At 39.9% G+C, this 115,343-nt stretch carries 92 protein-coding genes and 1 pseudogene (1 of these 93 running past the window's edge); 44 read left to right on the top strand and 49 right to left on the bottom strand.

Translation table 11 applies throughout. The features are described 5' to 3' along the window. A protein-coding gene (locus B3317_RS07665; protein WP_291110301.1) for an ROK family transcriptional regulator crosses the window boundary here: on the top strand, nt 1-893 show its 3' portion. The gene continues 319 nt to the left of window position 1, outside the view; 893 of the gene's 1,212 nt are visible here — the last part of the coding sequence; the start codon falls outside the window, past its left edge; it ends in the stop codon at nt 891-893. A 214-nt stretch (nt 894-1,107) separates the two neighbouring features. Here B3317_RS07665 and B3317_RS07660 read toward each other — a convergent pair whose 3' ends face one another. The 4 genes from B3317_RS07660 to B3317_RS07645 all read right to left on the bottom strand — a co-directional run bounded on the left by B3317_RS07660 (nt 1,108) and on the right by B3317_RS07645 (nt 3,173). Then, nucleotides 1,108-1,335 (bottom strand): hypothetical protein, encoded by a 228-nt coding sequence (locus tag B3317_RS07660; protein ID WP_291110299.1) that lies wholly within the window; start codon nt 1,333-1,335, stop codon nt 1,108-1,110. Between the two features lie 169 nt (nt 1,336-1,504). Further along, nucleotides 1,505-2,008 (bottom strand): thiol peroxidase, encoded by a 504-nt coding sequence (gene tpx, locus B3317_RS07655; RefSeq protein WP_291110297.1) that lies wholly within the window; start codon nt 2,006-2,008, stop codon nt 1,505-1,507. A gap of 68 nt (nt 2,009-2,076) precedes the next feature. Beyond that, nucleotides 2,077-2,712: an NAD(P)H-dependent oxidoreductase gene (locus B3317_RS07650; protein ID WP_291110295.1), complete on the bottom strand. Its 636-nt coding sequence runs from the start codon at nt 2,710-2,712 to the stop codon at nt 2,077-2,079. A gap of 26 nt (nt 2,713-2,738) precedes the next feature. Continuing rightward, on the bottom strand, nt 2,739-3,173 hold the full coding sequence (locus B3317_RS07645) for a MarR family winged helix-turn-helix transcriptional regulator (RefSeq protein WP_291110293.1): 435 nt from the start codon (nt 3,171-3,173) through the stop codon (nt 2,739-2,741). A gap of 694 nt (nt 3,174-3,867) precedes the next feature. On the opposite strand from B3317_RS07645, the gene B3317_RS07640 reads away from it, so the two are divergent. The 10 genes from B3317_RS07640 to B3317_RS07595 all read left to right on the top strand — a co-directional run bounded on the left by B3317_RS07640 (nt 3,868) and on the right by B3317_RS07595 (nt 20,606). Then, the gene (locus B3317_RS07640; RefSeq protein ID WP_291110291.1) at nt 3,868-4,458 is read left to right on the top strand and encodes an RNA polymerase sigma factor; all 591 of its coding nucleotides are present in this window, start codon (nt 3,868-3,870) and stop codon (nt 4,456-4,458) included. 77 nt (nt 4,459-4,535) lie between these two features. Next, nucleotides 4,536-5,552, top strand: a complete 1,017-nt coding sequence (locus B3317_RS07635) for a FecR family protein (RefSeq protein ID WP_291110289.1) — start codon at nt 4,536-4,538, stop codon at nt 5,550-5,552. A 187-nt stretch (nt 5,553-5,739) separates the two neighbouring features. Then, nucleotides 5,740-9,153 (top strand): TonB-dependent receptor, encoded by a 3,414-nt coding sequence (locus B3317_RS07630; protein WP_291110287.1) that lies wholly within the window; start codon nt 5,740-5,742, stop codon nt 9,151-9,153. Nucleotides 9,154-9,173: 20 nt separating this feature from the next. Beyond that, a complete protein-coding gene (locus B3317_RS07625) occupies nt 9,174-10,781 on the top strand; it encodes a RagB/SusD family nutrient uptake outer membrane protein (RefSeq protein WP_291110285.1) in 1,608 nt (535 codons plus the stop codon). 100 nt (nt 10,782-10,881) lie between these two features. Then, nucleotides 10,882-13,809 carry a GH92 family glycosyl hydrolase gene (locus tag B3317_RS07620; RefSeq protein ID WP_291110283.1) on the top strand — a complete coding sequence of 976 codons (2,928 nt, stop codon included), beginning with the start codon at nt 10,882-10,884 and terminating at the stop codon, nt 13,807-13,809. A gap of 14 nt (nt 13,810-13,823) precedes the next feature. Then, nucleotides 13,824-14,681 carry an endonuclease/exonuclease/phosphatase family protein gene (locus tag B3317_RS07615; protein WP_291110281.1) on the top strand — a complete coding sequence of 286 codons (858 nt, stop codon included), beginning with the start codon at nt 13,824-13,826 and terminating at the stop codon, nt 14,679-14,681. 21 nt (nt 14,682-14,702) lie between these two features. After that, entirely contained in the window at nt 14,703-16,667 is a 1,965-nt protein-coding gene (locus B3317_RS07610; protein ID WP_291110279.1) for an alkaline phosphatase, read from the top strand. Nucleotides 16,668-16,699: 32 nt separating this feature from the next. Further along, nucleotides 16,700-18,157 carry a PA14 domain-containing protein gene (locus B3317_RS07605; RefSeq protein WP_291110277.1) on the top strand — a complete coding sequence of 486 codons (1,458 nt, stop codon included), beginning with the start codon at nt 16,700-16,702 and terminating at the stop codon, nt 18,155-18,157. An 8-nt stretch (nt 18,158-18,165) separates the two neighbouring features. After that, a complete protein-coding gene (locus B3317_RS07600; protein ID WP_291110275.1) occupies nt 18,166-19,785 on the top strand; it encodes an MGH1-like glycoside hydrolase domain-containing protein in 1,620 nt (539 codons plus the stop codon). Continuing rightward, nucleotides 19,782-20,606 (top strand): ROK family protein, encoded by an 825-nt coding sequence (locus tag B3317_RS07595; RefSeq protein WP_291110273.1) that lies wholly within the window; start codon nt 19,782-19,784, stop codon nt 20,604-20,606. Before B3317_RS07600 ends, B3317_RS07595 begins: the two co-directional genes overlap by 4 nt. Before the next feature lie 63 nt (nt 20,607-20,669). Here the strand turns inward: B3317_RS07595 and B3317_RS07590 are convergent, their stop codons facing one another. From B3317_RS07590 to B3317_RS07540, 11 genes are all read right to left on the bottom strand, one after another. After that, nucleotides 20,670-21,095, bottom strand: a complete 426-nt coding sequence (locus B3317_RS07590; RefSeq protein ID WP_291110271.1) for an amino acid-binding protein — start codon at nt 21,093-21,095, stop codon at nt 20,670-20,672. Nucleotides 21,096-21,102: 7 nt separating this feature from the next. Then, nucleotides 21,103-22,404: a phenylacetate--CoA ligase family protein gene (locus tag B3317_RS07585; protein ID WP_291110269.1), complete on the bottom strand. Its 1,302-nt coding sequence runs from the start codon at nt 22,402-22,404 to the stop codon at nt 21,103-21,105. A gap of 31 nt (nt 22,405-22,435) precedes the next feature. Next, complete coding sequence (locus B3317_RS07580; RefSeq protein ID WP_291110267.1) at nt 22,436-23,746, bottom strand: pyridoxal phosphate-dependent aminotransferase; 1,311 nt, start codon at nt 23,744-23,746, stop codon at nt 22,436-22,438. Between the two features lie 712 nt (nt 23,747-24,458). Then, the gene (locus tag B3317_RS07575) at nt 24,459-25,043 is read right to left on the bottom strand and encodes an indolepyruvate oxidoreductase subunit beta (protein ID WP_291110265.1); all 585 of its coding nucleotides are present in this window, start codon (nt 25,041-25,043) and stop codon (nt 24,459-24,461) included. 1 nt (nt 25,044) lies between these two features. Further along, nucleotides 25,045-26,631 (bottom strand): thiamine pyrophosphate-dependent enzyme, encoded by a 1,587-nt coding sequence (locus B3317_RS07570; protein WP_291110263.1) that lies wholly within the window; start codon nt 26,629-26,631, stop codon nt 25,045-25,047. Beyond that, complete coding sequence (locus tag B3317_RS07565; protein WP_291110261.1) at nt 26,632-27,396, bottom strand: amidohydrolase; 765 nt, start codon at nt 27,394-27,396, stop codon at nt 26,632-26,634. A gap of 136 nt (nt 27,397-27,532) precedes the next feature. Continuing rightward, nucleotides 27,533-28,606 (bottom strand): AMP-binding protein, encoded by a 1,074-nt coding sequence (locus B3317_RS07560; RefSeq protein WP_291110259.1) that lies wholly within the window; start codon nt 28,604-28,606, stop codon nt 27,533-27,535. Nucleotides 28,607-28,632: 26 nt separating this feature from the next. Next, nucleotides 28,633-29,697: an o-succinylbenzoate synthase gene (locus B3317_RS07555; RefSeq protein ID WP_291110257.1), complete on the bottom strand. Its 1,065-nt coding sequence runs from the start codon at nt 29,695-29,697 to the stop codon at nt 28,633-28,635. A 79-nt stretch (nt 29,698-29,776) separates the two neighbouring features. Next, entirely contained in the window at nt 29,777-30,598 is an 822-nt protein-coding gene (gene menB, locus B3317_RS07550; RefSeq protein ID WP_006797756.1) for a 1,4-dihydroxy-2-naphthoyl-CoA synthase, read from the bottom strand. A gap of 126 nt (nt 30,599-30,724) precedes the next feature. Continuing rightward, nucleotides 30,725-32,386 carry a 2-succinyl-5-enolpyruvyl-6-hydroxy-3-cyclohexene-1-carboxylic-acid synthase gene (menD, locus tag B3317_RS07545; RefSeq protein WP_291110253.1) on the bottom strand — a complete coding sequence of 554 codons (1,662 nt, stop codon included), beginning with the start codon at nt 32,384-32,386 and terminating at the stop codon, nt 30,725-30,727. Between the two features lie 73 nt (nt 32,387-32,459). Next, nucleotides 32,460-33,551, bottom strand: a complete 1,092-nt coding sequence (locus tag B3317_RS07540) for an isochorismate synthase (protein ID WP_291110251.1) — start codon at nt 33,549-33,551, stop codon at nt 32,460-32,462. A gap of 287 nt (nt 33,552-33,838) precedes the next feature. Between B3317_RS07540 and lpdA the strand changes: the two genes are divergently transcribed. The 5 genes from lpdA (at nt 33,839) to B3317_RS07515 (ending at nt 40,169) form a co-directional block, all read left to right on the top strand. Next, the gene (lpdA, locus tag B3317_RS07535; protein ID WP_291110249.1) at nt 33,839-35,188 is read left to right on the top strand and encodes a dihydrolipoyl dehydrogenase; all 1,350 of its coding nucleotides are present in this window, start codon (nt 33,839-33,841) and stop codon (nt 35,186-35,188) included. A gap of 84 nt (nt 35,189-35,272) precedes the next feature. Beyond that, nucleotides 35,273-36,034 (top strand): lipoate--protein ligase family protein, encoded by a 762-nt coding sequence (locus B3317_RS07530; protein ID WP_291110247.1) that lies wholly within the window; start codon nt 35,273-35,275, stop codon nt 36,032-36,034. A 26-nt stretch (nt 36,035-36,060) separates the two neighbouring features. Then, a complete protein-coding gene (locus B3317_RS07525; RefSeq protein ID WP_291110245.1) occupies nt 36,061-37,416 on the top strand; it encodes a dihydrolipoamide acetyltransferase family protein in 1,356 nt (451 codons plus the stop codon). Nucleotides 37,417-37,505: 89 nt separating this feature from the next. Further along, a complete protein-coding gene (locus B3317_RS07520) occupies nt 37,506-39,539 on the top strand; it encodes an alpha-ketoacid dehydrogenase subunit alpha/beta (protein ID WP_291110243.1) in 2,034 nt (677 codons plus the stop codon). A gap of 123 nt (nt 39,540-39,662) precedes the next feature. Beyond that, nucleotides 39,663-40,169 (top strand): flavodoxin, encoded by a 507-nt coding sequence (locus B3317_RS07515; protein ID WP_291110241.1) that lies wholly within the window; start codon nt 39,663-39,665, stop codon nt 40,167-40,169. Nucleotides 40,170-40,224: 55 nt separating this feature from the next. Here B3317_RS07515 and B3317_RS07510 read toward each other — a convergent pair whose 3' ends face one another. Then, complete coding sequence (locus tag B3317_RS07510) at nt 40,225-41,415, bottom strand: anaerobic sulfatase-maturation protein (RefSeq protein ID WP_291110239.1); 1,191 nt, start codon at nt 41,413-41,415, stop codon at nt 40,225-40,227. A gap of 266 nt (nt 41,416-41,681) precedes the next feature. On the opposite strand from B3317_RS07510, the gene B3317_RS07505 reads away from it, so the two are divergent. After that, the gene (locus B3317_RS07505) at nt 41,682-42,455 is read left to right on the top strand and encodes a carbonic anhydrase family protein (protein ID WP_291110237.1); all 774 of its coding nucleotides are present in this window, start codon (nt 41,682-41,684) and stop codon (nt 42,453-42,455) included. 60 nt (nt 42,456-42,515) lie between these two features. On the opposite strand, the gene B3317_RS07500 is transcribed toward B3317_RS07505, so the two are convergent. Continuing rightward, nucleotides 42,516-43,043, bottom strand: a complete 528-nt coding sequence (locus B3317_RS07500) for a DUF2867 domain-containing protein (RefSeq protein WP_291110235.1) — start codon at nt 43,041-43,043, stop codon at nt 42,516-42,518. Nucleotides 43,044-43,256: 213 nt separating this feature from the next. Between B3317_RS07500 and B3317_RS07495 the strand changes: the two genes are divergently transcribed. Then, complete coding sequence (locus B3317_RS07495) at nt 43,257-43,838, top strand: DNA-3-methyladenine glycosylase I (RefSeq protein WP_291110233.1); 582 nt, start codon at nt 43,257-43,259, stop codon at nt 43,836-43,838. Nucleotides 43,839-43,885: 47 nt separating this feature from the next. Here the strand turns inward: B3317_RS07495 and B3317_RS07490 are convergent, their stop codons facing one another. Next, entirely contained in the window at nt 43,886-44,758 is an 873-nt protein-coding gene (locus B3317_RS07490; protein WP_291110231.1) for a pyridoxamine kinase, read from the bottom strand. 137 nt (nt 44,759-44,895) lie between these two features. Between B3317_RS07490 and B3317_RS07485 the strand changes: the two genes are divergently transcribed. After that, nucleotides 44,896-45,438: a hypothetical protein gene (locus B3317_RS07485; RefSeq protein WP_291110229.1), complete on the top strand. Its 543-nt coding sequence runs from the start codon at nt 44,896-44,898 to the stop codon at nt 45,436-45,438. Between the two features lie 700 nt (nt 45,439-46,138). Here the strand turns inward: B3317_RS07485 and B3317_RS07480 are convergent. Beyond that, on the bottom strand, nt 46,139-46,612 hold the full coding sequence (locus tag B3317_RS07480; protein ID WP_291110227.1) for a hypothetical protein: 474 nt from the start codon (nt 46,610-46,612) through the stop codon (nt 46,139-46,141). A gap of 918 nt (nt 46,613-47,530) precedes the next feature. Between B3317_RS07480 and B3317_RS07475 the strand changes: the two genes are divergently transcribed. Then, nucleotides 47,531-47,968 carry a hypothetical protein gene (locus tag B3317_RS07475; RefSeq protein ID WP_291110225.1) on the top strand — a complete coding sequence of 146 codons (438 nt, stop codon included), beginning with the start codon at nt 47,531-47,533 and terminating at the stop codon, nt 47,966-47,968. 17 nt (nt 47,969-47,985) lie between these two features. Here the strand turns inward: B3317_RS07475 and B3317_RS07470 are convergent, their stop codons facing one another. Together B3317_RS07470 and B3317_RS07465 are read right to left on the bottom strand one after the other, a co-directional pair. Then, the gene (locus tag B3317_RS07470) at nt 47,986-50,619 is read right to left on the bottom strand and encodes a hypothetical protein (protein ID WP_291110223.1); all 2,634 of its coding nucleotides are present in this window, start codon (nt 50,617-50,619) and stop codon (nt 47,986-47,988) included. A gap of 153 nt (nt 50,620-50,772) precedes the next feature. Beyond that, nucleotides 50,773-51,942 (bottom strand): PBSX family phage terminase large subunit, encoded by a 1,170-nt coding sequence (locus B3317_RS07465; protein WP_291110220.1) that lies wholly within the window; start codon nt 51,940-51,942, stop codon nt 50,773-50,775. Nucleotides 51,943-52,381: 439 nt separating this feature from the next. On the opposite strand from B3317_RS07465, the gene B3317_RS07460 reads away from it, so the two are divergent. Continuing rightward, nucleotides 52,382-52,612: a winged helix-turn-helix domain-containing protein gene (locus B3317_RS07460; protein WP_291110218.1), complete on the top strand. Its 231-nt coding sequence runs from the start codon at nt 52,382-52,384 to the stop codon at nt 52,610-52,612. An 85-nt stretch (nt 52,613-52,697) separates the two neighbouring features. Here the strand turns inward: B3317_RS07460 and B3317_RS07455 are convergent, their stop codons facing one another. Genes B3317_RS07455 through B3317_RS07445 form a run of 3 tightly spaced genes read right to left on the bottom strand, consistent with a single transcriptional unit; the run spans nt 52,698 to nt 56,872 of the window. Further along, entirely contained in the window at nt 52,698-55,607 is a 2,910-nt protein-coding gene (locus B3317_RS07455; RefSeq protein WP_291110216.1) for a hypothetical protein, read from the bottom strand. Beyond that, on the bottom strand, nt 55,604-56,149 hold the full coding sequence (locus B3317_RS07450) for a hypothetical protein (RefSeq protein WP_291110214.1): 546 nt from the start codon (nt 56,147-56,149) through the stop codon (nt 55,604-55,606). The genes B3317_RS07455 and B3317_RS07450 overlap by 4 nt, the downstream gene beginning before the upstream one ends. A 33-nt stretch (nt 56,150-56,182) precedes the next feature. Further along, nucleotides 56,183-56,872 carry a hypothetical protein gene (locus tag B3317_RS07445; RefSeq protein ID WP_291110213.1) on the bottom strand — a complete coding sequence of 230 codons (690 nt, stop codon included), beginning with the start codon at nt 56,870-56,872 and terminating at the stop codon, nt 56,183-56,185. A 1,165-nt stretch (nt 56,873-58,037) separates the two neighbouring features. On the opposite strand from B3317_RS07445, the gene mutA reads away from it, so the two are divergent. From mutA to B3317_RS07410, 7 genes are all read left to right on the top strand, one after another. Beyond that, nucleotides 58,038-59,924 carry a methylmalonyl-CoA mutase small subunit gene (mutA, locus tag B3317_RS07440; protein ID WP_291110211.1) on the top strand — a complete coding sequence of 629 codons (1,887 nt, stop codon included), beginning with the start codon at nt 58,038-58,040 and terminating at the stop codon, nt 59,922-59,924. A 23-nt stretch (nt 59,925-59,947) separates the two neighbouring features. Then, entirely contained in the window at nt 59,948-62,095 is a 2,148-nt protein-coding gene (gene scpA / locus B3317_RS07435; protein ID WP_291110209.1) for a methylmalonyl-CoA mutase, read from the top strand. 94 nt (nt 62,096-62,189) lie between these two features. Then, entirely contained in the window at nt 62,190-62,915 is a 726-nt protein-coding gene (locus B3317_RS07430; protein WP_291110207.1) for a DUF6602 domain-containing protein, read from the top strand. A 306-nt stretch (nt 62,916-63,221) separates the two neighbouring features. Further along, entirely contained in the window at nt 63,222-64,082 is an 861-nt protein-coding gene (locus B3317_RS07425; protein WP_291110204.1) for a helix-turn-helix domain-containing protein, read from the top strand. Nucleotides 64,083-64,332: 250 nt separating this feature from the next. Continuing rightward, nucleotides 64,333-64,971, top strand: a complete 639-nt coding sequence (locus B3317_RS07420; RefSeq protein ID WP_291110202.1) for an HAD family hydrolase — start codon at nt 64,333-64,335, stop codon at nt 64,969-64,971. Nucleotides 64,972-65,109: 138 nt separating this feature from the next. Further along, a complete protein-coding gene (locus tag B3317_RS07415) occupies nt 65,110-65,538 on the top strand; it encodes a DUF2147 domain-containing protein (RefSeq protein WP_291110200.1) in 429 nt (142 codons plus the stop codon). 163 nt (nt 65,539-65,701) lie between these two features. Beyond that, nucleotides 65,702-66,097: a hypothetical protein gene (locus tag B3317_RS07410; protein WP_291110198.1), complete on the top strand. Its 396-nt coding sequence runs from the start codon at nt 65,702-65,704 to the stop codon at nt 66,095-66,097. 59 nt (nt 66,098-66,156) lie between these two features. Here B3317_RS07410 and yidD read toward each other — a convergent pair whose 3' ends face one another. Further along, complete coding sequence (gene yidD / locus B3317_RS07405) at nt 66,157-66,378, bottom strand: membrane protein insertion efficiency factor YidD (RefSeq protein WP_044215300.1); 222 nt, start codon at nt 66,376-66,378, stop codon at nt 66,157-66,159. After that, complete coding sequence (gene rnpA / locus B3317_RS07400; RefSeq protein WP_291110196.1) at nt 66,375-66,794, bottom strand: ribonuclease P protein component; 420 nt, start codon at nt 66,792-66,794, stop codon at nt 66,375-66,377. Before rnpA ends, yidD begins: the two co-directional genes overlap by 4 nt. Nucleotides 66,795-67,030: 236 nt before the next feature. Between rnpA and B3317_RS07395 the strand changes: the two genes are divergently transcribed. Beyond that, nucleotides 67,031-69,352 (top strand): TonB-dependent receptor, encoded by a 2,322-nt coding sequence (locus B3317_RS07395; protein ID WP_291110194.1) that lies wholly within the window; start codon nt 67,031-67,033, stop codon nt 69,350-69,352. Between the two features lie 176 nt (nt 69,353-69,528). Here B3317_RS07395 and B3317_RS07390 read toward each other — a convergent pair whose 3' ends face one another. The 6 genes and pseudogenes from B3317_RS07390 to B3317_RS07365 all read right to left on the bottom strand — a co-directional run bounded on the left by B3317_RS07390 (nt 69,529) and on the right by B3317_RS07365 (nt 75,344). After that, nucleotides 69,529-69,843 (bottom strand): hypothetical protein, encoded by a 315-nt coding sequence (locus tag B3317_RS07390; RefSeq protein ID WP_291110192.1) that lies wholly within the window; start codon nt 69,841-69,843, stop codon nt 69,529-69,531. 157 nt (nt 69,844-70,000) lie between these two features. Beyond that, nucleotides 70,001-71,224: a CinA family nicotinamide mononucleotide deamidase-related protein gene (locus tag B3317_RS07385; RefSeq protein ID WP_291110190.1), complete on the bottom strand. Its 1,224-nt coding sequence runs from the start codon at nt 71,222-71,224 to the stop codon at nt 70,001-70,003. 696 nt (nt 71,225-71,920) lie between these two features. Further along, nucleotides 71,921-72,430: pseudogene (locus B3317_RS18240) on the bottom strand (hypothetical protein); the annotation flags it as partial. A gap of 129 nt (nt 72,431-72,559) precedes the next feature. After that, nucleotides 72,560-73,801 (bottom strand): M48 family metallopeptidase, encoded by a 1,242-nt coding sequence (locus B3317_RS07375; protein WP_291110186.1) that lies wholly within the window; start codon nt 73,799-73,801, stop codon nt 72,560-72,562. A 124-nt stretch (nt 73,802-73,925) separates the two neighbouring features. Continuing rightward, nucleotides 73,926-74,942 carry a tRNA (adenosine(37)-N6)-threonylcarbamoyltransferase complex transferase subunit TsaD gene (gene tsaD, locus B3317_RS07370; RefSeq protein ID WP_291110184.1) on the bottom strand — a complete coding sequence of 339 codons (1,017 nt, stop codon included), beginning with the start codon at nt 74,940-74,942 and terminating at the stop codon, nt 73,926-73,928. Between the two features lie 54 nt (nt 74,943-74,996). Then, nucleotides 74,997-75,344: a hypothetical protein gene (locus B3317_RS07365; RefSeq protein ID WP_291110183.1), complete on the bottom strand. Its 348-nt coding sequence runs from the start codon at nt 75,342-75,344 to the stop codon at nt 74,997-74,999. Between the two features lie 96 nt (nt 75,345-75,440). Between B3317_RS07365 and B3317_RS07360 the strand changes: the two genes are divergently transcribed. Then, the gene (locus B3317_RS07360) at nt 75,441-76,433 is read left to right on the top strand and encodes a DUF2268 domain-containing putative Zn-dependent protease (RefSeq protein ID WP_291110180.1); all 993 of its coding nucleotides are present in this window, start codon (nt 75,441-75,443) and stop codon (nt 76,431-76,433) included. A 178-nt stretch (nt 76,434-76,611) separates the two neighbouring features. Next, a complete protein-coding gene (gene dnaB, locus B3317_RS07355) occupies nt 76,612-78,138 on the top strand; it encodes a replicative DNA helicase (protein ID WP_291110179.1) in 1,527 nt (508 codons plus the stop codon). Between the two features lie 494 nt (nt 78,139-78,632). Here dnaB and secDF read toward each other — a convergent pair whose 3' ends face one another. From secDF to B3317_RS07335, 4 genes are all read right to left on the bottom strand, one after another. Then, nucleotides 78,633-81,611, bottom strand: coding sequence for a protein translocase subunit SecDF (gene secDF / locus B3317_RS07350; RefSeq protein WP_291110177.1), 2,979 nt, complete (start codon nt 81,609-81,611; stop codon nt 78,633-78,635). Nucleotides 81,612-81,965: 354 nt separating this feature from the next. Continuing rightward, on the bottom strand, nt 81,966-83,612 hold the full coding sequence (locus B3317_RS07345; protein WP_291110175.1) for an AMP-binding protein: 1,647 nt from the start codon (nt 83,610-83,612) through the stop codon (nt 81,966-81,968). A gap of 100 nt (nt 83,613-83,712) precedes the next feature. Then, nucleotides 83,713-84,267 (bottom strand): helix-turn-helix domain-containing protein, encoded by a 555-nt coding sequence (locus tag B3317_RS07340; RefSeq protein ID WP_291110173.1) that lies wholly within the window; start codon nt 84,265-84,267, stop codon nt 83,713-83,715. A 125-nt stretch (nt 84,268-84,392) separates the two neighbouring features. Further along, nucleotides 84,393-85,343, bottom strand: coding sequence for an RluA family pseudouridine synthase (locus B3317_RS07335; protein ID WP_291110171.1), 951 nt, complete (start codon nt 85,341-85,343; stop codon nt 84,393-84,395). A gap of 217 nt (nt 85,344-85,560) precedes the next feature. Here B3317_RS07335 and fabD point away from each other — a divergent pair, with 217 nt between their 5' ends. From fabD to B3317_RS07300, 7 genes are all read left to right on the top strand, one after another. Next, nucleotides 85,561-86,442, top strand: coding sequence for an ACP S-malonyltransferase (fabD, locus tag B3317_RS07330; protein WP_291110169.1), 882 nt, complete (start codon nt 85,561-85,563; stop codon nt 86,440-86,442). A 156-nt stretch (nt 86,443-86,598) separates the two neighbouring features. Further along, nucleotides 86,599-87,495 carry a dTDP-4-dehydrorhamnose reductase gene (rfbD, locus tag B3317_RS07325; protein WP_291110372.1) on the top strand — a complete coding sequence of 299 codons (897 nt, stop codon included), beginning with the start codon at nt 86,599-86,601 and terminating at the stop codon, nt 87,493-87,495. A gap of 30 nt (nt 87,496-87,525) precedes the next feature. Then, a complete protein-coding gene (locus B3317_RS07320; protein WP_291110167.1) occupies nt 87,526-88,080 on the top strand; it encodes a hypothetical protein in 555 nt (184 codons plus the stop codon). A 250-nt stretch (nt 88,081-88,330) separates the two neighbouring features. Beyond that, nucleotides 88,331-89,911 (top strand): peptide chain release factor 3, encoded by a 1,581-nt coding sequence (locus B3317_RS07315; RefSeq protein WP_291110166.1) that lies wholly within the window; start codon nt 88,331-88,333, stop codon nt 89,909-89,911. A 43-nt stretch (nt 89,912-89,954) separates the two neighbouring features. After that, nucleotides 89,955-90,710: a lipopolysaccharide kinase InaA family protein gene (locus B3317_RS07310; protein ID WP_291110164.1), complete on the top strand. Its 756-nt coding sequence runs from the start codon at nt 89,955-89,957 to the stop codon at nt 90,708-90,710. A gap of 18 nt (nt 90,711-90,728) precedes the next feature. Next, nucleotides 90,729-91,844 carry a glycosyltransferase family 4 protein gene (locus B3317_RS07305; RefSeq protein ID WP_291110162.1) on the top strand — a complete coding sequence of 372 codons (1,116 nt, stop codon included), beginning with the start codon at nt 90,729-90,731 and terminating at the stop codon, nt 91,842-91,844. 17 nt (nt 91,845-91,861) lie between these two features. Then, nucleotides 91,862-93,133, top strand: coding sequence for a glycosyltransferase family 4 protein (locus tag B3317_RS07300; protein ID WP_291110160.1), 1,272 nt, complete (start codon nt 91,862-91,864; stop codon nt 93,131-93,133). On the opposite strand, the gene B3317_RS07295 is transcribed toward B3317_RS07300, so the two are convergent. The 9 genes from B3317_RS07295 to ileS form a co-directional block, all read right to left on the bottom strand. Further along, nucleotides 93,130-93,954, bottom strand: a complete 825-nt coding sequence (locus B3317_RS07295; protein ID WP_291110158.1) for a glycosyltransferase family 2 protein — start codon at nt 93,952-93,954, stop codon at nt 93,130-93,132. The genes B3317_RS07300 and B3317_RS07295 overlap by 4 nt on opposite strands. Continuing rightward, nucleotides 93,951-94,919: a glycosyltransferase family 2 protein gene (locus B3317_RS07290; protein WP_291110156.1), complete on the bottom strand. Its 969-nt coding sequence runs from the start codon at nt 94,917-94,919 to the stop codon at nt 93,951-93,953. The genes B3317_RS07295 and B3317_RS07290 overlap by 4 nt, the downstream gene beginning before the upstream one ends. Nucleotides 94,920-94,930: 11 nt before the next feature. Further along, the gene (locus B3317_RS07285; protein WP_291110155.1) at nt 94,931-96,214 is read right to left on the bottom strand and encodes a glycosyltransferase; all 1,284 of its coding nucleotides are present in this window, start codon (nt 96,212-96,214) and stop codon (nt 94,931-94,933) included. A gap of 40 nt (nt 96,215-96,254) precedes the next feature. Continuing rightward, a complete protein-coding gene (locus tag B3317_RS07280) occupies nt 96,255-97,439 on the bottom strand; it encodes a glycosyltransferase (RefSeq protein ID WP_291110153.1) in 1,185 nt (394 codons plus the stop codon). A 179-nt stretch (nt 97,440-97,618) separates the two neighbouring features. Continuing rightward, complete coding sequence (locus B3317_RS07275; protein WP_291110151.1) at nt 97,619-97,915, bottom strand: hypothetical protein; 297 nt, start codon at nt 97,913-97,915, stop codon at nt 97,619-97,621. Then, the gene (locus B3317_RS07270) at nt 97,912-98,904 is read right to left on the bottom strand and encodes a DUF4296 domain-containing protein (protein WP_291110148.1); all 993 of its coding nucleotides are present in this window, start codon (nt 98,902-98,904) and stop codon (nt 97,912-97,914) included. Before B3317_RS07270 ends, B3317_RS07275 begins: the two co-directional genes overlap by 4 nt. A 2-nt stretch (nt 98,905-98,906) precedes the next feature. Then, a complete protein-coding gene (locus B3317_RS07265) occupies nt 98,907-99,533 on the bottom strand; it encodes a lipoprotein signal peptidase (RefSeq protein WP_291110146.1) in 627 nt (208 codons plus the stop codon). Nucleotides 99,534-99,629: 96 nt separating this feature from the next. Further along, nucleotides 99,630-100,010, bottom strand: a complete 381-nt coding sequence (locus B3317_RS07260; protein ID WP_291110144.1) for a TraR/DksA family transcriptional regulator — start codon at nt 100,008-100,010, stop codon at nt 99,630-99,632. 56 nt (nt 100,011-100,066) lie between these two features. Then, nucleotides 100,067-103,480, bottom strand: a complete 3,414-nt coding sequence (gene ileS / locus B3317_RS07255) for an isoleucine--tRNA ligase (RefSeq protein WP_291110141.1) — start codon at nt 103,478-103,480, stop codon at nt 100,067-100,069. Between the two features lie 532 nt (nt 103,481-104,012). On the opposite strand from ileS, the gene B3317_RS07250 reads away from it, so the two are divergent. From B3317_RS07250 to B3317_RS07225, 6 genes are all read left to right on the top strand, one after another. Then, nucleotides 104,013-105,089 (top strand): hypothetical protein, encoded by a 1,077-nt coding sequence (locus tag B3317_RS07250; RefSeq protein ID WP_291110139.1) that lies wholly within the window; start codon nt 104,013-104,015, stop codon nt 105,087-105,089. A 326-nt stretch (nt 105,090-105,415) separates the two neighbouring features. Next, entirely contained in the window at nt 105,416-107,749 is a 2,334-nt protein-coding gene (gene topA, locus B3317_RS07245) for a type I DNA topoisomerase (protein WP_291110137.1), read from the top strand. 41 nt (nt 107,750-107,790) lie between these two features. Next, entirely contained in the window at nt 107,791-109,170 is a 1,380-nt protein-coding gene (locus B3317_RS07240) for a sugar transferase (protein ID WP_291110135.1), read from the top strand. A gap of 12 nt (nt 109,171-109,182) precedes the next feature. After that, nucleotides 109,183-109,731 carry a nitroreductase family protein gene (locus B3317_RS07235; protein ID WP_291110133.1) on the top strand — a complete coding sequence of 183 codons (549 nt, stop codon included), beginning with the start codon at nt 109,183-109,185 and terminating at the stop codon, nt 109,729-109,731. Between the two features lie 4 nt (nt 109,732-109,735). After that, nucleotides 109,736-110,074 (top strand): LiaF transmembrane domain-containing protein, encoded by a 339-nt coding sequence (locus tag B3317_RS07230; RefSeq protein WP_291110131.1) that lies wholly within the window; start codon nt 109,736-109,738, stop codon nt 110,072-110,074. Beyond that, nucleotides 110,074-110,832 (top strand): Rossmann-like and DUF2520 domain-containing protein, encoded by a 759-nt coding sequence (locus tag B3317_RS07225; RefSeq protein WP_291110128.1) that lies wholly within the window; start codon nt 110,074-110,076, stop codon nt 110,830-110,832. The genes B3317_RS07230 and B3317_RS07225 overlap by 1 nt, the downstream gene beginning before the upstream one ends. Nucleotides 110,833-110,847: 15 nt before the next feature. Here B3317_RS07225 and B3317_RS07220 read toward each other — a convergent pair whose 3' ends face one another. The 4 genes from B3317_RS07220 to B3317_RS07205 all read right to left on the bottom strand — a co-directional run bounded on the left by B3317_RS07220 (nt 110,848) and on the right by B3317_RS07205 (nt 115,127). Continuing rightward, entirely contained in the window at nt 110,848-111,369 is a 522-nt protein-coding gene (locus B3317_RS07220; RefSeq protein ID WP_291110125.1) for a KdsC family phosphatase, read from the bottom strand. 18 nt (nt 111,370-111,387) lie between these two features. Continuing rightward, nucleotides 111,388-112,485 (bottom strand): LptF/LptG family permease, encoded by a 1,098-nt coding sequence (locus tag B3317_RS07215; RefSeq protein ID WP_291110123.1) that lies wholly within the window; start codon nt 112,483-112,485, stop codon nt 111,388-111,390. Nucleotides 112,486-112,554: 69 nt separating this feature from the next. After that, nucleotides 112,555-113,685, bottom strand: a complete 1,131-nt coding sequence (gene tgt / locus B3317_RS07210) for a tRNA guanosine(34) transglycosylase Tgt (RefSeq protein WP_291110120.1) — start codon at nt 113,683-113,685, stop codon at nt 112,555-112,557. A 95-nt stretch (nt 113,686-113,780) separates the two neighbouring features. Beyond that, nucleotides 113,781-115,127, bottom strand: a complete 1,347-nt coding sequence (locus B3317_RS07205; RefSeq protein WP_291110118.1) for a hemolysin family protein — start codon at nt 115,125-115,127, stop codon at nt 113,781-113,783. Between the last annotated feature and the right edge of the window lie 216 nt (nt 115,128-115,343).

The following is a 115,343-nucleotide window of genomic DNA, read 5'->3' as shown; positions in this document are numbered from 1 at the left end:
ACATGGTAGACCTGACGATGGGCATTCCTTATCAGATGCAGAATACCCCTGAAGCAATGAACAAGTTGTGCGAATTAATCCTTGCATTCATTGATAAACAGACTGTAGATAAGAATAAAATACTGAATGTAAATGTGAATATATCGGGGCGGGTAAACCCTGAATCCGGATATAGCTACAGTATTTTCTATTTTGAAGAAAGACCATTGGCTGAGATTCTTAGTGAAAAATTGAACGGTTACAAGGTTACTATCGACAATGACACCCGGGCCATGACCTATGGGGAATATTTGTCGGGCTGCGTAAACAGCGAAAAAAACATCATATTCGTAAATATAAGTTGGGGACTGGCCATAGGAATCATTATAGACGGGAAAGTATATACCGGAAAATCGGGATTTGCAGGAGAATTTGGCCATATGAAAATATACGACAATGAAATACTATGCCATTGCGGTAAAAAAGGTTGTCTGGAAACCGAAGCCTCGGGACTGGCAATGCACCGGCGCCTTTTCGAACTGGTTCATGACGGTGCCTCCTCCTTATTATCGAAAAAAATATTGAAAGATGAGTCCGTGACATTAGACGAAATCATTGCCGCCGTAAATAAAGAAGATGTACTTTGTATAGACCTGGTGGAAGAGATCGGACAAAAACTTGGAGAACAGATTGCCGGGCTTATCAATGTCTTTAATCCCGAAATGGTCATTATAGGGGGAACGGTATCTATGACCGAGGACTATATTATGCAACCCGTAAAAACAGCGATCCGCAAATATTCGCTTAATCTGGTGAATAAAGATTCAACGATTGCGATATCAAAACTGAAAGATAAGGCAGGGGTAATAGGCGCTTGTTTATTGGCCAGGACACGTTTATTTGAAATATATTAGCGCTATCCAAAAGAATCTTTGCTTCTAACTACTTAAAAATGTATAAATTATCCTATTATATTGCAGATATTAAGAAAGTTTTATATCTTGTGCCTCAAACTATCAACAATAGACTTGTAAAGTCCTGATTAATAATCAGATTTTCTGACTCTAAACAAACTTTGGCTAATATTCAGAAACCTCCGTAATATATCGGAGGTTTTATTTTCATAGCTTACCGGGCGAATCGGCTCAGATACTTTCCTTTAATCACTTTTAATTTATCCATCACCCGGAACTTAGATAGCAAGCCGGCCAATACAAGAATGGTTCCTGCCGACAAAAGCAGCCCAAAGAAAAAGTCGAACAAAAGGGAATAACGGTTTAAAAGCAGGGCAAAGCCTATAATTCCTATACCAATTACGAACTGTTTACTATATATTATACGGAATAATCTTTTCACATCAATCTGTTTTTAAGGTTATAAACCTATATTCTCAGGACAAAGATAATCTAATTTTAATCCTCGCTATGTAGATATTACCCAATTCTTAATATCCATGCTGAAAATTAACAGAACAGGGCTTTTATCATGGAAATAAAAGCCCTGTGATATTATCCGGTTTTACTTATTACTTAGCAGCAGCTAAAGCCGGCTGATAATTTGGTTCGTTTGTAATTTCAGGAACCAGTTCTGTATATACGACTTTGCCATTAGCATCGATGACAACAACCGACCTGGCCAATAAGCCTTTCAACGGACCATCAAGCATCAATATCCCATAATCTTTAGCAAAAGACGCATTCCTGAATACAGAAGCCGGAACTACATTGTCAATGCCTTCTGCCGAGCAAAAACGACCTGCAGCAAACGGAAGGTCAGCAGAAACCGCAAGGATTACAGTATCAGGAAGTGCAGCCGCCTCTTTATTGAATCTGCGAACCGAAGCAGCACATGTACCTGTATCAAGACTTGGGAAGATATTTAATATTACTGTTTTACCTTTAAGGTCTTTCAACGACACTTCTGAAAGGTCGTTCTTTACAAGTGCAAATTCCGGTGCTACTGAACCTACTGCCGGCAATTGCCCGCTGGTGTTTACTGTGATGTCATTTTTAAATGTAACTGTTGCCATAATTTTTAATTTATATAAGTTAGTATTCTGATCTTCGACGCGTTATTATAATATAAACCTCGAAATTATTATTTTAGTTCAATAAGAAATTCATTTTTCGGATGACGAACCTTCTTCATGTTCACCAGCCAGTCATTTACTTCGTCACGATAACCCAACGGCAATACCGTTACACTCCTCAACCCTAACTCTTTCAACCCTAGAAGGTTATCCAATGCATCATTATCAAACCCTTCCATCGGAGTTGAATCCACATTCAGTTCGGCAGCCATTGCAATAGCAAAACCAAAGGCTATATAAGACTGGCGCGCTGCATGCTCGAAATTCACTTCAGACGGACGGTTCAGATATGCTTTCTTCAGTCTGTCTGTGTAATCGTTATACCGGTCGGGCTCTTGCCCTCTCCCCTCTGTAGTATGCCTGTATATATTATCTATACGCTGAGATGTGTAATTATCCCAAGCTGCGAAAACAAGTACATGAGAAGCATCGGCAACCTGTTGCTGGTTATAGGCAATGGGAACTATCTTCTCTTTCAATTCCTGATTGGTTATCTCTATTACCTGAAAAGGCTGCAGGCCTGACGATGTGGGTGCAAGCCAGGCAGCTTCGACGATTTCGTTTACAAGTTTCTGATCTACCTTCTTAGCAGGGTCAAACTTCTTTGTGGCATAACGCCATTTAAATGTATCTAATAAACTCATTGTTGTTATTATGTTAAAAAATATGCTTATTTCTCACTACATGTTATCAATAATATCTTATTCAACTGATTACGCAACTGTATAAGTTGCTCTTCTGTTAGCTTTAACTGCTTTTTCATTGCAGGGGGGATCAACTCGGCCCGCTTTTCCAATTCTTTCCCCTTATCTGTGATTATTATGTCCACTATCCTCTCATCTTCTCTTGAACGCACTCTGCTAAGAAGTTTATTCGCTTCCATTCGCTTCAGTAATGGTGTGAGCGTACCGCTATCGAGCCACAAAAGCTCCCCTAATTGCTTTACGGTTGCCGATCCCCGCTCCCATAACACCATTAATACGAGGTATTGAGGATAAGTGAGCCCTAATTCTTCCAGATAAGGACGATAGAGTGCTGTTATCTGCCTGGACAAAGCATATATCGGAAAGCACAACTGATTATTTAATTTCAAATCCTCTGACATATACATCACACAATTATATTGTGCAAAATTAAAAATCACAAAATCAAAAACACTATTTTTCATGTTAAAAGATAATAAATCACAGTAAATTATCAGAATTAGCACATACGGAAAAAAAGATAAACAAATCTTGTGGCATAACCCATTATTGTGCTTTCAGACAAATATACACCAGCTGTTAATAACTCAATATTATATAGTGTCTCCACACTTCATGATCTTGTTTGAGAAAATAGGCGATGATAAACTATCAGCTAATGACAGTTCTAAAGTAAGGCTTCACACATTGTATAATTTGGATTAAAAGTCAGATTATAATTATAAAATACATATGTCCGGCGATTATCTTGCCGGACATTTCCATGTACTTACAAATAGTTTGTCTAAAATCTTGTCTTCACTGCCATAATTCCACGTTGGAAAGATGTAAAAGGGTTTTCTATATTATTTTATGAACATTCAAGGCTTACCCGACACAAAAATAAACAGCATTTGCAACATAAACAAGGACAATTTAGTTAAAACTAAGTGTAAAATTGACAAATTATTACAGAATATACTAAAATTAAGTATACAAGCCATATACAGCACAACTTCATCTTAAAATATGAAATCAGAAAAACCTTTTTCTATTCAATTTCAATGCTCGTATCTTAAAAAATTACTAACATTGCATTATATTATCAAGAGGCCAATGAGTAGTCCTAAAAACGATATAGATAAAACAACACTGCTTCGACTGAAAGATGGACAAAAAGCAGCTTTTGAACTGTTATATTGGAAATATAATCCTAAACTATACAATTTCGTATATTCAATCTTATATGACAAATCTCTTGCAGAAGATATAACTCAAACATGCTTTCTGAAAATATGGGAGTTGCACAAAGAAATAGATCCTGATAAAGGTTTTGTATCTTATCTGTACACAATAGCCCGCAACCTGGTTTATAAAGAAACCGAACGCTTACTGCAAATGAGCAAATTCCTGGCAGTATCCCAAACAAACAACAATGATACAGACCACGAAACCGAAGAAAAACTTGACGCAGCCTTTTTCGAATCTTACATAAACAACATTATAGACCAACTTCCCCCCTCCCGCAGAGAGATTTTTATTCTTAGCCGCAAAGAAGGATTGACAAATAAAGAAATAGCGTCTAAATTGGCTATTTCCGAAAAAACGGTGGAAACTCAAATTTACCGTTCATTACTGTTTCTCAAAGAAAAGATGAAAGGACAATTCACCCTCCTTGCATTATTATTTTTAGCCCAAAACATTTAATTAATGTTAAAATAAAGAATTTATTTATTCCGCCTGTAAGGGATTAGGGATAGATACAGATATATAAAATTGAATAGATGGAAAAAAGAAATTACATAGAATTACTAGATTCTTTTATGAGGGGTAAAACCTCCATCGAAGAAGAACAGTCGTTGCTGGAATGGTTTAAATCACCGGGAACAAAAGAAGAGATATTTTCAGCCTATTTACGACAATGGGAAAATGTTTCAGATGATCTGGACGAAGATATTCAGATACGAATGTTTGAAGAACTGCAAACGAGGATTAATGATTCTGAACTTCTGTCCTCATCTGTCAAAACGGACAAGCAAAATAAATGGCTTCTTATCAGGCAGTATGCTGCCATAGCCTGTTTATTAATAATCGTCGGACTGGGCTCGTACTATATAACCCGGATGAGCCTGCACTCTATGAAAGAGTTTATAGTTTCTGTAGATAAAGGACAAAAAGCAAACCTGTTATTACCTGATGGCACATCAGTTTGGCTGAACTCTGATTCCAGAATCAAATATGATAATGCCTATAATACAAATGACAGGAAAATCATATTAGAAGGCGAAGCGTATTTCGAAGTAGCTAAAGATAAAGAGAAAAGATTCATAGTTACAGCCAATAATATAGATGTAGAAGCATTAGGCACAAGTTTTAATATAAAATCATACCAAACAGATAAAACGGTTATTGTTACATTAGTAGAGGGTAAGTTGAAAGTAAGCGATAACAAAAAAGATATGCTTCTCAATCCGAATGAACGCCTTACTTATAATAAGGAAGATAAGGCATTCACTATGACAGACACATACGATGTTGCGAATGTAGCGATCTGGAGAAATAATGAATTGGCTTTTTATGGTGAGTCCCTGGAAGAAATCGGTACAATATTATCCCGTATATATAATATTGATATTGTATTTACATCAGAATCAGCGAAACACTACAGATTCTCCGGAGTAATAAAGAATAACAGTCTGGGAAATGTTTTTGAAATCATAAGCCTGACTGCTCCGATACAATACAAGATATATAACAATACTGTCGAAATAAGCGAGAGTAAAAAAGTCGAGAAACCTTAAACTTTAATTGATTATGAAGAAAACCTAGAAAGAAACGTTTGGAATAAATCCGGACACCAAAACACATTCAAAACACAACCCTTACACCTTAAATCTGATATCAGAAATAGAAATCAGGAAGGTATATTGTGGCCAGATTTGAATGCCTGAAGTTCATACATTATGCAGATTTCAAACACAAAAACACATGAAAAAATTCAAAAAATTTGCACTTCGCATTACCTTAATTTATTTAATGCTATTTTTCAGCGGAACAATTTCCGCTCAAATCACTTTAAATGTCAAGAACCAGAGAATCCGGCAGGTTATCCAGCAAATAGAGAAAGCCGAAGGATATAGCTTCTTTTACAACAACGAATTATCCGAGTTGAATAATAATGTAAATATACAAGTCTCTAATTCTTCTATAGAAAATACATTAGACAAGCTTTTTTCAAATACAAATATCACTTATTACATAAAAGACAACAAGCAAATTGTATTGTCTGACAAAAGCTTAACGGCACAGTTCTCAAACGCTGCCCAACAAGATGGCAATATTAAAAGGCTGACCGGTGTTATTAAAGACGAAGCTGGTCTGGAACTACCCGGAGTAAGCATATTGGTTAAAGGAACCACAAACGGTACTACAACAGACCTGGAAGGTAAGTTCAGCATCAATGTACCGGAAGATGCAACGATAGAAATAAGATATGTCGGTTTTGTAACACAAACAATCCGGATCACCAATCAGACCTCTGTCAATATCGTATTAAAAGAGGATACCAAGATACTGGATGAAGTAGTTATATTAGGTTTCGGTATGGCTGCACGTAAAGCTGACCTGTCCGCATCCATAGGTACACTGGAAAATATAGACCAACTTAAAAACCGTCCGGTATCAAAAGCCGAGGATTTGCTACAAGGTCAGATTCCGGGTGTTACCGTCTCCAAAAATGGAGGTGACCCGACTGTGGCTTCAAGTGTTGTTATCCGGGGGAAAGGATCCCGGTCCGGGGAATCCCCTCTATGGGTAGTAGATGGTGTTCCCGGAGCTCCGGTAAACTTTAACGATATAGAATCGATGGTAGTGTTGAAAGATGCAGCATCGGCTGCTATTTATGGTGCCTATTCCGGTTCGGCGGGGGTTATACTCGTTACAACCAAACAAGCTGTAGCCGGAAGACCCAGAATATCTTATGAAGGCACATACAGTATCAGTCAGGCGACCAATCTGCCGCAGTCTCTGACCATCGAGCAGCAGAGAGAAGTGAGAAAACAAGCTCTTGCAGCAACAGGAAACAGCCTGCCGGACGGATGGGATCCCGTTAAAAACCCCTATATAGCCCAAACCCGCACCGATTGGATAGATGAAATATTCAGAAATTCACTATCTCAAAGGCACAGCTTCGTTATAAGTGGAGGTACAGAGGATTTTGCCAACAGATTATCATTGCAATATAACGACGATCAGGGAGTATTGCTGAATACATATAACAAAAATATTACAATGCGTTATAATGCATTCTTCAAGATCAGTAATAACATCAAGATCAGAGAAGATTTTTATTGGGAAAACCTAAGAAGCAGGGGAACCAATACTGATAGCGGATATACTGGTGTCATCCTTTCGGCACTGATGATGCCCCGCAATGCCGAAGCATATTATTCCGATGGAACATTTGGAGGTACAGCGCCTAAAGATCCGGCATATATTGCCCAATATGGAAGTAACTTTGCAGATATTCACGGAGATGTTGTCAATCCTCTGCGTACTTTGGAATCGAACAATACTTACAGCAGGCCGACTACGATATCTTCATCGACCTTCCTTGATATAGATGATATTTTCACTCCCGGACTAAAGTATACCGGACGTCTGACTTATCGTCTAACCAATTATTTCTATAAGAATTTCAATCCGATGAGACCTGAGCCGGGCAAACCGAATATGACCAATCGTCTGGATTATGAAACCTATCGTTATTACAGATGGGAAGTAGAAAACACATTGAATTACAGCAAATCGGTAGGCGGACATAATATTGGAGCTATGCTTTCTACCACTGCTAACCAGCAACGTCGCAGAGACTTTAATGTGAGTGCGCAAGGCTTCAATAACGAAACCACAGCATTCCAATATTTGAACTGGGGCGACAGCCAGAAAGTATTTGTAGGTGATGCATATACCGAACCTGACAACAATGTTTCTGTTGTAGGACGTGCATCTTACAGTTTCAACGACCGCTATTTTGCAACAGCATCTCTACGCCGCGACAACGCCGGACGTTTGCCTAAAGACAAAAAACATGGAGATTTTCCTGCGGTTACAGCTGCATGGAAGCTTACCTCCGAACCGTATATGCCTAAATCGGACATTTTCAATCTGATAAAATTACGGGCAAGTTGGGGGCGTATCGGTAATATCGGCTCTGTACCATTCCACTATGGTGACCCTACATTTGTAGTTGAAAGTTCTAATGATGTGGGCGGACAAGTAGGCTCCAATACACCGCTGGTTCCATCAATGGTATACAACGGAGAAGCCTTCAACAGATATCTGACATGGGAAACTTCGGAACAGTTGGATTTCGGTATCGATCTGGAATTATTAAAAAACAGGCTTAACCTATCTGTCGACTTCTTCAATAAAACGACTAAAGATTTAATAAAACGACAAGATACAGGATGGCCTTCATATATCGGACCTGAACCGATGTACATCAATCAGGGAGAAGTAAAAAACAGAGGCTGGGAATTCTCGGCAGGATGGAATGACAAAGTGGGCGATGTAAAATATTACATCAATGCCAATTTTGCAACATTGAAAAACTGGGTATCAGATATAGGCCCGGCAGATCCGCAAACGGGTAAAAAACCGGTATGGATAGAAAATGATGAATTCCGCGGGCTAAATCCGTTCCGCACACGAGAAAACGACCCTCTTTACTCATTCTGGGTATATAAAACAGATGGCCTGTTCCAGTCAGACGCAGAAGCAGAAGCCTATGTCAATAAAGATGGAAAACGCATGCAAGCTAAGGCTAAGGCAGGAGATATAAAATTTGTAGACACAAATGGCGATGGAGTTATCAATGATGATGACAGAGAGTATGTTGGCAGCTATACACCTAAAATCACATATGCCCTCACAGCCGGACTTACGTGGAAAAATCTCAGTGCCAGCATTATGCTGCAAGGAGTAGGTGGTTTGAAAGCTTTCAATGCCATGAAATATGTTACACTGAACGAATCGATGGTAAACTTCAACAGGTCTACCGATATATTAAAAGCATGGCCTAACAGCAATGAAGTTCCAAGATTAACATCATCAGACGACAACGGTAACTTCTCTAATATCTCGGATTTCTATATTGAGGATGCATCTTATATGCGGATAAAAAATATTACGGTATCTTATAACTTCGATAAAATATTCCGCAGTATTTCTCCACGGCTGGATGAAAGAAAAAGTTCACTTTCAGTATCTGCCAGTGTAGACAATGTACATACATTCACTAACTATTCGGGTATAAATCCGGAAGTAGGAGGAAAAGGTCTGGACGGAGGTAAATATCCTGTTCCCCGCGTATTCTCCGTAGGTGTAAAATTAACTTATTAATATCCTAAAAATTTGAATATATGAAATTCTATAAATCTTTAATAATACTATTCTTATCGGTAGGATTTATCTCTTGTAGTGACTTCCTGGATGTCACAGCAGAAAGAGAGCCAAGCGTGGGTAACTTTTTCAAAAATGAGAAAGATGCAACGAATGCAATCGATGCATGTTACTGGATACTAAACCGCGAAGAAACTTTCGGACGCAACCTGTTTTGGGAGCAAGCCGGAGGCGGCGACGATATGATTTACGGAAGAAACAGAGGTACCGACCAGAATAACCTGGCCAATTTTACCTTTACCGGACGCGAATCCTCCCTGAGAGAAAACTGGGAAACATTCACACAGTATCTTTCCCGTGCCAACTGGGTTGTATTCAATCTGGTACGAAAAGATAACCTTACAGATGTTGAAAAGATCAGGTTAGGTGAGGCATACTTTATGCGGGCATTCTGTCATTTCTACATTGCATATCGCCACGGACGTGCCGATCAGGGTGTACCGTTCGACAAATATGAGGATACTTCTTACAAAACTTATGAAGAATTTATCTACTCTATTCCTGTTCAACGGGCAACTGTGATGGAAAACTATGATCTCATCGTCAAAGACCTGGAAAGTGCAGCCGGACTACTCCCTTTCTTCGAAACATATAATGACACCGATAAAGGTCGTGCACATAAAGCAGCGGCTTGGGCACTTATGGTTAAGACATATGCATACTGGGCACAATACGATGAATCGAAATGGGCTTTGATACCGCCGTTGGTTGATAAAATAGAAACAGAAGGAAAGAGAGCTCTGTTAGGTAATTACGAAGACGTATTTAAAATAGCGAACAACTGGTCTTCCGAATATATCTGGTCTGTAAATTCATCAGGATACAATTACGCCGGCTCTATATTTCCGGGTGTAGTACTTGAAAATAAAGCATGGGGACGTTACAACGGCTGGGGTTATTTCAAACCTACCCTTGGTCTGTATGAAGAATTTGCCCCTAACGATAAAAGAAGAGCTGTTACAATACTGGAATACAATGACGAATTTACCTTTTTCGGTGAAAAAAGAAAATTCTATTCCACAGCAGACCTCGAATGTGGCTTTATGCTGGCTAAATATATGGAGCCTTTCTCATACGGGGCAGTAAACAGTAAAGGTTCGGGTGAAGCAACTACAGTATCCACAAACGGCGACCGTCCAACCACAGATTTGGATCTCCCTATCATACGGCATGCCGAGATGGTATTATTCAAAGCCGAAGCCTTGATTATGCAAGGTAAAGGTACGGATGCTGCTAAAGAACTAAACAGATTGACAAGCCGGGCTGGCCTGGGAGACGTATATACAAATGCCACATTAGCTGACCTGAAACATGAACGCCGCTGTGAACTGGCAGGGGAATTCACGGATCGTTTTATGGACCTGAAACGTTGGAAAGAATGGGACAAGCTAAATGCGCCAAAACGAGGACGGAAACATGCCGACAGAAGCAAGCCCGACTCCCCGTATACAGTCATAGAAGTATGGAGCGCGAGAACGTTCAATCCTTCCACCGATATTGTATTCCCATACAATCCGGACGAAGTGGTGAAAGCTAACGGAAAATTAAAACAGAATCCAATGGATTAAATACAAGGCACTGACACTAAAGTAATCAACTATGAGATAATGGGCATTACTTGTTTAATGCCCATTATTATTAAAATTTGCAGTTAATGCAATATCCTATATGAAAAAACAATTATTCTTTCTATCTATTATCGGATTATTAACAGCTTGCTCTCCTATCCTGAAAAGCCCGGTCGATTATGTTGACCCTTTTATAGGAACGGGATTTCACGGACATACCTATCCCGGAGCCACCGTACCATATGGAGCGGTACAATTAAGCCCGGATACCCGAACCGGAGACTGGGACGCATGTTCAGGTTATCACTATAGTGATTCCACCATTATCGGGTTTTCGCATACACATCTTAGCGGTACAGGTTGTGCCGATCTGGGTGATGTACTTTTTCATCCTACAACCAGAGATATAATACAGGTTCAAAAAGGTTATATTTTCAAACCATTGGCTTTTTCACATACAAACGAAAAAGCATCTCCCGGATATTATTCCGTGGACTTTAACCAAGAAGGCATCAAGGCTGAAATGACAGCCACTACATATACAGGGGTACACCGCTATACATTCGCCAAAGGCAAAAATGAAACAATTATCATAGACATGGCCCACCTGTTAGCCGAAGAAACAATAGACTCTCTCATTATAAAGCAAACTGCAAGTAATGAGATAACAGGGATGCGCCGTACACAAGGATGGGTAACAAATCAGTATGTATTTTTCGTTGCACAGTTTTCCAAAGACTTTCAGTCAGTCGATTTTATCAATGACGGTAAGATTCTGAAAGACGGCGATACAGCAAAAAATAATAATCAACAAGCTGTACTGAAATTCGGAGTATCCACAGGAAAACCTGTTGTTGCAAAAGTTGCCTTTTCAGTTGTAAGCGAAGAAAATGCACGGCTGAATCTGGATCATGATGTAACAGGATTTGATTTCGACTCAGTACACAAACAGGCCCGTAATCTCTGGGGCAAAGTTCTCTCTGATATTACGGTAAAAGGAGATAATGAACACGATCTTAAAAACTTCTATACCGCGATGTACCATACGAAAGTTGTCCCCAACATTATGAGTGATGTAAACGGACAATTTCGCCGGCACGATATGACTACAGATACAATACCGGCAGGACGCAAATATTATTCAACGTTTTCCATTTGGGATACATTTCGCGCATGGAATCCTCTCATCACACTTACCGACACAACTCTGGTAAACGATATAATCAATTCATATCTGAAAATGTATGATATATCAGGAGAATTACCCATCTGGCCATTATCGGCAGGGGAAACCGGAACCATGATCGGTTACCATTCAGTATCCGTGATTGCAGATGCCTATATGAAAGGGATAAGGGGCTTCGATGTAGACAAAGCCTATGAAGCCATGAAAATTTCTTCTGACAATAACAAAAAAGGCTCTGACTATTATATCAAATACGGGTTTATACCCTCTAACATTAAAAGAGAATCCGTATCCTGCCTGCTCGAATACGCCTACGACGACTGGTGTATAGCCCAGATAGCGAAAGAACTGGGTAAAACAGAGGATTTTGAAAAGTACACCGAACGTGCATTGTCTTATATTCATGTATTTGACGGACATTCAAAATTTTTCCGGGGAAAACGTATGGATGGAAACTGGGACTATCCTTTTAATCCGTTCGAACCCGGAAGGGCATATACAGAAGCCACAGCATGGCAATATCGTTTTTTTGTACCACACGATGTAAACGGACTCATCCAATTATTTGGCGGCCGAAACTGTTTTGTAGCACAATTAGATAGTTTATTCATCACCGAATCGAAAGTGGACGGACACATGTCGGATATAACAGGCCTTATCGGACAATATGCCCATGGCAATGAGCCCAGCCATCATATGGCTTATCTATACAATTATGTAAGCCAGCCATGGAAGACACAGTCTATGACCCGTCGTATCCTGTCCGAAATGTATCAGCCAACGCCGGAAGGTATCAGCGGGAACGAAGATTGCGGCCAGATGTCGGCATGGTATATACTGAGTAGCCTCGGCATTTATCCTGTATGCCCGGGAGCAAATGAATTCTCGTTGACAACACCGCTGTTTGAAGAAGCCTATATAAAGTTGGCAAATGGAAAAACATTGACAATCAAAGCTAATAAGCCTGAAGAAAATCTCTATATAGATAAGGTTACTTTAAACAATAGGGAAATACTTTCCAACTATATTACTTATAAGGATTTGATGGAAGGAGGCGATCTGATTTTTAGCCTGTCTTCTGTTCCGAATCTGAACAGAGGAGTTGCCGAATCTGCTTATCCATATTCCATGACAACAGATAAAACAGTTTCTATTCCTTTTACAACCAAAGATCTGGATTTATTCGTTAATAGCATTGATGTAGACCTGGCCACTACAACTATGGATGCAAAAGTTTATTATACATTGGATGGAAAAGAACCGGACAAATCATCCGCCGTATATTCCGCACCTATAAAAATATCCGAATCAACAGTGATAAAAGCCAAAGCATTTAAAGACGGCTATATTCCAAGCAAAACATTTACAATTGAGGCTAAAAAGGCTGTCTTCAGAGAGCCGGTTATGGCACAGGGTAAGGAGAGAGGTACAAATTTCAGTTACTACGAAGGATATTATCATTCGGCGAATCAGATAGAGAACTCCAAGCTAATTGACAAAGGTATTCTTCCCGAACCAACAATTAACGGGGCAAAACATGCCGATCATTTTGCTTTTATATTTAGTGGTGTTATCTTTGTAGCAGAAGATGGTATATATGAATTTATGACCAAGTCCGACGATGGCAGCGTCTTATACATCGACAATCTTAAAATTGTTGACAACGACGGGTCACATGCTGCCATAACAGCCACAGGACGTATTGCCCTGAAAAAAGGTTATCATTCGTATAAACTATTGTATTTTGAGGACTATGAAGGCGAGCACCTGAGTTGGGGCTGGAAAAAAACGAACGCCTCAGAGTTTGAAAATATCCCGGAATCGAATCTATTTATAAAATAATAAACCTTACTGACATGAAAAGATTATTCTATTTATTTGCTGTAGTATCACTATTAGTATCTTGTACAAAAAGTAAACCGATTGATTTGAATGTAATGAGTTTCAATATTCGTTACGATAATCCGGGCGATAGCCTCAACAGTTGGCAATACAGAAAAGATATTGCAGCACAAACCATCAAAGCCCAGAATGCAGATATCATTGGTGCACAGGAAGTATTAGTAAATCAATTGAACGATCTGAAAGCGTCTCTGCCTGAATACAATGCTATTGGGATTGGCCGTATAGATGGGGTGGAAAAAGGCGAATATTGTGCCATCCTATACAAAAAAGATAGATTTAAAGAAATTAAATCCGGGCATTTCTGGCTAAGCGAAACACCTGAAGTTATCGGTTCCAAAGGCTGGGATGGAGCATGTGAACGCATCGCCACATGGATTGTATTGGAAGAAACCGGCAGTAAGAAACAAATATTCTTTATTAACACACATCTTGACCATGTAGGAAAAATAGCCCGTCAGGAAGGTGTGACTCTACTTCTACAACGTATAGGAGAGTTAAGCAAAGGCCTGCCTGTTATATTGACCGGAGATTTTAATGCTACACCTGATTCGGATGTTATCAAGCATGTCACAGATCCGGCAAATCCAAACTATCTGATGCATACCAAAGATATAGCCGTTGTAAAAAGTGGAACGAACTGGACATTTCACGGGTTCGGACAAGTACCTCTCGAAAAACGCGAGTTTATAGATTATGTTTTCGTAAAACCAGATACCAAAGTATTAAAACACACTGTTATACCTGAAGAGTTGGATGCTAAATTCATTTCCGACCATTCTGCCGTAACAGCTCAGATAGAAATTGAATAAACCTGTTATAATCAAAATCTTATGACTTACATTTTGAACAGAAGTTTTTCTGCATTAAAACTATTTCTAATTGCAGGATTGCTAATCGTATGTCCGTCTATTACATTTGCTCAACAACAAATATTGATTCACTCACATAACGATTATGAACAACGAGTGCCTTTTTATCAGGCTTATGCCCAGCAAGTTGCATCTATAGAGGCAGATATATACGCTACAAATGGAAAGGATGAATTGCTGGTAGCCCACGATAAAGAGGATCTGGGCACAGCTCCTACTCTCGACGAATCGTATATTAAACCAATCGTAGCCCTGTATAAGAAAAATAACGGGAAGGCATGGAAAAATTCGGATAAGACTTTCATATTACTCATCGATCTGAAAACACCCGCAAACCCGACTTTAGATATCCTCGTAAAAAAATTGAAGGCCTACCCTGAGGTATTTGATCCGTCTGTAAATCCTTATGCCGTACGCGTGGTTATATCGGGCGAACGGCCGGCTCCGGCTGATTTTACCAAATATCCTTCTTTTATATCTTTCGACGGGAATGGACTTGACTATACTTCCGGGCAACTGAAACGCATAGCCATGATAAGTCTTCCATTCAAAGATTATTCGCAGTGGAATGGAAAGGGAACCATGATCCGGAATGAATACAACAAGGTGATAAAGGCGATAGAAGCTGTTCATGCACTGAATAAACCTATTCGTTTTTGGGGAACACCGGACGGAGTTACAGCTTGGAATACATTTCACAATATAGGCGTAGACTATATCAATACCGACCGGGTAGAAGCATGTACCGATTATTTTTATCATTTCGATAACAAGAATTATCACATTGCGGGAAATAGTGCGGAAGTATCCGATGACGTAGCCCGTGCCAAAAGATTGGATAAAACAACTGTTGGATTTCAGGGTTTTAATAATAAAAGGCTGCAATTGACAAAAGGCATCGATACCTATCAGCCTTCCTATCTGAACGACGGGGCTGATAAACCCATTAAGAATGTAATCATGCTTATTGGCGACGGCATGGGGCTGTCACAGGTATGTGCTGCCGAAACGGTAAACCGTGGACTTTCCACTCTTTTGCTTAAACATATAGGTCTTCAGAAAACCAGTTCAAAAGATGCATATACAACAGACTCCGCTGCGGCAGGCAGTGCACTTGCCACAGGCCAGTCAAATAGCAACCGGCACATCAGTGCAGCAGACGATGGTACCCCTTACCCGTCCATGACTGATATTCTTTTCCCCGAAGGATATGCATGTGGTGTGGTTACACTCGGCAATGTTGCCGATGCCACTCCTGCCGCCTTCTACGGACATTCTGTGGAACGTGATAATTCTGACGAAATTACAAACTGGCTGCTGGATGGAAAACTAACTTTGCTGAATGGTAGTGGAATGGAGGTATTTACAAAAAGAAAAGACGGACGGAATCTGGCAGAAGAACTAAAAGGTAAATATCGGGTAACAACATCCATTGATGAAATAAACACAGCCAATGATAAAGTAGTCTGTATAGACGAACGGATGGAAAAAGCCGCGACCGAAGAAACTCTTACTCTGCTTGCTCAGGCTACAAAAGAAGCTATAAAGAAATTATCAGGAGCAAGTAATAAAGGATTCTTTCTTATGGTGGAAGGAGCAAAAATTGATTATGCAGGCCATGCAAATTCTTTGCCGGGCTCGATATTAGAAACACTTAGTTTTGATATGGCTGTCGCCGAAGCACTGAAATTTGCGGACAGCAACGGGCAAACTCTTATTATTATCACAGGCGACCACGAAACCGGAGGATTGACCCTCGTAGACGGAGAACTCGATAAAGGGCATATAACCGCCCGGTATATGACTGACGACCACACTCCTATCATGCTGCCGGTATATGCGTACGGTCCGGGTGCTGATAAATTCGGAGGTGTATATAAAAACACACAGATATTCCATAAGATAAAAACCTTATTAGGCTTGTAAAAAAGCTACTATAAATTCATAAAATGCTTTCTATGAAGAAATATATGTTCTTTATAATAGCTGTTCTATCCTGTTTTGGTACGCTTAAGGCCATTCCCAAAAAAGATATACAGCTACAATTCAGGGATAACGGACAATTTAAAATTGCCCAATTCACAGATATTCACTGGAGTAATAAATCACCTAATTGTATTGAAACCACCGATGTAATCAAACATGTACTAGCTACAGAAAAACCGGATTTAGCCGTACTTACAGGCGATGTTGTTACCGATGCACCGGCCCGCGAAGGATGGCTGGCAATAGCCAGAATATTCGAAGACGCACAGATCCCGTGGGCTGTAACCCTAGGAAATCATGATGCCGAGACAGGTGTCTCCCGCAATGAAATCTTCGATATCATAGAAAATCTACCTTATTTTATAGGTGAAAAAGGACCGCAAATAACAGGTAGTGGAAATTATGCATTACCTGTAAACAGTTCTAAAGGAGTAAGAACGGCAGCTCTGCTATATTGTATCGATACAAATAATAAACCACCGGCACATAAATACGGACATTATGACTGGATACATTTCGATCAGATAGAATGGTACCGTAACACCAGCGATAAATTTACCGTCCGCAATAATAATACTCCGCTACCTGCATTAGCTTTCTTCCATATTCCAATTCTTGAATTCAACAATATTGTCGGCAACGAAAATACAATCGGATATAAAGAGGAAGGGATAGCATCACCCGAAATCAATTCCGGTATGTTCTGCTCCATGATAGAGAAAAAAGATGTGATGGGAATATTTGTCGGACATGACCATGATAACGATTATATCGGGATTGACCAAGGAATTGCCCTGGCATTCGGCCGGACTTCGGGAGTAGATGCATACGGAAAATTAGAACGGGGCTCACGTATTATCCTCATGTATGAAGGAAAGTCCCAGTTTGATACATGGATAAGAACCAAGGAGGGGACAGAGTTTAAATATTATTACCCGTCGGGTTTATCTTCTGTTGATGAAGAATCTATGACTTATCTCGCCGCTAAGAGCATTAAGGTAAAACAACAGGGGGTATCGTACTCTTATTATGAAGGAAAACGATTCAGGAATACGGGCGAGATAGCACAGGAAAAGCCTGTAAAGAACGGAATATTGAAAAACATATCCATTGATCCAGCAACAGCACAGGATTCGATGGCATTTGTTTTCAAAACATGGATCAAAATACCGGAAAAAAGTGTCTACCGCTTCTATACCTATTCCGATGATGGATCAAAGCTGTTTATAGATGGTCAATTGGTCGTTGACAATGACGGCTCTCACAGCATGAGGCGGGCAGATGGGAAAGTAGCTCTCGATAAAGGATTCCATGAACTGACTGTACTTTATTTCGAAGATTATATGGGTGAGATGCTCGAAGTCGGGTATTCGAGCCGCAATATCAGAGAAGACATACTCCCCGATAATATATTATTTATTGCTGAATAAATTAGAATATGAAAAAAAAGATACTAAGTATTTCAATTATTGCTTCAAGCCTGTTATTCGGGACTTTCCCCATCTATTCGCAGGAAGCAGATGAAACCCCGCAGAAGTATAACCTGCCATATAAGAATACTTATGTGAAAGAGGCTCTGGTTACAGAAAACGAGTACCGTATAGCTAAGCCAAAGGAGATTGTCCCTAAAAGTTTTGAAGAAGCTAAGAACATATTACCCAATCCTATCTGGACAGGCCATGAGAAAGAATTGGAGATGTACTGGAAAGCCTGGCAGATAGCTATCTGTAATATCCGCCAGCCGCAAAAAGGCTCAGGTTTTGTATCCAGTTATCTGGATACCGCGTATAACGGAAACATTTTCATGTGGGATTCATCTTTTATGATGATGTTTGCCCGCTATGGATACCATTTCTTCCCTTTCCAACATACATTGGATAATTTTTACGCGAAACAGCACCCCGACGGATTTATCTGCCGTGAAATAAAAGCAGATGGTGCCGACTGCTTCGAACGATACGATCCGGTAAGTACAGGCCCGAATCTGCTTCCGTGGAGCGAGATATTATATTACAGGCAATATGGGGATAATGAACGCCTCAACAAGATATTCCCGGCTCTTTGCGCCTACTATAAATGGCTGAAACTAAACCGCACATGGCCTAACGGTACATATTGGTCGAGCGGCTGGGGCACCGGCATGGACAACATGCCACGTGTACAGCCACAATACAGTATGATATACAGTCACGGGCATATGGTATGGCTGGATGCATGCCTGCAACAAATACTGATGGCAAATATCCTGCTCGAAATAGGATTCTATCTCGAACGCTGGCAGGAAATTGAAGAATTTGAAGATGAAATAAAAGCACTCACAAAGTACGTTCACGACAATCTGTGGGATGAAAAAACCGGCTTTTTATACGACCAGTACGCAGACGGCAGTTTGAATACGACTAAGGGAATCGGTGCATTCTGGGCTTTACATACCGATGTTCTGGATAAAACACAACTGGACAGAATGGTTACTGAACTGGGAAACACTAAAACATTCAACCGCCCGCACAGAGTGCCGTCCCTTTCGGCGGACAACCCGAAATATAATCCTAAAGGACGCTACTGGCAAGGAGGTGTATGGCCGGGAACAAATTATATGGTTATTACCGGACTTGATAAAAAAGGATATACCAGACAGGCTAAGGAAATTGCAAAAAACCATTATAACAATGTATTCGAAGTATATAAAAACACCGGCACATTCTGGGAATATTATGCTCCGGAAGCTGCCGAACCCGGATTTATGGCCCGCAAAGATTTTGTGGGCTGGACAGGTTTACCCCCTATTGCCATATTTATCGAATATATTCTGGGCATACGTTCCGACTATGCCAATCATTCGCTTGTATGGGATATTACCCAGACAGAAGCACACGGAATAGAACGCTATCCTTTCGGCCCCGACGGGCTGGTGACTCTGAAAGTAAACAAACGCAATTCGCAGGAAGATACGCCATCAGTAATAATAGAGACGAACGTTCCTTTCGAACTGACATTATACTGGGGGAAAGATAAGAGTAAGAAAGTGAGCATAAAAGAAGGAAATCAGACTGTATGAAAATAGGTATAGATTTAGGTGGTACAAATGTCCGGATGGGCATTGTATCGAATGGTAAAATAATCGGCAGGGTAGCCGAACCATGCAAGGCTAACGAACCGGAAGAGGCTGTTATCGGTCAACTAAAAGGAATGATACACCAATTAATAAATCAGGATATAGAAAGCATAGGTATAGGTGTTCCATCGGTAGTCGATGCCGAAAGAGGTATCGTCTACAATGTGGCGAATATACCTTCGTGGAAAGAAGTACACCTGAAAGATATCCTGGAAGAAGAATTCAAAATCCCGGTTTCTGTAAATAACGATTGCAACTGTTTTGCTCTCGGCGAACATTACTTCGGAGAAGGTAATGGCTTCAGCAATATTGTCGCGGTTGCTTTAGGCACAGGTGTAGGTGCAGGTATAATTATTGATGGTAAATTATATAACGGAGATAATACCGGTGCCGGAGAAATCGGGTGCCTGCCTTATCTGGAATATGATTATGAGTCCTATTGCAGCAGTTCTTATTTTGTGAGGGAGCACGGAATTACCGGAAGAGAGGCTTTTGATAAAGCATCTGAAGGAGATGACGAAGCCTTAATGATATGGAAAGAAGCCGGACACCACATTGGTAACCTGATGAAAGTGATTCTTTTTGCGTACGATCCCTCTGTTATAATTATGGGTGGCAGCATATCCAATGCTTACAAATTCTTTGCTCCTGCAATGATGGAAACATTAGATACATTTCCATATCCTGAAACTGTAAAGAAATTAGAAATCAGAATATCAAAAAAGGAGGATATCAGCATATTAGGAGCTTCTGTCTTATACTAGTTTGATGATAAACGACCTTTGGAACAGGACCGGACTAAAGGTCGCTTTATTATGGAAAGGATATCAGCACCCTTTTATCTTATCCTGATTCAATAATTCACAATTATTCACAGTCAATATCTCCACACATTTTTTTATATCTGTAGGCCTTATAACCACATTAGCCCTTTCACCACTCGAAAAGGCATACATATATTCAATAAATACATTTTCTTTTGCCAGATATTCCAATATTGTAGCCAACGAACCCGGCGTATTAGGACATGAAAGACAAAGCACGTCATTTACACTTACACCCAGGTGAGCCTCTTTAAGTACCCTTACAGCCAGATCCACATCGGATACTATCAGGCGTAAAATCCCAAAATCGGCACTTTCGGCAAGGCTGAATGCTTTCATATTCACTCCGTTCTTCCCCAGTACATGCGCTACCTCGTTCAGCCGTCCTGTCTTATTTTCTACAAAAATAGATAGTTGTTTTATTGTCATAAGCTAATCAATTAAAGATACGTTTATCAATTACACGTTGTGCCTTACCTTCACTTCGTTTGATACTGTACGGCTCAACCAGTTTTATATCGGCACTGATTCCCAGCACGCTTTGCAGGCGATGGGCTATCTTCTTTTTCAATGCCATAATCTTTGAGATTTCATCAGAAAAATACCCGTCGCGGACTTCAACCTGTACTTCCAGTATATCCAGATTGTTTACCCGGTCTACTATCAGCAGATAGTGCGGTTCAAATTCTTCCATTTCCAGTATTACACTTTCTATCTGCGATGGGAATACATTCACGCCACGGATAATCAGCATATCGTCGCTGCGTCCTACTATCCGGCTCATACGCACACTGGTACGCCCGCATTTGCAGGGTTCCTCTATCATTGAACAAAGGTCTTTTGTACGGTAACGCAATAACGGCAAGCCCTCTTTTGTAAGTGTGGTAAATACCAATTCCCCCTGTTCTCCATATGGCAATTGTTCCAATGTATCAGGTGATATAATTTCCGGTAAAAAATGGTCATCTATAATATGCGACCCGTCTTTGTACTGGCATTCGTGTGACACACCCGGCCCCATCACTTCACTCAATCCGTAAATATTGTAAGCGTTTATCCCAAGTTTTGCTTCTATTTCTTTTCTCATATTTTCTGTCCACGGTTCTGCCCCGAAAATACCCGTACGCAATTTGAATTCTTCACGTGGTATCCCTGCCTTTTCCATGGCTTCGGCCAGGTATAAAGCATAAGAAGGAGTACAGGCAATGGCTGTAACTCCAAAGTCGTGCATAAGCTGAATTTGTTTCGATGTATTTCCGCTCGACATGGGAATGACCGTTGCCCCAAGACGTTCTACTCCATAATGCAATCCCAATCCACCGGTAAATAATCCATAGCCATATGCCACCGAAAAAATATCGTGCGGGTTTGTTCCGTACGCGCTCAGGCTACGGGCTATCATTTCAGACCAGATAGATAAATCGCGGCGGGTATAGCCCACAACCGTTGGTTTGCCTGTGGTCCCGGATGATGCATGCAGCCTTATTATTTCAGACATCGGCAAGGCAAATAACCCGTAAGGATAATTGTCCCGTAAATCCTGCTTCGTAGTAAACGGTAACTTTACAATATCGTCCACCGTCTTTATATCGTCAGGCATTATATTCATCTCCTGCATTTTGCGACGATAGAACGGTGTATTATGATACACTCTGTCTACCAGCTTTCGCAGACGCTCACCTTGCAGATTACGCTTATCTTCGGGGCTCATGCACTCTTTAGGTTCATTCCAAATCATAATATGTTAGTTTTTTTAGTCGTTTATCCTGTTAATGGTCTAATCTGAAAAACCTCAATCTTTCATCCAGTACAGTGTATAAATCATCATGCATGCGCGAGCAGCACGCCCTGATGCCCTGTTGTTCGCTTCCTGTAGTAGACAGAGCTATGGAACTGATTCCATAATAAAGCAACTCCCGCATCAACTCGGCACAGGACATATCTTTATAACCGACTGTAAAAAAGAATCCGTCGGAAATATCCCTGTCAATATCTTTATCATATACTACATGAAAACCGTATTTATTGAATAGCTCCTTCATACGGTGGGCACGCCTGCCATATTCACTTGTTTCTTTCACAAAATCCAGTTCGCCGTCCGATGCGGCTCTTAGCATAGCAGCATAGCCATACTGAGTGGAATGAGTTATGCCGGATGTTATCATATATAGTATTTCCCCGATAAATACAGGTCCGAAAATACCCGAACCGGAATACCTCTGCGCCAATGCTTCAAATTTACGGGAAAATAATTTATCCGAAATACAAAGAACTGCGGCGCGTTGTCCTGCATAGCTGAATATCTTGGAAGCCGAAAGCATCAGAATGTAATTACCGGTATATCTGGCCACAGTAGGCACAAAAGGCGCTTGAAAAGGCTTACCGAAGTCGGTACGGAAATCCATTGCAAAGTAAGCCAGATCTTCAAGAACTATTACATCATATTTAGTGGCCAATTCTCCTATTATCTGCAATTCATCCTCCGTCAGACATATCCAGGCCGGATTATTCGGATTGGAATATACGATAGAAGATATATTGCCCTTTTCCAATAATTCTTCAAGTTTAGCTTTTAAGCCTCCCCCCCTGTAATTGTAGACATCAAATTCTATATATTTAATATCAAGTATTTTCAATTGGGATTTCTGTATAGGAAAGCCGGGATCGATAAATAATACAGTATCCTTATCTTTATCTCGTTGGTTGCAGGCGATAAAGGAACTGAAAGAACCGGCAACCGAACCTGTAACCGGTATGCATGAGCCTGATGATATATCAACATCGAGAAACGCTTTAACAAAACGGGATGCTTCTTCCTTCAACACAGGAATACCCGCAGCAGCCGGATACATCGAAGCTACGCCCTCATCCAACGCTTTTTTCTCCGCATCTATACCTATCCGGCAGGGTTTAAGTCCCGGTACACCCTGATCCATACGGATAAAAGGAATGCCTGTAATCTGTTCGAGGCTCGAAGCCAATAGGAGTACCTCCCCTATAGTAGCTTTCTCCAGATCGGCTATCTTTAGTTCGTTTACAACCTGATTTACCAGATCCTGACTGAATATTCTGTTTTGCATTTTTATACTACTTGTTAAAATCTGACATATCTGACAACTTTTTCTGCTGTTTTCATTTTATTATTTTACTTTTATTAACTATATATAGTTAAAAAGTAACAGAGGTAACACAATTTACGCTTTCTTCATTCCTGTTACTTTTTACTTAAAACTTAATACTTGTTAAAACCTGACAAACCTGACACATTTCATATGTTTTTCATTTGTCAACTTTTCTCTCATATTCTTCATTTTTCGCTTTTCACTTTTCATTTCTACACCCCCCGCTCGCGCAGACGTCCCGTGTCTGTGTGTTGTGTAGCAAACATTTTTGACCTGTCAACAAGACACGGACTGGAAGTCCGCGCCAGCGGGGGATAAAAGGTAACAAAGGTAACAGAAATCAATGTACCGATTAATCAATTTGCCGATGTGCCAATGTTTTTAACGAAAAATGAAAAACGAAGAGCTAAAAGTGATAAGTGATAAATATTTTTCACTCTTAATTTTTAGTTTTTCATTTTCTTTCACTTTTAGTTTAAAACATTTGCTAATATGCTAATTTACAAATCTGCTAATTATTTTTTCAAAGAGCTAAAAGCTAACAGCTAGGGGCTAATAGCTTACTATATAGATAAACTTTTACCAAAAAAATATAATCCTCGGGCACTTAGCCTGCAATACCCCGGATGTTTCGTTCTTGAGACATAGCAAACAAGAATCATTCCTCTCATTATTCCATTTGTTTTTCGCCTGCGCGTTTCCCCTCCCTGAAGGCTTTTATATTCATATCCACTACAGATTCTCCTTTACGGCCGAATACCTGCGCAATAGCTTCTTCCAGTTTTGATGCTTCTATACCCAGTATCACAGAAGCAGCTCCCAGCAATACCATATTGGCAGCCCTGGCCACTTTAGCATCTTTAGCAATAGCATCCACATCCAGAAGTATGACATTGGGCAATGAAGATAATTCTTTAAGGATCGTATCCGGTTCGGGATAATTGGGAATATTAACATAAGGCGAAATATTGGTTACCACCCAACCCTCTTCGGATAAGTACGGAATATAGCGTAAAGCCTCCATCGGTTCCAATGATATAATGGCATCTGCACCTCCTTTTGCAATAAGGTCGGAATGTATCGGTACCGACGATATACGGAGATTGGACTGTACATCCCCTCCCCGTTGGCTCATACCGTGCACCTCGGCCTGTTTGATATGCAACCCCTCCCGAAGCGAGGCTTCTCCAATAATGGCAGCAATGGAAAGTATCCCTTGTCCGCCTACACCTGAAAGTATTATATCGAGTTTCATATTATTTTTTCTTTCCATGTTTTTTCAGTGTCTGTATACATTCTCTGCGAGGGATAATAACTGAAACACCGTTATATTCAATTTCTTCACGAATAATATCCTTTATCTCCTCTATATTCTTCGGTAACGGAATCACAATGCGCAGGTGTTCTCTTTCCACACCAACACCAAGACATATATCCTCCAGTTTCCCGTATCCTGCAGAATCCTGCCCTCCGGTCATAGCTGTAGTCAAATTATCTGAAATAACAATGGTCACACTGGCATTCGAATTTACGGCATCTAACAATCCTGTAATTCCTGAATGAGTGAAAGTGGAATCGCCAATAACCGCTACCGATGGGAACAAACCTCCATCAGCAGCACCTTTAGCCATCGTTATGGACGCACCCATATCCACACAGGTATCTATGGCCCGGAAAGGTGGCAATGCGCCAAGCGTATAACAACCTATATCACTGAACACTTTTGCATTCTCATATTCGCGGAGCACTTCATTCAACGCATCATATACATCCCTGTGTCCGCACCCTGTACATAATGCAGGTGGACGGGCTACGACATTTTCACTTGCTCCCTGATACACTTTAACCGAGAAACCCAATGCTGCGCGAACATTGTCGGGTGTAAGTTCTCCTACCCGTGGCAATTCACCAGTCAGGCGTCCTTTAATCTTTCCTGTTTCATCCAGCAATCCGCGAAGCTGCTCTTCTACAAAAGGTTGTCCGTCTTCGAGAATCAAGACCTCATCGCATTCATTCAGCACTTCCCGTATAAGCTCTTTCGGCAAAGGATACTGTGATATTTTCAACACGGTGCGGTCACATCCGTCCGGAAAGCTCTCCATCAGGTAGTTATACCCTATTCCGCAAGCAATGATACCTTGCCTGCTACCCTTCTTATAAAGATTATAAGGGGATTCGGCCGAAATCTTCTCCAGTCCGGGTTGTGCAGTCAAAAGTTCGTTGTATCTTCTTCTCGCATTTACAGGAAGCAGTACCCAACGTGATTTGTCTTCGGGAAACTTTATTTCATTCTGTCCTCTGATTCCGGATATTTCAACCACAGCGCGCGAATGTGCCATACGGGTAGTCAGTCTCATCAAGACAGGCAATTCGTATTTTTCCGAAACATCGAAGGCATAACGCACCATATCATATGCCTCCTGTTGCGACGATGGTTCGAATATAGGTGTAAACGCAAACTTACCATAAAAACGCGAGTCCTGCTCATTCTGCGAAGAATGCATCGAGGGATCGTCAGCCACAAGGACTACCAGTCCGCCATTTGTTCCCGTCATAGCCGAATTTACAAAGGCATCGGCTGCTACATTCAGTCCCACATGTTTCATACACACCAGTGCGCGTTTCCCTATATACGACACGCCTAAAGCCGTTTCCATAGCCGTTTTCTCATTGGTACACCATTGACTGTGAATATTCCGTTCCTGTGCCAATGGCGAATCCTGAATGTATTCTGTGATTTCTGTAGAAGGCGTTCCGGGATAAGCGTAAACTCCCGTGATACCTGCATGGATAGCACCCAGGGCAATAGCCTGGTCTCCCAGCATTAATAGTTTTTCTCTCATTTAGTTGATTATTCTGTATTTATCGGCATCGTTGAGCGCCGGAAATTTTTCACGAAAGTCTTTTAACATCTGCATATCTATTTCTCCGCAAACTGCATTCTCCAGACCATCTTCTGCCGATACAATGGATTTCCCCATATAATCGAGCAGTACGGTACCTCCATTATAGCTGTTGCCGGGATCATTCCCTACCCTGTTCACTCCCGCTACATAACAAAGGTTCTCTATAGCGCGCGCTTTGAGCAGAGTATTCCATGCATCGATACGGACGGTAGGCCAGTTGGCGACATAGATAATCATATCATAATCGCCCCTGTTTCTGGAAAATACAGGGAAGCGCAGATCATAGCAGATTTGCAGTAATATTCTAACCCCCTTATATTCTACTATTACCCTTTCATCTCCTGCTGCATATTCTTTGTCCTCACCTGAGAATGTAAACAGATGCTTTTTATTATAAGCGGTATAACTGCCGTCGGGTTTTACGAAATAGAAACGATTGTAATATCTTCCTCCGTCTTCAACTGACACGCTTCCTGCAATCGCCGCTTTCTTTTTCATAGCAATTGTTTGCATCCATTGAAGAGTCACGGTGTCAGCCTTTTCCGCAACTTCTGCGGGGGCCATACAAAAACCGGAGGTAAACATTTCAGGTAAGATAACCAAATCTGCCTGTGGCAACGTGTCGATTATCGTCTCTGCGTGCGTCCTGTTTTCATTTGGCTTTTGCCATTGTATGTCGGTTTGTAATAGTATAATGTTCATGTGCATTAGATATATGCACCGAAGATAAAGATTTTTAGCGAAAAGCCGAAATGACAATTTGCAATTTTAAATGATTTAAGGATATTATTTTAATAATTATATGAAAAGAGTTTGAACAAGATGATAAAATACCCCATTAAAGTTCATTTACCAACTTCTTCAATTCTACACGGCTTATCTTCCCTGTCTCTGTTAAAGGGATTTTATCTACCTTAATAATCTTCTTAGGAGTATAATATGCAGGTTGGATATCTTTAAATATAGCCGGATCAATATCTTCTTCCACTGCAAGAATTAGTACTTCTCCAAATTTAGGATCGGGAAGGGATGTAACAGCAAAAGAGCTATTGATAAGGGGCTTCAGTATCTTTTCAACTTCTTCTATCTGAATCTTTATTCCTCCGCTGTTAATTACATTATCTTTGCGTCCTGTGATACGGAAGCTTCCGTCTTTATCTATCTCCGCAATATCGTTCGTATAAAGTTTTTCACTTGTTACCAACGGCGCATCTATTATCAGTGTATTATCATCCGATAATGATAGCGCAACAGATGGAAACGGGATATACGATCCGGAAGCACTCTCTCCGTTCAGCCTGCGCAAAGCAATGTGCGAAAGGGTCTCGGTCATTCCATATGTAGAATATATTTTGTTAGGGTGAGTTTTTAGTTTTTCTTCCAGACGGGAGTCGATCGCCCCTCCTCCTATTATCAGATTTTTTATTTTTTCCAGTTTCTTCCGCTCTTTATCAGACTCCAAGCTATTATACACCTGCATAGGGATCATCGCGGCAAAATCGAACGTAACTTTTGTATCTTTCAGCGGGTTGCCGGACGGGGTGACAGGATATAAGTCCAGGCCTGCGATCAATGCACGTACCACCATCATTTTACCTGCAATATAGTCTAGCGACATACACAGCAGGGCTTTGTTTCCTTCTTTTAATCCGAGGAAAGAACAGGTAAATTCCGCACTGCGCATCATCCGCTCTTTTTCCACCATCATTTCTTTGGGTATACCTGTAGAACCTGATGTTTGTACCCTAATCAACGGTGAACGTGAAAACCATTCCTTCAGGAATAAATAAAGACTATAATGAAAATCCGACTTTAGGGCAAAGGCGGGTATTCCTTTGCTCCGGAAAATATCAGGAGTATAGGAGCCTCCGTCTATTGTTATTATTTGTCTTTTTATGTAAAGTTGATACATATATTTTATAAGTGAAAAGTGAAGAACTAAAAATGTAGAATATTTTTCACTTTTCGTTTTTCATTTTTCGTTTTTATTTCGTACCACAGACAGTCTCCCTGTATAAACAATGGCATCTCTATATTGTTCGTATATAATGCTCCCGTACCAAGCCCTTGAGGAAGCGGATTATTGTAAGTAGAACACCATTGGGCTATCGCGTTCAACCCGATATTCGATTCCAAAGCGGAAGTTATCCACCAGCCGATATCCATTGACCGGGCCAATTCTATCCATTCGGTTGCACCGATGATTCCTCCATGTAAGGTAGGTTTCAGAATAATATATTGCGGTTTTATAGTTTCCAGCAAGCGTTTCTTTTCTTCAGGCTGGTTAACTCCGATCAGTTCCTCATCGAGCGCTATCGGCAAAGGTGTTATTTCTGTTAGTCTGGACATATCGTCCCATTGTCCGGCACGAATGGGTTGTTCGATAGAATGCAAATCCAGTTCGGCCAGCCGTTTCAATTTTTCCGGTGCATCGTCCGGCGAAAATGCCCCGTTTGCATCCACACGCAATGTTATTTTATCAGGGTCATAATGTTTACGGATATAGCGAAGGAGGTCTAGTTCCTGGTCAAAATTGATGGCTCCAATCTTGAGTTTTACACAGTGAAAACCCTGTTCCAACTTAGATTCTATCTGTTCGAGCATGTAATCATAATCGCCCATCCATATAAGCCCGTTGATAGGAATCCCTTTCTCTCCCCGGGCAAACGGAGTATCCCATAAACGGAAACTGCCTTGCTCCAACTGCCTCATTGCTGTCTCCAGACCAAAGAGAATGGATGGATACGGACGCAATGTTTCTATATCCAGTTTTCCGTCCTGCTCCAGTTTTTGGCAAAAATAAGATAGCCTATCCTCATAATTTTCGTCATAGTCGCAGCTAAGATCAAAAAGTGGGGCACACTCCCCTATTCCCCAGCGTTCGGGCCGGGATGTATCAGCCGCCACCACATACCATATTTTATGGTCGTGATAAACTCCACGCGATGTCCCTACGGGACGCTTAAAATGGAGAGTATAGGGTATAATCCTAGTTTTAAGCATACTAAGATACGAGTTAACAAGACACGAGATACAAGTTTGTTCTTACTAGTACCTTGTATCTTGTCTACTTGTTTACTAATTAAGGAAACTTAGGAAACTTTTTGAAGTCCGGCTTACGCTTTTCGAGGAATGCATGCTTTCCTTCCTGCGCCTCATCTGTCAGGTAATAAAGTAAAGTCGCATTTCCTGCCAGTTCCTGAATACCAGATTGCCCGTCAAGTTCGGCATTGAGTCCCATTTTTATCATGCGCAGCGCCATAGGGCTGTGTTGCATCATTTCGTGCGCCCATTTCACGGTTTCGTCTTCCAACTGATCGAAAGGCACAACAGTGTTTACCAGTCCCATATCCAGAGCTTCCTGCGCTGAATACTGACGACAAAGGAACCATATTTCACGAGCCTTTTTTTGTCCCACTATACGCGCCAGATATGATGACCCGAATCCGGCATCGAAGCTGCCTACACGAGGGCCGGTTTGTCCGAAGATCGCATTTTCGGACGCAATAGACAGGTCACAAACAACGTGCAATACATGTCCCCCACCAATAGCATAACCGTTTACCATAGCAATAACAGGCTTAGGCATTGAGCGTATTTGTTTCTGCACTTCAAGCACCTGCAAGCGTGGGACACCATCTTTACCTATATATCCGCCTTTACCTTTCACATTCTGGTCTCCTCCAGCACAGAAAGCTTTATCTCCCGCGCCTGTAAGCACTACGACATAGATATCCTGATTTTCGTGACATATACGAAGCGCATCACTGATCTCCATAGTCGTGGTAGGAGTAAATGCGTTGCGATAACGCGGACGGTTGATTGTTATACGACCTATCCCTTCGAAATAATCGAACAGGATTTCTTCATATTCTTTAATGGTTTGCCATTCTCTTGTTGCCATAATATTATTTTTTCAATTTGCTAATTAGTAAATATGCCAATGTGCCAATAAATATATCATCAAGTATCAAATTATACAACCAGCCGTTGTTCTATTGGCACATTGGCATATTGTCACATTAATTCATTATTTTAGTTTATGATAATAATCCTTAAAAACTACTTTGCTTACTTCCATATCAGTAATTACTTCAAGCACCATAGATTTCTGGATCGTCTCATTCATAAATGTCTCGAAAGCCTTACTCAGTTCTTCCCCGTTGGTAGCCGAAAGATATTTCATGCCCGAAGCCCGCACCCATTCTCCAGCTCCGGTATTATGCGTTGCAGCAACATATTGCTTCAGCGATGGAGCCTTATTCAATCCCGGTAGCAGGTGGAAAATACCGCCACCGCCATTATTGACGAGCAGTATCCGGAGATTCTTTATATGTGAAATATTCCACAATGAATTCAGTCCGTAAAAGAAACTCAGATCGCCTATAACCAAATAGGTTATGCCCTCGTAAACGGATGCAAAACCAATAGCCGAAGACAATGAACTTTCTATCCCGTTCGTCCCGCGATTACAAAATACATTTACCGATTTATCCAATAAGTAAAGCTGTGCATTGCGCACGGTAGAGCTATTTGCCAAATGCAAAACAGAATTTCCGGGTAAGCGTTTCAGAAAATCACCCATAGCCTGGATATCGGAAAACGGTGTCTCAGAAGACGGTTCCGTTATCTTCTCCGAAGCCTCTTTCCATAAGCCGGAATATGGCCTTTGTTCATCTGCCGAAATGGCATTATACAAAGCTTTGAGAAATTTCTCGTTATCAGTCTCAACCAAATCTGTGAGGGATTGGAAAAGGTCTACCACTTCGCCCGACGGTGTAATATGCCAGTGACTTACAGGCTTATTCCCTCTTAGAAATTGCTTCAATCGCTTTGAAACGATATGCCCACCGATAGTAACAACCAAATCGGGTACAAAATCAGTCTTCTTTTCGTCGGGGATAGCATATAATAAAGCATCGAAATTGGATATGAACAAAGGTGAAACACAATTGGACGGATGCTCTACCAATACAATGCAATCATTCCGTCCCACTAATTTCTCCAAAACCTTTACTAATCCGGGAGATTTTGGTAACTGCCCAACTATAATCATACGTTTGGGCAAATGGTTCCACTTATCCGAAAAAGGTGTTGTATCAACCGATTTTTCAATAGAGGCAAGATTTATTTTTCTTACCTCGGGAAGTTTCTCCACCGAATAATCGAATAAGGGTTCCGATATAGGTACATTGATATGTACAGGCCCCTGAGCATCAGTCATACAATCAATCAAGGCCTCATTTATAAGACGGTTGCAAAACCATGTATCCCGTTCTGTTTCTATTTCCGGCAGATTCACAGATTTCTTTACCAACGAACCGAAAACTCCTGCCTGCGGCAATGTCTGCCCGTCCATTTGTCCTATCCATTCCTGCGAACGGTCCGCCGAAACCACTATCAGAGGTAATTGCTGGTAGTATGCCTCCGCTACAGCCGGAGCATAATTGAGCAAGGCGGTACCCGATGTACAACAGATTACGACAGGCTTACGGGTACACTGGATAATACCCAGTGCATAGAATGCCGCATTGCGCTCGTCCACGATTACATGACAATCGAAAGACGAATCCTGCGAAAATGTCTGCATCAATGGTGCATTGCGTGAACCGGGAGACATTACCACATGCCGTATCCCGTACGCTTTGAGTATCGCTACCGTTTGTAATACATTTTTCTTTACTGAGAACATTTTAGTTACAATTTAAAAACGAAAAGTGAAAAGTGAAAAATACTTTTAATTCTTCGTTCTTCATTTTTCACTTTTAAATTACCGACAATATCGTTTGCAATTTATTTTCTGTTTCTTCCCATTCCGGTTTCAGTTCGGAAGAAAGAAGCATACCTCCTCCCGCATAAAGCCGAAGCAGATCCTCCCCCATCTGCATACACCTCAGATTTACATACAGGCGGCTGCTGCCCTCGATATCCAATGGACCTACAAACCCCGAATAATAGCGACGGTCATACGATTCATTCTTAAGGATAAAAATGAAAGCCGATTCTTTCGGAAACCCGCATACTGCGGGGCTGGGATGCAACAAGGCGAGCAGATCGCCTATCTTGTATCCATCTTTCAGCTTAAACGAGAATTTGGTTTTCAAATGCTCTATATTTCCTGCCTGTGCAGTAAATGGCCCACTCTGTATTACATCTCCACACAGTTGATTAAGCTGCTGCTGCATATAATCAACAACAATCTGCTGCTCTTTCCGGTTCTTATCATCCCAATCTTCGGGCGATACTTTTTTAGTGCCTGCCAGCGCTACAGTTTTATAGATTCCATTCTGCTCCGAAACAAGCAATTCGGGAGAAATACCCATCCAGGCCCCGGTTTGGGGAGTATTGCATAGAAATACAAAGTTGGAATGATATTTCCCACATGCCTCACGGAAAGACGTACCTGCCGAAAAACTACGCTTCCTTTCCACATCGAATGTACGGGAAAGCACCAGTTTTTGTAATTTATTTTCAGACAACGCTGAATAAAAGGTAGTATAGTCAGAGCTATATTGGGTGAACGAATTAACAGAGGTCTGATTATGAATATTAATCGCCGATGAAATCCCTTCAGAATGATAATCTGATAAATAGCTGAATACTACCGCTTCTCCTTTCAGACAGATATCAGGATGAATAACAATAAGAGGAGTATCTTCCGAAATACGAAAAGGAGCAATAACAAAACCTGTCTTTCCATTCAGATCGGACAAAGAATCTAAACATAGAGCAGCCTGCGATGTTTGTAATACCAGATGTATATCTTGTTGCCTTGCCTGCCTGTATACGGCAAAGGATACATTTTTTTCAATCAGGGAATCAAAAATACTATAATCGAAATCTTGATTAAATTCCATTTAAAACATAACGTTGATTAAAATCTAATTTACAAAAGTACACTAAATAGGGCATCATACAGCTATATTCAGTTGACTTTTTTAGCCCAAAATATGTTGTACAACATATTTATAAACCTGTATATTTTTTCAAGCAGAGCTACAACCGTTTCACATGCATGAATTTGTAACATTGAGTTTGCATTATAGATAGAATCTATCTAATAGATATAATCAATTTCTATAAAACAAAATGTTAAACAGCATTGTTAATCAAGCACTAAATAAGATATTAAATAATAACAACTATGGAACATGATATAGCAATTATCGGAGGTGGCCCGGCAGGATACAATGCTGCAGAAAAGGCTGCCCTGAACGGTTTGAGAACAATACTCTTCGAGAAAAACGCAATCGGGGGTGTTTGTCTGAACGAAGGGTGTATCCCAACCAAGACATTACTCTATTCAGCTAAAACACTGGATAATATAAAAAGTGCGTCAAAATATGGTATCTCTGTAGAAGGCAAACCGACCTTCGACCTGCCTAAAATTATCTCCCGGAAAGATAAGGTTGTAAAAAAACTGACTGCCGGCGTAAGTGCCAAACTGAGTTTCAACGGGGTTACAGTTGTACAAGGTGCAGCCGGCATTGTGAATGAAGATAACGGTCTGTTCCAAATTAAAAGCGGTGAGAATACATACTCCGTAAAATATATATTATTGTGTACCGGCTCCGAAACGATTATCCCGCCTATCAAAGGATTGTCGGAAGTAGACTACTGGACTTCGAAAGAGGCTTTGGAATCGAAAGAATTGCCCAAATCTCTGGCCATTATCGGCGGCGGTGTTATCGGCATCGAATTTGCTTCATTCTTTAACAGTATGGGAGTAAAAGTAAATGTAATAGAGATGATGCCCGAAATACTCGGTGCAATGGATAAAGAAACCTCAGCCATGCTGCGCACCGATTACACAAAGAAAGGGGTTACTTTCCGTCTGAACACAAAAGTAGTGGAAGTAACGAAAAAAGGTGTTGTAGTAGAAAAAGACGGCAAATCAGAAACCATCGAAGCCGACCGCATACTCGTAAGCGTAGGCCGCAGGCCGATAGTAAAAGGCTTCGGACTCGAAAATCTGAACATTGAAATGCTGAGAAACGGTATTAAAGTGAATGAATACATGCAGACCAGCAATCCTCGTGTATATGCCGCAGGTGATGTTACCGGATTCTCATTACTGGCTCACACAGCGATCCGTGAAGGCGAGGTTGCTATAAGCCATATTGTAGGCGAAGATGATAAGATGAGCTACAAAGCCATCCCCGGAGTGGTTTATACCAATCCCGAACTGGCAGGTGTAGGTAAAACTGAAGAAGAACTGAATGCAAACGGCGAATCATTCCGTGTACTGAAACTGCCAATGGCTTACTCAGGCCGTTTCGTAGCCGAAAATGAGGTGGGCAACGGGCTATGTAAGATAATTGTGGATGACGACGACCGCATTATCGGTTGTCATATGCTCGGTAATCCGGCATCGGAACTCATTGTTATTGCAGGAATAGCAATTGAAAACGGCGACACAGTGGAAGAATTCCGCAAACATGTATATCCTCACCCTACCGTGAGCGAAATTATACACGAAACGTTATTCTCATGAATTATAATTTCAAGATTTCAAAATCTCAGATTTCAAGATTAAAAAGAAAAATAGATTCCGAATCTTGAAATAAAACGAATAATTATGCTTTGTATCAACAATACTCATACCGACGCTTATTTCAACCTGGCAAGCGAAGAATATCTTCTGAAAAATTTCAGAGATGATATTTTCATGTTATGGCAAAACGAACCGTCGGTCATTGTTGGCAAATATCAGAATGTGCTGGCTGAAATAAATCTCGATTTCGTCAAACGCAACCGGATAAAAGTCGTCAGACGCTTTTCGGGCGGGGGTACAGTGTTTCATGACCTCGGCAACCTCAACCTCACATTCATTGAGAAAAATAATAATGTAAACTTCGACAAGTTCACAAAACAGATTATCGCCCTACTCTCCGAAATCGGGATACATGCCCAATCGGACGAACGCAGGGCGATAAATATTGACGGGCTGAAGATATCGGGAAGTGCGCAATGTGTACACAAAGACAGGGTAATGTATCATGCTACCCTGCTTTTTTCGTCTGACCTAAACAGCCTCGTCTCCACATTGGAGAGCGACCCTAAGCAACTGGAAAACATGACAGACAACCGTATTTATGTAAAATCGGTAAAAAGCCCTGTTACCAATATTCTGCAACACCTGGATAAGCCTTTGGATATAAAGTTTTTCAAGAAATACATACTCGATTATTTTCTCAATAAGGACAAGGAAAACAAAATGTATAAATTTTCGGAAGAAGATATTTCGGCAGTCAAAGCATTGTCTGCAATGAAATATACTACCGAAGAATGGAACTTTCATGGCAACAGGACTGTAAACAATAATTATTTGCACGTATAAGAATAAACCAAAATATATAAATAACCATGTCAAAATTTGAAATAAAAATGCCCAAACTGGGCGAAAGTATTACAGAAGGGACAATCATTTCGTGGTCGGTTAAAGTAGGCGACACTATCAACGAAGATGATGTATTGTTCGAAGTGAATACAGCAAAGGTAAGTGCGGAAATCCCGTCGCCTGTCGCAGGTAAGATACTTGAAATATTATTTAAGGAAGGAGATACTGTTGCCGTAGGCACAGTGGTTGCGATCGTACAACTCGAAGATGAAGAAGGCGAGAGTGAAGATGCTGCTCCGGCTCCGGCTGCTGAAAAGAAAGCAGAACCTTCGACTCCGGCAAAAGCAGAAGAAAAAGCCGCTCCGGCTGCTGCATCCGCCGAACCGGCAGTAAGTGCACCCGCTACAAAAAACAGTGGTGACAGATGGTATTCGCCTGTTGTTCTCGGAAAAGCCCGCGACGCCAAGATTGACAAAGATGAACTCGACGCTATTCCGGGCTCCGGATACGAGGGTCGTCTGAGCAAACGCGATATAGAAAAATATATAGACAACAAGAAAAAAGGAATCTCAGCTACGGAAGCAAAACCAAAATCCGCAGCAGCAGAAAAACCGGCGGCTGCAACGGCTTCACATTCACAAACCAATGATGCGCCGAAGCCTGCTGTTCCTGTGGCTGTAGCCGATGGCGATACTATAATTGCAATGGACCCTATACGCAAGATTATTGCCGACCGCATGACTTCATCCAAAAAGATTTCTCCGCACGTAACCAACGTAATCGAAGTAGATGTAACCAAACTGGTAAAATGGCGCGAAGAAAACAAAGATGCATTCAAAAAACGCGAAGGTATCAGCCTTACTTATATGCCTGCAATCGTAGAGGCGACAGCTAAGTCTCTGAAAGACTTCCCCCGTGTAAACTCATCGGTAGACGGATACAATATTATCGAGAAGAAACGTATCAATGTGGGTGTTGCCGTATCGCTGAACGATGGTAATCTGATTGTGCCTGTCGTAAAAGATGCAGATAAACTAAGCATCAGCGGAATAGCAGCATCGGTAAGTTCTCTGGCAAACAAGGCCCGTGCTAACAAACTGATGCCGGACGAAATACAAGGCGGTACATTTACAATAACTAATTTCGGTTCATTCAAGAGTTTGTTCGGTACTCCGATCATCAATCAACCGGAAGTTGCGATTCTGGGGGTAGGTATTATCGAAAAGAAACCTTCTATAGTAGAAACTCCTGAGGGAGATGTAATAGCTATCCGTCACAAGATGTATCTGTCATTGTCGTACGATCACCGGGTGATAGACGGCATGCTGGGAGGGAACTTCCTGTACCGTATAGCAGAGTATCTGGAAAACTGGAATGAATAAACTCAGATACAAGTAGACAAGGTACAAGTAAACGAGTTTCTAACTTGTATCTCATATCTCGTCTACTTGTCAACTAACAAAAAATAAGAATGAAAAAATACGATATAAAAACCACAGACAAAGAAACGCTCAAAAAATGGTATCACCTGATGACATTGGGGCGTGCTATCGACGAGAAAGCTCCGGCTTATCTCCTGCAATCGCTGGGATGGTCGTATCATGCGCCTTATGCGGGGCATGACGGCATCCAGTTGGCAATGGGACAAGTTTTCAAGAGGGGCGAAGATTTTATGTTTCCTTATTACAGGGATATGCTCACCGTTCTGTCAGCAGGCCTGACCGCCGAAGAACTGATACTGAACGGTATATCAAAAGCTACCGACCCTGCCAGTGGCGGGCGTCATATGTCGAACCACTTTGCCAAACCCGAATGGGGAATACAGAATGTATCATCAGCGACTGCCAACCATGACTCTCAGGCTGTAGGTACCGCCCGCGCGATGGTCTACTATAACCATAAAGGGGTGGCGATAGCCTCGCATGGAGATTCATCCACATCTGAAGGTTATGTATACGAAGCGATTAATGGGGCATCAAAAGAGCAACTGCCTTTTATCCTTGTCGTACAGGACAACGGCTATGGTATATCTGTTCCTAAAAAAGACCAGACAGCCAACCGTAAAGCTTCTGAAAATTTTAGAGGAATTAAAAATCTGCGAATCATATATTGTAACGGTAAGGATGTTTTCGATTCAATGAACGCCATGACCGAAGCCCGTGAATATGCTATTGCAAACCGCACTCCGGTAATAGTACACGCCAATTGCGTGCGTATCGGCTCACACTCCAACTCGGATAAACATACACTTTACCGTGACGAAAACGAGTTGAAATATGTAAAGGAAGCCGACCCTCTGATGAAGTTCCGCCGTATGATGTTACGCTATAAACGCTTTACAGAAGAGGAACTGAAAGAAATAGAAGCAAATGCGAAGAAAGAATTGAGCGCCGCGAATAAAAAGGCTCTGACAGCACCGGACCCTGACCCGGCATCTATATTCGATTTTGTAACACCCGAACCATATCAGCCACAGAAATATGTCGACGGCACACACAATGAAGAAGGAGAAAAGAAAAATCTCGTTACCGCATTGAACGAAACATTAAAAGCCGAATTCCGCCACAATCCCGATACCTTCCTTTGGGGGCAGGATGTTGCCAACAAAGATAAGGGAGGTGTGTTTAATGTATCGAAAGGCATGCAACAGGAATTTGGCGAAGCGCGTGTATTCAATGCGCCGATTGCCGAAGACTACATTGTGGCCACAGCGAATGGAATGAGCCGTTTCGACAAAAAGATAAGAATAGTAATAGAAGGAGCCGAGTTTGCCGACTACTTCTGGCCGGCAATGGAGCAGTATGTGGAATGTACGCACGACTACTGGCGAAGCAACGGTAAATTTGCGCCGAATATTACTCTAAGGCTGGCCTCAGGCGGATTTATCGGTGGAGGGATGTACCACTCACAGAATCTGGAAGGAACATTAACAACACTTCCGGGAGCGCGCATCGTATATCCGTCTTTTGCCGATGATGCGGCAGGACTGCTGCGTACAAGTATGCGTTCCGAAGGATTTACAGTATTCCTCGAACCGAAAGCATTATACAATTCAGTAGAAGCCTCGACCGTCATCCCCGACGATTTCGAAGTACCTTTCGGAAAGGCCCGCATCCGCCGTCCGGGTAAAGATCTTAGTATCATTACTTATGGGAATACAACTCTCTTCTGCCTGAATGTTGCCGAACGCCTTGCCAAAGAAGACGGCTGGGATGTGGAGGTAATCGATATACGTTCGCTTATACCTCTCGACAAAGATGCCATTTTCGAATCGGTGAAGAAAACCAGCAAGGTACTTGTTGTACACGAAGATAAAGTTTTTTCTGGTTTTGGTGCGGAAATAGCTGCCATGATAGGAACTGAAATGTTCCGCTATCTGGATGCTCCTGTGCAGCGTGTAGGTTCCACATTTACTCCGGTAGGCTTCAATCCTATACTGGAGAAAGCCATACTACCGGGAGAAGACCGGATATATGAAGGGGCTAAGAAACTTTTAGAATACTAGCAGCCCCCTAAATCCCCCAAGGGGGACTTCTGTAAACCCCAAAATAAAAATATTGAAACACCCTTCGACTCTCTGAGTCCCTCCCCTCAAGGGGAGGCCAGGAGGGGCTATAACTTAACAGATATGAAAAAAATAGGATTGTTTTACGGAACAAGCACAACGAAAACCGCGGCAGTAGCTAAAAAAGTTAAAGCTGCATTCGGAGAGGACAAGATTGATATTATTCCCATAGAAGATGCATGGACAAAAGATTTTGAAGGCTATAGCAATATTATCATAGGTGTTTCCACATGGTTCGATGGTGAACTGCCTACTTATTGGGACGAAGTGAAGCCCGAGTTGGAAACATTGAAGATGAAAGGGAAGAAGATTGCTATCTTTGGCTTAGGCGATCAGGTAAAATACCCTGAAAACTTTGTAGACGGTATAGGTATACTAGCCGAAACATTCGAAGCTATCGGAGCTACTCTTGTAGGATTTACTTCAACAGAAGGCTATACATTCGAACATTCACGTGCCGTGCGGGATGGTAAATTTGTGGGACTGGCGATCGATTTCGAAAACCAGCATAGCAAGACAGACAAAAGAGTAAAAGAGTGGGTGGAGCAATTAAAGAAGGAATTTGATTGATTTATCGACAGATGTACAAGAACGGGACCTTTCATTTGGATGGTCCCGTTTCTGTTTATATGAAATATCCGTTTTTTACAGCATCCATCACATTCATCGGCGAACGTTGATTATCCAATTCATTTTTCATAAAATCCATATAAGGCGCTACGTGATCGAAAAACTTATAATATCCTTTGCATAAATAATTTAGTCCTTCCTCTCCGGAATCTGTTTTAATTATCCTGTTCTTAGGGCATTCGCCATTACAGGCAAAAAGATACTTGCAATTTTTGCACTGAGAGGGTAGTTTATCATATTTATCATTGCCAAACTTGATCTGTTCGTCGGAATACATCATTTCGGTCAGCGTTCTGTTATTTATATTCCCCAGTTTATATTCCGGATATACAAAATGATCGCAACTATACACATCTCCGTTAAACTCCATCACTCCCGCATGACCACAAGTCTTTGCCTGTATACAAATTCCGGGTGAAACGCCCATCCAATTAGCCAGTGTGGAGTCGAAATACTGAATAAAAAACGTGCCAACGTCCTGCTTCACCCATTCATCGAAAATAGCAATTAGAAAATCACCCCATTTCTCTGAGGGAACATTCCACGGAGCAAAGTCTCCGTCAACTTTCTCTACAATACCTGCAAATTGAATATAACGACAATCAATACTCTTGAAAAAATTATAGAATTCGAGAGGAAAATTTACATTGTAGTCATTCACTACACCCATTATATTAAATTCTACATCATGCTTTTTCAATAAGGCAAGACCTCTCATTACCTGATAAAAAGAAGGACGGTTATCCATCGTCTTACGATATACATCATGACAATGCTGAGGTCCATCAACAGAAATACCAACTAAAAAATTATTGTCTTTGAAAAATTTACACCAGTCATCAGTAAGTAAAGTACCATTAGTCTGTATACTGTTTGCTATTTGTCGCCCCCTTCCATATTTTCGCTGCAATTCAAGTGCCTTTTGATAGAAACTTCTATTGCGCATCAAAGTCTCACCCCCATGCCATGTAAACATGACTTCCTGCATAGTCTGTGCATTGAGATATTGCTCGATAAAAGATTCCAGCAAATCATCACTCATTATATAATTTTTCGAATCAGGATACAAATCCTTCTTTTCGAGATAATAACAGTATTTACACCGGAGATTACAGACGGCTCCGACCGGCTTCAACATAACATACAACGGTTTAGAAAAAGGGGAAACATAGTAGGTAGCTGACATTTTTCTAATAATATTGATCTGACTACAAAAATATAATTATTTTGATTATCATGATTAATAAAAAAGATTAACCCGATATAATACTGATTTATGAAAGAACAATTCTAAAACAGTATTGTTATATATTAAATATATTGTTCTATTCGGATTGGCTAATTATGTAATTTATACAAAACTAGAAAAACTATTAGTTGCAAACACATCAATAAAAAGGCTATATAATATTAAGAATTCGAGATTTAATAACACATCCATTAAGCATGATCATGAAAAATTTTGTATTGAATAGTATACTATTCTTTTCACTAGCTGGCGTCTTTGGAATCTTTACATCTTGCCAAAAACCTGTCAAAGTAGATAACAATTCAGAGGTTCAGAATACAGATATAAAGATCCCGGAAGAAGAAATATTGAGCAACCCGGTTCTGACAGCCGAAGAGCAGGCACAACTGACACCGGACACTGTATTAGAGATTCTAAAACAGGGAAATAAGGAATTTACAGAAGATAACCTTACCGTACGTAATAATTCGGAGCGTGTCAGAGAAGCTGCATTAGGGCAATATCCTAAAGCTGTAATAGTATCTTGTCTCGACTCGCGCATTCCTGTCGAAGATGTATTTCATAGGGGAATAGGAGATATATTTGTAGCACGTGTGGCAGGAAATGTGGTAAATCCCGATATACTGGGAAGTCTGGAATTTGCATGTAAAGTTTCGGGTTCTAAACTGGTAGTGGTACTGGGACACGAGCATTGCGGAGCTATAAAATCAGCTATAGACGATGTAAAACTTGGAAATATCACAACATTACTTTCCAGAATACGTCCTGCTGTAACTTTGGCGTCTAAAGATTTTGAGGGAGATAAGACTTCCAATAATCCTGAATTCGTACAAAAAGTTTGCGACGACAATGTAAAATTGACAATGGAAGAAATTCGGGTAAAAAGTCCTATACTGAAAGAAATGGAAGAAAAGGGAGAAATAAAAATTGTAGGAGGAGTATACCATATGGAAACAGGACGGGTAGACTTTTTCTGATAGCTAAACAGTAAACCTTCCGGTGACAGGTTGCAGGACAAAAATGCACTGCAGCCTGTTTTATTTTATATCCTTCCCGATACAGGTTTTAGTGGCATATTTCAGCATTTTTCTCACCACAATATGATGGAAAGGACAAATAGCATAGAAATAAGCACATCCGAGCCAGTTATGAAACTTAACCAATGTGATAACATTAATAATCTGCTTATTACCCTCACTCTCTATATAGACAGACAAATGTGCTGACAAATGTTTGTCGCTGAGACAAAGTACCGTTTCATTTTCTGACTTGTCAGGGACAGACATAAGGCCATAGTCAGTACCTTCACGGATACAGCGCTCAATTTCTTCAGCATTCTTATTTTCATCTCCTTTGAGTCCGAATGGCTTAACCAAAGTATTGCGGATACGGTAAAGATTTTTGAGCCATTTAGGATTCACAGTCCAGAAGGCAACCTGAATATCATCAGCCGTAATGATTGGTGTATTCTCTATGATACATTCGAAAATATCTTTGTAGTTGACCGGAAGATATTTGTTTACTAACGCCTTTCGCGGAACATTCTTTTTTTGTGTTACGATCATTCTTTTCTTTACTATTTCACTATAAAATTAAAGATTTTAATTTTCAAATCAACCTGGAATCATAATTAATATTGTATTTTTAAACTATAATAGCGTATTTAGCAGGTATAGGTATATAGTATGAAAGAGATAGAGATAAAACTAGGTGATGATGAACAAATAGATATTATGATGAAACTGCAATTAAAATAGATATAATAAACAATAAATTTTATGAGTAACAATACAGAGATAACCCGCTGCGGATGGGTAGGAAATGATCCTTTATACATAAAGTACCATGACGACGAATGGGGTACGGAAGTGACAGACGACAAAACTATGTTCGAATTCCTTGTTCTCGAAAGTGCTCAAGCCGGCCTGAGCTGGATAACCATCCTCCGGAAACGGGACGGTTACAGAAAGGCCTTTGCCGGATTCGATGCCGAAAAAGTTGCTAAATTCACAGAGGAAGATGTGGAACGGCTGATAAAGGATGAGAGTATTATCCGTAACAAACTGAAAGTAAAAGCGACAATATCCAATGCCCGACTTTTCCTCGATGTACAAAAAGAATTCGGTAGTTTCTGCAACTATATGAAATCATTCCTGCCTGACGGAAAACCAATTATCAACCATTGGAAAACATTAGCCGAAGTACCTGCATCAACGCCACTGTCGGATGCTATCAGTAAGGATATGAAGAAGCGGGGATTTAAGTTTTTCGGCACAACAATTTGCTACGCACATCTGCAAGCCGTAGGTTATGTAAACGATCACTTGACCGGCTGTATATGCAGGACAAGTAAACAGTAAGCTATAATAAGTGATAGAAAATAAAGTACATCATGGTGAAATCTTAATTATATCAACTCATATGTACTTACCTGAATTGGAATATGCAGATTATGCAAGACCTTTTCGAGCAGGATACCTTCGCGCGAATCGTATTCATAACCGAATGTAGCCCTTATCCCCTGATAACAGAACTGGGTGGCACGGTCCAAAGCCATCGGCAAGCTGTCGCCCTGCATCATTGCTCCGGTGATAACACTGGTGAACGTATCACCCACACCCGGATAATGTGCCGGTAAATAAGGGCAGGTCACTTTCCAGAAACGGCCGCCATTACGGTTATAAGCATATACCGATGTCTTATGCGGGTCATCTGCTACAGGCACACTGGTAATGATAACTATAGAGGGACCTTTTTCGGAGAGAGCCAATAGGTATTGCTTCAGTTTCTCATCTGTATATTCTTTTTCGTAGGGTATATCCAGCAGATAAAAGAGTTCGGTCAGATTAGGAGTCACTATATCAGCTACGGTAATTAATCGTCTCATCTCCTCTACAATAATAAGATCGAAACCTGTATATAACCTGCCATTATCTCCCAGTACAGGATCTATAACAACAAGGTTATTTTCTTTGCGAAACTCCTGAATGAAGTCTTTCACGATCTGTACCTGTTCGGGAGAACCCAGATAACCGGAATAGAATGTATCAAATCCTGCACCCAGTTTCTTCCATTCAGCTATAATCTTCCGCATCTCATCTGTCAGGTCGAGGAACGAAAAATGAGGATACTGGGTATGGCTGGAAAGAATTGCTGTAGGTAAGGGGCTGACATGAAATCCCATAGATGTAAGTATAGGGATTACTACCGTGAGTGATACCCTCCCAATGCCCGAAAGATCATGGATGGCAACTATTTCTTTTGTTTTACTGAAATACATATGGTTATATGACTAACTTTATTAATAACACGATAAGCAAAATACAAATATAACTCATTGAGTCCGAGAATTACTTCTTTATTTACAAAAAGAATTATACCTTTGTATACAAACACACACCAGAAAAACTTACACTAATGAGAGCTATTAACTTCCTTTTTCTACTGGCCGTTTTTATTACAAGCATCTTTTTCTCATGTTCATTACCCGAACCGGATATCGCTTTTCGCTTAAAAAACCGAAGACAGGCTATTGACAGTATTATAGCCAAAGGAGGATATCCATCTCATTTTGTTGCCGTACTAAATGAGCACCAAGACATTAACTGCTATTATCAATTATTCCATGATAATTCCAATAGTTTGGCTAAAGCTTCAGAAACATACACCCGAAATAATAAGACAAGTGATACTACCTTCGTTTACTACTTTGACGAAGATGAAAAGACCATTGCCTTTCAGGTAAAGATAACCGTAAATAATGACAGCATTTTTAACTCGGTAACAGCTTTTTATAACAGAGATATGGACGTGATAAGAAAAGAATATGCCATTATCGACAATTGCGACATCCCTGTAGATGGCAAAGATTCATTATCCATCGATCTTACCGTATACAGCATTCCTCCCGATGTAGCGACCTTTGCCCTACAAAAAAAAATAATATTGCAAAATGACTGATTAATCCCTTGGCCTTCAATGTTTATAGCCCGGAGGATACATTACATTAACCGGCATGGAGACATGCAAAACCATGCGAACTTCACAGCTCACATGGCTTCACGCTTCACAAACTACACAAAACTTGCGGTTCTTCCTTATTATAAAAAAAATCTAAATTTGTGCTAATAAAATTTATAAAACTATTATTTATATTGGGCATTTAAACTCCATCAAACAGATATACTCTTATAAACCTGTATATTTATTATAAATCAAATGTGTCCAATATCCAGTCCGTTATTTCAAACGGTCATAAACATCATTCATTCTACATAGATAAAAGTAATACAACCAGATGGGAAAAGGAGACCTATTTATGAGTATTTTAAGGCCAGATTGTTTCTTATTTAAGAGATGGAAGTATTATTCATTTCGAATCCTGGAATATTAAAAATCCCAAAGCACCAATTTATCGTTTTTAGATAAATCAAACAGGAACAGTTTCGATAATCGAAAAACAAAAAGATCCTTATTAATATACCTCTTATAGAATCAGGCAACAAAATATACGATACATCAACAAAAGAGAAAAAACAAGATAATCCCGGCTTCTTTTTTAAGAGGATTTGTATAAAAAAAGAGAAAATAAAGTTTGCATTTTATGTTAAAAAACTCATAGACTGCACTTAATATTAAACTATTTATTTTACAATAAAAACTAAACTATCATGGCGTTTTTCTTCTCCTTCACTCCCTCAACATACCCCGCAAAGAAAAACGGGATATTGTCTTCACTACCATTCTCGAAACGTCCCTTTACCTTCTCATATGCAAGCAGAGACATTTCAAATTCGGGCTGTCCGGTGACTAATACAGGCTGATCCAGTTTGTCGTACCAATAATATTGGCCTCCAAAATTCTGGCGGGCAACTTCAAATATATACGCGCCTATCTTTATAATCATTATTCGCTTAGTCTCATTATCGCCCCGTTTATAAAACGAAGTATTCTCTTCCATTATCTCATCCAGCAACTGAAGACTATCCACGCTGAAATCGAGCAAAGCAACATCCTTAAATTGATTAACCAGAGCATTTGCATTTGCCTGCATATCCTCAGCAAACTGCCTGCGATCCTCATCTGTCACTTCTGTCACTTGTTTTTTCTTCCTGAAGAAATCAAATAGTCCCATACTTACTTAATTATTTATGCGAATCAGTAGTTGAAATAATTTGTTCGTTTTTTTCAGCTACGCGCAATCAGAGATTGCTTGTGTTCCTTTTGCCTAAAGCCGCAAAAGGAACCAAAAACGCTTTAGCGCCCCGCTTCATAGGCCGACCCGTAACGGACAAAAAGACGAAACGGAAAAACTCGCTGGAAAGATTGTATAATCCGAATCAACCGATCAGCTCAAACACGTTTCCGTTTTTTTCGTCTTTTAATCCTACGGGTACCCCGTCCATGAAGCTAACGGCGCAGGCTGACGCACTATAAGGTTAGCGCATATTGAGCTTGAGGGCTCTGCCCTCACTATGGCGTCCGCCCCCGCGCATTAGCGACGCAGGCGGGGTACCCACACGGTGCAGCCGGCGTAGAAAGTGACGGGGCGATAGCCCATTCGTCACTTTCAGTTGGCAAACCGATTGTGGGTCGCCGAGGAACGAAGCGCTAGCCTTTTGCTTCCTTTTGGGCAATGCCAAAAGAAAGGACAAGCCCGGGAGGGCGCGGCAGAGATGAGCTGAAAGATAAAAATTTTCACAAAGAACGCTTATATGATTAAAAAAAAACAAATTATTTCAACTACTGATTCACTTTATTTACAAATTTAGAGTTGCAAGTTACAAATTTTCGCTTAGTAATCGGTACGCCTTATCAATATTATAAACAAGCGGGTAGTTCGATTCGTGCTGCCTCTTAAAGATTATTTACTAAAACTTGACAAATCTGACACTTTTTACACATTTTTCCATCTGTCATTTTTGTTGCTCATATTTTCTGCCCTTTTCGGAGAGCATCGTGTTTTCATAATATATAAATTCTTCGTTTTCAATTGTTAATTCTTAACTAATTTAACTATCTTTGCCTTTAACAAAACTATATCCTAAAAGCGATGAAGAAACTCCTGTATTTTTTATTTATTTGCTCGTTGTGCATGGGATTCGTTTCCTGTGGCGGGGATGATGAGCCGGAGCCGGAACCCGAAAAATTTGTATGGAATGGTGACTGGAATGACCCGAACGATAAGAATTATAAGCCGGAGGGATATAATCCGATAGAGGGATTGTGGAGAGGTGACAATAATGATGAATATGGATTATATTTCTCTAATGATTTTAGAACCTACATTGTCACTTTTTTTCCTAACGGACAACACCTTACCTCTGGTACAGGTATGACATACATTATAAATGATAAGGCTTATAGACATGATGTTGCAACTATGTATAAATACGAAACAAAAGACGATAAACTATATTTAGTGTCGCAAACGCAAGGTGGCATTGAAGTTACAGAAGGCTGGAGTACATATATTCGAGTAAAAGAATAAAAGGGGAAAATCCCCTTTTAAATTATCTTTCGAATTAATTTTAATTTTCCTCTTTTCTTTTCCAGAGGGTCGTAACCATCTATTTCAGCGACATTGTATAAATCTCCGTTAAAATTCACCAAAGATGTTTTCAGGTTATTATATTCATCTGGTGAAAGCATGCAATCTACAATAGTGTAGTTGTTTTCTGAGTTTAGTAGCAATAAGAAATACTCATTGAGAATAGAATCAGCCTCGTTTTCGTAATTGAGAAACAGCTTTTTATCTCTATTGGTATAGGAGTTTGATACAAGGGCAAACTTTAAAGGTGTTCCTTCTATGGGTATATCAAATAACCCCGATTTATACCAAAAACGTTGCGCTTTATCAGAATAATACTTATCCATCATATCTGCATAATCGTAATCTTTTTCCCATGCTTCATGCTCCATAATAACAGGTATACTGACAATTGGGTTTATTCCCTGCTTAGCATTCTCCTCGTTGGCAAACAAGTCTTTGTACCAGCAGTAAGAAAAAGTGGATGTCTGTGTAATGGCTGTAGTTTCCGAACTTCCGGTATAATATTTTCCACCTCCGGTCATGCCCGAATTGATGGCTTTTTCGTCCGCTTCATTCCCATTTTCGTCTTTTACATATTCCTTCAATGTACTGTAATAGCCTTCTTCGTTCGTATCTATTGTAAAGCCAATATCGTACAGGTAGGGCAGTTTCAATGATTCGTTCGACCTTTGATTTACATTCGCACATTTGTCGAGGTCTATAATATTTGTAGCACGGGTTATAATATTTCTGCTTTTTACATTTAACTCAAAATTAGTTTCTCCTGTATTTATGATATTAAGATTGAATGCTTTGCAAAAGTTATCAATCCAGTCATTGACTTTTATCGCGCTTGGCAGTAGTTTTATAAGATTCATTTTTCCAACATCGAAAACTGCTTTATCAGTCCAGTGCATTGAATCAGTACTAGAACCTTTGTCATCCATTTTCAGCCAGTTGCGGTAAGGAGTGAAAGGCTCTAACGTCAATTCGAAGTCTATTTCATGGTTGTACCACGCATCGGTTCTTCCTTTTAGTGCAGCCAGCCTTGATGTGGATACGATAGTTATGCATTCATCTTTCTCCAGCCAAATTATTTGAGAAACCTGCCCTGTACCATTCCAGTCGTCTGTCCTCGTCGTATGAGTCCGCATTTCTGCGGGAATATCTTCCAATTCGACAATAAATTTCCGAGGCGTATCCAAATTATTTGGAGAAAAATAGCCATCACTTTTTACTGCGGAATAGAACCTTTCTTTTACATCATTTTCTTTATTACCATAACTCCAAGATAATCCCCCACTTATTGCTATCGGATTATGGAATTTTCCATTGCCAACCAACAGATTATCATAAGGAGTTATAATCTCGATGGAAGCATCCTCCCCTCCCCAGGACAGACCGCAAATGAGATGCGGATTTTGCTTTGGGTCGACAAAGTTTACCGCATGAGCTTTAGGATAGATGTTATTTGCATCGCCTAGATTTTGATTTATATTATTATAGCAATAGATATTATCAATCATCTGGCTATCTAAAAAATCACTATCCGTGTATCTTAACACCTTTGCTTCATAGATCGGGTTTGCCAAACTTCCCTGAAATATACTCATACCGGCCGGATCTTCCAAACCCTCTGTTTTACCACGATAAACAGCTTTGAAAAACAATTTATATAAGCCTGTTTGTGGTATTTTAAAAACTGTATTAGTAGTATCACCCTCTTTGGATATTGAAATATTTGTTCCTGATTCGCTTTTTTTCAGATTTCTTATATTTTTTGAATTGAAAAAATTTCCGGTTATATACCCCCGAGGTATGCCTAGTATTTCAGTATTATTTATATGATAATTATCTATTACACCGTTCATATAATTACCCCATGTCCCTGAGATTTTCAAACTTCCTATACCCCAGAGTTTTTCATAATTTTCAGGGTTTTTATATGATACATACAGATTTTTCAGCCTTTCGTCTGTCATTGCACTGCCTGTAAGTGAATAGCCTGAATTTTTAAATATTTGTTCCAGCATTTGCAGGCAATTAACAGACGGCGGAAAATTTTCCAAACCAAATACAACAGATGCGTCATAAACGTTTTTCGGAGTATAAGTTTTATTTGTATCTCTTTTCGGCATCAAGCTATAAAGGACAAATGGAAATATACATTCCGAATTTTCTTTTGTGTTATATGTTGTAACGTCCTCTATTCTCGTGAAATCCACTAACCACTTCCCAGCCTGATTCATCTTCATCTCCCCGAAAATATCCTTCACTGTCTTGGCCGCCGGAATCCCCAGATTCCCCTTATAATAATCTTTTCCTATCTCGCTGATTTTGAACTTGCCGTCAAAAATCTTTGTACCGTTCGCCAGCAGCTGCGCATCGTACAGTTGCGAGAATTTTCCTTTCACCTCCTCGGTGTTCGTATAGCCGAAAATGGCGTTATTGGTAGCCGTGGCAGGCAGGCTGATGTCGTATGAGCGTTGCGCGTCTTTAGTGCTTAGTTCCGCCGGATTCAGTAATTGACGTTTGAGATAGATCGAAAAATTCTCCGGGTTTTCTATCTCACATAATTGTTTGTTGATGTAGAGTTCTAAACTTGCCATAATGTCTAATTTAATGTGCTAATAAATTAATATGCCAATGTGCCAATTGTTTAATATGTAGTCTATTTAATATGCCAATGAAATAATTTAAGAATTACCTTATTTGTGAAATTTATTGGCACATTGGCACATTATCACATCGGCACATTAAAATTATTTCCCCCTTATCACCGAATAATTCAATCCGGCACCCTTCTCCAATAGCTTATTCATGCATACATAACGCTGTGCATCAATAGAGTGGTTATACTTGTCTACAGGCGTATTTGTTACATTGCCGAATTCATCCGTTTTCCAACAATAGTTGCGGTATTCAGTTATGATATTCACGCTCCGGTTGGTCACATGCTTTCTGTACCTGTTCAGAACAGAAATACCTGAATTGATACTGTCTTTCCCCTTTTGTGCAGCTTCCACTTTCCAGCCTTTCGCACTTATCTCCCTGATGCTCTTAGGTTCGGCACTATCGGCAATAACAGGTGTATCGCGTGGGACACCCAACATGCTTAGATGCCCGGCAATCATAAGGTTGTCGTAGCCTTTGGCATACAGTAGTTCGTCTATCCAGAGTTCTCCGCTCGCAAGGCGTATATCCACTATCGCCGTAGGGTCGTTGGTAAAGCCGAAATCGATTCCCAGCCAACGTTTCTTATACACTTCGGGCATAGACTGCACGATATCCCAGTTGCGGACAATCACGCCCTGCCGGACTCCGGTCTGCCCTTCACCGTAGACCCGCCACCAGTCTTCGTCATCCCGGTTCGATTCTATTTCCCTGACCTGCGCACATGAGAGAAATTCATTGTCGCGATAAGTAGAGTGTATCAGTTTGGCTTCGGGCAGGACAAGCACCTTTTCATCGAGCCAGAATTCGAAGCAGGGATTGCAGTCGAGAATAATATATTCGGTCGTGCGGATCGCCAGTTGGCGGTACACCTCATATTCGATATTGATGCACTCGTTGATGTAGAGTATATCGCGCGAAGGGCCGTGTACCTTACCCGGATTATCGGCTGAAAAGAATTCAATAATAGAATTATTCACCTTGTAAATCTTATCCGTGGCATTCCAGTTTTTCTGTTCCCACATACTTTCCCGCTGAAGCATATCCATGAAATCACGGATACAACCCCTTTTCAGATGGGGCATAGATTCGGAAACCACCGATATAATCCTCGGTGCTTCGGAATGCGAAGCAATGGCATGCAGCAGTTGCAGGATACTGTAAGTCTTCGACGAACGGGTCGAGCCTTTGTTTACGATATAGCGGTTCCTTTCGTTTATTCCTTCGAGGTTGCGCTTAAATACGGAGGTAGTTTTCATACGATAATTTTGTTTTTAATGGATGTATGGAAACGCGCATAACAAAATTATCATGTACTTTGGTGAATTGTTATTCATGCTCGTTTTCATATAAGTAAAATTGGTTTTTTACTTATAGATAAAGTTTTTGAAAGTTGATAGCGATATTTGACAAAATAGTTACATTTATCGTTATCCGCTGTGCTAAAAAACATGGAATGATATGAAATATAATAAATTATCTATAAAATTTGATTATATTTATTGGAATTACAGGAAAATGTTCTTAACTTTAAGGGTAGAAGGAAACGCGCATGTCCGCCATATCCGGCAACCGGTAACGGACAAATTCTTATACTTGTATTTAAAGGCCCTTGTGACGGATTGTTTATCCGGAATACTACTTACTCCTCTATTTCAATATAGAGTTTTTCGATTGATTTTTAATCATTTTAAACTTATGGCTATGACGGATAATGCTATTGGAACAAACGCCGGTAATATCTGGCGTCTCCTGTCAACAAAAGGTAGTCTTTCAGTAAGACAAATCGGAGATTATACGCATTACAAAGATTCGTTGATACTCCTTGCTATCGGATGGCTGTCCAGAGAGAATAAAGTTCACATCAGTGATAGAGACGGGTCTATATATATTGAACTTAGTGCCATATTTCCTGAAAATTATTATTAATATATCGTTATACCCCGTTAAATAAATAATAAAGGGGGGGACTTGCAATAAGTCCCCCCCTTTTCGTATTTATTCATGAGATGTATCATCTATTCCCTGCCCGTGTCCTGATATTCGGATTCACAAGGATATAACAGGCTTTTACATTTAGTGTTACCAGATTGTAAACTATACCGCATGTAGTATCTGTGGTCACCCTACGGTAGTAATATACTCCCGATTTTATCTGAACGGGAGGCACATAAGAAGTGCTTGTAGCTCCTGCTATATTAGACCATGACGTACCGTTTGTACTTGATTGCCATTGGTAAGTATAGAATCCTTCCCCACCTGTCACATCAGCCGTTAAGGTTGTTTGTTCACGCACGCATACCTCTACGGTCTGGTCTGCAGTACCCGGTGTTGGTACCAAAGGTGGTGTCACTGTAACGTATACACTATCCAGTTTCTCTATACCGCAATACTCCGGCGTAACCGATACTTTGTACCAACCCGTCATATTAGTCTGTACATTATTAATAGCCGGGTTCTGTAAATCGGATGTGAAACCGTTAGGCCCTGTCCATGTATAATCGGTATTTCCCAAAGTGATACATTTGAGCTGTATCGTCCCGCCTGTACAAACAGGGTTCGTACTCGCATATACTATTTTTGCAGTCTGAAGATTAGATATAGTTATCTGCTGCTCAAATGCATTTCCGCACTGGTCGTTGATACGAACAGTATAAGTCTCATCAGCAAGTCCATAGGTGAAATGGGCAATACCGCTGGTCGTAATATCTGTGACACCCGGTATTTTTACAGTATTATCTGCATTCCACAACTGGTATGTATAAGGCGCAACTCCGTTCATAGCCTTCACCGAAATGTTCCCGGTGGTTCCTCCCACGCATACATATGCTGAAGTAGCATTAGGATCGAGGTCTAAAGGCGGAGCAGTATAAACAATTGTAGTACTACCAATAACACAGGCAGTAGAACTATTGTCCGTCAATATACCTAATACATAAGTTCCCGGCCCGGAAAAAGTGAAAGATCCCCCCGGAGCAATTACTGTTTTATCATATCCCGCAGGGCCACTGGTCAAGCGGTAGTATGTAGTCGTTGGATTGCCTTTATATGTTATACTACCGGTCGGGGTTATCTTCATTCCGGAACAAGTTAATTGCTCATTATAGCCAAGGTCTTTGTAACTATATATACCCGGGTTATTGAGAGTCGCAGTAACAGGATTGCCACAGCCGTGATTAGCTGTAAGCGTATAGACACCCGGAGGTAAATTTGTTGTACCCATATAATAAGAGGAAGAGGTTGATGTCGTGGTTACCGTTTGTGAAACATATCCTGCGGGTCCCGTTATTGTCAAAGTAGTTCCTATTGGCCAACTTGCATTTGCGGATATATATAGGCCTCCTCTATCTACGGAACATTTATCGTCATATGAACTAGATGTAGTCAGGGAATAGGTTGTCGGTAATGTGGATGCTACATTACGGGTTGTAGTATAAGTAAAACCATCGGCATATACTGCGGTGAAGGTATATGTCTTGCCGTACTCCAAAGGACAGGAATAGGTTGTCGTAGTATTAGTAAGAGTTTGAGTACATACTACTGTATTATTGGGATCAGTAATAGTCACCTCGACAGGTATACATTTATGGGTTCCGCTTGGTAGATAATAAGCCAATTGATAACTGTCGCAATTAAGCCTATTGGTGGTAAATGTAATGTTTCGATTTAGAGCAGAAATGGAACTAGTAACTACCGTACCATTTTGGTCTGTACATGTTACAGTATACTGAGTATCATACTCCAAAGTCATTATATCATTAGAGTTGACATTATATAACCAGTTGGGGTTACTATAAACTACATCTCCCCCGGTTGTTTTTTTCACTACAAAATTTAATGGATAACAAAACAATCCATCATAATCAGTCCATGCCCTCATTGTATATGTATAGTTATCGCAATTGCGATCACGCATAGTATAAGTAAAATAGGTTGGCTTTTTTATATTAGTAGTAAAACTTTTGTAAACGTCATCACAACCTTTCAAACGTATATAAATTGCAAGACTGTTCGATGTATAAAAATTAGCTATTGTATTAGGAGATATGTTCAATAATATCCCGCCGGTAGCAGTACTGTTCCAGTTCGTCCAGTGAGTTGGTGTCTGTCCGGCAGGAGCAGCACCTATTTCATACATCGTATCGTTGTAATATCTTTTATAGTCCGGATTGGTAGAAACTTCAGTTGAAGATGCAGTCCATTTTACATAACCACATGAACCTTGAGTATTATCTACATCCGGACGAAAAGAAGTCTGAGTCTGGTTAGTAAAAACGGGAAATCCGGTAATAGCTCCCAGTGTAAAATCCCTGACCGATGTATAACATCCATCGCTCACCTGCACTGTATAATTCCCTGCAGGATAGTTTTGACCAGGAAAAGTATAAACATTTCCACTCTTTGTAGGAGTAACTACCTGGGGTGTCGTTACACCTGCCGGCGCCGAAGTAATAGTAAACGTAAAAGTCCCGCTACCATTGGTAACATTCAGGGCAATAATACCGGTATTGCACTCTTGATATGATTTTCGGGAAACATCAGAGTTAAGTGAAACTTCCGGTACCTTGTAAGTACCTCCGACCACCAGATTTGAAACACTCTTAACAGTACTGTATTCGCTGTCTACTGTACAGAAAGCCCGTACTGTCAATTCGTATGTGCCGGGAGGTATATTTCTTAATACATTGTCACTTTGCGGATTGATAGAGAATCCCCCTTGGGAACTGAGTCCGTATTGTACATTAAATATATTGGTAAGATCTCCTCCTAGTGTTACGGTAATTTCCCCATTAGACAAACAAGTGGAATTCTTGATCTGAGTGCTCACAGTGAAATTAGTATTACAAGTCTGTGCTCCGATTTGTGGTGAGAGGAGTAAACTTATGCACAAACAGGAGAATATATAAATGATTTGTTTTGTCATAATGTGTCTTTATAAGGTTCGTCTCTAACTAAAATAATAGTAAATGTACCCTCCAATGTGAAATTGTACTGACTGTTACCATAAATTTCGGGGAAAGTAAAAGTAGCTGTATTTCCCTCTATAGTCAAGGTGTACTGGGGAGGTAAAGAATATGACATCGAGAATATATCTTCTTCGGGCTTCGCATTTCCGTCTCCGTCAGATTCTTTGGCTGGCAATAGTAATCTACCCTCATCTATTACATTATATTCCTTCAGATTATTCCATAGAGTACAAGCAGACAGCATCCCCGACTGTATATATACCGACAAAAATACCGGCTGAACAGGAAATGGCAATCCTTTCATTTCCTTCAGGGAAATAGTATCATTAAAAGCATGGGTAAACACCTCGGCTTTAGTCTCATAATTACGAACACTAATCGCAGCACTACGGAATGAATAGCTTCCGCTGGTTTCCTGTTTAGCATCTTTAACCCCAGAGGTCTGTGTATATGCAGAAATTGTACACAGACAAAATATTGCTATATAAAATATTTTCATAATTTATTAATCTTTATTTTTTACAAACAATTGTCATTTAACTTTAAAAACAATGTTCATAAATGTTTTTTCGGAATAAGTAAATTGTGCAAATAGTTTATATTTCAAAACCCCGGTATTACTCAATGTAATATTCTGGAAAACCGTATTATCATAATAGGTAATGAAATACTCCAAAGCATTACTTGCCAACACAGGTAAGGTTGTCGCTCCCGCACCTTTGACAGAGGAAGCAGAATTAGTCAGCCCAAATTGTTCTCCGTAAAGTGCATATAAATCAATGGTGAACTCCTGCGTTCCTGAGTTATAAGATGGATCAGCCGTATCTGTAGGTAGTACAATTGACGGCATATAAAAAAACTTAGGAGTCACAGATGATACTTCAGGAAAGAGTTTTACCCATTTAGTCCCATCATTATAATAATGTCCGGGCGTCACATCGCCTGTTGTAGCAGTATTATAAACGGTCATACCGGCTACATGAGCAGATAATGGACTGGCTAATGCTGTTGAGGTCAGTGATACACGAGGCAGCAGGAGACCCTTACTTGATGTTCCCGTACTCGTTTCTTTAAGATCCAATAAAGCATTTGCATTCGGGATTTCACCCGAACCGATTGTAACTTGAGCATGTGTAATTTGGCAAAAACATATTACCAGACAAAGTAATAGCAGTTTGTTTAAAGTTGTACCTTTCTTCATAAAAATAGTTATTTGTTTCATTTTGTGTTATGTTTACAATGTAGTATCTAATGTATTTCTTATAAATATTTATTAGTAAAAAACCCGGTGCAGTAAGAATATCAAGTGGTAAAGACCTTGCACCTGCTACTTTCACAAGCAACATGGAATGCAGCGAAGACAATATATTTAAAGACATAGACCATTGATAGTAAATGCTATAAAAAAAAGCATCTACGAAAAATCTCTTTCCACACCGGATTAATTGATATATTTTTGAAAAATGAAAACTAGTCATTAAAAGTAAGACAGATTTGTAAATATAAATATTGTTAGCTATATTAAGACGTTCTGTATGCACATAGAAAGACGTATAATACCCGCCAGATTGCAATAATTGGCAAGTAATATAAAACGAATCCGGGAAGTTTATAAGTATTTCATTCTCTCTCTCTCTCTCTCTAATAAAATAGGTGTAACTCCCAAATTATTAGAAGAAAAAATACTAAATAAACTGAGTTTATTTATTAAAATAATGTGTATTAAATGAAGTCTGAACATACCCAAAGGGGCGTAAAATGAATTTGTCTATTTATCTTATTTATCTCTCAACAAAGATATGTGCTCTATAGCAAAACTGACGTATACATTTGTGTCACAATCGAAATATTATTGGCAACACGAACACTACAAACCCCAAGATCACACACATAATATGACACAAATAAATCTATTCAAAGACAAAAGCATCAATAAAAGACTATCTTTACAAAAATTAAACTTTTAATGACACGTAAATACAGTCTAAAATATTCAAATCAGAAAAAGGATTATACTCCTCCCAAAACAATCTATCAGTATCACATTTCTTTGAGTACCCTGTAATAATATTCATTATTATATCTATTTAACCTACTCATTTATTGTATCCTGAAACCAGGCTGTTTTAATATTACATTGACACTTTAACACCTCTTTTAACCAATTACACCAATTTATACATTACTCCTTAGATTTTTTAGCCTTTAAAACTTTACTAACCAAACAAAATACTTTACTTTTGTACTGCATTTTTAAAAAGTATAACTATTTGAATGTAAGCACATATAAATATTATTTATGCGAACATAGATAAATAACATATAATCAACTAAGAATCAACACGATTACAATAAAACCTATATACATTAAACAATAAAAATTAATCATGGCTAATCAAAAAGAAAAGCTTTTCTCAGACTTTCCACCGGTATCTACCGAAGAATGGATGGCTAAGATTACGGCTGACCTGAAAGGGGCCGACTTTGAGAAAAAACTTGTTTGGAGAACAAATGAAGGGTTTAACGTAAACCCTTTCTACAGAAGTGAGAATACAGAAGGCCTGGCAACAGCCGATTCTCTTCCGGGTGAGTTTCCATATGTACGTGGTACCAAGAAAGACAATGACTGGTATACACGTCAGGATATCTGCGTTAATGACTTCAAGGCTGCCAATGCGAAAGCTCTTGACGTATTAAACAAAGGTATTACATCACTTGGCTTCTCTATCGATGGAGATGATGTGAATGCAGAAAATATCAGGACTCTATTGAAAGACATTTTACCGGAAGCTGTAGAACTTAATTTCAGTACATGTTACCGGAAGTCGCTCGAATTAACAAAAATCCTTGTAGAATACTACAAAGAATCGGGCGCAGACCTGCTGAAATGTTTCGGCTCGGTAAATTACGATCCATTCAAACCACTTTTGAAAAAAGGTCGTGATGCAGAAGGATGGGTAGAAAAAGCTGCTGAAATAGTGAAAGCTGCTGCCCCACTGCCTCGTTTCCGCGTACTGGCCGTAAATGCACATGCTACAAATGATGGTGGTGCATACATCTATCAGGAACTCGGATATGCACTGGCTAATGGTAACCAGCTATTAAGCGCTCTTGTTGAGGCTGGTCTGGATGCTACATTAGTAGCAAAGAAAATCAAATTCAACTTCGGTATCGGAGGAAACTATTTCATGGAAATTGCAAAATTCCGTGCTGCACGTTGGTTATGGGCCGAAATAGTCGATGCTTACAAACCTATATGCAACCATGATTGCCCTAACAAAGCAGAAGATGGTACTTGCCGCTGTGCGTCTAAAATATACGCACATGCACAAACATCTACATTCAACAAGACAATATACGATGCGCATGTAAACCTGCTTCGTACTCAAACAGAAGCTATGTCTGCGACGATTGCAGGAGTTAATTCACTTACAGTACGCCCGTTCGATGAAACATATAAAACATCGGATGATTTCTCTGAAAGAATTGCCCGCAATCAACAGTTATTATTGAAAGAAGAATGTCACTTCGATAAAATCACCGATCCTTCTTCAGGTTCATATTATATAGAAAACCTTACTAAGTCTATCGCAGAACAGGCGTGGAAACTGTTCCTTGAAACAGACGAAAAAGGATTCTATGAAGCTTTGAAGGCCGGAACAGTACAGACTGCAGTGAAAGCATCGGCCGATGCACGCTTCAAAGGTTTGGCTACTCGTCGTGAGATACTATTGGGAACCAACCAGTTTCCTAATTTCACAGAAAAAGCAGAAAGCAAAATTGTAGAAAAAGAAAGCCACGATTGCGGATGCTCTAAAGACGCTCCTTACCTCGCATTACCTACCGATCGTCTGGCAACTGCATTTGAAAGCATGCGTTTAGCTACCGAAAAACATGGTGCACCTACTGTGTTTATGCTTACTATCGGTAATCTGGGTATGCGCCTTGCACGTGCTCAGTTCTCTAGTAACTTCTTCGCTTGTGCGGGTTACAAAGTAATTGACAACTTAGGTTTCGAAACTGTTGAAGCCGGAGTGAAAGCCGCACGCGAAAAGAAAGCCGATATTATCGTTCTTTGTTCCAGTGATGATGAATATGCAACACTTGCACCGGAAGCTTATAAGCTAATCGCCGGTAAAGAGCATTTTGTAGTAGCGGGAGCTCCTGCTTGCATGGATGAACTGAAAGCTCTGGGAATCGAGCACTTCGTTAACGTGAAGAGCAATGTCCTTGAAACATTAAGAATGTTCAATGCTAAACTGGGAATCAATTAAGTAAGTAGCTAAAATTTAAAAAAATGAAACCAAATTTTAAAGATATAAACATTAACAAAGCAGGTTTTGCAGCTACAGATGCTGCAAAATGGGCTGCAGATAATGGTATAGAAGCTAACTGGATGACTCCTGAGTTGATCCCGGTTAAGCCTGTTTATACAAAAGAAGACCTTGAAGGCATGGAACATCTCAACTATGCTTCGGGACTTCCTCCGTTCCTACGCGGACCATATTCCGGTATGTACGCTATGCGTCCCTGGACAATCCGCCAGTACGCAGGATTCTCTACTGCTGCCGAATCAAATGCATTTTACCGCCGTAACCTTGCATCAGGGCAGAAAGGTCTGTCCGTGGCGTTTGACCTTGCTACTCACCGTGGATACGATGCCGACCACCCCCGTGTAGTTGGCGACGTAGGTAAAGCCGGGGTATCTATCTGCTCGGTAGAAGATATGAAAGTGTTGTTCGATGGTATTCCTTTGAACCAGATGTCCGTTTCGATGACAATGAACGGTGCCGTGCTTCCTGTACTTGCATTCTACATCAATGCAGGTCTCGAACAAGGTGCTAAACTGGAAGAAATGGCCGGAACAATCCAGAATGATATCCTTAAAGAATTCATGGTGCGTAATACATATATCTATCCGCCTGAATTCTCAATGAAGATCATTGCTGATATCTTCGAATATACATCACAGAAGATGCCTAAGTTCAACTCAATCTCTATCTCGGGTTACCACATGCAGGAAGCCGGAGCAACAGCGGATATCGAGTTGGCTTATACGCTGGCCGACGGTATGGAATACCTGAAAGCAGGTATCGACGCAGGTATCGATGTGGACGCATTCGCTCCGCGTCTGTCGTTCTTCTGGGCTATTGGGATGAATCACTTCATGGAAATAGCTAAGATGCGTGCCGGACGTCTGTTGTGGGCTAAAATAGTGAAAAGTTTCGGCGCAAAAAACCCGAAATCGCTTGCACTCCGTACTCACTCTCAAACATCCGGATGGTCGCTGACTGAACAGGACCCTTTCAACAACGTAGGCCGTACATGTATCGAAGCAATGGCTTCTGCTCTTGGTCACACTCAGTCATTGCACACCAACGCGCTGGATGAGGCCATTGCATTACCAACTGACTTCTCTGCCCGTATCGCGCGTAATACCCAGATATATATCCAGGAAGAAACATATATTACTAAAGAAATCGACCCTTGGGCTGGTTCTTATTATGTGGAAACTCTGACTAATGAGTTGGTTCACAAAGCATGGGAACATATCCAGGAGATACAGAAACTTGGAGGTATGGCTAAAGCTATCGAAACCGGCCTTCCTAAAATGCGTATCGAAGAAGCTGCTGCCCGCACACAAGCAAGAATTGACTCGGGTAGCCAGACCATCATCGGTATCAACAAATACCGTTTGGAAAAAGAAGACCCGATCGATATTCTCGATGTGGACAATACTGAGGTTCGCCGTCAGCAAATCGAACGCTTGAACGATCTGAAAGCGAAACGCGATAATGAAGCAGTGAAGAAAGCTCTTGCTGCAATCACTGAATGTGTGAAAACAAAGAAAGGCAACCTATTGGAACTTGCAGTTGAGGCTGCTCGCCTTCGTGCAACATTGGGTGAAATATCCGATGCCTGCGAAGAAGTCGTAGGTCGCTATAAAGCAATAATCAGAACAATATCAGGCGTGTATTCATCAGAAAGTAAAAAAGACCCTACATTCCATGAGGCTCAGAAGCTCGTGGAAGAGTTTTCCAAGAAAGAAGGTCGTCAACCTCGTATTATGGTTGCCAAGATGGGACAGGACGGGCACGACCGTGGTGCTAAAGTTGTAGCAACAGGTTATGCCGACTGCGGATTCGATGTGGATATGGGACCATTGTTCCAGACTCCGGAAGAAGCTGCCCGTCAGGCTGTGGAAAACGATGTAAACGTACTTGGAGTTTCTTCTCTTGCTGCCGGTCACAAGACACTTGTGCCTCAGGTTATAGCCGAGTTGAAAAAACTTGGACGTGAGGATATCATCGTTATTGCAGGTGGGGTAATACCGGCTCAGGATTATGACTTCCTTTACAAATCGGGTGTTGCTGCTATCTTCGGTCCTGGTACTTCGGTAACTAAGGCTGCTGTACAGATAATGGAAATATTACTGGCTGAATAAGTTTGGTCAGAAAAGATAGTATTAAAAACTCCTGCTCAATTATGGACAGGAGTTTTTATATTTGAAATTATTCAAGAACTCAAATTTACAAAATATGCCAAATTCTATCTTTCAAGAAATAATCAAAAGTGACATATCCACCCTTAAGCTTGAAGCAAGTGCTATTAATAGTGTCAAGCATGAAGGGCTAAAAGGAAATATAAGAGAATATGGTTTCGGTAAATTTTTATCTAAATATCTCCCTAATGAATGGGAAGTAGGAAGCGGACAAATACAAGATTATCAAGGAAATCAGTCATCCGAAACAGATATTCTTCTATATAATAACAATCATATACCTCCAATCTTATTTGGCAATAAAGGATTTTATCCTATAGAATGTGTCTCATATGCAATAGAGGTAAAAACCACTTCTACTGCTACTGAAATTAAAACTACAATTGATAAATTTAAAAAACTACAAGAGTTAAGGTCAATGAACAATAACCCTCAACTCCATAGATTATATTTTGCTCTAGACTCAGATCTTACAAAAGAGACGGAACTTGAACGATATAAGAAATATGATTCCTCTTTTTATACAGATCCTTCTATAACGATTATTTTGGTTATAGGAAAGGGATATTGGTACTATAACAGGCAAGTTAAAGATAATAAATGGTATGGTTACTGGAGTTTTCAAGAAGCATCAATAGATAACTATGAAGTAGCAATGTTACTGGGAGGCATGATAAATACGTTAAATCAAGGTAAACCGCAATTTGGATACTATATTCTACCTGATGGTAATTTTAAGATTGTTGATTCTAAAGAAATATAAAATACACAAAACATCTCCCGCAACTTCACAAATAAAGCATCTATGCGCGAATGTGTAGTAAATAAAACCTATTGCGAACCGCTAACCTAAATACCCTTCTATTCAAAGAAGGATAATACACTTATTTATATACAATTAAAGGCAAAAACACCATCCTTTCATCTTATTCTAAACAAATTGGCCTTCATCTGTGTTTACCCATAATAATACCAGATTTCTGCAATATTACACTAAATATCCACAAATCCGGCAATATAAAAAATGATATTATATATTTGCACGCAGAAAAGACAATAGACATAGACAATGAAGGATGTAATAGAGAATATTCCGTCTTTAGAAGCAGATTTTAAAATATTCAGAGATGCCCAGCATATACCTGTCACTTCTCATCAATCTTCCATTCAGTTTGGAATTGTTGCTTTTTGTACTAAAGGAAGTGCGGAGATAACAGTATATACAAAGAAGTACCGTCTCGCAGAGAATGAGCTTGTTATACTCTTACCTTGTCAGTTAGTGGCTATTAATGAAATAAGTAAAGATTTTACGGTAAATTATTTCATTATCTCACAAGCACTGTTTAATGACACTTTGAGTGGTATTTCCCGCTTCTCTCCTCAATTTTTCATTTATATGAGAAATAAGCTTCATTATGAACTAAAGCGGGCGGAAATAGGCAAATTTATGGAGTTCTTTAATCTGCTTTACAAAAGAGCCGGGTCGAAAGATTTCCTATTCCGCAGAGAGTATATAATTAGTCTGTTGAGACTACTTTATCTCGACTTATACAATAATTACAAGACGGATCTCCTATCGGGTAAATCCAAAATGGACGCGCGGAAAGAGGAGCTGGCATACGACTATTTCATGCTGGTGATGAAGCATTATAAAGAATATAAAGATGTAGCATTCTATGCCGAAAAGCTCTGTATTACGCCAAAATATCTGACATCGGTAATAAAAGATGTAAGTGGCAGGCCGGCTAAGGATTGGATTTCGGAATATGTGGTATTGGATATAAAGTCATACTTGAAAAATTCATCACTAAATATCCAACAGATAGCATCCCAAACCAGATTTTCCAATCAGGCTTCGCTGGGTAGATTCTTCAAACAGCATACCGGAATGACACCTTCTGAATACCGGGCAGATAGGCAAGAATTATGAAAAAAGTTCATCTGACTGAATTAGATTATTGAAGAAACATTCTAAATATATACAACCAGATAAGGTTGTAAGTGTAGTTTTGTAAAGTTTGTGTAAAAATTCATCCTGTGAGTCGTGAGATTCGCAGGATTTTTCTTATATCCATCAATGGTCCGTAAATCAATATCAGTTAATATTAAATCAGTTAATAAACTTACTGAATCAGTAATCTGTTTTACTATAATAGTATTTACCCATAAATCATAATAAAATGAAAGATAAGTTTTGTGTATTATTCGGTCTCGATGGAGTACTGATAGACAGTGAATCCCAGAACAAAAGCATATGGAAATACCTTGGCGATAAATACGGCTCGGAAACAGCAAATCCGGAACAAGTTGTAAACGGGAAAAGCCTGCATGACATTCTTACTAAATACTTCTCTCACCTTTCCGAAGATGAGAGACACAGATTAATAAATGAACTGAAAGCACATGAAGCCAATTTGAAAATTCACGAGGTAAAAGGACTCAAACAGTTTATTGAGAACCTAAAAAAGAATGGGATAAAAATAGGATTGGTAACAAATTCCAGCCAGACTAAATTAGATAATGTATTTAAACAAACTGATTTGAATAGCACAATGGATACAATTGTATCTATCGAAAATCTATCCAAATTCAAATCTTCAATATCGGGCTTTGAGTTGGCTGCAAAGGAATTGGGTTTTGAGCCAAAAGATTGTTTTGTATTTGAAAACTCCTTAAATACGATAGAGACAGCACATCTGAATGGCATGAAAGTGATAGCCCTAAAAGGCTCTCTCCTTAAAGAAGCATTATTACATAATACGATAAAGATTATCTCTGATTTTACTGAAATCTCCTTTGAAGAGCTAAGTAGACTGTAAACAACTGATTATGAACAATAACAAACTAGATATTCTTATATTCATTAAAGATTTTGAATTTTAATAGTTTCAAAAGAAACTATTACTATTATTTTCATTACTTTCGTGACCGAATAACAACTTTAAATAAATAAAAAGATGAAATTGAAATTTATATTATTAGCCGGACTATTTATTTCCATACTATCAGCTAATGCACAAAGCGTTACAGGCAAATGGAAAACATTCGATGACGAAACCAAAGAAGCAAAATCGATAGTTGAAATAACTGAACGGGACGGTAAAATATACGGAAAAGTAATTGAAATACTCAATCCTGCAAAGAAGAATATAAAATGTACAAACTGTTCCGGAACCGATAAAGATAAGCCTGTTTTAGGTCTGGAAATACTGAAAGGATTATCTAAAGACGGCAAGGAATATAGTGATGGAAAGATTCTTGACCCGTCGAATGGAAAGCTTTATAAATGTACTGTCTCGCTTGATGGAAACGATAAGCTAAAAGTTCGTGGCTATGTGGGTATTTCCGCTTTCGGACGTACACAAAACTGGGTAAGGGTTAAGTAATCTTATGATAATCACAGGCCATACGAAAAATCAAATCAATAATTGACAAATTTAGATAAATGATGCAACTTTTTTGATTATAAATTGTCCTATATTTGTAAATACACATATTTTAGAGAGATTTTAATTATACCAACAAACCAAAACTATACACATAGAAATTATGAAAAAGTTATTTATAAGTCTGTTGTCATTTACAGCAATGGTTATCGCCACATCGGCATATAGTCAGGATATTGTAATTAGTCAGAAAACTTCCGCCTCGATAGAAAACATTAAAGCAAAAGCCGCAAAAGCCGCAGCGGATGCTGATAAAAAAATGCAGAAAGAAATAGAAAATGCTAAAAAACAGGTAGAAAAAGATATTGAAAAATCTGCAAAAAAGGCAAGGGAAGATGCTAAGAAAAACAGGCAAGAAAGCGAAGAAAAAGCTGAAAAAGACGGAGAAAAAGCAATTATAAAAGCAAAAGCAAAAGCGGAAAAAGCAAAACTGAAAGCTCAGGAAAAAGCAGATAAAGAAATAGCCAAAATCAGGGAAAAAGAATCTATAAATCTATAAATTCTTATTTTAATAAAGGAGTAAAGCCCCTATTATAAGATTTATAATAGGGGTATTGTTTAGGGTACAGGGTCATAGCCATGACCACCCCAGGGATTGCATCGCGCAATTCGCTTTACAGCCAGCCAAAATCCTTTGAATGGCCCGTATTTCTTTATTGCCTGTATAGCATATTCGGAGCAGGTAGGCGTATAACGGCACGACGGCGGAAGCATCGGGGATATGCTGTATTTGTAGAAATAGACAGGAAGCAGGAGAATCCATGACAATATTCTCTTCATAGCTTTCCTCCTTTCAACCTTTCGGATAATACTGCTACTGTTTTTAATATTGCTTTCTCTATCTCAGCATATGCCGGCAATTCATTTTTAAGGTATAAAAAAGCAATATCTATCCGCTTACCTTCGGAGCGTAACAAATCCTGGAACACGCCTTTATTCAATCTGTATGCCTCTTTAACCAATCGTTTCACCCGGTTCCGTTTTACAGCCCTTTTAAACTTTTTCTTGGATACACTAACCAGAATAGAAGCAATTTGATTTCCAATATCTGCCTCATCTTCTATAAAGTACACGATCCGCAGAGGATAAGCAATAAACGACTCTCCCGAAGAAAAAAGCTTGTCTATGGATTTTGTACTGCACAATCTTTCTTCTTTAGCTAAAGTATTCTTCTTGGGAGAAATTTCCGTATTCATTTATATATAATCAGAACGCAAAGGTATGAAGATTTCCCTCTTAATCCGGAGTTTTAGCAGACTTATTTAAACAAGCTGATACCCTGTGTTTTTAATAAGATCATAAACAATTTATTCATAATACTTTACAAATTAATTTCGGATTAATTCACTTTTTCCTGTAACCTTTTTCCATCCGTATCCGTCATATCAATAAACAAAATCAATATTAGTAAAATAAGTAAAACAATGATATTATGAAACGTTTATTAATCCTGCTTATTCTTTTTGCTATCATAACATCCAGATCAACAGCACAAGTAAAAATATCGGGTACGATAGTGGATACTGATACGCACGATGCACTGGAGTTTGTAAACATTGCCTTACTCAAACAGGACTCAACATTCGTTGCCGGAGCATCATCCGATACAAAAGGACTGTTTGCCTTCAACAATATACCTAATGGGAACTATATACTATCCGCAGCATTTGTAGGTTATAGAAAAGCATATATACCCGTTAACGACGTCAATAAAAATACAGATATAGGCAGCATTCCGCTGGAAGCCTCGGATGTAGCGCTCAAAGATGTGACTGTAACCGCAAATGCTGTTATTCAAAAGGCTGACAGGAAAATTATCGTTCCTTCCGACGCACAGATAAAAGCATCCAACAGCGGTGTGACTCTGCTCCGCAACCTGCAACTGTCACGTATAATTATCAACCCGATAAATAATACAGTAACCGTACCGGGAGGAGACGCTGTTCAACTACGAATCAATGGCGTTGAAGTTACTATTGCCGAAGTGGTTGCACTTCAGCCTGCTGATATTATACGCATCGAGTATCATGACGATCCGGGAATGAGATATAACAATGCGGCAGCCGTAATCGATTATATTACCCGTCGCAGGGAATCGGGAGGAAACGTTTCTGCAAACCTCGCAAATGTTCCGCCATCCATCATGGGATGGGGAGAGAACTTCGCTTCTGCAAAAGTCAATAACAAGAAATCAGAGTTCGGAATTAATGCATACTGGTCACGCCGAGGTATAGACTGGACCCGTGAAAATCAGGAGACATTTGTACTGCCCGATAAAACACTGCAACGTATAGAAGAGGGACAACCCACCAAATTTAAAGATGATCGCCTGAATATGGCTTTGAACTATAATCTGAATGAACCTGATAGGTACCTTTTTAATGCGACTTTAAGATACAATTATCAGAAGACCCCGAATCAGTTTTCGGACAGGAATGGTATTATACACTCGTCTGATAACAGTACACCATTAACCATATCGGACCACTCTACATGGAATAATAACACACCGTCTTTAGACTTGTATTATCAGCGTAACCTAAAAAATGACCAACTGGTCATATTCAATGCTGTAGGTACATATATAGATTCCAAATCGACCCGCCGGTATGAAGAACGCAGGGGTGAGTATCTGACTACAGATATCTTTTCATCGGTAACCGGAGACAAATACTCGTTCATAATGGAAGGTATATATGAGAAAAAACTGGAGACAGGGAAGCTATCAGGAGGGATAAAGCATACACAAAGCTATACCAACAATATATACGATGGGAATGTATCGACAAACATAGGCCTCAACTTTGCCGAAACATATGGTTACGGCGAGTTCCAATGGAGAAAAAGCAAGTTTAACTACACATTGGGCCTGGGAATGATGCGGTCATACAACAGCCAGGGAGACAGCAAAAACGAGAAGTATATATTCCGCCCCACTTTACGCGTGGCATACAACATAAACGACAATGCTTATATACGCTACAACGGATATATATCAGGATATTCCCCGTCTCTATCCGACCTGAATAATGTAGAGCAGGAGATAGATTCATTGCAAATCCGCAGAGGTAATCCTAACCTGCAAACCGTGTGGTTCTATTCCAATACATTGAACGCGGGATTCAACAAAGGTATATTCGGAGCCGAGTTCTATATGAGATATAGCTACGATCACAAACCGATTATGGAACAGATAACATTCGAAGACGGAAAGTTTGTCCGCTCAAATGTGAACCACAAAGGCTTCCATCGTATAAATATGGAAACCACATTCAAATTGAAGCCATGGAAAGACTATATCACATTCAGCGTATCACCGGGACTGAATCGCTTTATCAGCTTTGGAAATGACTACACCCACACATATACTAACTGGCGGGTGCGCACATCACTAACGGCCAATTACAAACGATGGATCCTCAATTTTGAACTGATGACCCGATGGAACAACTACTGGGCAGAGACACAGGATATAGGCGAGAGATTCCATGTCCTGATGGCCGGATACAATGCTGAAAAATGGAGTGTAGCTGTAGGGATGTTCAATCCGTTCGCTAAAGATTATACGCAAGGGAGCAAGAACTATTCCCGGCTTGCACCGAATGTCTCAAACGTATATACCGACAACCTGGGACAGATACTAATGGTAAACTTCACGCTCAATCTGAATTTCGGACGCCAGTACAAGGCTGCAAACAAACGCTTGAATAACGACGATACAGATGCCGGCATCATGTCGGGTACTAAGAAATAAGGGTTCTTCACAAGAGATAATATTAGGACTAAACTTAATATTGATTGTGTTTACAAAGTAGTCTCCACAGACGGGATGTCGTGCGGAGGCTACGCTTTTTATCTTCAAAAAGCCTCCTGTATTAACGATGAACCATCAGTAACAACTGCCGAATAAGATAGATATCACCTTCAGCATTAATTATCATCATCTTCCTTCAAGAAAGAATTATCGCGGCTACTCTTCTGCTTGATTGTTTGCCATGGTGCATCAGCATCGCTTCTTTCAGCCGCCTGTCCCGGCTTCAGGTCGAGTTCGTTAAGGCTATCATCCAGCTCCAATATTTGTTTTACAGAAACTACGCAGGCATCACTTTCCGTAATATCTTCATCGCTAAAGAACTGCCAGTCACCATCTTCATCATATACTACATACGTAATCAGGGAATTGGCATCCAGGACATAGCGCGTGGTTATTACAGACTTATTGCCAGATTCGTCGTTAAGTTTCATAGGCAGTATATATTATTGTTTGTGAGTATGTGTGTATTATTCTATAAATATAACATGGATATAAATTAATAACACTATATAGCTTCATAAATTTATTAAACAAAAGCTAAAACCAATAATTTTATTGAAAAATAACACGAAACTTATTAATTTACTGTCATTCGAGCATTTCCAGCAATTGTAACATTCCTATATTGGTTGCACGTACAATATTCGCTTCACGGAATCGTCCCAGTTGATATTTCCGAGCCACACATTTATCCTTATAAGTGGTACAAACCCAGACAGTACCTACCGGCTTCTCTTCCGTACCGCCATCCGGGCCGGCAATACCGGTAGTAGCTATAGAACAGTCCACATTGAGAACATTCTGTGCTCCTCTGGCCATCTCAACGGCTACGGCTTCACTCACGGCACCAAAACGATCTAAAGAAACCTGAGAGACATGCAATATATTCAACTTCTCTTCATTGGCATATGATATGACCGAACCTTTGAAATAACGGGACGAACCGGGGATAGAAGTAATGGTATGAGCGATATTCCCCCCTGTACAGCTCTCGGCCGTACCCAGACTTAATCCTCTTTCGAAGAGACGTTCTCCCAGCAGTTTCTCTGCTGTAATATCTTTCTCGGCCAAGATCGCGTCTCCCAATATATTCTGAAGTTTTCTCACCTGCTCATCCAACTCCGGCGAACGATGCTGTCCTCTTACAAACAGGCGTAGCTTCATTAATCCGGGAGAAGGCAGATATGCCAATCCGAAACCTTCAGGGAGATTATCTTCAAAATCGGCAATATACATCGCAAGTGCCGATTCGGTATACCCCTTTACAATAAATACACGCTTGAGGTAAGCATCCGGATCATATTTTGCCTGCAAGCGGGGGATTACCTCATTGTCCATTACATACCGCATCTCGTAAGGAACACCCGGCATAGACACCAGGACTTTACCTATATAATCGAACCAGGTAATCGGAGCCGTCCCTACCCTATTCTGTATCACTGTGCAATCCTTTGGCACATAAGCCTGATTACGTGTCAGTTCATTTAAAGTTGTAAAACTCGATATTACATTTTGTATATTCTCAAGAACAGTATCATCAAAGACCAGCGTCGTACCAAAATAGTCACAAAGCGTTTTCTTGGTTATATCATCTTTCGTCGGGCCCAATCCACCTGTCATCAGTATAACGTCTACACGTGTAAAAACCTCGTCTATAGTAACCTTTATCTGTTGAGCGTCGTCCCCTATCGACTGCATTTCTTCTACTTCAAACCCCGCAAGCGTAAGTTGCTGCGCTATCCATGCCGAATTGGTGTCGACAATCTGACCGATGAGGATTTCATCGCCGATTGTAATTATTGCTGCTTTCATTTCTATTCTATCTGTTATTACGAGTACAAGTTTTGTTTGATTTACTGTTAAAAAGTAACAAAGGTAACAGGAATTAATTAAGAATGAATAATGAAGAATTAAGAATCGGTTTACTTGTTACATGCAATTTTTATAAAAGATTATATTTCCTCTTTTTTCCCTGTTATCACTTTCACCCTAACTTTTCCTATCCTTCACCCTTACAGGGCACAATATTTGACTGAGTTATTCGAAAGCAAAAAATAACAAATGCAACACTATTATCAATATTAACAGTGTAGTATACTCAAATTTCCCTTATTCGAACAGATAACGCTGTATGAGATCCATAAATACTTTTTTATCTGAGCTATGTTTACGTATCTTATTCCAGAAATTCTGCGGATATATCATTTTATTCCCTTTGCTGTCTTCATAAACCATCTCATCAAAAATATTTTTCGACAATGATGCTCTTTCATTGTGGTTGTTGCTGAATTGAAGGTGGCCGAAAATATCGACTTTATATTCTTCTTTGTAGTCCGTCAATCCACGGCACATATCCATCAGCCAGAAAAAGGTCTCTTCTTCATCACCTCCGAAATCACGCTGAATATCTGCCCAGAACTCCTGGGAATATTTTATTTCATTGTTATTATCATCTGTGAAAATCCATGCATCAAAAATATCTTTTTTCAGATATGCTTTCCTTCTGTTATTTTCCTCATATTGAAGATAACCGAATATATCACGGCCTATTTTGACTTTTCTCCCGTTTGTTTCAACAACCGTATTATCGAAAATGTCTTTTCCTATCTTTGTGCGGTTTCCTTTATTGTCTTCGATTATTGTATTATCAAAAATATCTTTCTTTATCGTTTTTCTATAACCCTTATTATCCTCTATTACTTTATCGCCAAAGATATCTTCTCTGATAGTCGTTTTATTTCCTTTATTATCTTCAATTACTGTATTTCCGTGAATATCTTCTTTAATAGTTTTTTTATTCCCCTTGTTATCTTCTATCACTGTATTTCCAAAAATATCTTTCTTTATAGTTTTCTTATTGCCCTTATTGTCTTCAATTACAGTATTCCCGAAGATATCTTTCTTTATGGTTGTCTTATTACCGTCCTCATCTTCGATAATTGTATTACCGAAAATATCTTTACTGACCTTTTCTTTCTTTCCGCCTTGGGCATATATATTTACTGGCAGTAATACCAGACACGAAATGAAGATTATATAAAAGCGTTTCATAGGCATTATTTTTTAGATTATGAATAACTGTTTTTCAGCTCTGTTTATATTATGAATATAATAAAACTGAAAGGTTTAATGATACTGCATAAAAATCTACTTTTTATTATCAATTTTCAGCAACGCACCCATCCTTTGCAACAAAGTCGGATGCGAATAATAGAAAAACACATACAGCGGATCGGGATTCAAATTGCTCAGTGATTTTACTGATAGTTTCTTCAATCCGCTTATCAATGAATCAGCCAAGCCGAAACCAGCAGCATAGGCGTCTGCCTGATACTCATTCTTACGGCTGTGCATACTCGAAAACAGACCTATAATCATCGACACGGGAGTAAATAATACAGAGAAAGCGATCAATCCCAGATGAAATGAAGCCTCCTTTCCGCCCAATGCCACAGCGATAGCTTCATTATCGAGGAACCATGATAACAGAAACAGGATTATTCCTGTATAAAAGATGGATATAAACATCCCCTGCAATGTGTGTTTCTTTTTGTAATGGCCTATTTCGTGCGCCAATACAGCGACTATTTCACTTGTAGTAAGGTCATTAATTAAGGTATCAAACAATACGATACGTTTCTTGGCGCCAAAGCCAGTAAAATATGCATTCGCCTTACTGGAACGTTTCGAAGCATCCATTACATAGATATTCATTACGGCAAAACCCGCTTTCAGAGAAAAAGCCTCGATTGCATTCCTAAGCTCCCCATCTTCCAACGGAGTCTGCTTATTGAATAAAGGCACTATAATATTGGAATAAAACAAGGTCATAAATAAAGAAAATACGGTCACTGCACCCCATGCGTATAACCACGCGTATGTACCCAAAGCTTCATAAAACCATACCAGAAGAGCAAGAATGATACCACCTAAAACTGCAGTCAAAAGTAAACCTTTCAACTGGTCGAGCCAGAAAATAGCTTTTGTCGATTTATTGAACCCGAAACGTTCTTCAATCACAAAGGTGGCATAATAACCGAAAGGCAGAGTAATAATATCATTCACGATATATACTATACCAAAGAAAGCCAGAGAAAGAACGACTTCATTATCTATATATTGTCTCAATAACCCGTCGAGCCAGCCGAAAATACCGAACAATAAGACCACCAGCATAACGATAAAAGAGAAAAGGCTTGTGTACAATCCAAAGCGGCTGTTCACTTTCTGATAAGCTTGCTGTCTGGCATATTCGTCCTTATCATAAATACCTTCCAGCTGAGGTGGTATCACGGGACTCATACGTTTACGGTTCCGATATGCCAAATATTGCGTCCAGAAAAAATCAAGGACAACTACAAGGAGGATAATGGTTAAATACATGGACATAGTCGAATTATAAGTTTAAATAAATGCGCTGATGGTGTAACGCGGCAAAAGCTAATAGCGGAAATTCATAATTCCCCACTTAGAACATTGGCATATTGACACATTATCTCATTGTCACATTAAATCACATCACCACCCTTGAAAACGGAGCAGCTTCCATCGGGCAAAAATCTTTATCTTCATATTTGAAATAGCCGGTCATAGCTATCATGGCGGCGTTATCCGTCGTATAACCAAACGGAGGAATATGTATTTTCCATCCGAAACGCTTTGCATGATCTTCAAAAGCGGCACGAAGTCCCGAGTTCGCTGAGACTCCACCGGCTACGGCAACTTCTTTAATCCGCAGATCTTTCGCCGCTTTACGTAATTGCTCCATCAATACATCAATAATCGTTTTTTGAAGAGAAGCACAAAGGTCGACTTTATTCTTTTCTATAAAATCAGTATCCTTTTTCAGTTCATTGCGGAGCAAATACAGGAAAGAAGTTTTCAAACCACTGAAGCTATAATCATAACCCGGAATATGTGGTTTATTAAATTTAAATTTAGTAGCGTCACCCTCTTTAGCCAAACGGTCTACAATAGGTCCGCCCGGATATCCCAGCCCCATCACTTTGGCGCATTTGTCGAAGGCTTCACCTGCCGCGTCATCTATAGTCTGGCCTATAATCTCCATATCTTTATATGATTTGACCAGGATAATCTGGGAATTTCCACCCGATACCAACAGGCATAAAAAAGGATATTGAGGCTGACTGTTATCGTCCTTGTCCTCTTTAATAAAATGAGCTAATACATGGGCATGCAGGTGATTTACATCTATCATCGGAATATTCAACGCGGAAGATAATCCTTTAGCGAATGAAGTACCTACCAGCAGTGAACCCATCAGGCCGGGGCCGCGCGTGAAAGCTATTGCCGTCAGTTCGTCCTTGTTTACCCCCGCTTTTTTCAATGCTTGGTCCACAACCGGTATTATATTCTGCTGATGTGCCCGTGAAGCCAGTTCGGGAACTACCCCCCCGTAACTTTCATGCACTTTCTGACTTGAAATTATATTCGATAGAAGTACACCGTCCCTGATAACTGCTGCCGCAGTATCATCACAAGACGACTCTATGCCTAGTATGGTTATCATTCAAATATTATATTTTATATATTATAAATCCAAAGACTTATAACATCATTTTAATTATATTGTTTGGAATGCCCGGGACAATTTGTAGAATTCGTTTTTCACCTGATTCACGCCAATTGCACCTCCCGACAATCCTGTCGTATCTTTCGATACCGTCACTTTCACTTCGCCGTTATTGTAATCCTCTATATGCACTCTGAACTTAAAATATTTACAAAATGCCCCGAACAGCAAGCGCATCACCCGGCTTCCCTTTTCGAATAATCCCTGCCCCAAATGTTTGTAGCCTAATGACAGCATCAGCATTTCCACTTCGTTCTGCATCTGAACTACTGTTATACCCTTATAAATATAAATCAGCTTACTCTCCTTATTGGGGATATCTTCTTTAAAATAAAGCATAATATTGTGCGTTTTTAATTATATGGTTTGTAAAAGTGGTACAAAATTAAGAAATATAAATTACCTTCGCAAAGAAGAATTCATAAAAGGGAACAAATGAAAAATATAGCATATCTGTTGACTTTCATCATCCTGTCTTTCATCGGATGCTCGGGTACAACAATGAAAAACAGCGGACTATCGCAACAGGAGAAAGTAACCATCATGCGTTTTGATAAAGATGTGTATAACTATCTTCAGCAACCCGATGCCGTAAAAGAATCCGGATTGAAAGATAAATATCCGCTCTTGCTTCCCGCTTTCGGGCGTATAGCCATGGATAACAGTGACCCTATGACCTTCTTCCCTGCTCTCAGGGATTATTTCTCCCATCCCGCGCTGATGCAAATATACAAGGATGCGCTAAATACGTTCGATAATGTCACTCCATACGAAGAAGAGCTATCCAATGTATCTTCACTCGTATCCGAAAATCTGCCGGAGAAAAAATTACCCGGATTCGCCATGCATGTATCAGGCTTCAGAGAAAATACCATTATCGTAAACAATCTTATATCTATATCTATAGATAAATATCTGGGGAATAATTACACTGCGTATCAAGAGTTTTTCCAACCATTCGAGCGCCAGCATATGCAGCCTGAATATATAGTCAGGGACTACCTGAAAGCGTGGCTGATGAGCGATATAGTAAAATCTGACGTAGAAGGACAGACGCTCTTATCGGCGATGGTATACGAAGGGAAAATACTATATGCATTGTCCCTGTTACTGCCGGAGAAGAAAGCAGAGGATATCATTGGATATACCAAAGGCCAGTCTGACTGGTGTAAACAGAATGAAAAATCAATCTGGCAGAATATTGTAAAACAGAACTACCTCTATTCTACCGATCACATGGTTATTACCCGCTTTATAAATGATGGTGCATATACGGCCGTTGTATCAAAAGATTCCCCCGGTAGGATCGGAGCCTGGACAGGCTGGCAAATAGTAGAGCTGTATGCAAAAAAGAAAGGAGCTTCCCTGCAAAATATTATAGATACAGATGCTCAGACAATATTAAAAGAAGCCAAATATAATCCTTAAACACTAATAACAGTACCGTTTTCAATCAATTATCAACAGCATCAATGACTTAAAACAACGAACAGGAAATAATTACCTCTTAAATCCCCGTACTTATTAACATCATGTTTAAAACTTAACTCGTCTTTGAACGTTATTTCTGTTATCTTTGAATAAAAAATTGGAGGGATAAAGTAAAATGGCTGACGCAAATAATAAGAATCAGGGGAGACGAAAACCAAAAGAAACAAATTTATTACCCGACATAGGCAAAATACAGCCGCAGGCGAGAGAACTGGAAGAAGCCATACTCGGAGCTTTAATGCTCGAGAAAGACGCGTATTCGCTCGTTAGTGATATCTTAAAGCCAGATAGTTTCTACGACACCATACATCAGATAATATACAGGGCAATAGTCGATCTGGCTGTTCGCCAGGCACCTATTGACATGCTCACGGTTGTGGAGCAACTAAAAAAAGACGGTGAACTGGAAACAGTTGGCGGGCCGGTCTACATAGCCCAATTAACAGAGAAGGTAGCATCGGCGGCACATATCGAATTCCATGCGCGCATTATTGCCCAGAAATATCTGGCAAGGGAACTTATAGCCTTCTCATCCACGATCACCAATAAAGCGTTTGATGAAACATCCGATGTAGACGATCTAATGCAGGAAGCCGAAAGTAAGCTTTTCGAGATCTCTCAGGGCAACGTAAAGAAAGACGTAACCCAGATCAATCCGGTAATAAAAGAGGCTCTAAACCTGCTCGAAATAGCGGCTAACCGTCCCGAGGGACTTAGTGGCCTACAAACCGGATTTACGCCTCTGGATAAAATAACATCTGGCTGGCAGAATTCCGACCTTGTTATTATAGCCGCCCGTCCCGCGATGGGTAAAACTGCATTTGTACTGTCCATGGCAAAAAACATGGCGGTAAGCTATGGCTATCCTGTGGCTTTGTTCTCCCTTGAAATGTCAAACGTACAGCTGGTTAACCGTCTGATTGTAAATACCTGCGAAATCCCCGGTGAGAAAATAAAGAACGGCCAGCTATTGCCTTACGAATGGGAGCAGCTCGACTTTAAGATAAAAGAACTATACGATGCCCCTTTATACATTGACGACACCCCCAGCCTATCCGTTTTTGAATTAAGGACAAAAGCCCGCCGTCTGGTTCGCGAACACGGCATTAAGATGATAATCATCGACTACCTTCAGCTTATGAACGCCAGCGGAATGAATTATGGAAGCCGTGAGCAGGAAGTGAGTATGATTTCCCGTTCATTGAAAGGACTGGCTAAAGAACTAAACATCCCCATCATTGCCCTGTCACAGCTCAACCGTGGTGTTGAAGGCCGTGCAGGTGCAGAAGGAAAGCGCCCGCAATTGTCCGACCTCCGTGAATCGGGAGCCATCGAGCAGGATGCCGATATGGTTTGTTTTATCCACCGTCCCGAGTATTACAAGATACTGGAAGACGACAAAGGCAACTCATTGATTGGTCTGGCCGAGATTATCATCGCCAAACACCGTAACGGGGCAACCGGTGATGTATTGCTACGCTTCAAAAGTGAATTTGCCCGTTTCCAGAATATTGATGATGATTACAACTTCGGAGCAGGACAGAATTTCTCTTCCAAGATTAACACCGAAGCCCCAGCACCAAGTTCGGGACAGGACTTTCAGCCAATGCAGGGCGCGGGAAATGATTTCGTGCCATTCTGATAAATCTTCTATTATATAAAGTAACAAAAGTAACAGTTTTCATGATTATCATCACTGTTACTTTTTTTTGAATTCCTATACCAGTAAGCACGAAAGAGAAAAAGTAACATATGCAGTACATTTCAGGCTGGCATTTCAATCTCATAATAATTAAAGATCGCATTATATTAACCTATATTTACATTATATAGTTAAAAAGTAACAAAGGTAACAACGTTCTCAGTCAACAGTTATCAGTTAACAATCAGAACTCTTTTATACTTATTACCTACTAAAAGGTAACAAAGGTAACAGCCTTTTCAGCTTTTTATTTTTCACCATTCTTTCTCCTTTTCCCTTTCAGACGTCAGGGGGCGTATTCAATCTTTCAAAGAACTATAAGCTAACGGCTATCGGCTCCAACTATATAGATAAACTTTAAAGTATCTCATAATAAAAAAGAGGTTAGCCAATTAGACTAACCTCTTTTAATATATTTAGAAATATTCTACGTTTTATTTAGCTTCTTTTAGCTGAGCTTCTTTCTTCTGAGCCTCTTTCTTAAATATACCCCAGGCAATTGGAGTTGCTACGAATACAGATGAATAAGTACCGATTACAATACCGATAAATATAGCAAATGTAAAACTACGGATGGTATCACCCCCTAGAAGGAAGATACAGAACACAACCAGCATCGTACTTATCGAAGTATTCAATGTACGGCCTAATGTAGAGTTCAGAGCCTCATTAATCGTTTCGGTTATATTGCGTTTCGGATACATATTCCTGATTTCACGGATACGGTCGAAGATTACAACCTTGTCATTGATAGAGTAACCTACCACTGTCAATACAGCTGCAATAAACGACTGGTCTATCTCCATGGAGAACGGCATTATCTTATACAACAATGAGTACAGGAAGATAACCATCACGGCATCATGTGCCACAGCAATCAGTGTACCCAAAGAGAAGGCAATGTCGCGGAAACGCAATAAGATATACAAAGCCATACAGACAACAGCAATCAATACTGCTATGGTCGCCGCTGTTTTCAGGTCGTCAGCCACACTAGGCCCTACACGCTGAGAACTTTGCACATAATCATCTATTGTTTTTCCATCGGTAAGGAATCCGGCTGCTGTAAGAGCATGAGTCATCTTTGCCCTTATTTCATCCTCAACCTCATCTGTAGCTTCTTCAACCTTATAGTTTGTAGTTATACGCACCTGGCTTGTTGTAGATGACTGACTTGCGGAACCGCTGGTAAGAACGAGCACTGTAGAGCCTTCAAATTCAGGAACTAACACTTTCTCAATAGCATCAGCATTTACATTCTTATCGAAACGGACCAGATAGTTGCGTCCTCCTGTAAAGTCGATACCGCCATTCAAACCGTTAATAAACAGAGAGCCAACACCCGCTACTAATATCACGGCTGAGAAAATTACGATTTTCTTAGTCATGCCCAAGAAATTGATTTTTGTATCGACAAATAATTTTCTTGAGATAGCGGTAGTAAATGTCTGGTTTCTGAAATGGCCTTTATCAAGCATATATTCATAGAATATACGTGTAAGGAATACATTGGTAATGAATGATGCAACGATACCGATAATCAATGTGGTAGCAAAACCCTGTATCGGACCTGTACCGAAATATGCTAATATAATAGCAGTAATTACCTGAGAAGCATGTCCGTCGAAGATAGCAGAGAATGCATGTCTGTAACCGTCTACTACGGCAACTTTCGTATTCTTTCCTGCCCTCAATTCTTCTTTAGTACGCTCATATATCAATACATTCGCATCCACCGCCAAGGCCAGAGCGAGCACAAGTCCCGTTATTCCAGGCAGTGTCATTACCGCCCCGAAGGCCGCCAATATACCGATCGTAAAGAATAAGTTCACTATTAGCGCGGTATTGGCAATCAGCCCCGGAATGAAGCCGTAAACCAAACAGATGTACGCCATAAGAAGCACCAATGCAAGGACGAAAGATATGACTCCGGCTTTAATAGCTTCCTGTCCCAATGAAGGACCAACAATATCTTCCTGTACAATGTGTACTCCGGCTTTCATCTTACCCGATTTCAGCACATTTTCCAAGTCCTTCGCATCTTCCGGTGTAAAGTTTCCTGTGATTTGAGACTGTCCGCCTTCTATCTTATCATTTACATTAGGCGCTGAATATACAGAACCGTCGAGTACGATAGCGATGCTTCTGCCTTTCTCGGCTCCGGTAATAGTAGCCCAACGTTGTGTACCTACGGAGTTCATCTGCATGCTTACTTCCCATGTTGCGCCATGTTGAGACTGGTCAGCCTTTGCGGAAATAACCACATCGCCGTCCAAAGCAGGGCCTTTTTTAAGACCGTCGCCACGCAATGCGTATAATGTAATCTGAGTTTCTCTTATATCTTCTGCTTTGAAGCCCCACGCAAATCTCAGGTCAGGAGGATATGCGTCCTGAAATCTTTTAAGGATTGCATTAACGGCAGCCGTATCGTTTTTATGAACAATACCGACAATAGCCCCCATACCACCACTGATAAAATTCTCAATAAACGGTTTGGTGAATCCCAGGTTTCCAACTTCCTGAACTTTTAAAGAATCGCTTACTACTGTTGTATCAGTTGCATTCTGTGTATTCTGAGTAGCTAACGCTTCTCTCGAACGCTCTGTCAGGGCGCTTATATATCCCTGTATTTCGTTCAGATTGTATGTTTTCCAAAATTCAAGATTTGCACTACCCTGCAATAGTTTTCTTACACGGTCCGGTTCCTTGATACCCGGAAGCTCTATCATAATACGTTCTGCACGGTTATCCAGCTTTTGTATATTAGGAGCGACAACCCCGAAACGGTCGATACGTGTACGAAGTACGTTGAACGAGTTATCGGCTACACTCTGAAGTTCTGTTCTCAGTGCGGAAATAACTTTGTCATCCTTATCGGTAGGTCCTACCTGATCCCTAAGCTTGGTACTGAATACTCCGGCCAGTTTATCATTGCCGTTCGCAGCTTTAAACTTATCTACAAAGAGAGTGATATAGTCACGGTTGCTACCTTTTTTATTTTCAGCGGAAGCTTCTGTCAGAGCTGTATTGAACGCTTCGTTCTCAGGGTCGCCCAAAGAACGGAGTACAGCGGCCGCATCTACTTCTACGATAACGCTCATACCACCTTTCAGGTCGAGTCCCAACCCGATTTCTTTCTCGCGACATTGTTTAAGGGTATAACCCATATCGTCGGTACCAAAGGTTAACCAAACTCTTTCTGTCGACATTGAATCAAGATAGTGAGTGTATTGCTTGTTGTACAACTCGTCTTGCAGTAGTTGATCACCTTTAGCATTCGCGACTGCGTAGGCTGTGGCAAATTCATCAGCTTTACTATCATAACTTCTTGTTACGAACGTAAAAGACAGGTAAAATAAGCATACCAACGTAAGGAGAATGGAAAATGTGATTACAAATCCTTTGTTTTGCATTTTAGATTTTACTTTTTGTTATTTACTTATATTATTTCTATTTCATTCAAAATAAATAAGGTCGCAGACCTATTTTATTACTTTCATCTCTGCAACAGCAATGATCTGTTATGATTAAATAATGCTGCATTAAATACTTTCTTTCACTTAAAATACGCATACATCCAGACCTCTCTCCCCGCAAAACGAGGCTAAACTTAGACATATACACACTTTCAGGCGTGCAAATATAATCTTTTATTCTTTACATATCATAATAATATATAAAGAAAATGTGCCGATTAATTAATGTGCCAATATACTAATATGTCAATAATCGAAAACATTGGCACATTGGCATATTATCACATTAAATCATTGTTTTCTGATCTCCGCTCTCTTTATCTTTCCGCTGATCGTCTTCGGCAATTCGTCAACAAATTCGATAATGCGGGGATATTTATATGGAGCGGTAACCTGTTTCACATGATCTTGAATCTCATGTTTCAGATGGTCGTTCGCTTTTTCTTTATAATCCTGAGCCAGTACGATAGTAGCTTTTACGACCTGCCCCCTGACCTCATCCGGTACACCTGTAATAGCACACTCTACGACAGCAGGATGGGTCATCAAAGCACTTTCCACTTCAAACGGGCCTATGCGATAACCTGAACTCTTGATAACATCGTCGCTGCGGCCTACAAACCAATAATATCCATCCTCATCGCGCCAGGCCATATCTCCTGTATGATAAACATCATCATAATATACCTGCTTGGTAAGGGCCTCGTCCCGATAATATCCCATAAACAAACCCAAAGGTTTCCATCTATCGGTCTTAATCACCACCTCTCCTACTTCACCATCTTCAACGGAACGTCCGTCGACTGCAATCAGGTCCATATCGTAAGCCGGATTAGGCACACCCATCGCGCCGGGCTTCGGTTCCATCCATGGGAAAGTTATTATGGTAGGAGTAGTTTCCGTTTGCCCGAATGCTTCCATCATCTTAATACCTGTACCTTCGAGGAATGCATTGTAGACCGAAGGATTCAACGCTTCACCCGCAGTAGTGGCATACCGGAGCGAAGACAGGTCGTAATGGGAAAGATCTTCCCTTATCATAAACCTGAAAACGGTAGGCGGAGCACAAAATGAGGTCACTTTATAGTCCTGTATGATATGCAGAATAGCCTGCGGAGTAAACTTCTCGTGGTCATACACCATTACGGCAGCACCTGCAATCCACTGTCCGTACAATTTCCCCCAAACAGCTTTAGCCCAGCCTGTATCGGCTACCGTAAGATGCAGGCTGTTTTCATTCAGATTATGCCAGTATTTGGCGGTCACAATATGTCCGAGCGGATATATAAAGTTATGGATCACCATTTTTGGCTCGCCGGTAGTCCCCGAAGTAAAATACAGCAAGGAGATATCTTCATTTGTATTTACATGCTCAGGTCTGACAAATGGTTTTGCTTCATTTAAGCCCTGATGGAAATTGAGCCAGCCGGACGGTATATTCTCACCACAGGCAATACGGAATTTTACGGTCGGAGAGTCGGCCATCGCATCATTTACATGCTGAATAACGACATCGTCATCCACACTTATAATTGCCTTTATATCAGCAGCATTATTACGGTAAATGAAATCTTTTTTCGTCAGCAGATGTGTAGCCGGAATGGCCACTGCTCCTATCTTGTGAAGGGCAATTACAGCAAACCAGAATTCGTAACGCCGCTTTAACACAAGCATTACCATATCTCCCTTACCGATACCTAACGATCGGAGATAAGATGCGGCGCGATCGCTCTGTTCTTTTATATCCGCAAATGTAAAATCAATATGCTCTCCATGGTCGTTTACCCAGCAAATAGCCCTTTTAGTGGGATTTGTCTTTGCCCACTCATCAACGACATCATATCCGAAATTAAAATTCTCAGGTATCTGAATATGGTAATTCTCCGCAAAATCCTGAGTTGAAGCAAAATGAGTTTGTTTTAAAAATCGCTCTAACATAACTATATATTTTATTTCAAGATTTCAGATTTCAAGATTTCAAAATTGTTGTTTTAAACTCTTTAATCTTGAAATTTTGAAATTATAAATCTTGAAATCCTTATAAAACAACAACGATAAATCTGACTTTCTTTCCATCAAGAGCCTTCATTCCATGCGGCAGACTGGAGTCGAAATAAATACTGTCCCCCTCTTCCATAATCAGGTCTTTTCCGTTTATCTGCAACAGCATACGGCCTTCCAGCACCATATTGAACTCTTGTCCGGTATGTATGCTATGATGAATTTCAACATCATCGGCTTTAGGTTCGACTGTTACTTCAAATACTTCAGCCTTCCGATTATTAAATCCTCCCGCTAGAGTCTGATAATTATAAGCCTCTACCCTATTCACTGCCAACCCTTTCCCCTTACGCGTAAGGAAATAGCTGCTCATGCGGGGTTCATCGGCAAACATTAGTACCGAAACATCTACATTGTGGACAGATGCTATACCTTTCAGTACGCTGATGGTTAGATCTTTTTCACCTGACTCATATTTTATATACTCTTCTAAAGGAATGTTACAAGACGCCGCAAATTGCTCTTGTGTCATATCCAAAGCCTCACGTAAACCTTTGAGGCGTTGGCCTATTTCTTTAATATCTATATTCATAAAACATTTAAGGTCACAGACCTATTTATTGCTCCGACATGTAAAACAGTCAAAGCTTGTTATAATTAAAAACATATCATTAAATCCTTTCAGTTACCCACTTCAAGGTTCGAAGAATCCTAACTTTATTGTTCCTTAATATCGGACCCGGCCGGTACTTCTTTTTTAGGCAAAGCAGTTACCAATTGCTGCATTGCTTTCGGTACCGGACTTTTAAATTCCAAGACCTCTCCCGTAACCGGATGTTTCAGTACCAGTTCGCGTACATGAAGGGCAATGCGTTTAATCGGATTATTCGAAGCTCCGTATTTTTTATCACCCACTACAGAATGGCCGATTGTTTGCATATGGATACGCAATTGGTTCTTACGCTTGGTTTCAAGGTCGAAATCGAGCAAAGAATAGCGTCCTGTCGATTTGATTACTTTATAATGTGTAACCGATTTCAATCCGCCATTGTCACTGGGAGACGACATCATTACATAATTTTTGTTTTCGGTAAGCCACGAAGTCACCGTACCTTCTTTTTGCTCCGGCCTGCCGTCTACAACTGCAGTATAGATATATTCCTTTACAAGATTATTCCAGTTTTTCTGAAATGTCTCCTGAAGTTCCGCGCTTCTGGCAAACACCATCAATCCCGAAGCTTCCCTGTCGAGACGCTGAAGGACAAATACGCGGTCGGTTTTATTCCTTCCTTTTTTCTTTACGTATTCGTTCAGTGATCCGTAGACAGTGCGCAACTTCTCTTTATCAGTGGATACGGACAGGAATCCGGCTTCTTTATCTATAACGATGATCTCATCATCTTCAAATACAATCTTCAAGCCTTTCAGCTTCTTTTCTTTTCGCGACTGGTCGAACTTCATTACCGAAACCTTGTCTCCGGCCTTAAGTGCATGGTCGAATTGAGTAACAAGTTTACCATTTACCTTTATCTGCTTGTGTGCCAGCAGTGATTTTATTGCATTACGGCTCTTACGGACTTGTTGGTTTATCAGAAAATCCAATAATTCGCAAGGTTGCGACGCTTTTAGTTCTTGCAGCGGAATATCTCTTCTTGAAGTATTTCTCATTTAATAAAAATAATGTATATAGGGAGCAAAGGTAAGTGTTTTATAATTTTTTAGTGGCTTTAATGCGTATTAAATAATAATAAAATTAAATCATCATAATCGGATAGTTTAATCCTGTACTTTTTTATTTTAATCTATTTTGCCATATCATATTCTATTTTTTACTAATTTTGCAGGCTGAAATTTAACCGCTTATTCTAACTATTAAATATTGAAAATGAAAGCATTTGTATTTCCAGGGCAAGGAGCTCAATTTGTAGGAATGGGTAAAGATTTGTACGAAACATCTCCGGTTGCTAAAGAAATGTTTGAAAAAGCAAACGAGATTCTGGGCTTCCGCATCACAGACCTGATGTTTGCAGGCACAGACGAAGACCTTCGTCAGACCAAAGTAACCCAACCTGCCATCTTCCTTCATTCTGTAATATTAGCTAAGACAATGGGAGCAGATTTTGCTCCGGACATGGTTGCAGGGCACTCTTTAGGCGAATTTTCCGCATTAGTTTCTGCAAACGCATTATCGTTCGAAGACGGATTGAAACTTGTATATAAACGTGCGCTTGCCATGCAGAAAGCGTGTGAACTAAATCCTTCAACTATGGCTGCCGTACTGGGATTACCCGATGCTAAAGTTGAAGAAATATGTGCATCTATCACCGATGAGGTAGTGGTACCGGCCAACTATAACTGCCCGGGACAAATCGTTATATCCGGCTCAAATGCGGGTATAGAAAAAGCTTGCGAGTTATTGCTTGCGGCAGGTGCAAAACGTGCATTGAAACTAAAAGTAGGTGGTGCGTTCCACTCCCCGCTGATGGAACCGGCTAAGATAGAATTATCAGAAGCTATCAACACAACAACAATCAGTAAACCGGCGTGCGCTGTATATCAGAATGTATCCACTGTCGGCGAAACCGATCCCGCTACAATCAAAGCAAACCTTATTGCCCAGTTGACAGCACCTGTAAAATGGACTCAATCGGTGGAACATATGGTAGCCGACGGAGCAACTGAATTTATTGAACTGGGACCAGGCAATGTATTGCAAGGCCTTGTCAAAAAAATCGCTTCGGACATAACAACCAGCGGCAAACAATAAGTCTATAATAATTATGAGCTATGAGTTATAAATCATGAGTTTTTCACTCTGTATTTATAACTCATAATTCATAACTTATAATTGAAATAAAATATGGCATTCTTTTCAGGAAATAAGCAAGCTGACGACCAGGATGAAACCGCAAAGAACATCTTCATGTTTGAATTGGTGCAAACAAATATTCTTATAACAGGTTCGAACGGGCAGTTAGGAAACGAAATAAAGCGTATAGCCGCTTTACATGAAAACAATTTCCAATTCTTTTTTACTGATGTTGCAGAACTAGACATTACTGACCAGCAAGCCATTGAAGGCTTTATTAGAGAAAACAATATAAAGTACATCGTCAATTGTGCGGCCTACACAGCTGTAGATAAAGCCGAAGACGACGTTGCATTATGTTACAGGATCAATCGGGATGCAGTAGCGAATCTGGGAGCCGCCGCCACAAATAACGGCGCTAAAATAATCCACATATCTACCGATTATGTATATGATGGTACTGCTTCAAGACCTTATACAGAAACGGATACCGTGAATCCGCAATCAGTATACGGAAAATCGAAACAAGAAGGAGAAGTTGCCCTGATAAAAGCATGCCCTGACAGTATTATCATCCGTACAGCATGGTTGTATTCGATATTCGGAAACAATTTTGTGAAAACAATGATAAAATATGGAAAAGAACGGGATACCCTCAACGTAGTTGCCGACCAAACCGGAACACCGACCAATGCTGCCGATCTGGCCAATGCAATCATAAAAATACTGGACTATAGTGAGGCTAACAGCTTCAAACCCGGTATCTACCACTACTCCAATGAAGGTATTACGACCTGGTACGATTTTACATTAGCCATACACAAAGATGCAGAAATAACAACCTGCACGGTAAATCCAATTTCCACAGACCAATATCCGACTAAAGCGACAAGGCCTGAATACAGTGTACTGGATAAAACGAAGATCAAAACCACATTCAATATTACAATTCCCGAATGGGAAAATAGTTTAAACATTTGCGTCAAAGAATTGTTATCTATACAGGAATAATAATCACATTACACATCTACCATAACCAAAATGAAAAAGATTTATCTTTTTGGGCTTATATTTACGGTTGTATCTGTTTCTTGTCAGAAAAAGCAAATAAACCTATATGAAACACAACTTAACCCTCTAAAAGTCGACTTGGCCGACATCTCATTAAACAGCAATTCCAACACTATCGATTTAACTAAGATACAAAGGCTTACACCTGAACAATACAACAGCCTGCATCTTGAAAAAGTAAAGGGACTGGAAGGGTACGAACTCAGCGACCTATGCCTGGGGCAAATTTTACTGGAGAATAAAAACGGAAAAATTCTGACAATACAAGTAGTGACGGACGGTGAAATCACGGAATATCTTCTTAGCTATGACAAAAACGGTAATCTGATAGACAATCTGATAGTCGCTTATGAAGATATGGTCGAATATTATAGTGAAGTATCGTCCAGGATAAAATCAAACGAGATAATCGTTCAGACCATCAATTATACCTACGATGAGATTAACAGCGATTCGGGAGGTACAGCCGATACCGCAATTACAAAGTATCAGATAAGCCCTGAATTTAAATTTACACCCAATTAAAAAATCTAACAATCAGCACTTTAATCTCAGACATCAGGGTAAAAACTATCCATCTGAAAATATTACGAAATAAATAATTCCAATGCGAAGGTAATAGACTATTGTCTTCGCTTTTTTTATTACTTTTGCACCTTATAAGATAAGTCTAAAGAAAATATTTGATGTTGCATTTAGAAACCAATATTTGTTATTATGTTTTGACAGGCAACGGACAGGACCGAGACCTTGATATTATTAAGTAAAGTAATCGATGAGCGAACTGGAAAAAGAAATTCATAAAAGACGTACATTTGCCATTATCAGTCACCCCGATGCAGGGAAAACTACCCTTACCGAAAAATTATTACTATTCGGGGGAGCTATCCATGTGGCGGGTGCCGTAAAATCAAACAAAATAAAGAAAACCGCCACTTCGGACTGGATGGAGATAGAGAAACAACGTGGTATCTCCGTTGCTACCTCCGTTATGGGATTCGAATACGACGGTTATAAAATAAATATACTGGATACCCCCGGCCACCAGGATTTTGCAGAAGATACTTATCGTACTCTTACTGCGGTTGACAGTGTTATTATTGTGGTCGACTCGGCTAAAGGTGTGGAGGCGCAAACCCGTAAACTTATGGAGGTCTGCCGTATGCGCCATACTCCGGTTATGATATTCGTCAACAAGATGGACCGGGAGGGGCGGGACCCTTTCGAACTGCTCGATGAACTGGAGGAGGAACTGAAAATTGGCGTACGTCCCCTAAGCTGGCCGATAGACAGCGGACAACGATTTAAAGGTGTTTACAATATCTATCAGGAAAAATTAGACCTGTATACTCCCAGCAAACAGACAGTAACCGAATCGATAGGGTTCAAAGATATAAACAGTCCCGACCTGGAAAAACATATCGGAGACGCACTGGCAGCCAAGCTAAGGGAAGACATAGAATTAATAGACGGCGTATATCCCGAACTGGATATAAATACATATCTGAAAGGTCAGATAGCCCCCGTATTTTTTGGTTCGGCTCTAAATAATTTCGGGGTAAAAGAATTACTGGATTGCTTTGTGAAAATTGCACCATCTCCACGTCCTATAGAAGCCATCGAGCGCGAAGTAAGTCCCGAAGAGAATTCTTTCACCGGATTCATATTCAAAATACATGCAAACATGGACCCAAATCACCGGTCGTGTATTGCATTCGTAAAAATCTGCTCCGGCAAGTTTGAAAGAAATGTAAACTACAAGCATGTCCGGCTGAACAGGCAATTGAAGTTCTCCTCTCCTACGGCTTTTATGGCTCAGAAAAAAGAAACCGTGGATGAGGCATATGCAGGAGATATCATAGGGCTTCCCGATACAGGCAACTTCAAGATCGGAGACACTCTTACTTCAGGCGAAGACCTGCATTTCAAAGGCTTACCGAGCTTCTCCCCTGAAATGTTCAAGTACATTGAGAATGCCGATCCGATGAAATCAAAACAATTGCAAAAAGGAATCGACCAGTTGATGGATGAAGGTGTCGCACAGTTATTTACAAACCAGTTTAACGGACGGAAAATTATAGGCACCGTAGGGCAACTTCAATTCGAAGTCATTCAATACCGTCTCTTGCATGAATATGGGGCGCAATGCCGCTGGGAGCCTCTCAACTTATATAAAGCATGTTGGATAGAAAGTGAAAACAAACCGCAATTAGATGACTTTAAAAAACGCAAAGCGCAATTCATGGCTGTAGACAAAGAAGGACGGGATGTATTCCTGGCCGACTCTAACTATGTGCTGATGATGGCCCAGCAAGATTTTAAAGACATCAAATTCCATTTCACATCGGAATTTTAAGAATAAACAGGTCTGCAACCTCACTTTCTTTTATTTAAAAGATATGACAAAAATAAAAATGGTTATAAATGCAGAGTACAGGCAATTAGAAGACTTTATAGAAGGTCTTCCTCTTGCATTCCTGCAATCCGGAGAAGTTATTTATTCGGGTCGTAATATAATCAAGACCTTTGATGTAGAAGGGGTGAAGCTAAATGTGAAGTCTTTCAAAAAGCCTCTGTTCATAAACCAGATAGCATACTCAACTATCAGGCAATCAAAGGCAAAGCGCTCATACCTATATGCATTTATGCTAAAAAAAAGAGGGTTTCATACTCCCAATCCCGTCTCTTATATGGAACTCAAACAATATAATCTGCTAAAATACAGTTTATATATATCAGTACATGAAGAGTTCGATGGTATGATGCGTGAATTGCAACATGGAGAAATAAAAGGACGCGAAGAGTTATTAAAACAATTTGCTTTATATACAGCCCGATTACACGAAAAGCAAGTATTACACTTAGATTATTCTTCCGGAAATATCCTCTATAAGAAGAATGAAGATACTTATACATTCTATTTAGTGGACCTGAACAGAATGAAATTTGATAAACCAATAAATCTCGATACCGCCTGCTTCAATTTCAGACGCCTATGGGGAAGTGATGAAATGATAAGCTTCATTGTAAAAGAATACGCCAAAGCCCGGAACTTTAATGAAGCAACCTGCTTAAGGAAAACATTTGAATATCGTAAAAAATTTTGGGATACCTATACCAGACAGCATCCCGAAACAATACCATACCTTGGTTAACAAAAAATGCCTGATATTATGAGAATTGGATTTGATGCCAAGCGAGCAGTTTCAAACTTTACCGGACTAGGTAATTACAGCAGATTTGTAATTTCCAACCTGATGGAATATTATCCCAATAATATTTATAAACTTTTCATCCCCAAAATTCATGATGAAAGTAAAATGAATGATACACACCAAGATGAAACTGTTTATTCATTAAAGCACACCCACAAACCATTCTGGCGTACTATGGGGATTGTCAAGGATATTAAGAGGGAACATATTGATATATATCATGGATTAAGCAATGAGTTACCATTCAGAATAAACAGAACCGGAGTTAAAAGTATTGTTACGATACACGATCTTATATTTCTGAGATACCCCGAATTCTATTCTTTGGTCGACAGAACAATTTATAATATTAAAGCCAAATATGCATGCAAGGTAGCAGACAAGGTTATAGCTGTCAGCGAGTGTACTAAAAAAGATATTATCAAATTCTACGGTATAGAGCCTTCAAAAATAGAAGTCGTTTATCAGGGTTGCTTCCCTGTCTTCAGAGAACAGGCAGATGCTATGAAAAAGAAAGAAGTAAAAGCCAGATATAATCTTCCTGCTGAATTCCTTCTGTCTATCGGTAGTATAGAAGAACGTAAGAATATCCTCCTGATAGTAAAGGCTATGAAAGAGATTCCCGATGTCCATTTTATAGCTATCGGCAAGCAAAAAGAATATGCGCAGACTGTATTAAATTATGCAGCGGAACACGGCTTATCAGATCGTGTGCACCTTATTAGCAATGTGCCTTTGACTGATTTGCCAGCAATATTGCAATCTGCCCGTATATTTATATACCCGTCTTTATACGAAGGCTTCGGAATACCAATTATAGAGGCTCAAAGTTCAGGTGTACCTGTAATTGGTGCAACCGGATCATGCCTTGAAGAGTCGGGTGGCCCGCATTCGGTATATGTAGATCCTTGTAATGTCAATGAACTGGCTCTTCAAATAAAAAGATTACTCAATGATGAAGCTGCATGTAAACAAATGGTAACAGATGGCCTGGAATATGTGAAAAGATTCTCAGATAAGAATTGTACCGCCGCATTGATGGCGGTTTACCAAAGTCTATACACCCAACTGTAACAGAACAGATAACCGGAATGGAAACAAGAAAGTCAAAAGTTGCTGTTGTAATCTCCCGGTATGGTAAAGAAATAAATGGTGGGGCCGAATTACACGCCCGCTATCTGGCAGAGCACTTGAATGAGATATTTGATGTAACAGTACTCACATCCTGCGAAAACGATGACAGCCGTAAAAACAATACCTATTACCCTAAAGGTGAGGATATAATCAACGGTATACAAATTCTAAGATTTGAATCTGAACCGAAAGACAGAACTAATGAAAATAAATGGCTCCGTTATCTGGATAAAAACAGTATCTATAAAAAAGCCAGATTCACATTATCCAATTTTCTCAAGCTCACTATAAAGAAGATCAAGTATAGGGATAAGGATATTGATAAGATATTCAATAGTTGGGTCGAACTACAAGGGGCTTACAGTCCTGCCTTGGTAAATCATATAGCGGCAAATAGAGAAAAGTACGATGTTTTCATTTTTTTCCTTTATTACCAATATACTACCTATGCCGGAATTGGAAGTGTCGCCGGGAAAAGTATTCTTATTCCGATTGCACATGATGATACCTCTCTCCATTTAAGAGGTTTTGATAAAATATTTTCCTCTCCGGCGTTCATTATGTACAATTCCGTATCAGAAAAAGATTGGGTGGAAGCCGCACATCCCGTTGCAAAGAAAATAAAATCAGATATTGCCGGTGTAGGGCGGGACAAGCCTGAGTCTGAACCATTAACTCCCGAAGAACAACCCAACATCGATTATCCTTATTTTGTCTATATCGGACGAATACATGAGGCCAAGGGATGTAAGACATTAATTGAATATTTCAAGCATTTCAAACAAAAGTATATCAATGATGTAAAACTCGTTCTTATCGGCAAAAACTTCATGGACGAGATAGAAACATCGGATGATATCATATATACAGGTTTCATCAGCGAACAGGAGAAATCATTCTATCTGGAGAATTGTACGGGACTTATTATTCCATCCCCATATGAAAGCCTTTCCATGGTGACTCTGGAAGCCATGATTATGGGTAAACCCGTATTAGCTAACGGCTATTGTGACGTGCTAAAGAAACATATCGAACTCAGCCATGCCGGTTATGTCTATTATGACAAAGAAGAGTATGCGACAGCACTGGATAAATTATTAAATCTGACAGATAAGGAAAAGGATGCGATGGTTAACAATGGTATCTCATATGTAGAAGCTAACTATGGATGGGATAGCATCCTCGACAAATTCTCGAAGGCAATTAATGAAATAAAGAGAATGAATTAGTCATTACTTATTGCCGGCAAATACTTATCCAATCCATTTTTACAATAAGTACTTTCCTCTTTCACAGCATCCCTGAAAATATCGGCATTTATCGTTTCCCTGTCATGACTGCTAAGAGGATGGTAGATATGATAAACGATCCCGTAAAATTTAAGATATTGCTTTCTTATTCCGGAATTTATAAGCCGGGCAGCGATTTCATTATCTTCATAGCCCCATCCTGTCATATCCTCATTATAACCGTTCACAGCCAATAGATCCTTCCTCCAGAATGCCATATTACATCCTTTCATATAATGGGGACTGTCTTTTTTGTACCTGAAACGAAAGTAGTTCGCTAGTAAAGAAGACCTACAGGCATTCAGTCTATTTCTCAGACCTTTGGTAAAAGGATTGATTGCGACAGATTTCCCCTTCAATAGATCGGTACTTAATTCCCGCGTCATCATAATGCGGCTGCCTGTGGCAAAGCAACTCTCCTGTGCCATTGTCAGGTGATCTTCGATAAAATGCTTATTCAAAATCACATCCCCGTCAATCTGAATGATATAATCTCCTGTTGCTTTCACAATTGCTTTATTCCGTATAACAGTAAGCCTGAAACCGATATCTTCGTGCCAGACTTGAACAACCGGACAAGGAAATCCCTTACTTTTCTCTTGTATATAAGTGGTTGTAGCTTCTTTGGAACCATCATCAGCAATCACTACCTCATCCGGTAAAACGGTCTGTAAGGCAACGCTAGACAAGCATAGATCTAAAGCCTCCGGCCAATTATATGTGGCAATTATAAGAGATACTTTTGGTTTATTCTTCTTCATAGATACCTGTTCTTTCTTATATTCAATGACGAGAAATTTAATAACTTATCCAGTCCGTAGAGGAAAATGGAAAATCTTCCACAATTGAGATAGTCTTCAACTTCTTTCAATACTGTTTTTTTTACTTCTACTGCCTTAAAGTCCTTCGATGCTATAATCCGTTTTAAAAACCGCCCTTTGATAATAGAACTTTGCAGAGGGCTTAAATGTAAATTCTGTGTGAGATCTTCAATAACATATTTGCCTTCAGTAAAAATCAATCCCTCCGATTTGGCTCTCGGCGTGGCCTTATTAGAATGTTGTCTGAAATAATTAAGCTTATCACAGTATCTGATAACTTCGCCTTGCAGGCATACACGGTTCCAGAAAAACCAGTCGCCACAATATCTGTACTCTGCATACTGATTTCCAATCTTATCTAAAACAGACTTTCTGAAAAGTGTCATACTGGCATTGTAAATGCTGTTATTAAACAGCATCCGGCCTTTAATAAAGGCTCTTCCTTCAAATTTATTTACAGTATATCTTTTCTCCTTATTCCTGTCCCAATCGTCAGGTAATATATTCCCATTCTCATCCACTGCATAGGAGCAACAAAAGGCAACATTACAATCCGGGTTAGCCTCCAGTAAAGGAACCATCTTCTCTAAAAAGGTAAGTTCCGAGTAATCGTCACTTTCTGCTATCCATATATATTCCCCACGAGCCAGAGAGAAACCTCTCTGCCATTGAGTAAAGGTAGAGCCTGTATTCACCTCATTATATACAATATGGGATACCTTATCGTCAGCTGCATACTCGTCAATGATACTACGACTGTTGTCAGCAGAGCAATCATCGAGTATAATCAGTTCAAAATCCCTGTAAGTCTGGTTCAGTACACTTTCTATCCGTTGCCTGATGTACTTTCCGTGGTTATATCCCGGAATAATTATGCTGACTATAGGTAGTGTTTTATTTTCCATATGACGGCGGACTATTTAATAGAATCCGACAGTATCTTTTTATATATGTTCAATCTTATTTCAGCCAGCTGTGCAGAATCGGGGCGAACATCAAATTTCTGTTTCGCACTCCGGCGGAATTCATTGCAAAGAATATTGTTCCGGGATAATTTCAGGACTGCATCAATAAAAGACTTGCTGTCATCAGCTATAAAGCAGTCTTTATCATTATCCAACCCTATGCCTTCGCATCCTACAGATGTTGTCACCAAAGGGCTTCCGTAATTCATAGCCTCCAGTATCTTCATCCTTACACCACTACCAATGCGAATTGGAGTAATCATTATTGAATTCTGTAATTCATTTTGCAAATTTTCTACAAACCCTTTGAAGTGTACATTCTTAAAATGCTCTTTATAGCCTTTAGATATTCTCGATTTCCACTGACCGATAACGTTCAATTCCAACATCGGATTTTGTTCCAGAAGCTCGTTCCAGCAATTATTCAGAAACCAGTCTATCGCATCCAGATTAGGGAAATGGTCACTGCCTCCCAGAAAAACAAGGCGGTCATTAAATTTAAATTCTCCTGAAAAATCAACCTGCTTCGCATCGATAATAGCAGGGGAAGATTCAATAATAATACCGGGATTCAATTCTTTTTGCAGCTTTTCTTTATCTACATCCGTTACTGTCACCACGGCATCATACTGATTCAGACATTGTATCTCAAAACTTTTAGTATAATTATACAAGAATAAATCCATCGGGGTGTGCTTCCTGAAAAGGTTCGATTCACACTCTTCCCTCACATATCTTAGCTCGTGATGTATAAACACTGTTTTTATATCCGCAGGTAAAGCATTTACCAGATTAATATATTCAAAGAAATCGACCTGAATCAGATCGTAACTTCCGGCATCAATCACATCATGTACAAAGTTAACATATCCTTCTTCAAACGGCATATAAAAGTCTGATGTGGTTATCGTAGAATGCCGGCGAACAATATCATCAGCAGATGCCTGCTGGCGCTTCAGCTTACGGTCGACCGAAGCTCTGAGGTTTTTCAGAAAATTATAATATGAAGGATTGTTTACCTCAGATTTATATTCCCCCTTCCGGTATACATGGAATTTCACATCATTCCACAATGTTTGTAAAACCTTTACATTATCAGAATCTGATGGATTAACCGATAATATAATGCTGACATCAATATACTTCCTAAGTATATCTATTAGCCGGAAAAAACCCTGGTTTCCTCCCGAATTTATCGGATAAGGCACATAAGGTGTAAGTATCAGTAATTTCATTGTTATTAAATCCTATAATCTCTAATAAGTAAAAGATGCGTCAGCTTTCATTTACCCTGAATATTTCGTCTAACTGCCTATAGCGAACAAACGGGTTGAAATAAGCCTTATATAAATCATAGCCTTGCTGACTTTGTTGCCGGTATAATTCTTTATCCTCCAGCAATCTAATTATATTAGCAGTAAATTCTTCAGCGTCGTCACTCACCAGACATCCGTTATTTATCTTATTAGGCAGGCCATCGATTCCTCTCAAAGTACATACAACAGGCAGAGCAAAAGACATCGCTTCTATAACTTTCAGTTTTATACCTGTACCTCCAAGCATGGGACATATAGAAATTCTTGAACTGGCATACGCATCCCCAAGGCTTTCTACAAATCCAACCTTTGTTATATTGGGGTAATCACCTTTAATATGCTCATTTATCTTTCCGATGATACAAATTGTAATATCTTTGGGGAGCAACGGATATACCTCCGATAAAAACCATTGCGCAGACTTCCGGTTCCAGTTATTATCACTTGCCACATAAATGAGGTCATACTTTTTTTCCGAATCAGCAGATGGTATGTGTGTCGCCATGTCAGACAAAGGGATATTAGGCACAAGACGTGGTGTATTTTTCAAAAATTGGGAGAATATATAAAATTCATCTACCGATACAGCCCAAACTTCATCAAAAAGACTCAATCGCTTCATTTCTTCTTCAAAAATCCGCCCCAGCCTTTTCTTTTGAATACCATATTCCTGCACAGTAAGGAAATCGTGCGTATCTATAATTGTATATGCTCCTTTCCGGTATCTTTTATCCCTTATAATATTAGCCCATGAAGAATAATTTACGAGAATATAATCATACTGGTTTTCTTTCAGCACTTTGTTGAACTGATTACATAAATAGAACGATGAAAGGTTTCTAAGAGCTACATTGTCTATTCCGTGAAATTTCCGTTTGAAATATTCCGGAATCTTATAGAACAAGCGTTTCAGAAACTGGCTTTTCGGCGGTTTACGACTTGCGACAAAAACACGGTCAATCAAACCTGTACTCATCATCCGTTCATCGTCTCCGTCTTCCCATTTACACCAATCCTTAACTCCGAAATAATCAACCTTAAAGTTACGTTGTTTAAAATACTTTAATAAGGATAAGACCCGTGTTCTGTTTCCGGCATTGTTCTCTAAAGATAAATCGGGCATGAAATATAGAATCCTTTTCATCAAAAGCTATTTAAGTAAAAGACAGTATTCAATACAGCATTATTTAGTTATTGCAAATTGTTACTGATACAGATAATAAGTAATAAAACAAATAGGCCTGCGACCTTTATTTGATGTGTAAAGGTAGTAAAATATATGAATGTTCTATATTATAAGGTGAGTTAGTATCCTAAAAACAATCAGACATTTTCTTCGTGGTATAAGCGGAAGCATGTATCCGATTGGATATGGGTATCGCCCGAATAGTTTGCATCCGTAATCACAGCTAATTTCGCCTCTGAGATAATATGGCCTGTTTTATCAGAGCTATTTTCCGGAATAAAAATGAGTAAACCCGAGTAAAATTCGGTTCTTTCTATTTCCCTGTCGAAAGGAAAAAAGCTGATCTGCTTCATATCGTCACTTATCTCCACGATATGGTTTCTAAGATAAATATCCGGATAAATAAATGTATAGTGGGAAAAATAACGTTTCATTTTGTTTCGTCTTCCTTTTTTGAAGAATTGAGATTTCGTCCTCTATTGACCGCCGGATTTCTGTTGGCCTTATCTCTTGATATGACAGGCGGATTATCTATCTTCCTGTCATTATTCTGAGGATTGGTTACAGATAGTGGCGTCACCTCTTTATCGTTCGACGCATCGGGTTTTATTTGCGTATCTGTAGCCGTAGTGATTTCCGGCTTATCCACCGGTTGCGCTAAAGGAGTAGAATTTGATATTTCTTCCGATACAGGCTTAACATCAGCTATTGAATCTATGTATGAAATATTATATAATATAACATCCGACGATATACCTTTTATCTTATTCTTCACATGCACATAACCTGATATATTCTTCAACAGGCTGTCAGCTAATTGCGGTTTAGCAAATATATACCGCCTGTTCTCAGCTATCGGTACAATTGTTTTTACCAATGTATCTTTATATGTAAAGAAAACAGCAGCCTCCGCATTTTGTAATGAGCTCACGCCCTGCACATCAAACCTTAGTGAGAATTTTGGTAAATCGATTGTTTTTATCTTGTTAGAGTCTATATAAAACGACATGGTAGGCGTTTGCTCATTCAGATAAGAGAGAGGCGGTACCAGATAATTTGAATAATTATGCCCCAAAACATTCGACCGGGCCGATGTCATCGCATTACTTGCGGCCCTCAGACGAGAGGCAACAGAATCGTTGATCGTATTATAAATTTCTACATTATCCGAATACCATAGCAATGAAGAATCGAGCTCCGCCTGCGTAATATTATGCTTTTGGAGTATTCCGTTCAATAAGGCATCTTTCTTCTCATCGCTATTGAAATCCGAACCGCTCCGATATATGGACTGCGCCAGTTGTATATCATAAAGGACATCTGTCATTTTATCTTCATGCATAACATAACGGGGCCTCCTCCCACACGAGTTGAGAAGTACCACTATAGCCAGAATGAAATAAATGACTGTACGTTGTTGCATAATCAGGCTTTATCTTTTTTCTCCAAAGATACCGATAATGTCTTGCGATAGAAAATAAGAAGTATAAAAATACCGACCGTAATAGCAGAATCAGCAATATTAAATATAGGGCTGAAAAAGATAAAGTCTTCTCCTCCCCATACAGGGAACCACGACGGGAATGTTCCATTTATAAGCGGAAAGTAAAGCATATCCACTACATTTCCGTGAAGCCAGCTGGAATAACCTTCTCCCAACGAAACAAATGACGCAACATGTCCCTGATAACTGGCAGAGAATATTTCCCCGTAGAATACGCTGTCAATAATATTACCGAATGCTCCTGCAAGAATAAGGGCTATACAGGCAATATAACCGCCTTTATAACTTTGCTTAACCAATCTGTACAGATAATAGCCTATAAAGAAAATGGCCACAATACGGAATAACGAGAGGAACAATTTACCTCCCAGCTTCCAGCCAAAAGCCATACCGGGATTCTCTACAAAATAAATCTTGAACCAACTGGTAATCTCAATGGACTCGTAAAGAGACATATGAGTTTTTACCCAGATTTTGGATGCCTGGTCTATAATTATAATTAATGCAATAACTAATATTGCGATCAGCCCCCGATTTTTATTATCCATACAATTAATATACTAGTTCCGTAAAGAAAACGAAGAAAAAACAGAAATATCGTTACATCTATTTTTTCTTCCTCTTCATCTACGGCTTATTTCTTATTATTTTACTCCGCTGTTCTTAGCCTCGATACTTAAAGTAGCATGAGGAACAGCACGTAAACGTTCTTTCGGAATCAACTTACCTGTTTCACGGCAGATGCCATATGTCTTATTCTCTATACGGATAAGCGCCGATTGCAAGTTTTGTATAAACTTCATCTGGCGTTGAGCCAGACGTCCAGCTTCTTCCTTCGATAAAGTAGATGCCCCTTCTTCCAACACTTTAAAAGTAGGAGAAGTATCAGTTACGTCATTCCCGTCGGCATTTGTTATAGCCGCTCTCAATTCATCGTATTCTTTCTTAGCTTTATTTAGCTTTTCGAGGATAATATCACGGAATTCGTTCAATTCCTCGTCTGTGTATCTTGTTTTTTCTGCCATAACTTTACGTTTTAAAAGTTAAACATCCTGTTTTAATTTTATTAAAGATAATCCTTTTATCTGACTTTATCTACAGACACCTGTAAAATATAATCATCCATGTCAATTTCCTGACCGTTTTCCACATTTCCAAGCTCTATATTATCAGCCAGCACCTGCGATGCTATATATTCTTTATATTCTGATACTGTACTTCTTATCTGCTCCTGATCAGATATTTTTATATTTATCCGGTCTGTTATATCAAAACCGCTCGATTTACGGATATTTTGTATACGGTTCACCAATTCGCGGGCAATACCTTCTTTTCGTAAATCTTCAGTTATGGTTACATCCAGTGCCACTGTCAACTTTCCTGCACTAGCGACCAGCCAGCCGGGTATATCTTCCGATATTATTTCTACATCAGCCAGTTCTATCGTAGCTGTCTGCCCTTCCACATCGAAAGTATAGCTGCCCTCTTTTTCGAATGCGGCAATTGCATCCTGTGGCATATTCTGTACCTCAACAGCTAATTGCTTCATTATCTTACCATAACGAGGCCCCAGTTTCTTAAAATCCGGTTTTACCTTCTTCACAAAAATACCTTCCGAACCACCGACATATTTAAGCTCTTTCACATTCACCTCATTCAATATAAGGTCGCGCACGGCTTCTATATCCTGTTCCTGCTTATCGTTTAGGATAGGTATCATTATCTGCATAAGCGGCTGGCGTACCTTCACACTCTCTTTGCGACGGAGAGCCAATACTGCCGATGATATATCCTGTGCTATCTGCATACGTTCTTCCAGAGTCTTATCCACAACGGAAGCGTCATATGCCGGATAATCCGACAGATGTACCGATGGTGCTTTTTCCTTTCCTGTCACTGCGATCAAGTCACAGAACAGTTTATCCGAGTAAAACGGAGAAATAGGAGCCATCAGTTTTGCTACTGTCTCAAGACATGTATATAACGTCTGGTAAGCAGACAATTTATCTTTTGTCATTTCGCCACCCCAGAAACGTTTTCTGTTCAGACGGACATACCAGTTACTCAGATTGTCATTCACAAAATCAGAGATCGCACGTCCGGCCTTTGTTGGCTCATATGTTTCATAATACTCATCCACATCTTTTACAAGTGTGTTCAGCAGAGATATTATCCAGCGGTCTATTTCCGGTCTTTCGTTTACAGGTATCAACTTTTCGCTAAAAGTGAAACCATCCACGTTGGCATATAATGCAAAGAACGAATAAGTATTGTATAATGTTCCGAAAAATTTACGGCGTACTTCTTCTACCCCTTCTATATCGAACTTCAGATTATCCCAAGGCGAAGCATTGGTAATCATATACCAGCGCAACGGATCGGAGCCATATTTTTCGATTGTAGAGAACGGATCTACTCCGTTTCCTCGGCTTTTAGACATTTTATTACCATTCTTATCCAATACAAGGCCATTGGAAACGACATTCTTGAATGATATACTGTCCTTTACCATTGTAGATATAGCATGCAGTGTGAAGAACCATCCGCGGGTCTGGTCAACCCCTTCTGCTATGAAATCGGCAGGATAAACTTTCGAGAACTCCTCTTCACTTATATTCGGATAAAACACCTGTGCAAACGGCATAGCGCCCGAATCGAACCATACGTCTATAAGATCAGCCTCACGTTTCATCGGTTTGCCCGACTCCGAAACCAATACTATATTATCCACATATGGGCGGTGCAGGTCTATTTTCTCATAATTAGCCTTGTCCAGATTTCCTATTTCAAAACCCTTCCAAGGTATTTCTTTCATAAATCCGGCATCAACAGCCTTTTGCATTTCTGCATAGAGTTCTTTTATGGAGCCGATACATTTTTCCTCTTTGCCATCCTCTGTCCTCCATATAGGCAAAGGTGTACCCCAATAACGGCTACGGCTCAGATTCCAGTCCTGAAGATTCTCCAGCCATTTACCAAAACGGCCTGTACCTGTAGACTGAGGCTTCCAGTTGATCGTTTCATTCAGTTCCATTAAACGTTCGCGACTGGCTGTAGTGCGTATAAACCAGCTATCCAGCGGATAATACAACACAGGTTTATCTGTACGCCAGCAGTGCGGATAATTATGCACCTGACGCTCTATCTTAAAGGCCTGATTAGCCAGCTTGAGCATTACGCTAAGGTCTATATCGAGCGTATTGGCATCGGCAGGCAGTGTATCGTCATATTCATTCTTTACATAACGGCCCGCGTATTCTTTATATAAATCTACATTTACATTCGTTTTCAGATATTCAGGGTCGATATCTTCGAGACGGAAGTATTTACCTGTAAGGTCTACCATTGGGCGTTGATTGCCATCTTTATCCAACAGCAACAAAGCCGGCACCCCATTTTCTTTCGCAACCCTGGCGTCGTCCGCTCCAAAAGTAGGCGCTATGTGCACGATACCGGTACCATCATCTGTAGTTACAAAATCTCCGGCCAGTACACGGAACGCACCATTACCCGGATTCATCCACGGTATCAGCTGCTCATACTCCATACCTACAAGATCAGAACCTCTCCACTCTCCTACTATCTTATACGGTATCAGTTTATCTCCCTGCTTGTAGTCTTCCAGCGCGACATCTTTGGCCTTCTCATTGAACATGCTGAATATAAGCGATTTTGCAAGCACAGAAGTCATTTTATTGCCTGTATACGGATTGTAGCTCTGAACGGCAACATAAGTGATATCCGGCCCTACTGCCAAAGCCGTATTCGAAGGCAATGTCCACGGAGTAGTAGTCCATGCAAGAAAATAAGCATCACCAAACTGAGACATCTCCGCTTTTGGTGACTTAATCTTAAACTGCGCTACACAAGTCGTATCTTTTACATCGCGATATGCTCCGGGCTGGTTCAATTCGTGTGTACTAAGCCCTGTACCCGCAGCAGGAGAATAAGGCTGTATAGTATATCCTTTATAAAGGTATCCTTTCTTATATAATTCGTTCAGTAAGTACCAAAGCGTTTCTATATAACGGCTGTCGTATGTTACATAAGGATCGTTCATGTCTACCCAGTACCCCATAATGCGGGTCAGGTTTTCCCACTCTCCGGTATATTTCATCACTTCCTTGCGGCAAGCGTTATTATATTCTTCTACCGATATTTTTTTACCGATATCTTCTTTGGTTATACCTAATTTTTTCTCAACCGAAAGCTCCACAGGCAAGCCATGTGTATCCCATCCGGCCTTACGGTTGACCAGAAAACCTTTCATTGTCTTATACCTACAGAAAATATCTTTTACTGCACGTGCCATTACATGGTGAATACCGGGCATTCCGTTTGCCGATGGAGGTCCTTCGTAAAAAACAAACGACGGAGCTCCAGCGCGTACATCCAGACTTTGTTGGAATATGTTCTCCCTATCCCACTTTTCCAATATCTCTTTGTTGATATCGGACAAGTTAAACCGATTGTATTCTGAAAACTGCTTACTCATAGTGTGTATAAAACATGCATTAAAAAAATTGAGGGCAAAGATAATAAAAAGTTATGAGTTATGAGTTATAAATTATGTGTTACATATCGCAATAAAATATCTCCCGATATTTCATTTATACAACAATGTACAGCAATTAAGAACTGTATCGTCTTTTGAAATATGAGAGGCTGAAATCGTCTTGCCTTTTTATTTTTTTTTGTATGTTGAGATACAAAAATTCTTTTTTCAGAAGATTTTTCACCTCGTTCATAATGATAAACAGAATATATAGTATAAATCCATTGGACTAAAAAAGGTAAGACGATTTCAGGCTCTTAGTAAACATGCAGCAAACAAAATATATTCGCATTTTAACTTCTGATAATATAAATTTTAAGCGTAAGGTCACAGGCTCAATGCTTCTTCTATGCTATTTAGTGCTACCAAGTGTTATCAGCATTGCAATATAAAAAAAATTAACAAATATTTTAACATTCAATTATAATCCCTATCTTTGGCCATTGGTTCAGAACATTATATAGACACAAATATGCAAGATTCTTTAAAAAACAGGGTAGCTAAATTCTGGAAATCCTTTTCAGAAGAAGAATACCAAATTAGGGAAATGATGGATAATAAAGTTGAGGGAGAGACTCTTCTCAATTTTGTGGATAGTATTTTACAAATTGCTTTTAATAAAGTTTATTTCGAAATGGGAATAAACAATGAAGGCAAGTATGAGCTCATTTTAACGCCTGAAGGAGATCGTACCCGGCTAATGCTACTGCATTACTGGCTCCAATATGTACCACAACATCTATTAAAATATTGGAACTTTTATTCAACAAAACCAGCTCATGGCAAACCTGGCGCAATAATAGATATGTTCGATATCAGACTGGGAGAAGACGATATAATCATCTACCCTGCAATTGATAATGATAAAAGCAAGATAAACATCGAGTTATATAGCCCTAAATTGATGACATTGGATGAGAATAAACGTTATTCAATGTTCTTCATCTACCTCGATCAATTTATCGGAGAGTTATATACAATGGAATACATCGGATATATTGACTTTGTAGAAGAAAAACAAAACAAAAGGTCTTCGAAAATATCTGATTTCAGATCATTCATAGATAAAGCAATCAAAGATCATGGCTGGCCAAACTTCGATAACCCATGCGAAATATATAGCGGTTACAGGATGGAACCGAACCAGGAGGAAGGATGGAAATTACGCGAGGATATATTTTCCGGCTATACCTCATGTACACCCTTATTAGATGATTACTATAACGGAGAAAATAAACGATCTGACGAAGCTAAAGAAAACGGAGTTATCTTCGGGTTCCTTTTCTTCGAGAATATTAATATACCCCGGGAGAACGTTGTCAATTTCAGAGGTGAAATAGAAGATAAAATTGCAGCGGCAGTCATTCCCTATGGCATAGCTAACAGTCTGGGAGGTGCTACAGGTTTTCATTTTTCATATATTGATTTCATTATATACGATTTTGAGACCTTCATTCCCATAGTGAAAGAAATATTATCCGTCTATAAACTTGAAGAGACCGGATTCTCTTATTTTACAGCCGATGCTAAACCTATTATATTTAATTGACTAAAAAATGCTCTGAAGAATTTATTTCCGGAGCATTTTTATTAAATATGAACCGGAGTATTTTTATTAAAATGAATTTGAATTATCTATATACTAAAAATAGAGAACGGCTGTCACAGAATAAGAGTACAGGAAAAATAAGGTTTTGTTATCTTTTAGTTAAAATAAGCCTTAACAACTTAAATATCCAGCCCTTTATTCGGGTTCATTTTTTTTATTCTGCTTTTTAAAACAAAATCATTACTTTTGCGGTTCAATTAGAAAAAATAACTTTCTGAATGGGTAATAATTTATTCATCCTGATAATACAAGATAAGCCTTAATATATGCAAAAAAATTTAGTAATTGTTGAGTCTCCTGCTAAAGCCAAGACTATAGAAAAGTTTCTGGGCAAAGATTTTAAAGTTATGTCCAGTTACGGACACATCAGAGACCTGAAGAAGAAAGACTTGGGGATAGATTTGGAGAACGGCTATACACCTTTGTACGAAGTTCCGGGTGACAAGAAGAAGGTGGTAGATGAACTAAAAAAGGCTGCCAAAGAAGCCGATACGGTATGGCTGGCTTCCGATGAAGACCGGGAAGGAGAAGCTATATCCTGGCATCTGTTCAAAACATTGAAACTTGACGAAAAGAAAACAAAAAGAATCGCATTTCACGAAATAACCAAGGATGCAATTCTTCATGCTATAGAAAATCCCCGCCAAATAGATATTAACCTTGTAGACGCGCAACAAGCCCGCCGGGTACTCGATCGTATTGTAGGCTTTGAATTATCTCCTGTACTTTGGCGTAAAGTAAAACCTGCTCTATCCGCAGGACGGGTACAATCCGTTGCTGTAAGGCTTATCGTAGAACGGGAACGTGAGATTCAGGCTTTCCAGACTGAAGCATCTTACCGCGTTACAGCTGTTTTTATAAAAAAAGAAAATGGGGTTGAAACTGAAATAAAGACAGAATTAAGCAAGCGCCTGAAAACAAAGAAAGAAGCGCTTGACTTTCTTGAAAAACTAAAAGAAGCCAGTTTTAAAGTAGAGGACGTGGAAACAAAACCGATGAAGAAATCACCGGCCGCACCCTTTACTACGTCAACTTTACAGCAGGAAGCATCCCGCAAACTGGGATTTCCGGTATCACTAACGATGATGGTTGCCCAGAAACTGTACGAATCCGGAAAGATTACCTATATGCGTACCGACTCGGTAAATCTATCGGGACTGGCTATCAATACCGCAAAAAATGAAATAGAATCTGTTTACGGAAAACAATATTCCAAAGTACGTCAATTCTCGACCAAGAGCAAAGGAGCGCAGGAAGCCCATGAGGCCATTCGCCCGACATATATATCGGAACATACAGTATCCGGCACAGCTCAGGAGAAGAAGCTCTACGACCTCATTTGGAAACGTACCATCGCATCTCAAATGGCAGATGCAGAATTGGAAAAAACAACTATTACAATAGGCATATCCAATAATAAAGACCTTAAATTCTCCGCTGTCGGCGAAGTTATCAAATTCGACGGATTCCTCCATGTATACCTTGAAGGAACTGACGATGAAAATATTGACAGCGAAAGCAGCCTGTTACCTCCGGTAAAACCGCAGGAGGCAATGGATATGAAAGAAAGTATTGCGACAGAGCGTTTCACCCAACGCCCCAGCCGTTATAGTGAAGCCTCATTGGTACGCAAACTGGAAGAATTGGGTATCGGACGTCCATCTACCTATGCTCCGACTATTTCGACAATCCAGAACCGTGAATATGTAGAAAAATCAAATATAGAGGGAACAGAACGTCAGTACAATATATTGACACTAAAAAAAGACAAAATAACAGATTCCGAAAAAACCGAAATAACAGGAACTGACAAAGGGAAGTTGATTCCAACCGATACAGGCATGGTAGTCAATGACTTTCTTACAGAATATTTTCCTGACATACTGGATTATAATTTTACAGCCAATGTGGAAAAAGAATTTGACCAGGTGGCTGAAGGGGAAGAAAACTGGACTAAGCTGATAGATAAGTTCTACAAAGTATTTCACCCTGTAGTAGAATCGGCGACCAATATGCAAACCGATCATAAAATAGGGGAACGCATACTGGGTATCGATCCTAAATCGGGCCGTCAGGTTTCTGTAAAGATAGGCCGGTTTGGCCCTATGGCGCAGATCGGAGTGCAGGAAGATGCAGACAAACCTCTTTTTGCAGGATTGCAGAAGACTCAGTCGATAGCCTCTATTACTCTCGAAGAAGCCTTGAAATTATTCGAACTTCCCCGTTCAATAGGCGAGTTCGAAGGTAAAGATGTTAGTGTGGGTACAGGCCGGTTTGGCCCGTATATTAAGCATGATGGTAAATTTATATCATTACCTAAAGGATACGACCCTTTTAGTGTAGATATAAGTATGGCCATCCCTCTGATTACGGACAAACGGAAAAAAGATGCGGAAAAGGTGATTAAAACCTTTACGGAAGATGCCGACCTGCAAATACTAAATGGTCGTTATGGCCCTTATATAGCATATAAGAAAAGCAATTTCAAGATTCCTAAAGGTACAGCTCCTGAGAGTCTTGACTTTGAAGCATCAATGAAGATAGTGAACTCTACTGAAGAAAAAGCTGCCAAGACTAAAGGAAAAGCGAAAAAGAAATAATGAGGTAATAACTCTCTTTGTTATTAGTAGGTTATATTAGAATGAATAAGATCTTAGAAAAGATATTCGGGTACAGAGGATATAGAATTATAATCCCCCTGATAGATTTGGCTGTTATTTACGGTTCATATATCTTAGCCTTTTATCTGTTCAAAGATGCTCTGGATAATTTCACACTCAACTATAATGCTTTTAAAGCGAGTGCTCCTTTCATCATCATCAGCTATCTTATTCTAAGCCACATATTCGAGCTTGACAAGCCTAAAGACTTTACTCTCTTTGGAGTTGGTTACACTGTTGTTTTGGCAGTAGGATCACTTTTGTTTACAACAATGGCTATCAGTTTCTTTATCCGGGAATTTGCATTCCCCCGGAGTATACTTTTGGCCGGAACTATCTTTCAGCTGGTAGTCATAACCTTTTGGCATTTATTTGCCAGCCGTATGTATTTCCGGGTAAATAAGGGAAAATCAGTACTCGTTATTGGTTATGAGAAATCTCAGGCTCTTGCTTATAAACTACTGGAATCGAGAGGGATGTGGTCACAAATCAAGCATGTCTGTTCGCCGGCATATCCTAAAGTGTACGAACTCATTGACGAATGTGATATTACATTCATTACAGAAGATGTGGAAGAATCGTTGAAACAGGAAATAATACTTTACTGTGTCGAAAACGACCATACTGTTCTCTATCAGCCAAAAAATCTGGAGATACTCCAATTTAATGCCAACTTCCTGCAAATAGACGACTCTCCGGTATTAGATGTCAGGGAATTCGGTCTTTCGCAAGGAAGTGAAACAACCAAAAGAATCATCGATGTTCTTTTAGGGATTATAGCACTCGTTATATTTTTCATTCCATTTGTATTTGTTTATCTGGCTCTAAAAATAGGAGGAGGTACAGCTTTTTATGTACAGGAAAGGGTTACCCGTGATAATAAGGTATTCAAAATATACAAATTCAGGACAATGGTTGAGAATGCCGAAGCCATTTCCGGTCCTGTCTTAGCTCAGGATGTAGATAAACGCATCACCAGACTGGGACATATCCTAAGGGCTACCCGCCTGGATGAAATTCCTCAGATATTTAATATTCTCATTGGGGATATGAGTATTGTCGGACCACGTCCCGAACGCCCATTCTTCGTTAAACAGTTTTGTGAAGAAATGCCTGAATATAGTCTTCGTCACAGGGTAAAAGCCGGACTGACAGGATTAGCACAGGTACAAGGTAAATACAATACTTCGGTAAGGGATAAACTAAAATATGACCTGCTGTATATCAATGGCTATTCTCTGGCTCTGGATGTAAAGCTAATCATGCAGACACTAAATATACTACTCCGCAGTAACAGCACGGAAGGTGTTAAGAGTGTTGAGGAACTTGGTGACGAAATAGAGCGTCTTACCAGACGCTGAATACATATTCTTATGACTGATTTTCAACAACTGATAATAAACCGGCGCAGTACCCGTAAATTCACGGAAGAACCGCTTAGCCCGGAACAGGTGGAAATGATAATGAAAGCTGCATTGATGTCCCCTGCCTCCAAAAGCGCCAATCCCTGGCAATTTCTGTTGGTAGAAGATAAAGAAATGCTGGATAAACTCTCTTACTGTAAAAAATCAAGTAGCAGACTGATTGCAGGATGTGCTTTGGCTATTGTCGTACTGGCTAACCCTCTTACCAGCGACGTCTGGATAGAAGACTCTTCCATAGCATCCATTATGATACAGTTACAAGCTGAAGACTTAGGACTCGGAAGCTGCTGGGTACAGGTACGCGAACGATATACGATGAGCGACACTCCATCTGATGAATATATCAGAGAGCTATTCGATATCCCGATGCAGCTCCAGGTCTTATCGGTAATAGCAATAGGACACAAAGCCCAGGAGCGTCCGCCTTTCGATAAGGAAAAGCTGCAATGGGAAAAGATACATATCGGTAAATTTAATATAGACCAATTAGCCGAATAAAATTATGGCAACAAGTTCGAATAAAGCGTCCAACGACCGTCTATCTTACGGAATAACCATCCTTATCTTCGGGGTATTATTCTTATTAGACAAGTTAGGGTTTCTCAGGCAGATACCTTACGGACAAAAACTTATCAGCGTCGGTGTATTCTTCCTTATAGGAGGAATCGTATTTCTGATTATACAACCCAAAAAGATCCTAGGCTGGATATTCCTCGGAATAGGTATCCTTCTTAATGCCGACTTGTTCTTCGGCTGGCTAAGTAATTATTCCAACCTGATAGTCCCATTAGGCCTTATTATCGCAGGAGTAGCAATGGTACTGACCGCAAAGAAGAACTGATGAAAGTTGTATTCATAGGTGCCGGAAATGTAGCTACCCATCTTGCTACAGAACTGTATAGAAAATCCTTTGATATTATACAGGTATATAGCCGCACTCTGGAGTCTGCATCTGCTTTAGCTGAGCGGGTAAATGCGATTCCTGTCACCGATATAGCTTCGGTAATCAACGATGCCGGCTTGTATATCTTTTCGGTAAAAGATTCTGTACTGGACAGTATAGCTTCTCAATTACCTAAAAACGACGGGATATGGATTCATACCGCAGGAAGCGTACCTGTAGACATATTCAGTAAATATACAGACAACTATGGAGTAATCTATCCATTCCAGACATTCAGTAAAGACAGGATCGTAGACTGGCCTGATATTCCTGTTTTCATAGAAGCATCCGATACCTGTACTCTGAATACATTGCAAGCTATTGCCGGTCAACTATCCGATAAAGTATCAGAACTATCGTCCGAAGACAGGAAATATATACACCTGACAGGGGTATTTGCCTGTAACTTTACCAATCATATGTACACTCTGTCCGAACTGTTCCTGAAGAAAGTGAATCTTCCCTTTAATGTCGCTTTGCCACTAATAGATGAAACCGCATCGAAGGTACATTCATTAACTCCCGGTGAAGCACAAACCGGCCCCGCCATGCGTTACGACAAGAATATCATTAACAAGCATATGGAAATGATCGAAGACGATAAGATAAAGGAAATATATAAGCTAATAAGCGAAAACATTCACAGAATGAGCTAATAGACAAATATATTACTACCAGCCGAAAGCTTCCTCACTCATCCATTTACCATGTACTTTCATTACCTGCTCTATTATATCACGGGCAACTCCATGCCCTCCTTTGCAATGTGAAATATACCGGGCTATGCTTCTTATTTCATGTGCTGCATCTGCCGGGGCAACAGACAATCCGACCGACTGCATTACATGATAATCAGGTATATCATCTCCGGCATACATAATCTCTTCCGGTTTATAGCCCGTCCTCTGAATATAGTCGTTAAAATCGTGTATTTTAATCTTCGACTTCATATAGATATCTTTTATCCCCAAGCGCGAGAAACGCAGCCTTACAGCCTCCGTATCGCCTCCTGTAATGATTGCTACGCCATATCCATGTTTTACGGCAAGGTTTATGGCATACCCGTCTTTTATATTCACCATGCGCATCGGTTCACCCTCGGGAGACAAGGGAATAGAATCAGGAGACAAAACCCCGTCTACATCAAATATAAATGCCTTAATCTTACTAAGGTCATAATTTACAGTACTCATATATATAAATTTTAACTCTTAATTCGGAGCTCTGGAATATAGATATGCAGCTATCGCGATAAATACCAGATTGGGAACCCACACAGCCAACCATGCAGGCATAGTCCCCGATACGGCAAACGACGAACTGACCGTCTGGAACATAATATATGACACACTAAGTCCTAATCCTATACCTATATTAAGCCCCATACCACCTTTCACTTTACGGGCCGACAAAGAGGCCCCGATAATAGTGAGGATAAACGCGGAAAATACAGAAGCAAAACGTTTGTGAAATTCAATCTCGAACTGAGTGATACTCACCTCACCCACCGTCGCAATACCTTTATCTTTTTGCCGCTGTATATATTTATATAACGCGGGAGTGGTCATTTGCTCGAAATCGTTTACAGATATCAGAAAATCGCTGGGCACAACATTCAAGGTCGTATCTATTTTATCCCCGTTACTGATTATCTCTTTCATACCTTCCAGTTCCCGTATCTTGTAATTATACAGTTCCCAGTGATACGCGCTGTCGTATTTTATACGTTGGGCTGTCAGACGTGATTTAAGTTCCTTATCTTCAATTTTGTCGAGAGACAGGTTATATCCTTCCTTTGTTTTATTATCGAACCGCTCTATATATAAAATAACACCTTTATCCACCTGAAGCTGAATCCCTGAAGCGTATTCCACACTCTTATCCCTGACGTATTTGTTCTGAAACTTGATACGGGTTACATTGGCAGGAGGGATTATAAAACTACTGAGAACAAATGAAAAGACCGCAATTATTCCCGCCGATATCATATATGGCTTCATCAGCCGTTTGAAGCTCATCCCATTCGATAACATGGCGATAATCTCGGAATTATCGGCAAGTTTGGAGGTGAAAAAGATAACGGCTATAAATACGAACAGGGCACTAAACAGGTTCGTATAATAGGGCACAAAGTTGACATAGTAATCAAATATTATAGCTGTCAACGGAGCCTTTTTATCCAGAAATTTATCCAGTTTCTCATTTATATCGAATACGACAGCAATAGATATAATCAGAATAATGGAGAATATATAAGTCCCCAGAAACTTCTTAATAATATATTTGTCGAGTATCGAAAGTATTTTCATTTTTAGTTACTTCGCCCTTTGGGCAGTTACAAGTTACAAGTTACAAGTAGACAAGTTATTCTTAATTCTTTAAATTTTCCTGCTCACTTTTTCTACCATTTCTTTCTTCCATCCGGAGAAATCCCCTGCTATAATATGCTCACGGGCTTCTTTAACCAGTTGCAGATAAAAAGCAAGATTGTGTATTGAAGCTATCTGTAATCCTAATATTTCGTTCGTAATAAACAGATGACGAAGATATGCTTTTGTATATAAAGTATCAACAAATGATGCACCATTTTCTTCAATCGGAGAAAAATCGTTTGCCCACTTCCTGTTACGCATATTCATTATACCATTGCGGGTAAACAGTTGCCCGTTGCGTCCGTTACGGGTAGGCATGATACAATCGAACATATCCACACCCCGCTCTATAGCTTCCAGTATATTGGCCGGAGTGCCTACCCCCATCAGATAACGGGGTTTACCGGCCGGAAGTATTTCGTTTACCACCTCAATCATCTCGTACATTTTTTCGGTAGGTTCGCCCACAGCCAATCCTCCGATCGCATTCCCGTCTGCACCTTTCGAGGCTACATTTTCTGCGGCTCTGCGGCGTAAGTCAGGATAGACACATCCCTGCACAATAGGAAATAAGGCCTGCTTATACCCATATTCGCATTCTGTGCCGTTAAACTGAGTAAAGCATCTATCGAGCCATCGTTCGGTCAAATCAAGGGATTTCTTTGCATATGTATAATCGGCATCTCCCGGCGTACATTCATCGAAAGCCATAATGATATCCGCGCCTATCACCCTCTGAATATCCATAACGGATTCCGGTGTAAAAAAGTGCTTCGAACCATCTATATGAGACCGGAATATAGCGCCTTCTTCGGTCAATTTCCTGTTTTCGGCTAAAGAAAACACCTGAAATCCTCCACTGTCGGTCAGTATCGGCTTGTCCCAGCTATTGAATTTATGCAAACCGCCCGCTTGTTTAAGTATTTCCAATCCCGGACGCAGATACAGATGATACGTATTCCCCAGAATTATCTGCGCTTCGATATCATTCTTCAGTTCGGTCATATGTACGGCTTTCACCGCTCCCTGAGTACCCACCGGCATAAAAATAGGGGTCTCTATCTGTCCGTGATCGGTTGTTATAAGTCCTGCTCTGGCTTTGGTTTGCCCGTCAGTATATTGAAGTTTAAAATCCATTTATTTTAGTTACAAGTTACAGAGTCTATACAGACCATGCAAATCTGACCTGTTTCATTTTCAAATTAGCTAATCTTCGAATTCTCAAATTGATATCAGATTTGAGTGGTCTTTGATTGCTCAGCATCATCTGCTTCCTCTTTTCCTACTAAGTCTTTTAGCTGAACCACAACAATCGATGTCTTATTTTTCTTTATCACCGTAAACTGATAATCTTCTGCTTCCAGCTTATCATGCGTATTAGGAATACGCCCGAATTTATCGATAAGATATCCGGCAAGCGTATCGTATTGCTTATCTTTATCTATCGGATGCGGGAGTTCATCGTTGATATCGGATATGGCAGCCGTGGCTATTACCGAATATGTATTTTCCCCTGTTTGTTCTACAAACGGGATTTCATTATCATACTCATCCTGTATTTCTCCGACAAGTTCTTCGAGTATATCCTCCATAGTGATAACACCCTCTACTCCGCCATATTCGTTCAGCACCATCGCTATTTGCTGATGCTTTACCTGAAACTCTTTCAGAAGCTGACCGATACGTTTTGTCTCGGGTGTAAATGAAACAGGTCGTATAATAGAACGGATATTTACATTCCCGCTACTTATGCGCATCTTTTTCAATATATCTTTCAGATGGACTACCCCAATGGTATTGTCTATATTATCTTCGTAACATGGTACACGGGAATATCCTTCTTCTATTACAAATTCCAATGTCTTTTCATCGTAATCGTTCACATCTATAGATACCACCTGCGTACGCGGCACCATTATCTGGCGCGCAGTACGTTCCGAGAAATCAAATGCATTCTGGATAATATCAAATTCTGTACTGTCTACCTTCCCGCTTTCCTTTGCCTGATCTACCAGATAGCGCAACTCGTCGCTGCTATAAACTTCCTGTTCCGAAACTGTATGCAGTCCAATCATCTTGAGTACAAGATTGGCAATACCATTCAGTAACCAGATGAACGGACGGCAAATCCAATAGAAACCATGCAGAGGATATGCAACGGCAAGCGTTGTCTGTTCTGAACGCTGGATAGCCAATGATTTAGGAGCTAACTCTCCTAATACGATATGCAATATAGTGATTATAATAAATGCTGTAACCAGCGATACTGTAGACAACACAGATGGGGCAAGTTCAATATTGAACAGTCCGATTGCTTCTTTGATTATCTTGGATACCACAGGCTCACCGATCCAACCTAAAGCAAGGCTGGCAATGGTAATACCAAACTGGGTCGCAGCCAGATAGGAATCGAGGTGTGTTACTATTTTTTTTGAAAGAGCGGCTGCACGACTGCCTGCCTGAGCTTTCAATTCAAGTTGGGAAGACCGAACTTTTACTATTGCGAATTCTGCCGCAACAAAAAAACCATTAAGAAATACGAATAAAAGAGTAATTAAAATTGATATGAAAATGTCCATATTCTAATATGAATGATAATAGTGCAAAGATAATATAATTGTGTATTCGTTTAACAAAAAACGGATTAAACAACGGAGAAAATATAAATAAATATTAAATAGAGCGCTTTATATTTATTAACCATATATTGTTAAAATGTAACGAAAGTAACGGAAATTAATCAAGAATCCGAATCAGTAGTTATGTTTTAATGTTCGTTTTTTTTATGCACATAA

This window comes from Dysgonomonas sp. UBA7710 (genome assembly GCF_002482385.1).
In the GTDB taxonomy this organism is placed as follows: Bacteria; Bacteroidota; Bacteroidia; order Bacteroidales; family Dysgonomonadaceae; genus Dysgonomonas.
Note: the sequence above shows the minus strand (reverse complement) of the source record. Positions and strands in the feature narration are given on the sequence as shown.

Coding starts and splice junctions, on each gene's coding strand:
- tpx (WP_291110297.1), bottom strand. CDS start 2,008: ATGGCAACAGTTACATTTAAAAATGACATCACAGTAAACACCAGCGGG.
- B3317_RS07650 (WP_291110295.1), bottom strand. CDS start 2,712: ATGAGTTTATTAGATACATTTAAATGGCGTTATGCCACAAAGAAGTTT.
- B3317_RS07645 (WP_291110293.1), bottom strand. CDS start 3,173: ATGTCAGAGGATTTGAAATTAAATAATCAGTTGTGCTTTCCGATATAT.
- B3317_RS07640 (WP_291110291.1), top strand. CDS start 3,868: ATGAGTAGTCCTAAAAACGATATAGATAAAACAACACTGCTTCGACTG.
- B3317_RS07635 (WP_291110289.1), top strand. CDS start 4,536: ATGGAAAAAAGAAATTACATAGAATTACTAGATTCTTTTATGAGGGGT.
- B3317_RS07630 (WP_291110287.1), top strand. CDS start 5,740: ATGAAAAAATTCAAAAAATTTGCACTTCGCATTACCTTAATTTATTTA.
- B3317_RS07625 (WP_291110285.1), top strand. CDS start 9,174: ATGAAATTCTATAAATCTTTAATAATACTATTCTTATCGGTAGGATTT.
- B3317_RS07620 (WP_291110283.1), top strand. CDS start 10,882: ATGAAAAAACAATTATTCTTTCTATCTATTATCGGATTATTAACAGCT.
- B3317_RS07615 (WP_291110281.1), top strand. CDS start 13,824: ATGAAAAGATTATTCTATTTATTTGCTGTAGTATCACTATTAGTATCT.
- B3317_RS07610 (WP_291110279.1), top strand. CDS start 14,703: ATGACTTACATTTTGAACAGAAGTTTTTCTGCATTAAAACTATTTCTA.
- B3317_RS07605 (WP_291110277.1), top strand. CDS start 16,700: ATGAAGAAATATATGTTCTTTATAATAGCTGTTCTATCCTGTTTTGGT.
- B3317_RS07600 (WP_291110275.1), top strand. CDS start 18,166: ATGAAAAAAAAGATACTAAGTATTTCAATTATTGCTTCAAGCCTGTTA.
- B3317_RS07595 (WP_291110273.1), top strand. CDS start 19,782: ATGAAAATAGGTATAGATTTAGGTGGTACAAATGTCCGGATGGGCATT.
- B3317_RS07590 (WP_291110271.1), bottom strand. CDS start 21,095: ATGACAATAAAACAACTATCTATTTTTGTAGAAAATAAGACAGGACGG.
- B3317_RS07585 (WP_291110269.1), bottom strand. CDS start 22,404: ATGATTTGGAATGAACCTAAAGAGTGCATGAGCCCCGAAGATAAGCGT.
- B3317_RS07580 (WP_291110267.1), bottom strand. CDS start 23,746: ATGCAAAACAGAATATTCAGTCAGGATCTGGTAAATCAGGTTGTAAAC.
- B3317_RS07575 (WP_291110265.1), bottom strand. CDS start 25,043: ATGAAACTCGATATAATACTTTCAGGTGTAGGCGGACAAGGGATACTT.
- B3317_RS07570 (WP_291110263.1), bottom strand. CDS start 26,631: ATGAGAGAAAAACTATTAATGCTGGGAGACCAGGCTATTGCCCTGGGT.
- B3317_RS07565 (WP_291110261.1), bottom strand. CDS start 27,396: ATGAACATTATACTATTACAAACCGACATACAATGGCAAAAGCCAAAT.
- B3317_RS07560 (WP_291110259.1), bottom strand. CDS start 28,606: ATGTATCAACTTTACATAAAAAGACAAATAATAACAATAGACGGAGGC.
- B3317_RS07555 (WP_291110257.1), bottom strand. CDS start 29,697: ATGCTTAAAACTAGGATTATACCCTATACTCTCCATTTTAAGCGTCCC.
- menB (WP_006797756.1), bottom strand. CDS start 30,598: ATGGCAACAAGAGAATGGCAAACCATTAAAGAATATGAAGAAATCCTG.
- menD (WP_291110253.1), bottom strand. CDS start 32,386: ATGTTCTCAGTAAAGAAAAATGTATTACAAACGGTAGCGATACTCAAA.
- B3317_RS07540 (WP_291110251.1), bottom strand. CDS start 33,551: ATGGAATTTAATCAAGATTTCGATTATAGTATTTTTGATTCCCTGATT.
- lpdA (WP_291110249.1), top strand. CDS start 33,839: ATGGAACATGATATAGCAATTATCGGAGGTGGCCCGGCAGGATACAAT.
- B3317_RS07530 (WP_291110247.1), top strand. CDS start 35,273: ATGCTTTGTATCAACAATACTCATACCGACGCTTATTTCAACCTGGCA.
- B3317_RS07525 (WP_291110245.1), top strand. CDS start 36,061: ATGTCAAAATTTGAAATAAAAATGCCCAAACTGGGCGAAAGTATTACA.
- B3317_RS07520 (WP_291110243.1), top strand. CDS start 37,506: ATGAAAAAATACGATATAAAAACCACAGACAAAGAAACGCTCAAAAAA.
- B3317_RS07515 (WP_291110241.1), top strand. CDS start 39,663: ATGAAAAAAATAGGATTGTTTTACGGAACAAGCACAACGAAAACCGCG.
- B3317_RS07510 (WP_291110239.1), bottom strand. CDS start 41,415: ATGTCAGCTACCTACTATGTTTCCCCTTTTTCTAAACCGTTGTATGTT.
- B3317_RS07505 (WP_291110237.1), top strand. CDS start 41,682: ATGAAAAATTTTGTATTGAATAGTATACTATTCTTTTCACTAGCTGGC.
- B3317_RS07500 (WP_291110235.1), bottom strand. CDS start 43,043: ATGATCGTAACACAAAAAAAGAATGTTCCGCGAAAGGCGTTAGTAAAC.
- B3317_RS07495 (WP_291110233.1), top strand. CDS start 43,257: ATGAGTAACAATACAGAGATAACCCGCTGCGGATGGGTAGGAAATGAT.
- B3317_RS07490 (WP_291110231.1), bottom strand. CDS start 44,758: ATGTATTTCAGTAAAACAAAAGAAATAGTTGCCATCCATGATCTTTCG.
- B3317_RS07485 (WP_291110229.1), top strand. CDS start 44,896: ATGAGAGCTATTAACTTCCTTTTTCTACTGGCCGTTTTTATTACAAGC.
- B3317_RS07480 (WP_291110227.1), bottom strand. CDS start 46,612: ATGGGACTATTTGATTTCTTCAGGAAGAAAAAACAAGTGACAGAAGTG.
- B3317_RS07475 (WP_291110225.1), top strand. CDS start 47,531: ATGAAGAAACTCCTGTATTTTTTATTTATTTGCTCGTTGTGCATGGGA.
- B3317_RS07470 (WP_291110223.1), bottom strand. CDS start 50,619: ATGGCAAGTTTAGAACTCTACATCAACAAACAATTATGTGAGATAGAA.
- B3317_RS07465 (WP_291110220.1), bottom strand. CDS start 51,942: ATGAAAACTACCTCCGTATTTAAGCGCAACCTCGAAGGAATAAACGAA.
- B3317_RS07460 (WP_291110218.1), top strand. CDS start 52,382: ATGGCTATGACGGATAATGCTATTGGAACAAACGCCGGTAATATCTGG.
- B3317_RS07455 (WP_291110216.1), bottom strand. CDS start 55,607: ATGACAAAACAAATCATTTATATATTCTCCTGTTTGTGCATAAGTTTA.
- B3317_RS07450 (WP_291110214.1), bottom strand. CDS start 56,149: ATGAAAATATTTTATATAGCAATATTTTGTCTGTGTACAATTTCTGCA.
- B3317_RS07445 (WP_291110213.1), bottom strand. CDS start 56,872: ATGAAACAAATAACTATTTTTATGAAGAAAGGTACAACTTTAAACAAA.
- mutA (WP_291110211.1), top strand. CDS start 58,038: ATGGCTAATCAAAAAGAAAAGCTTTTCTCAGACTTTCCACCGGTATCT.
- scpA (WP_291110209.1), top strand. CDS start 59,948: ATGAAACCAAATTTTAAAGATATAAACATTAACAAAGCAGGTTTTGCA.
- B3317_RS07430 (WP_291110207.1), top strand. CDS start 62,190: ATGCCAAATTCTATCTTTCAAGAAATAATCAAAAGTGACATATCCACC.
- B3317_RS07425 (WP_291110204.1), top strand. CDS start 63,222: ATGAAGGATGTAATAGAGAATATTCCGTCTTTAGAAGCAGATTTTAAA.
- B3317_RS07420 (WP_291110202.1), top strand. CDS start 64,333: ATGAAAGATAAGTTTTGTGTATTATTCGGTCTCGATGGAGTACTGATA.
- B3317_RS07415 (WP_291110200.1), top strand. CDS start 65,110: ATGAAATTGAAATTTATATTATTAGCCGGACTATTTATTTCCATACTA.
- B3317_RS07410 (WP_291110198.1), top strand. CDS start 65,702: ATGAAAAAGTTATTTATAAGTCTGTTGTCATTTACAGCAATGGTTATC.
- yidD (WP_044215300.1), bottom strand. CDS start 66,378: ATGAAGAGAATATTGTCATGGATTCTCCTGCTTCCTGTCTATTTCTAC.
- rnpA (WP_291110196.1), bottom strand. CDS start 66,794: ATGAATACGGAAATTTCTCCCAAGAAGAATACTTTAGCTAAAGAAGAA.
- B3317_RS07395 (WP_291110194.1), top strand. CDS start 67,031: ATGAAACGTTTATTAATCCTGCTTATTCTTTTTGCTATCATAACATCC.
- B3317_RS07390 (WP_291110192.1), bottom strand. CDS start 69,843: ATGAAACTTAACGACGAATCTGGCAATAAGTCTGTAATAACCACGCGC.
- B3317_RS07385 (WP_291110190.1), bottom strand. CDS start 71,224: ATGAAAGCAGCAATAATTACAATCGGCGATGAAATCCTCATCGGTCAG.
- B3317_RS07375 (WP_291110186.1), bottom strand. CDS start 73,801: ATGTCCATGTATTTAACCATTATCCTCCTTGTAGTTGTCCTTGATTTT.
- tsaD (WP_291110184.1), bottom strand. CDS start 74,942: ATGATAACCATACTAGGCATAGAGTCGTCTTGTGATGATACTGCGGCA.
- B3317_RS07365 (WP_291110183.1), bottom strand. CDS start 75,344: ATGCTTTATTTTAAAGAAGATATCCCCAATAAGGAGAGTAAGCTGATT.
- B3317_RS07360 (WP_291110180.1), top strand. CDS start 75,441: ATGAAAAATATAGCATATCTGTTGACTTTCATCATCCTGTCTTTCATC.
- dnaB (WP_291110179.1), top strand. CDS start 76,612: ATGGCTGACGCAAATAATAAGAATCAGGGGAGACGAAAACCAAAAGAA.
- secDF (WP_291110177.1), bottom strand. CDS start 81,611: ATGCAAAACAAAGGATTTGTAATCACATTTTCCATTCTCCTTACGTTG.
- B3317_RS07345 (WP_291110175.1), bottom strand. CDS start 83,612: ATGTTAGAGCGATTTTTAAAACAAACTCATTTTGCTTCAACTCAGGAT.
- B3317_RS07340 (WP_291110173.1), bottom strand. CDS start 84,267: ATGAATATAGATATTAAAGAAATAGGCCAACGCCTCAAAGGTTTACGT.
- B3317_RS07335 (WP_291110171.1), bottom strand. CDS start 85,343: ATGAGAAATACTTCAAGAAGAGATATTCCGCTGCAAGAACTAAAAGCG.
- fabD (WP_291110169.1), top strand. CDS start 85,561: ATGAAAGCATTTGTATTTCCAGGGCAAGGAGCTCAATTTGTAGGAATG.
- rfbD (WP_291110372.1), top strand. CDS start 86,599: ATGTTTGAATTGGTGCAAACAAATATTCTTATAACAGGTTCGAACGGG.
- B3317_RS07320 (WP_291110167.1), top strand. CDS start 87,526: ATGAAAAAGATTTATCTTTTTGGGCTTATATTTACGGTTGTATCTGTT.
- B3317_RS07315 (WP_291110166.1), top strand. CDS start 88,331: ATGAGCGAACTGGAAAAAGAAATTCATAAAAGACGTACATTTGCCATT.
- B3317_RS07310 (WP_291110164.1), top strand. CDS start 89,955: ATGACAAAAATAAAAATGGTTATAAATGCAGAGTACAGGCAATTAGAA.
- B3317_RS07305 (WP_291110162.1), top strand. CDS start 90,729: ATGAGAATTGGATTTGATGCCAAGCGAGCAGTTTCAAACTTTACCGGA.
- B3317_RS07300 (WP_291110160.1), top strand. CDS start 91,862: ATGGAAACAAGAAAGTCAAAAGTTGCTGTTGTAATCTCCCGGTATGGT.
- B3317_RS07295 (WP_291110158.1), bottom strand. CDS start 93,954: ATGAAGAAGAATAAACCAAAAGTATCTCTTATAATTGCCACATATAAT.
- B3317_RS07290 (WP_291110156.1), bottom strand. CDS start 94,919: ATGGAAAATAAAACACTACCTATAGTCAGCATAATTATTCCGGGATAT.
- B3317_RS07285 (WP_291110155.1), bottom strand. CDS start 96,214: ATGAAATTACTGATACTTACACCTTATGTGCCTTATCCGATAAATTCG.
- B3317_RS07280 (WP_291110153.1), bottom strand. CDS start 97,439: ATGAAAAGGATTCTATATTTCATGCCCGATTTATCTTTAGAGAACAAT.
- B3317_RS07275 (WP_291110151.1), bottom strand. CDS start 97,915: ATGAAACGTTATTTTTCCCACTATACATTTATTTATCCGGATATTTAT.
- B3317_RS07270 (WP_291110148.1), bottom strand. CDS start 98,904: ATGCAACAACGTACAGTCATTTATTTCATTCTGGCTATAGTGGTACTT.
- B3317_RS07265 (WP_291110146.1), bottom strand. CDS start 99,533: ATGGATAATAAAAATCGGGGGCTGATCGCAATATTAGTTATTGCATTA.
- B3317_RS07260 (WP_291110144.1), bottom strand. CDS start 100,010: ATGGCAGAAAAAACAAGATACACAGACGAGGAATTGAACGAATTCCGT.
- ileS (WP_291110141.1), bottom strand. CDS start 103,480: ATGAGTAAGCAGTTTTCAGAATACAATCGGTTTAACTTGTCCGATATC.
- B3317_RS07250 (WP_291110139.1), top strand. CDS start 104,013: ATGCAAGATTCTTTAAAAAACAGGGTAGCTAAATTCTGGAAATCCTTT.
- topA (WP_291110137.1), top strand. CDS start 105,416: ATGCAAAAAAATTTAGTAATTGTTGAGTCTCCTGCTAAAGCCAAGACT.
- B3317_RS07240 (WP_291110135.1), top strand. CDS start 107,791: ATGAATAAGATCTTAGAAAAGATATTCGGGTACAGAGGATATAGAATT.
- B3317_RS07235 (WP_291110133.1), top strand. CDS start 109,183: ATGACTGATTTTCAACAACTGATAATAAACCGGCGCAGTACCCGTAAA.
- B3317_RS07230 (WP_291110131.1), top strand. CDS start 109,736: ATGGCAACAAGTTCGAATAAAGCGTCCAACGACCGTCTATCTTACGGA.
- B3317_RS07225 (WP_291110128.1), top strand. CDS start 110,074: ATGAAAGTTGTATTCATAGGTGCCGGAAATGTAGCTACCCATCTTGCT.
- B3317_RS07220 (WP_291110125.1), bottom strand. CDS start 111,369: ATGAGTACTGTAAATTATGACCTTAGTAAGATTAAGGCATTTATATTT.
- B3317_RS07215 (WP_291110123.1), bottom strand. CDS start 112,485: ATGAAAATACTTTCGATACTCGACAAATATATTATTAAGAAGTTTCTG.
- tgt (WP_291110120.1), bottom strand. CDS start 113,685: ATGGATTTTAAACTTCAATATACTGACGGGCAAACCAAAGCCAGAGCA.
- B3317_RS07205 (WP_291110118.1), bottom strand. CDS start 115,127: ATGGACATTTTCATATCAATTTTAATTACTCTTTTATTCGTATTTCTT.